This window comes from Bibersteinia trehalosi (genome assembly GCF_004346205.1).
In the GTDB taxonomy this organism is placed as follows: domain Bacteria; phylum Pseudomonadota; class Gammaproteobacteria; order Enterobacterales; family Pasteurellaceae; genus Bibersteinia; species Bibersteinia trehalosi.
The window spans coordinates 57672-173014 of sequence record NZ_SMAM01000003.1; the positions used below are offsets into that span (position 1 = coordinate 57672).

105 protein-coding genes and 4 pseudogenes (2 of these 109 cut by a window edge) are annotated in these 115343 nt (G+C 40.0%); 67 read left to right on the top strand and 42 right to left on the bottom strand.

From position 1 onward, the window contains the following. From napG to map, 8 genes are all read left to right on the top strand, one after another. Positions 1 to 207 carry the 3' portion of a ferredoxin-type protein NapG gene (napG, locus tag EDC51_RS03845; protein WP_015433109.1) on the top strand. 708 nt of this gene lie to the left of the window's left edge, so 207 of the gene's 915 nt are visible here — the last part of the coding sequence; its start codon lies beyond the left edge, outside the window; its stop codon occupies positions 205 to 207. Beyond that, positions 207 to 1082: a quinol dehydrogenase ferredoxin subunit NapH gene (napH, locus tag EDC51_RS03850; protein WP_025289711.1), complete on the top strand. Its 876-nt coding sequence runs from the start codon at positions 207 to 209 to the stop codon at positions 1080 to 1082. The genes napG and napH overlap by 1 nt, the downstream gene beginning before the upstream one ends. Before the next feature lie 116 nt (positions 1083 to 1198). Further along, positions 1199 to 1621: a nitrate reductase cytochrome c-type subunit gene (locus tag EDC51_RS03855; RefSeq protein ID WP_015433107.1), complete on the top strand. Its 423-nt coding sequence runs from the start codon at positions 1199 to 1201 to the stop codon at positions 1619 to 1621. Beyond that, the gene (locus tag EDC51_RS03860) at positions 1621 to 2202 is read left to right on the top strand and encodes a NapC/NirT family cytochrome c (RefSeq protein ID WP_015433106.1); all 582 of its coding nucleotides are present in this window, start codon (positions 1621 to 1623) and stop codon (positions 2200 to 2202) included. Before EDC51_RS03855 ends, EDC51_RS03860 begins: the two co-directional genes overlap by 1 nt. 189 nt (positions 2203 to 2391) lie before the next feature. Then, positions 2392 to 3273 (top strand): VirK/YbjX family protein, encoded by an 882-nt coding sequence (locus tag EDC51_RS03865; protein ID WP_131928214.1) that lies wholly within the window; start codon positions 2392 to 2394, stop codon positions 3271 to 3273. Between the two features lie 9 nt (positions 3274 to 3282). Further along, positions 3283 to 4641 (top strand): tRNA uridine-5-carboxymethylaminomethyl(34) synthesis GTPase MnmE, encoded by a 1359-nt coding sequence (gene mnmE / locus EDC51_RS03870; protein WP_015433104.1) that lies wholly within the window; start codon positions 3283 to 3285, stop codon positions 4639 to 4641. A 130-nt stretch (positions 4642 to 4771) separates the two neighbouring features. Continuing rightward, on the top strand, positions 4772 to 5422 hold the full coding sequence (locus EDC51_RS03875; RefSeq protein ID WP_015433103.1) for a 7-cyano-7-deazaguanine/7-aminomethyl-7-deazaguanine transporter: 651 nt from the start codon (positions 4772 to 4774) through the stop codon (positions 5420 to 5422). Positions 5423 to 5553: 131 nt separating this feature from the next. After that, positions 5554 to 6360, top strand: coding sequence for a type I methionyl aminopeptidase (gene map, locus EDC51_RS03880; protein ID WP_131928215.1), 807 nt, complete (start codon positions 5554 to 5556; stop codon positions 6358 to 6360). A 71-nt stretch (positions 6361 to 6431) separates the two neighbouring features. Here the strand turns inward: map and EDC51_RS03885 are convergent, their stop codons facing one another. Together EDC51_RS03885 and rsmI are read right to left on the bottom strand one after the other, a co-directional pair. Beyond that, complete coding sequence (locus tag EDC51_RS03885) at positions 6432 to 6917, bottom strand: Dps family protein (RefSeq protein WP_131928216.1); 486 nt, start codon at positions 6915 to 6917, stop codon at positions 6432 to 6434. 173 nt (positions 6918 to 7090) lie between these two features. Next, positions 7091 to 7942 (bottom strand): 16S rRNA (cytidine(1402)-2'-O)-methyltransferase, encoded by an 852-nt coding sequence (rsmI, locus tag EDC51_RS03890; RefSeq protein ID WP_131928217.1) that lies wholly within the window; start codon positions 7940 to 7942, stop codon positions 7091 to 7093. A gap of 83 nt (positions 7943 to 8025) precedes the next feature. Between rsmI and EDC51_RS03895 the strand changes: the two genes are divergently transcribed. From EDC51_RS03895 to malQ, 15 genes are all read left to right on the top strand, one after another. Beyond that, a complete protein-coding gene (locus tag EDC51_RS03895) occupies positions 8026 to 9765 on the top strand; it encodes a penicillin-binding protein activator (protein ID WP_131928218.1) in 1740 nt (579 codons plus the stop codon). Beyond that, on the top strand, positions 9765 to 10109 hold the full coding sequence (locus tag EDC51_RS03900) for a YraN family protein (RefSeq protein ID WP_025266828.1): 345 nt from the start codon (positions 9765 to 9767) through the stop codon (positions 10107 to 10109). The genes EDC51_RS03895 and EDC51_RS03900 overlap by 1 nt, the downstream gene beginning before the upstream one ends. A gap of 1 nt (position 10110) precedes the next feature. Then, positions 10111 to 10701, top strand: a complete 591-nt coding sequence (locus EDC51_RS03905) for a D-sedoheptulose-7-phosphate isomerase (RefSeq protein WP_015433097.1) — start codon at positions 10111 to 10113, stop codon at positions 10699 to 10701. Positions 10702 to 10722: 21 nt separating this feature from the next. Then, positions 10723 to 11313: a division/outer membrane stress-associated lipid-binding lipoprotein gene (gene dolP / locus EDC51_RS03910; protein ID WP_015433096.1), complete on the top strand. Its 591-nt coding sequence runs from the start codon at positions 10723 to 10725 to the stop codon at positions 11311 to 11313. Between the two features lie 161 nt (positions 11314 to 11474). Further along, a complete protein-coding gene (gene mlaF / locus EDC51_RS03915) occupies positions 11475 to 12278 on the top strand; it encodes a phospholipid ABC transporter ATP-binding protein MlaF (protein ID WP_131928219.1) in 804 nt (267 codons plus the stop codon). Continuing rightward, positions 12271 to 13047 (top strand): lipid asymmetry maintenance ABC transporter permease subunit MlaE, encoded by a 777-nt coding sequence (gene mlaE, locus EDC51_RS03920; protein WP_015433094.1) that lies wholly within the window; start codon positions 12271 to 12273, stop codon positions 13045 to 13047. Before mlaF ends, mlaE begins: the two co-directional genes overlap by 8 nt. A 16-nt stretch (positions 13048 to 13063) precedes the next feature. Continuing rightward, entirely contained in the window at positions 13064 to 13570 is a 507-nt protein-coding gene (mlaD, locus tag EDC51_RS03925) for an outer membrane lipid asymmetry maintenance protein MlaD (protein WP_015433093.1), read from the top strand. A 60-nt stretch (positions 13571 to 13630) separates the two neighbouring features. Next, positions 13631 to 14269: a phospholipid-binding protein MlaC gene (mlaC, locus tag EDC51_RS03930; RefSeq protein WP_015433092.1), complete on the top strand. Its 639-nt coding sequence runs from the start codon at positions 13631 to 13633 to the stop codon at positions 14267 to 14269. Positions 14270 to 14275: 6 nt separating this feature from the next. Beyond that, positions 14276 to 14620 carry an STAS domain-containing protein gene (locus EDC51_RS03935; RefSeq protein ID WP_064318793.1) on the top strand — a complete coding sequence of 115 codons (345 nt, stop codon included), beginning with the start codon at positions 14276 to 14278 and terminating at the stop codon, positions 14618 to 14620. 3 nt (positions 14621 to 14623) lie between these two features. Next, positions 14624 to 14887, top strand: a complete 264-nt coding sequence (locus EDC51_RS03940; protein ID WP_015433090.1) for a BolA family protein — start codon at positions 14624 to 14626, stop codon at positions 14885 to 14887. Positions 14888 to 15021: 134 nt separating this feature from the next. After that, entirely contained in the window at positions 15022 to 16296 is a 1275-nt protein-coding gene (gene murA, locus EDC51_RS03945) for a UDP-N-acetylglucosamine 1-carboxyvinyltransferase (RefSeq protein WP_025266830.1), read from the top strand. Positions 16297 to 16474: 178 nt separating this feature from the next. Then, positions 16475 to 16999 (top strand): cytochrome c maturation protein CcmE, encoded by a 525-nt coding sequence (gene ccmE, locus EDC51_RS03950; RefSeq protein ID WP_015433088.1) that lies wholly within the window; start codon positions 16475 to 16477, stop codon positions 16997 to 16999. Beyond that, positions 16996 to 18951 (top strand): heme lyase CcmF/NrfE family subunit, encoded by a 1956-nt coding sequence (locus tag EDC51_RS03955; RefSeq protein ID WP_125134533.1) that lies wholly within the window; start codon positions 16996 to 16998, stop codon positions 18949 to 18951. The genes ccmE and EDC51_RS03955 overlap by 4 nt, the downstream gene beginning before the upstream one ends. A gap of 33 nt (positions 18952 to 18984) precedes the next feature. Continuing rightward, complete coding sequence (locus EDC51_RS03960; protein ID WP_231495142.1) at positions 18985 to 19143, top strand: DUF5363 domain-containing protein; 159 nt, start codon at positions 18985 to 18987, stop codon at positions 19141 to 19143. Positions 19144 to 19195: 52 nt separating this feature from the next. Further along, positions 19196 to 21175 (top strand): 4-alpha-glucanotransferase, encoded by a 1980-nt coding sequence (malQ, locus tag EDC51_RS03965; protein WP_409360071.1) that lies wholly within the window; start codon positions 19196 to 19198, stop codon positions 21173 to 21175. A 39-nt stretch (positions 21176 to 21214) separates the two neighbouring features. On the opposite strand, the gene EDC51_RS03970 is transcribed toward malQ, so the two are convergent. Both EDC51_RS03970 and parE read right to left on the bottom strand, forming a co-directional pair. Beyond that, the gene (locus EDC51_RS03970; protein ID WP_131928221.1) at positions 21215 to 22072 is read right to left on the bottom strand and encodes a glycosyltransferase family 2 protein; all 858 of its coding nucleotides are present in this window, start codon (positions 22070 to 22072) and stop codon (positions 21215 to 21217) included. Positions 22073 to 22083: 11 nt separating this feature from the next. Beyond that, positions 22084 to 24018, bottom strand: coding sequence for a DNA topoisomerase IV subunit B (gene parE / locus EDC51_RS03975; RefSeq protein ID WP_131928222.1), 1935 nt, complete (start codon positions 24016 to 24018; stop codon positions 22084 to 22086). A 188-nt stretch (positions 24019 to 24206) separates the two neighbouring features. Between parE and EDC51_RS03980 the strand changes: the two are divergent. Further along, positions 24207 to 24720: pseudogene (locus tag EDC51_RS03980) on the top strand (hypothetical protein). 299 nt (positions 24721 to 25019) lie between these two features. Here the strand turns inward: EDC51_RS03980 and EDC51_RS03985 are convergent. The 4 genes from EDC51_RS03985 to EDC51_RS04000 all read right to left on the bottom strand — a co-directional run bounded on the left by EDC51_RS03985 (position 25020) and on the right by EDC51_RS04000 (position 26620). Then, positions 25020 to 25400: a hypothetical protein gene (locus tag EDC51_RS03985; protein ID WP_131928223.1), complete on the bottom strand. Its 381-nt coding sequence runs from the start codon at positions 25398 to 25400 to the stop codon at positions 25020 to 25022. 65 nt (positions 25401 to 25465) lie between these two features. After that, positions 25466 to 25720, bottom strand: a complete 255-nt coding sequence (locus EDC51_RS03990; RefSeq protein WP_025266835.1) for a hypothetical protein — start codon at positions 25718 to 25720, stop codon at positions 25466 to 25468. Positions 25721 to 25722: 2 nt separating this feature from the next. Then, positions 25723 to 25971, bottom strand: a complete 249-nt coding sequence (locus EDC51_RS03995) for a hypothetical protein (protein ID WP_131928224.1) — start codon at positions 25969 to 25971, stop codon at positions 25723 to 25725. A 22-nt stretch (positions 25972 to 25993) separates the two neighbouring features. Beyond that, complete coding sequence (locus tag EDC51_RS04000; protein WP_025266837.1) at positions 25994 to 26620, bottom strand: DUF805 domain-containing protein; 627 nt, start codon at positions 26618 to 26620, stop codon at positions 25994 to 25996. A gap of 135 nt (positions 26621 to 26755) precedes the next feature. Between EDC51_RS04000 and EDC51_RS04005 the strand changes: the two genes are divergently transcribed. The 4 genes from EDC51_RS04005 (at position 26756) to tcdA (ending at position 30631) form a co-directional block, all read left to right on the top strand. Then, a complete protein-coding gene (locus EDC51_RS04005) occupies positions 26756 to 27088 on the top strand; it encodes a helix-turn-helix domain-containing protein (RefSeq protein WP_015433079.1) in 333 nt (110 codons plus the stop codon). A gap of 162 nt (positions 27089 to 27250) precedes the next feature. Further along, on the top strand, positions 27251 to 29191 hold the full coding sequence (locus EDC51_RS04010; protein ID WP_131928225.1) for an ABC transporter ATP-binding protein: 1941 nt from the start codon (positions 27251 to 27253) through the stop codon (positions 29189 to 29191). Then, a complete protein-coding gene (locus tag EDC51_RS04015; protein ID WP_015433077.1) occupies positions 29191 to 29811 on the top strand; it encodes a thiamine diphosphokinase in 621 nt (206 codons plus the stop codon). Before EDC51_RS04010 ends, EDC51_RS04015 begins: the two co-directional genes overlap by 1 nt. 55 nt (positions 29812 to 29866) lie before the next feature. Next, on the top strand, positions 29867 to 30631 hold the full coding sequence (tcdA, locus tag EDC51_RS04020) for a tRNA cyclic N6-threonylcarbamoyladenosine(37) synthase TcdA (RefSeq protein WP_131928226.1): 765 nt from the start codon (positions 29867 to 29869) through the stop codon (positions 30629 to 30631). 119 nt (positions 30632 to 30750) lie between these two features. Here tcdA and EDC51_RS04025 read toward each other — a convergent pair whose 3' ends face one another. Further along, the gene (locus EDC51_RS04025) at positions 30751 to 31305 is read right to left on the bottom strand and encodes a TetR/AcrR family transcriptional regulator (RefSeq protein ID WP_131928227.1); all 555 of its coding nucleotides are present in this window, start codon (positions 31303 to 31305) and stop codon (positions 30751 to 30753) included. A 147-nt stretch (positions 31306 to 31452) separates the two neighbouring features. Between EDC51_RS04025 and EDC51_RS04030 the strand changes: the two genes are divergently transcribed. The 6 genes and pseudogenes from EDC51_RS04030 (at position 31453) to EDC51_RS04055 (ending at position 39066) form a co-directional block, all read left to right on the top strand. Beyond that, positions 31453 to 32475, top strand: a complete 1023-nt coding sequence (locus EDC51_RS04030) for an HlyD family secretion protein (RefSeq protein WP_131928228.1) — start codon at positions 31453 to 31455, stop codon at positions 32473 to 32475. Continuing rightward, positions 32475 to 35219 (top strand): ribosome-associated ATPase/putative transporter RbbA, encoded by a 2745-nt coding sequence (gene rbbA, locus EDC51_RS04035; protein WP_131928307.1) that lies wholly within the window; start codon positions 32475 to 32477, stop codon positions 35217 to 35219. The genes EDC51_RS04030 and rbbA overlap by 1 nt, the downstream gene beginning before the upstream one ends. A 1-nt stretch (position 35220) precedes the next feature. Further along, positions 35221 to 36345, top strand: a complete 1125-nt coding sequence (locus EDC51_RS04040) for an ABC transporter permease (protein ID WP_131928229.1) — start codon at positions 35221 to 35223, stop codon at positions 36343 to 36345. Between the two features lie 3 nt (positions 36346 to 36348). Further along, positions 36349 to 37743 (top strand): efflux transporter outer membrane subunit, encoded by a 1395-nt coding sequence (locus tag EDC51_RS04045; protein ID WP_131928230.1) that lies wholly within the window; start codon positions 36349 to 36351, stop codon positions 37741 to 37743. 24 nt (positions 37744 to 37767) lie between these two features. Then, positions 37768 to 37869 (top strand): annotated as a pseudogene (locus EDC51_RS04050) (tRNA cyclic N6-threonylcarbamoyladenosine(37) synthase TcdA); the annotation flags it as partial. 210 nt (positions 37870 to 38079) lie between these two features. After that, on the top strand, positions 38080 to 39066 hold the full coding sequence (locus EDC51_RS04055) for an amidohydrolase family protein (protein WP_131928231.1): 987 nt from the start codon (positions 38080 to 38082) through the stop codon (positions 39064 to 39066). A 47-nt stretch (positions 39067 to 39113) separates the two neighbouring features. Here the strand turns inward: EDC51_RS04055 and ampD are convergent, their stop codons facing one another. After that, positions 39114 to 39668, bottom strand: coding sequence for a 1,6-anhydro-N-acetylmuramyl-L-alanine amidase AmpD (gene ampD, locus EDC51_RS04060; RefSeq protein WP_131928232.1), 555 nt, complete (start codon positions 39666 to 39668; stop codon positions 39114 to 39116). Between the two features lie 56 nt (positions 39669 to 39724). On the opposite strand from ampD, the gene EDC51_RS04065 reads away from it, so the two are divergent. From EDC51_RS04065 to EDC51_RS04075, 3 genes are read left to right on the top strand one after another with little or no spacing between them, the layout of a single operon-like run. Further along, positions 39725 to 40567 (top strand): 23S rRNA (adenine(2030)-N(6))-methyltransferase RlmJ, encoded by an 843-nt coding sequence (locus tag EDC51_RS04065; RefSeq protein ID WP_131928233.1) that lies wholly within the window; start codon positions 39725 to 39727, stop codon positions 40565 to 40567. Between the two features lie 48 nt (positions 40568 to 40615). Beyond that, positions 40616 to 41257, top strand: a complete 642-nt coding sequence (gene pyrE, locus EDC51_RS04070; protein WP_131928234.1) for an orotate phosphoribosyltransferase — start codon at positions 40616 to 40618, stop codon at positions 41255 to 41257. Positions 41258 to 41260: 3 nt separating this feature from the next. Next, positions 41261 to 41698 (top strand): hypothetical protein, encoded by a 438-nt coding sequence (locus EDC51_RS04075; protein ID WP_131928235.1) that lies wholly within the window; start codon positions 41261 to 41263, stop codon positions 41696 to 41698. A gap of 35 nt (positions 41699 to 41733) precedes the next feature. Here EDC51_RS04075 and EDC51_RS04080 read toward each other — a convergent pair whose 3' ends face one another. The 4 genes from EDC51_RS04080 to EDC51_RS04095 form a co-directional block, all read right to left on the bottom strand. Further along, entirely contained in the window at positions 41734 to 42315 is a 582-nt protein-coding gene (locus EDC51_RS04080) for a rhomboid family intramembrane serine protease (protein ID WP_131928236.1), read from the bottom strand. Further along, positions 42308 to 42937 carry a DsbA family oxidoreductase gene (locus tag EDC51_RS04085; RefSeq protein WP_131928237.1) on the bottom strand — a complete coding sequence of 210 codons (630 nt, stop codon included), beginning with the start codon at positions 42935 to 42937 and terminating at the stop codon, positions 42308 to 42310. Before EDC51_RS04085 ends, EDC51_RS04080 begins: the two co-directional genes overlap by 8 nt. Positions 42938 to 42940: 3 nt before the next feature. After that, a complete protein-coding gene (locus EDC51_RS04090) occupies positions 42941 to 43393 on the bottom strand; it encodes a hypothetical protein (RefSeq protein ID WP_025266848.1) in 453 nt (150 codons plus the stop codon). A 213-nt stretch (positions 43394 to 43606) separates the two neighbouring features. After that, entirely contained in the window at positions 43607 to 44866 is a 1260-nt protein-coding gene (locus EDC51_RS04095; protein WP_131928238.1) for an MFS transporter, read from the bottom strand. Between the two features lie 267 nt (positions 44867 to 45133). Here EDC51_RS04095 and EDC51_RS04100 point away from each other — a divergent pair. From EDC51_RS04100 to EDC51_RS04120, 3 genes and pseudogenes are all read left to right on the top strand, one after another. After that, positions 45134 to 45535: pseudogene (locus tag EDC51_RS04100) on the top strand (ATP-binding cassette domain-containing protein); the annotation flags it as partial. 852 nt (positions 45536 to 46387) lie between these two features. Continuing rightward, positions 46388 to 48334 carry an ATP-dependent nuclease gene (locus EDC51_RS04115; RefSeq protein WP_131928239.1) on the top strand — a complete coding sequence of 649 codons (1947 nt, stop codon included), beginning with the start codon at positions 46388 to 46390 and terminating at the stop codon, positions 48332 to 48334. A gap of 14 nt (positions 48335 to 48348) precedes the next feature. Continuing rightward, entirely contained in the window at positions 48349 to 50082 is a 1734-nt protein-coding gene (locus EDC51_RS04120) for a UvrD-helicase domain-containing protein (RefSeq protein WP_131928240.1), read from the top strand. 30 nt (positions 50083 to 50112) lie between these two features. Here EDC51_RS04120 and metH read toward each other — a convergent pair whose 3' ends face one another. Further along, a complete protein-coding gene (gene metH / locus EDC51_RS04125; RefSeq protein WP_131928241.1) occupies positions 50113 to 53820 on the bottom strand; it encodes a methionine synthase in 3708 nt (1235 codons plus the stop codon). A 157-nt stretch (positions 53821 to 53977) separates the two neighbouring features. On the opposite strand from metH, the gene EDC51_RS04130 reads away from it, so the two are divergent. The 13 genes and pseudogenes from EDC51_RS04130 to EDC51_RS04190 all read left to right on the top strand — a co-directional run bounded on the left by EDC51_RS04130 (position 53978) and on the right by EDC51_RS04190 (position 69278). Next, entirely contained in the window at positions 53978 to 54778 is an 801-nt protein-coding gene (locus EDC51_RS04130) for a D-hexose-6-phosphate mutarotase (protein ID WP_131928242.1), read from the top strand. A 39-nt stretch (positions 54779 to 54817) separates the two neighbouring features. Next, positions 54818 to 55882 (top strand): uroporphyrinogen decarboxylase, encoded by a 1065-nt coding sequence (hemE, locus tag EDC51_RS04135; protein WP_131928243.1) that lies wholly within the window; start codon positions 54818 to 54820, stop codon positions 55880 to 55882. 79 nt (positions 55883 to 55961) lie between these two features. Further along, entirely contained in the window at positions 55962 to 56552 is a 591-nt protein-coding gene (locus EDC51_RS04140; protein ID WP_131928244.1) for a YjaG family protein, read from the top strand. Positions 56553 to 56686: 134 nt separating this feature from the next. Continuing rightward, positions 56687 to 56962: pseudogene (locus EDC51_RS04145) on the top strand (HU family DNA-binding protein); the annotation flags it as partial. Positions 56963 to 57075: 113 nt separating this feature from the next. Continuing rightward, positions 57076 to 58158, top strand: a complete 1083-nt coding sequence (gene prfA / locus EDC51_RS04150; RefSeq protein WP_131928245.1) for a peptide chain release factor 1 — start codon at positions 57076 to 57078, stop codon at positions 58156 to 58158. A 248-nt stretch (positions 58159 to 58406) separates the two neighbouring features. Beyond that, a complete protein-coding gene (prmC, locus tag EDC51_RS04155; protein WP_131928246.1) occupies positions 58407 to 59276 on the top strand; it encodes a peptide chain release factor N(5)-glutamine methyltransferase in 870 nt (289 codons plus the stop codon). Next, positions 59264 to 60112, top strand: a complete 849-nt coding sequence (locus EDC51_RS04160; RefSeq protein ID WP_131928247.1) for a SirB1 family protein — start codon at positions 59264 to 59266, stop codon at positions 60110 to 60112. Before prmC ends, EDC51_RS04160 begins: the two co-directional genes overlap by 13 nt. 36 nt (positions 60113 to 60148) lie before the next feature. Beyond that, positions 60149 to 61003 (top strand): 3-deoxy-8-phosphooctulonate synthase, encoded by an 855-nt coding sequence (gene kdsA, locus EDC51_RS04165; protein ID WP_025266857.1) that lies wholly within the window; start codon positions 60149 to 60151, stop codon positions 61001 to 61003. Between the two features lie 109 nt (positions 61004 to 61112). Next, the gene (locus tag EDC51_RS04170; RefSeq protein WP_131928248.1) at positions 61113 to 62060 is read left to right on the top strand and encodes a 2-hydroxyacid dehydrogenase; all 948 of its coding nucleotides are present in this window, start codon (positions 61113 to 61115) and stop codon (positions 62058 to 62060) included. A 181-nt stretch (positions 62061 to 62241) separates the two neighbouring features. Next, on the top strand, positions 62242 to 62745 hold the full coding sequence (locus EDC51_RS04175) for a toxin-activating lysine-acyltransferase (protein ID WP_025266858.1): 504 nt from the start codon (positions 62242 to 62244) through the stop codon (positions 62743 to 62745). 15 nt (positions 62746 to 62760) lie between these two features. Then, entirely contained in the window at positions 62761 to 65628 is a 2868-nt protein-coding gene (locus EDC51_RS04180; protein WP_131928249.1) for an RTX family hemolysin, read from the top strand. A gap of 74 nt (positions 65629 to 65702) precedes the next feature. Then, a complete protein-coding gene (locus EDC51_RS04185; RefSeq protein ID WP_025289667.1) occupies positions 65703 to 67829 on the top strand; it encodes a type I secretion system permease/ATPase in 2127 nt (708 codons plus the stop codon). A gap of 12 nt (positions 67830 to 67841) precedes the next feature. After that, entirely contained in the window at positions 67842 to 69278 is a 1437-nt protein-coding gene (locus EDC51_RS04190; RefSeq protein WP_015433038.1) for an HlyD family type I secretion periplasmic adaptor subunit, read from the top strand. A 227-nt stretch (positions 69279 to 69505) separates the two neighbouring features. Here EDC51_RS04190 and EDC51_RS10930 read toward each other — a convergent pair whose 3' ends face one another. Further along, on the bottom strand, positions 69506 to 69895 hold the full coding sequence (locus EDC51_RS10930; RefSeq protein WP_231504945.1) for a hypothetical protein: 390 nt from the start codon (positions 69893 to 69895) through the stop codon (positions 69506 to 69508). A gap of 1285 nt (positions 69896 to 71180) precedes the next feature. Between EDC51_RS10930 and EDC51_RS04205 the strand changes: the two genes are divergently transcribed. Further along, positions 71181 to 72356, top strand: coding sequence for a lipoprotein-releasing ABC transporter permease subunit (locus EDC51_RS04205; RefSeq protein ID WP_125134556.1), 1176 nt, complete (start codon positions 71181 to 71183; stop codon positions 72354 to 72356). 26 nt (positions 72357 to 72382) lie between these two features. After that, entirely contained in the window at positions 72383 to 72889 is a 507-nt protein-coding gene (gene msrA, locus EDC51_RS04210) for a peptide-methionine (S)-S-oxide reductase MsrA (protein ID WP_131928250.1), read from the top strand. Positions 72890 to 73021: 132 nt separating this feature from the next. On the opposite strand, the gene EDC51_RS04215 is transcribed toward msrA, so the two are convergent. Beyond that, a complete protein-coding gene (locus tag EDC51_RS04215; protein WP_015433034.1) occupies positions 73022 to 73579 on the bottom strand; it encodes a TorD/DmsD family molecular chaperone in 558 nt (185 codons plus the stop codon). Between the two features lie 58 nt (positions 73580 to 73637). Between EDC51_RS04215 and nfo the strand changes: the two genes are divergently transcribed. Continuing rightward, positions 73638 to 74477 carry a deoxyribonuclease IV gene (nfo, locus tag EDC51_RS04220; RefSeq protein ID WP_064318827.1) on the top strand — a complete coding sequence of 280 codons (840 nt, stop codon included), beginning with the start codon at positions 73638 to 73640 and terminating at the stop codon, positions 74475 to 74477. 580 nt (positions 74478 to 75057) lie between these two features. Beyond that, positions 75058 to 75567, top strand: a complete 510-nt coding sequence (locus EDC51_RS04225; protein ID WP_025266863.1) for an NlpC/P60 family protein — start codon at positions 75058 to 75060, stop codon at positions 75565 to 75567. Between the two features lie 12 nt (positions 75568 to 75579). Here the strand turns inward: EDC51_RS04225 and EDC51_RS04230 are convergent, their stop codons facing one another. The 4 genes from EDC51_RS04230 to EDC51_RS04245 form a co-directional block, all read right to left on the bottom strand. Then, positions 75580 to 76026 carry a LexA family protein gene (locus EDC51_RS04230; protein ID WP_131928251.1) on the bottom strand — a complete coding sequence of 149 codons (447 nt, stop codon included), beginning with the start codon at positions 76024 to 76026 and terminating at the stop codon, positions 75580 to 75582. Between the two features lie 164 nt (positions 76027 to 76190). Next, entirely contained in the window at positions 76191 to 77480 is a 1290-nt protein-coding gene (gene pepB / locus EDC51_RS04235) for an aminopeptidase PepB (protein WP_131928252.1), read from the bottom strand. Between the two features lie 38 nt (positions 77481 to 77518). After that, entirely contained in the window at positions 77519 to 78688 is a 1170-nt protein-coding gene (locus tag EDC51_RS04240) for an efflux RND transporter periplasmic adaptor subunit (protein ID WP_131928253.1), read from the bottom strand. A gap of 68 nt (positions 78689 to 78756) precedes the next feature. After that, positions 78757 to 79575: a Cof-type HAD-IIB family hydrolase gene (locus EDC51_RS04245; protein ID WP_064318830.1), complete on the bottom strand. Its 819-nt coding sequence runs from the start codon at positions 79573 to 79575 to the stop codon at positions 78757 to 78759. A 581-nt stretch (positions 79576 to 80156) separates the two neighbouring features. On the opposite strand from EDC51_RS04245, the gene leuA reads away from it, so the two are divergent. Beyond that, on the top strand, positions 80157 to 81704 hold the full coding sequence (gene leuA, locus EDC51_RS04250; protein ID WP_025266866.1) for a 2-isopropylmalate synthase: 1548 nt from the start codon (positions 80157 to 80159) through the stop codon (positions 81702 to 81704). 70 nt (positions 81705 to 81774) lie between these two features. Here the strand turns inward: leuA and recB are convergent, their stop codons facing one another. Next, on the bottom strand, positions 81775 to 85377 hold the full coding sequence (gene recB / locus EDC51_RS04255) for an exodeoxyribonuclease V subunit beta (protein WP_131928254.1): 3603 nt from the start codon (positions 85375 to 85377) through the stop codon (positions 81775 to 81777). Between the two features lie 801 nt (positions 85378 to 86178). On the opposite strand from recB, the gene rep reads away from it, so the two are divergent. Beyond that, positions 86179 to 88197: a DNA helicase Rep gene (rep, locus tag EDC51_RS04265; RefSeq protein ID WP_131928256.1), complete on the top strand. Its 2019-nt coding sequence runs from the start codon at positions 86179 to 86181 to the stop codon at positions 88195 to 88197. Positions 88198 to 88201: 4 nt separating this feature from the next. Here the strand turns inward: rep and EDC51_RS10935 are convergent, their stop codons facing one another. From EDC51_RS10935 to lptF, 19 genes are all read right to left on the bottom strand, one after another. Continuing rightward, the gene (locus tag EDC51_RS10935; protein ID WP_249038464.1) at positions 88202 to 88879 is read right to left on the bottom strand and encodes an ATP-binding cassette domain-containing protein; all 678 of its coding nucleotides are present in this window, start codon (positions 88877 to 88879) and stop codon (positions 88202 to 88204) included. Between the two features lies 1 nt (position 88880). Further along, entirely contained in the window at positions 88881 to 90281 is a 1401-nt protein-coding gene (locus EDC51_RS04270) for a peptidase domain-containing ABC transporter (RefSeq protein ID WP_249038465.1), read from the bottom strand. Positions 90282 to 90434: 153 nt separating this feature from the next. Next, entirely contained in the window at positions 90435 to 90809 is a 375-nt protein-coding gene (locus tag EDC51_RS04275; protein ID WP_131928257.1) for a hypothetical protein, read from the bottom strand. Between the two features lie 449 nt (positions 90810 to 91258). Next, complete coding sequence (locus EDC51_RS04280) at positions 91259 to 92419, bottom strand: cupin domain-containing protein (RefSeq protein WP_131928258.1); 1161 nt, start codon at positions 92417 to 92419, stop codon at positions 91259 to 91261. A 14-nt stretch (positions 92420 to 92433) separates the two neighbouring features. Next, positions 92434 to 92595, bottom strand: a complete 162-nt coding sequence (locus tag EDC51_RS10840; protein WP_170169267.1) for a hypothetical protein — start codon at positions 92593 to 92595, stop codon at positions 92434 to 92436. Between the two features lie 497 nt (positions 92596 to 93092). Beyond that, positions 93093 to 93419, bottom strand: coding sequence for a hypothetical protein (locus EDC51_RS04285; RefSeq protein WP_131928259.1), 327 nt, complete (start codon positions 93417 to 93419; stop codon positions 93093 to 93095). Positions 93420 to 93729: 310 nt separating this feature from the next. Beyond that, the gene (locus EDC51_RS10990) at positions 93730 to 93852 is read right to left on the bottom strand and encodes a hypothetical protein (RefSeq protein ID WP_282957649.1); all 123 of its coding nucleotides are present in this window, start codon (positions 93850 to 93852) and stop codon (positions 93730 to 93732) included. A 262-nt stretch (positions 93853 to 94114) separates the two neighbouring features. Next, a complete protein-coding gene (locus EDC51_RS04290) occupies positions 94115 to 94882 on the bottom strand; it encodes an HlyD family secretion protein (protein ID WP_231882711.1) in 768 nt (255 codons plus the stop codon). A 197-nt stretch (positions 94883 to 95079) separates the two neighbouring features. After that, positions 95080 to 95367 carry a hypothetical protein gene (locus EDC51_RS04295; RefSeq protein WP_131928260.1) on the bottom strand — a complete coding sequence of 96 codons (288 nt, stop codon included), beginning with the start codon at positions 95365 to 95367 and terminating at the stop codon, positions 95080 to 95082. A 244-nt stretch (positions 95368 to 95611) separates the two neighbouring features. After that, positions 95612 to 95872 (bottom strand): hypothetical protein, encoded by a 261-nt coding sequence (locus EDC51_RS04300; protein ID WP_131928261.1) that lies wholly within the window; start codon positions 95870 to 95872, stop codon positions 95612 to 95614. 359 nt (positions 95873 to 96231) lie between these two features. Then, positions 96232 to 97380 (bottom strand): N-acetylmuramoyl-L-alanine amidase, encoded by a 1149-nt coding sequence (locus EDC51_RS04305; RefSeq protein WP_131928262.1) that lies wholly within the window; start codon positions 97378 to 97380, stop codon positions 96232 to 96234. 18 nt (positions 97381 to 97398) lie between these two features. Then, on the bottom strand, positions 97399 to 97899 hold the full coding sequence (gene tsaE / locus EDC51_RS04310; RefSeq protein WP_025289652.1) for a tRNA (adenosine(37)-N6)-threonylcarbamoyltransferase complex ATPase subunit type 1 TsaE: 501 nt from the start codon (positions 97897 to 97899) through the stop codon (positions 97399 to 97401). Further along, a complete protein-coding gene (orn, locus tag EDC51_RS04315; RefSeq protein WP_015433015.1) occupies positions 97899 to 98462 on the bottom strand; it encodes an oligoribonuclease in 564 nt (187 codons plus the stop codon). Before orn ends, tsaE begins: the two co-directional genes overlap by 1 nt. Before the next feature lie 25 nt (positions 98463 to 98487). Further along, positions 98488 to 98964, bottom strand: a complete 477-nt coding sequence (coaD, locus tag EDC51_RS04320; protein ID WP_131928263.1) for a pantetheine-phosphate adenylyltransferase — start codon at positions 98962 to 98964, stop codon at positions 98488 to 98490. 2 nt (positions 98965 to 98966) lie between these two features. After that, positions 98967 to 100247, bottom strand: a complete 1281-nt coding sequence (gene waaA, locus EDC51_RS04325) for a lipid IV(A) 3-deoxy-D-manno-octulosonic acid transferase (RefSeq protein ID WP_125134565.1) — start codon at positions 100245 to 100247, stop codon at positions 98967 to 98969. Further along, positions 100247 to 101494, bottom strand: a complete 1248-nt coding sequence (locus tag EDC51_RS04330; protein ID WP_131928264.1) for an O-antigen ligase family protein — start codon at positions 101492 to 101494, stop codon at positions 100247 to 100249. The genes waaA and EDC51_RS04330 overlap by 1 nt, the downstream gene beginning before the upstream one ends. Before the next feature lie 55 nt (positions 101495 to 101549). Then, positions 101550 to 105026, bottom strand: a complete 3477-nt coding sequence (dnaE, locus tag EDC51_RS04335) for a DNA polymerase III subunit alpha (RefSeq protein WP_131928265.1) — start codon at positions 105024 to 105026, stop codon at positions 101550 to 101552. A gap of 30 nt (positions 105027 to 105056) precedes the next feature. Further along, the gene (gene lptG / locus EDC51_RS04340) at positions 105057 to 106127 is read right to left on the bottom strand and encodes an LPS export ABC transporter permease LptG (RefSeq protein WP_131928266.1); all 1071 of its coding nucleotides are present in this window, start codon (positions 106125 to 106127) and stop codon (positions 105057 to 105059) included. A gap of 4 nt (positions 106128 to 106131) precedes the next feature. Then, positions 106132 to 107232 carry an LPS export ABC transporter permease LptF gene (gene lptF / locus EDC51_RS04345; RefSeq protein WP_064318843.1) on the bottom strand — a complete coding sequence of 367 codons (1101 nt, stop codon included), beginning with the start codon at positions 107230 to 107232 and terminating at the stop codon, positions 106132 to 106134. Between the two features lie 169 nt (positions 107233 to 107401). On the opposite strand from lptF, the gene EDC51_RS04350 reads away from it, so the two are divergent. Further along, positions 107402 to 108877 carry a leucyl aminopeptidase gene (locus EDC51_RS04350; RefSeq protein ID WP_131928267.1) on the top strand — a complete coding sequence of 492 codons (1476 nt, stop codon included), beginning with the start codon at positions 107402 to 107404 and terminating at the stop codon, positions 108875 to 108877. A 30-nt stretch (positions 108878 to 108907) separates the two neighbouring features. Here EDC51_RS04350 and EDC51_RS04355 read toward each other — a convergent pair whose 3' ends face one another. After that, on the bottom strand, positions 108908 to 109360 hold the full coding sequence (locus tag EDC51_RS04355; protein WP_131928268.1) for a DUF5358 family protein: 453 nt from the start codon (positions 109358 to 109360) through the stop codon (positions 108908 to 108910). Between the two features lie 138 nt (positions 109361 to 109498). Here EDC51_RS04355 and EDC51_RS04360 point away from each other — a divergent pair, with 138 nt between their 5' ends. From EDC51_RS04360 to oadA, 7 genes are all read left to right on the top strand, one after another. Then, the gene (locus EDC51_RS04360; protein ID WP_131928269.1) at positions 109499 to 110317 is read left to right on the top strand and encodes a DNA ligase; all 819 of its coding nucleotides are present in this window, start codon (positions 109499 to 109501) and stop codon (positions 110315 to 110317) included. A gap of 93 nt (positions 110318 to 110410) precedes the next feature. Continuing rightward, complete coding sequence (gene pxpB, locus EDC51_RS04365) at positions 110411 to 111058, top strand: 5-oxoprolinase subunit PxpB (protein ID WP_025289642.1); 648 nt, start codon at positions 110411 to 110413, stop codon at positions 111056 to 111058. Beyond that, positions 111055 to 111984 (top strand): 5-oxoprolinase subunit C family protein, encoded by a 930-nt coding sequence (locus EDC51_RS04370; protein ID WP_131928270.1) that lies wholly within the window; start codon positions 111055 to 111057, stop codon positions 111982 to 111984. Before pxpB ends, EDC51_RS04370 begins: the two co-directional genes overlap by 4 nt. Further along, the gene (gene pxpA / locus EDC51_RS04375) at positions 111971 to 112723 is read left to right on the top strand and encodes a 5-oxoprolinase subunit PxpA (protein ID WP_015433002.1); all 753 of its coding nucleotides are present in this window, start codon (positions 111971 to 111973) and stop codon (positions 112721 to 112723) included. The genes EDC51_RS04370 and pxpA overlap by 14 nt, the downstream gene beginning before the upstream one ends. Positions 112724 to 112765: 42 nt before the next feature. Next, complete coding sequence (locus EDC51_RS04380; RefSeq protein WP_125134571.1) at positions 112766 to 113959, top strand: NRAMP family divalent metal transporter; 1194 nt, start codon at positions 112766 to 112768, stop codon at positions 113957 to 113959. 280 nt (positions 113960 to 114239) lie between these two features. Beyond that, a complete protein-coding gene (locus tag EDC51_RS04385) occupies positions 114240 to 114503 on the top strand; it encodes an oxaloacetate decarboxylase subunit gamma (RefSeq protein ID WP_131928271.1) in 264 nt (87 codons plus the stop codon). Positions 114504 to 114517: 14 nt separating this feature from the next. After that, positions 114518 to 115343: the start of a sodium-extruding oxaloacetate decarboxylase subunit alpha gene (gene oadA / locus EDC51_RS04390; RefSeq protein WP_131928272.1), read on the top strand. It continues 980 nt past the right edge of the window; the window shows 826 of its 1806 coding nt (coding positions 1-826); its start codon is at positions 114518 to 114520; its stop codon lies off the right edge, out of view.

Sequence of the window (115343 nt, forward strand, 5' to 3'; positions counted from 1 at the left end):
GACGGTTTACGTCCTGCCTTTGAGGCACGTATGCCAGAAGGGCAAAATCAACCAGTCTATCAATTTATGGAAGTGAAACCGGGTGTGAAGGTTTCTACGCCAAGCCGTGCAACGATGGACTATGTGCCAAACCGTACTACCGTAGAAGCACCGATTCTTAATCCAATTGATTTAGACAATGTGCCGTCTAAGCTAGGAGGGAAATAATGGCAGTAGCAAATTCCCCAAAAGATGCAGGCAAAGAAGCACGAGAAAAACTTGGGCTATGGCGAGCGAATAAATGGCTAATTCTCCGCCGTTTAAGCCAGCTTTCTGTCATCTTGATGTTTTTAAGCGGTCCGATGTGGAATGTCTGGATTCTCAAAGGTAATTATAGTGGCAGCATGCTGTTTGACTTAATTCCAATGAGTGATCCTCTGATTACTGCAGAGAGTTTAATGACAGGTTATTTGCCTGAGTGGAAAACGTTGCTAGGGGCCGTGATTGTGATTGTGGCTTACGCCTTGCTGGCAAGTAAAGCGTTCTGTAGTTGGATTTGTCCATTGAATATAGTGACTGACGCTGCTGCATGGTTACGTCGTAAGTTAGGCATTCGCCAAACGTTAAAAATCTCCCGTAACTTACGTTATGTGATTTTGGCAGTTGTGCTTATTGGCTCAGCAGTCACAGGTAACTTAATTTGGGAGTGGATCAATCCAGTTGCTGCATTGGGACGAGTTTTTGTCTATGGCTTAGGTGCAACACTTTGGTTAGTGTTAGCCGTATTCTTGTTTGACTTACTAGTCGCTGAACATGGTTGGTGTGGGCATCTTTGTCCAATTGGTGCTATTTATGGCGTAATTGGGGCAAAAAGCATTGTACGAGTGAAAGTCGTTGATCGTGAAAAATGCGACCGCTGTATGGATTGTTACAATGTTTGCCCAGAACCACAGGTGCTACGTTCACCATTGCATGGTAAAGCTGAAGATAGCACGATTGTGCTTGCCAAAGATTGTATTAGTTGTGGACGCTGCATTGATGTGTGTGCTGAAAATGTTTTTGCTTTTTCCAACCGCTTTGCGAAAGAGAAGAGAATTATTTAAATTTCAATAATGTAGGGAACGCTTATTTCGACAAGCTCAATGACTTATGCCTGAGGTGTGTTGAAATAGATGACTGAGTTTTTAGCAGCCATATTTCCCTAGAAACGGAGTGAATTATGAAAAAATATCTTGCCTTTTTACTTGTTGCTTTATCGCCAATTGCGATGGCAAATAATATTCCATCTTCATTAGAAGGGGCTGCAGAGGCAATTTCCCCTGAGTGGCATAATATGCCTAAAGATAGTGGTAAGCATCAGCTTACTTTTGTAAACCAACCACCAATGATCCCACATAGCGTGAAAGGTTATCAAGTAACTAAAAACACTAACCAGTGTTTAAATTGTCATGGTGTTGAAAATTATCGAACAACAGGTGCTCCGCGCATTAGCCCAACGCACTTTCAAGATCGTGATGGTAATGTGACTGGTGATTCTTCACCACGCCGTTATTTCTGTTTACAGTGTCATGTAGAACAAGCAGACGTTAAACCAATTGTGGAGAATAAATTTCAGTCCACCAAAGCCTTCGGGGGTAAATAATGAAAGGATTATTTTGTAGGCTCTGGAAATGGGCGAAAAGCCCAAGCAAAATGGCGGTAGGGTTGGTGATTATTCTCTCGGCATTAGGCGGCATATTCTTCTGGGCGGGGACGAATACGGCATTGGAATATACTAATACCGAAGAATTTTGCTCAGGCTGCCATATGAATGATGTGGTGCCCGAATACCGTGCTTCACCACACTTTATGAACCGTAGTGGCGTGAAAGCAGATTGTGCTGATTGTCATTTACCACATGAATTTATCCCAAAATGGACGCGTAAATTCCGTGCACAGTTAGAGGTTTGGGCGCATTTCACCGGTAAAGTAGATACCAAAGAAAAATTTGAAGCGCATCGCTTAGAAATGGCACAACGTGAATGGGCAAGAATGAAAGCAAATAACTCACAAGAGTGTCGTAACTGTCATAACTTCGCGGATATGGATTTTACTCAGCAAAAAGGCGTAGCTGCCAAAATGCATGCTATGGCTGAACAAGAAGGTAAAACCTGTATTGATTGCCACAAAGGTATTGCCCACAGCTTGCCACATATGGAAGGTGTGAGTAAGTTTGGAGAATAAATCCTATAGAGAAAATGCCGACATATAGTCGGCATTTTTTTAGTATAGACAATGGCTTGTAGCAGGCTTAATGCGAATGTATTTGTAGATGTTTATAAGCTGACAGCGAGCTTCTGTATATGCGTTTTAGCCAAAAGCAGAGATTTTTGTTAAACTAACGACTTTGTTTAAATCATCTAGTTCGCCCAAATGCAAAATAATCTTTATCAATGGCCTTGTGCGAATGCTATTTATCCGGATAGAGGAAATAAATCTTATCGTTTCAAACGGTTACGTTTTCGCTTACGTTCATTAATGAATTTACGTTCGGTGCAGGCATTCGAGCAATATGTGAATCAAAATCCAGATCTTGCGGCTTTCCTGAATACGAGAGCAAATTATAGCTACCCACTTGTACATCGTTTTTTGGATAAACGTTTTAATGCTAAGCAACGTTATCAAGCGATGGTAGATAATCTAACCTTTCTCCCTAAAAGTTTATGGCAGCAGTCGATAAGCTTTGGTGAAGTTGTACCTGAATTTTCACTTTATTTGAACATTAATGAGCAGCAGCCTATGGAAGGGTTCTGGGCACTAGAATTACGTCATAGCGAGACGCACCAACTTATTTATGTGCTCACTTTTGGTAAGTTAGCAGACAGTTTGTTGATTGCCGTTATTCAGGGACCAAATTTTGATGGTTCAAAAGAGTTGGTGAAGAAACTGACGAAAAAATGCCATGGATTACGCCCTGCGTATTTAATGGTGGAATGCATGAAAGCATTAACTAGAGTATTAGGTTATTCAACATTGCTTGGTATTCCACAGAAATATCAGAATAAATCTCGTTTAATTCAAAGTAAACGTTATGTCGTTGATTACGATGCTATTTTCCGTGAAAGCGGTGCTTCGTTGGCGGAGTACTGGCTTTTACCACTTGCATTAAGTAATAAAGATTTAAGTGATATTCCGAGCAATAAGCGCTCAATGTATCGTAAACGTTATGCAATGCTTGAACAAATTCAAGCTGCCATGCATGAGCAACTTGCTGGATTACAAGCGGTTCATATTGAGCCAAAATCTGCAAATTAAGAGAAGAAAATGAAAGAAACAATTGTTGCCCAAGCAACGCCGATCGGGCGTGGAGGTGTTGGGATTTTACGTATTTCAGGGCCGTTAGCGGAGAAGGTTGCGCAGGAAGTTCTAGGTAAGACACTTAAACCGCGAATGGCAAATTATCTGCCCTTTAAAGATCAAGATGGCACCGTGTTAGATCAAGGTATTGCTCTCTTTTTTAAAGCACCAAATTCTTTTACTGGTGAAGATGTGCTAGAGCTACAAGGGCATGGTGGGCAGATTATTTTGGATCTCTTGTTACAGCGTATTTTAAAAATTGAGGGCATTCGAATTGCCAGAGCAGGTGAGTTTTCTGAGCAAGCATTCTTAAATGATAAGCTTGATCTTGCTCAAGCAGAAGCCATTGCTGATTTGATTGATGCTACCTCTGAGCAGGCTGCCCGCTCAGCATTAAAATCGTTGCAGGGTGAATTTTCCAATAAAGTCAATGAATTGGTGGATAGTGTGATCTACCTACGAACTTACGTAGAAGCTGCTATTGACTTCCCTGATGAAGAGATTGATTTTCTTGCCGATGGCAAAATTGAAGCAAAACTCAATGAAATTATCGCTCAGCTTGATGGCGTTCGTAAAGAAGCGAAGCAGGGCTCGATTTTACGTGAAGGTATGAAAGTCGTGATTGCGGGTAAACCGAATGCGGGTAAATCAAGCCTCTTAAATGCTTTAGCTGGACGGGAAGCTGCTATTGTGACAGATATTGCTGGGACTACCCGTGATGTTTTGCGTGAGCATATTCATATTGATGGAATGCCGTTGCATATTATTGATACAGCGGGTTTACGTGAAGCAAGTGATGAAGTTGAGAAAATTGGTATTCAGCGCGCATGGGATGAAATTGGACAAGCAGATCACGTTTTATTGATGATCGATAGTACCCTGTCGGCAGCTGATCAATTTCAACAAGAGTGGGCTGATTTCTTAGCGAAATTGCCAGTAAAAATGCCTGTTACGGTAATTCGTAATAAAGTAGATTTATCGGGCGAACAAGAAGGTGTTGAACAACAAGATAATTTCACGCTTATCCGCTTATCCGCGCAAACTAAAGTGGGAGTGGAATTATTGCGAGAGCATTTAAAAAAATCTATGGGCTATCAGAGTTCAACAGAAGGAGGCTTCATCGCGCGTCGTCGTCACCTTGTTGCATTAGAAACTGCCGCGGAGCATTTGGAACGGGGGCATACTCAGCTGACTCAATTTATGGCTGGCGAATTGCTTGCAGAGGAGTTAAGAATGGTGCAGAACGCCTTGAGTGAAATTACCGGACAATTCACCTCTGATGATCTTCTTGGCAATATTTTTAGCTCATTTTGTATCGGTAAATAACCATTTCCCCTATTTTCCATGAGAAAAATAGGGGATTTTTCTTGCTTTTTTCCGTTAAATCCGTATTATTCACGCCCTTCTTTTTCTTGGGTTCCCTAACCCCAATAACATTTTTTAAAAAGGATTTAACATGACAACTTTTCAAATTAAAACGAACCAAACGCGTTCGCTCGTTTTGCTTTCGCTTTTCCACATCTTAATCATTAGTTTAAGCAATTATTTGGTACAAATTGCCTTTGAAATTCCACTTCCTTTTGGTGGTCGATTGCCTACGACTTGGGGAACATTTACTTTTCCATTTATCTTTTTAGCAACGGATCTCACTGTACGAGTTTTTGGTGCACCTTTAGCTCGACGTATTATTTTTGCCGTTATGTTTCCTGCTTTGTTGGTCAGTTATGTTATCTCAGTGCTCTTTTTTGAAGGACAATTTCAAGGATTTAGTCATTTAGGTGATTTTAATCTTTTCGTATTCCGCATCGCATTAGCGAGTTTTGCTGCTTATGCTGTTGGGCAGTTGATGGATATTTTTGTCTTTAACCGTTTGCGTCAAGGTAGAATTTGGTGGCTTGCACCAGCAAGTTCAACTATTTTTGGTAGTCTTATTGATACTTTTGTCTTTTTTGCAGTGGCGTTTTATCAAAGTAGTGATGAATATATGGCGGAACATTGGTTTACTATTGGTAGTGTTGATTATGCGTTCAAGCTTTTTGTCAGTCTTTTGCTATTTTTGCCACTATATGGCTTGTTGCTGAATTTTTTAGTGAAAAAATTAAAGTAATCAAGCGGATGATTTTGAATGCTTTTTTGTAAAAAATTTTGTATTCAGTACCGCTTGTATGTGCAAGTCGTGAATTTTAAGGCTAAAGCGCGTATAATTCCTGAACTTTTATTGTTATTAAGAAGGTTTGTATGAAAAATATTCCAATTAGAACTGAAGCAGAAATAGAAAAATTGCGTATTGCTTGTAAGTTAGCCTCTGATGTACTGGTGATGATAGAACCTTACGTTAAAGAGGGGGTAACAACAGGCGAATTGGATCGCATTATGCATGATTATATTGTTAATCAGCAACAAGCAATTCCTGCATGTTTAAACTATCATGGCTTTCCAAAAGCAACATGTATTTCACTAAATGAAGTTGTTTGTCATGGTATCCCTAGTGATAATAAAAAACTGAAGAAAGGCGATATTCTCAATATCGACGTAACCGTTATCAAAGATGGTTACTTTGGCGATAACTCGAAAATGTATGTGATTGGTGAGCCAAGTATTAAAGATAAACGTTTATTAGAGGTAACTCTGGAAAGCTTATACATTGGTTTAAGAGTAATTAAGCCAGGCGTTCGTTTAAATCAAATAGGTAAAGCAATTCAACAATATGCCGAGCAAGAAGGCTTCTCTGTGGTTAGAGAATATTGTGGGCATGGTGTTGGTACGGAGTTCCATTGTGATCCTCAGGTATTACATTATTATGCTGATGATGGTGGTGTCGTATTACAAGAAGGTATGGTATTTACGGTTGAGCCGATGATTAATTCGGGTAAAAAAGAGATTCGCTTAATGGGTGATGGTTGGACTGTAAAAACCAAAGATCGTAGTCATTCTGCACAATATGAGCACCAAATTGTCGTGACGAAAGATGGTTGCGAAGTATTGACGATTCGTGATGAAGAGATTTCTGCAGGACGTATTCAGCGTTTGATGGTTAATGCATAATTAGGGTGTGTTTTCATATGTAAAAAAACGGTCAGCATATATGCTGACCGTTTTTTTGTTATTTTGTACGACTATGCAGAACATACTCCACAAGTTGCTGCAGCGGAGAACATCCACACTTGTTTTTCTTGCTCTTTGATGTAGTCGCTCATTTGAGATGCAGTACCTTCATCATCAAGATCGTTTGCAAGATTTAAGATTGCTCGTTGTTGTTTTAATAAGGTTTTGAAGCCTTCTAAAGTACCTGTTAAGCAATGCTGTGCAGATTGTGTACCTAAATCTTCTTTAATTAAGGAAGATTGTAAATATTGGCTGAAACCATTATCTGGCACGTGGCCTAAAGTTAAGATACGTTCTGCGATTTCATCTACTTTTACAACTAAATCATCATAGATTTCTTCGAATTTTGCGTGTAATTCAAAGAAACTTACACCTTTGATGTTCCAGTGATAGCCACGCACGTTAGTATAAAATACTTGGTAGCTTGCGAGTAGGTTATTTAATTCTTTTGCGAGTTTTTCTGATGATACTGCGTTTAAACCGATTGCATTAGTCATATTGTTTCTCCTATGTTTTGGTTGCTGATTTCTTAAACTATGAAAAGTATAGTGCAAAAAAATACAGTTGTGAAATAGAAAAAATTAATCCATTTGATAAATCAAGGCTATTGTATAAATAAAATTAATTTGCATTTCCTATCAATGCGGACGGTTATGAGAAATGATTGCATTTATACTTTAAAATGCGTTAAGCCATATTGATAGAGTTCATTTTTTTTACAGTTAAAGGTGTCGGCCACGATACTTGCTGCTTTTTTTAAGGGGAGCTCCTTATTTAGTAAGGATAATAATTTCAGCGCTTGTATTGGCAATTCATTTTGTTCACGTAGTGTTTTACCTTCAACCACTAAGACAATCTCGCCTTTAATACGATTAGAATCCTGTAGGAGCCATTCCCGTAATGTGGCAATTTCTGCACCTTGAATAGTTTCCCAAGTTTTAGTGAGTTCTCGTGCCATAACCACATAACGTGTTTGTCCGAATATCTCTTGCATGTCTGCTAGCGTATCTAAAATACGATGGGTTGATTCATAGAAGATAAGTGTTCGGCTTTCTTGAGCAAGTTCTGTTAATTTATCGCAACGCGCTTTAGTTTTAGCGGGTAAAAAGCCTTCAAAACAAAAACGATCAGAAGCGATTCCCGAACTACATAATGCAGCAATAGCTGCGCAAGCACCCACAATAGGCACTACTTGGATTCCTGCTTGACGACAGGCTCTAACAAGATGAAAACCAGGATCGCTAATTAATGGCGTGCCCGCATCGGATACTAACGCAATATTGAACCCTTGTGCTAGTTTTTCCACTAAGACTGTAGCTCGTTGTTGCTCATTGTGATCGTGTAAAGCGAAAAAAGGTTTTTTGATGCCATAATGGCTGAGCAGTAAACCGCTATGGCGAGTATCTTCAGCCGCAATAAGATCTACTTGCTCAAAAGTATTTAACGCGCGTTGAGTAATATCTTCTAAATTGCCAATTGGGGTGGCGACAATATATAAAGTACCGAATTGTCCGTTTTTCATTTGCATTTCCACTGTTTGATGAGTAACATTCCGCCTTAATATTTACTGGCAGATTACTATTTTGTTTAAAAAGAGGTAAGAAAATGTCGCACATTTTAGTACAAAGTCGTGCTTTTAGCCAAAAAATGAAAACAATTCTAGTACCATCGGCTCTTGCTGTTTTACTAGTAGCTTGTTCAGGAAATCATATTTCTGAAACCTTAAAAAATGAAGCCTATGCAAATTCTGAGTTTTACATTAATAAAGCTGATCAAAGTAATAAAATTGAAGAACAACAAACCTACCGTCTATTAGCAGTGCGTAAACTGATTGACGAAAATAAAAGTTATGAAGCTCAAAATACTTTTGCTGAGTTGAATGCTGAAAAATTAAACGAATTGCAAAAATTGGAGTACCAGCTATTAAGTGCACAGCTTGCTGCTTTGCAAGGTAATGATGCTGCTGCTATAGAGGCGTTAAAATCATTACCTCAGCATCAATTAAGCCAATCTCAATTATTGCGGGTGTATAGAACTCAAGCTAAGGTAGCAGAAAATCGAAAAGACGTGATCGAAACCGTTCGTGCGCTTGCCTTTATGGATAACTATTTAACAGATAATCAGTTACGTCAGGAAAATAACGATAAAATTTGGTCATTATTACGTAGTGCTAATCGAGGCATGATTGATAAAGCAAGAGCAGAAGCTGGAGAGTTAGGGCTAGCTGGCTGGTTGGCGTTAGTGCAAACTTATAATCGTAATATGAATAATCCTTCGGCATTACCACAGCTACTTGAAAACTGGAAAAATGAATATCCAAATCATTCTGCGAATCGTTTGATGCCGTCAGAGTTAAAAGATGTGCAAAGTTTCCAACAAACCCAATTAAATGGGGTCGCACTGTTTTTACCATTAAGTGAAGATGCTAGTACCTTAGGCCAGTTGATTAAACGTGGTTTTGATGATGCCAAGGGTGCCGATTCTATTCCAGTGAAAGTTTATGACACGGATAGTAAGCCATTAGAAGATTTGATTACGGATGCTAAAAATGATGGGGTGCAAACGATCATTGGTCCATTACTAAAATCTCGAGTTGATGAGATGGTTGCAAGCGCTCAAATTGGCAATGTAAATGTACTGGCATTAAATTCTACTCCGAATGTAAAAGCCATTTCACGGGTATGCTATTACGGCTTATCGCCAGAAGCAGAGGCAAAAGCCGCTGCTGAGCGTTTCTTCCGTGATGGTATTTCTCATGCGCTTGTCGCTACTCCACAAGGTGATTTTGGACAGCGCTCTGCCGATGCCTTTGCTCAACGCTGGCGTCAGCTGACAGGCAAAGATGCGGATATTCGCTATTATAATGAACCATTAGATAGTGTCGCATCATTACAAAATAGTGCAGTAGGTGCTGGAGCTGGATTATATGCGTTAGGTACAGCAGAGCAGGTTCTACAAATTAAACAAGAATTAGATGCTTCACAATTGGCAAATCAGTTTCCAATTTATACATCATCGCGTAGTAACTCAAGCCATAATGATCAAGATTTTCGTTTAGCAATGGAGGGGGTAAAATTTAGTGAAATTCCATTGCTAGCAGATGTAAGTTCTGATGAATATCGTAAAGCTGGGCAGTTAGCAGATAATGATTTTGCGATGATGCGCCTGTATGCTATGGGGTCTGATGCATGGTCGATTGCCAATAAATTCAATGAATTCCGTCAAATTCCTGGTTACAAAGTTTCAGGTTTAACAGGCATTCTAAGTGCAGGTAGAAATTGCAACATTGAACGAGAAATGAGCTGGTTGCAGTATCGTGCTGGTGAAGTGGTTAGCGCTAACTGATGCGTAAACAGGGAGAAGCATTTGAGCAAAGAGCCAAAGTGTTTTTACAGGCACAAGGGTTAAAATTTATCGCTCAGAATCAGACTTTTAAAGTGGGTGAGCTAGATTTGGTGATGCAAGATGGCTCTACGACTGTTTTTGTAGAGGTCCGCCAACGTAAAAGCGCTTACTTTGGTTCTGCAGTAGAAAGTATTGATTACCGTAAGCAGCAAAAATGGCTAAAGGCTGCAAATCTTTGGTTGATGCAACGTAATCAAAGCTTGGATACTGCGGATTGTCGGTTTGATGTTATTGCTTTTGAAGGGAATGCTCCTCCTGTATGGCTCAAAAATTTTTTAGGCTAATATGTTAGAAAAAGTCCAAAATTATTTTCACGAAAGTATTCAAAATCGCATTAGTGTCGCAGGAGAACTGCCTGAGCAGTTAATTAATGCGGCAGAACGGATAGTTTCTTGTTTACTACAAGGTAATAAGGTGATTGTATGTGGTGATGGGCGTTCTTATATTAACGCACAATTATTTGTTGCAAATTTACAGCACCGCTATGATATTGCTCGACCAAGCTTGGCTGCAAGTTTATTGCAATATGATAATGTCTTGGCAGCCTGCCTTGCTCAGGAGCAAAATTTAGATCAGCTTTATAAAAAACAATTTAAAGCGATTGCGAAACAAGGGGATATTCTTGTTATTTTTGCCCCCAAAGGGGAGGAAAAGATCATTCAGAATACGGTACAGAGTGCGGTAGCTGATAATATTTCTGTTTTAGCTTTTACGAGTCTGTTGAATAGTGGAATGTCAGCTTGGCTTGGTAATAATGATTTAGAAATTCGTATTCCACTAAGTAATGAAATGCGGGCAATTGAAGAGCACCATTTTTGTGTAAATTTATTAAGTGAATTAATTGATAATTTACTTTTTAACCCAACCCCCTATTAATTGGAAACTAAGGAGTTGAATATGTCTTTATGGCTAACACGTATTGTTCAGGCAAGTTTATTTGCTTTTGTTGTAACTTCTTTGCAGGGCTGTTTAACAACTGCAGTCGTTGGAGGAGCAGCAGTGGCCACGAAAGTTGCAACGGATCCTCGTAGCGCAGGCAGACAATTAGATGATGAAACCTTAGAGGAAAAAGTTGCTTACAATCTAAATAAAGATGATGAGTTAAAAGAAGATGCGCGCATTAATGTCGTTGCTTATAACGGCAAAGTATTGCTGATTGGGCAAGCCCCGAATGAATCAGCAAAAGAGCAGGCAAAAAATATTGCCGCGGGGGTTGATGGGGTTGTGATGGTGTACGATGAAATTCGTATTGGTGAGAAGATCGGCATTGTACAATCAGGACAAGATAGTTGGATTACCACCAAAATAAAATCACAACTTTTTGCGAATTCTGAAGTCAAAGCGACCGAAGTGAAGGTTATTACTGAAAACGGTGAGACTTTTCTTATGGGAAATCTCTCTTCTGCCCAAGCGAATGCTGCTGCAGAAGTGGCTCGTAACGTAAGTGGCGTGACCAAAGTAGTAAAAGTGATCACTTACACAGAATAATTTGGGGAGAATAAATTTGGGCATATTGGTTCCCAGTATGCCTTTTTATTTTGCAAAAAAATCAGGAAAACCGACCGCTTGTTGGGTTCTTCCGCAAAAAATTTGACTTTGGCTCTGCCTTGATAGATTATCGCAAGCCATTTTTTATTTAGGACAACCGAATGCGTGATAATGAAAACTTGGTTGAAGTAAAGAACCTTACCTTTAAGCGAGGTGAGCGGGTTATTTACGATAACCTAAATCTTAAGGTAAAAAAAGGGAAGATCACGGCAATTATGGGGCCTTCTGGCATAGGAAAAACAACTCTGCTGCGTTTAATTGGCGGGCAACTTATTCCTGATGCGGGAGATATTCTATTTGATGGAGAAAGTGTTGCAAAAGCTTCAAATAGTAAGTTGTATCAGTTGCGTCAGCGTATGGGGATGTTATTTCAATCAGGAGCACTGTTTACCGATCTTTCTACCTTTGATAATGTCGCTTACCCTATTCGTGAACATACTCGCTTATCTGAAAGTTTAATTCGTAAGCTGGTACTAATGAAATTAGAAGCTGTAGGCTTACGAGGTGCCGCACAACTCATGCCATCTGAGCTTTCTGGTGGAATGGCACGTCGCGCAGCATTGGCTAGAGCAATTGCACTTGATCCAGACTTGATTATGTATGATGAGCCTTTTTCTGGACAAGATCCGATTAGTATGGGGGTGATTGTCGATTTAATCAAAAAGCTTAATCAAGCATTGAATTTAACCTCAATTGTTGTTTCGCACGATGTGGATGAAGTGTTAAGTATTGCTGATTACGCTTACATTGTGGCAGATAAACGAATTATTGCGGAAGGTACTTCTGAAGCGTTACTTGCAAGTAAAGACCCTCAGGTTGTGCAATTCCTTGCTGGTAAAGCTGATGGACCAGTACAATTCCATTATCCCGCAGCCGATTATACGGAGGAGCTATTTAATGATTGAGATGATTAGTTCAGTTGGGGCTTCTGTCATTGGCTTTATTCGTGCATTTGGGCGAGCTACTTTTATGCTTTGGGGAGCGTTGGTAGGTAAGCCAGAAATACGTAAGCATACGCCATTGCTGATTAAACAACTGTATGTGCTAGGTGTGCAATCTTTACTAATCATTATGCTCTCAGGGCTATTTATTGGTATGGTACTTGGTTTGCAAGGTTATGTCGTATTAGTTGATTTTTCTGCAGAAACGAGTTTAGGACAGTTAGTTTCACTCTCCTTATTGAGGGAATTAGGGCCTGTAGTGACGGCACTCCTTTTTGCTGGGAGAGCGGGTTCTGCTTTAACCGCAGAAATTGGTTTAATGAAAGCAACAGAACAGCTTTCTAGCCTTGAGATGATGGCAGTTGATCCATTAAGACGCGTTATTGCTCCTCGTTTTTGGGCAGGAATTATTGCGATGCCAGTTTTAGCAGCGATTTTTACTGCAATAGGTATCTGGGGGGGCTCATTAGTTGGGGTAGATTGGAAAGGTGTGGATTCTGGCAGTTTTTGGTCTGTAATGCAAAATACCGTTGGAGTAAGCGATCTGATTAATGGCTTTATCAAAAGTGTGGTTTTTGCTCTTGCTGTCGTTTGGATTGCACTTTTTAATGGCTATGATGCAATGCCAACGTCAGAAGGAATTAGCCAAGCGACAACACGAACCGTTGTGCACGCTTCATTGATAGTATTAGGCTTAGATTTTATTTTAACTGCAATTATGTTTGGTGGTTAATTAACAAGGAAAAATTATGCGTCAATCATTAAAATTTGAATTTTGGGTCGGTTTATTCGTTCTATTGGGTTTAGGAGCATTAATCTTCCTCGGATTACGGGTAGCAAATGTACAAGGCTTTTCGGCAGAAAAAACTTACCCCTTGTACGCAACTTTCGATAACATTGGCGGACTAAAAGTCCGTGCGCCGATTAAGGTTGGCGGTGTGGTTGTTGGGCGTGTTGCAGATATTCAATTAGATGCACAAACTTATACCCCAAAAGTGACATTAGCTGTAAACGAAGAATTTAATCAAATTCCGGATACTAGTTCACTTTCAATTAAAACCGCAGGCTTATTAGGTGAACAATATATTGCATTAAATGTTGGCTTTACCATTGAAGGCGAAACAGAAATGCTTAAAGCTGGAGATACTTTTGCAGACACTAATTCCGCAATGGTACTCGAGGATTTAATCGGGCAGTTCTTATATGGTGATAAGAAAACCGAAAATAGTGAAACCGCTGAACCAAAAGCGGAATAATTTTTACGCTAGGATTATCCTAGTGCTTTTAACAGACATTGAGTCGAATGGAGTTTTAATATGTTGAAAACCCTTAAAAAAATCTTAGTTGCAGGTGCTGTGGTAGTATCTACCTTAATTTCTAACATGGCATTAGCATCAAGTAGCCCTTATGTATTAATGCAGCAAACCGCAGATAAATTATTTGGTGACATTAAAGCTAACCAAAGTAAAATTAAAGCGAACCCAGATTATTTACGTACGATTGTGCGCAATGATTTGATGCCCCATGTACACGTGAAATACGCAGGGCAATTAGTCTTAGGTAAAAATTTAGCATCGGCAAGTGATGCGCAAAAAGAAGCATTTTTTGGGGCTTTTGGTCAATTTATTGAGCAATCTTATGCGCAGGTTTTAACGCAATATACCGATCAAAAAGTGCAGATTGAAAATGAAAAACCAGTAGGTGATAAATCTATTGTGAGCATTCGTGTTAATGTATTGCAAAATGGTAATGCTCAGCCAATTAAACTAGACTTCAAATGGCGTAAGAATAGTAAAACTGGTCAATGGCAAGCGTATGATATGGCAGCAGAAGGCGTAAGTATGGTTGCGACCAAACAAAATGAGTGGAGTGGTGTCTTGCGCCAAAAAGGGATTGATGCTTTAACGGCTCAAGTGGCACAATCTGCAAAACAACCAATCACTTTAGGCAAATAATTCTTTATGCAGACAAAAAATCCATTACAATGGGGCGTTCAGCAAAATAATGAAAGCCTGATGGTTCAATTGTCTGGCGAGCTTAATCGGGACACGTTGCTTCCATTATGGAAGCAACGTGCTTCTTTTTTATCGCCAAAAGCAAACCAACATCTCTATTGGGATCTCAAAGGTTTGACTTCAATTGATTCTGCAGGCTTTGCTTTGCTCGCTGAATTGCTTAACCATTATCACAAATCTACCCCGTGCAGTTTGATTAATGCGCCAGAAAGCTTGATCAAATTGGCGGAATTATTTGATTTATCCGAATGGTTTGCTTCTTTCTTACATTCACCTAGTGGGTATAAATAAATTATGGAACCGAAACAAATCGAAGAAATTTTAGTTGCTGCATTAGATGCTGATGAAATTCATGTGCAAGGCGAAGGTTCGCATTTTGGCGTGATTGTTGTTAGCGATAGTATTGCTGCACTTTCCCCTGTCAAACGCCAACAAGTTGTTTACGCGCCTTTAACCGAGCGTGATCTTTTTGCAACAGGTGCTATTCACGCGCTGACTATTAAAGTGTTCAGTAAAGAAAAATGGAAGAATGAACGCTTATTAAATATGGTTGGCTAATTACAAGCGGTATATTTTGTAGAATTTTTTGCAAAATACGTACGTTTATATTGGCTTGACCCCTTACTTGTCGTGCGAGTATAGCGAGTATGCACCGCTTGTTTTATATCATAAAATGAAAGGAACTTTATAAAATGGAAAAATTCCGTGTTCACGGCCCCTTTACCTTAAGTGGTACAGTTGATATTTCTGGCGCAAAAAATGCTGCGTTACCTATTTTATTTGCAGCAATTCTTGCCGAAGAGCCTGTTGTTTTAACTAATGTGCCAAAATTGAAAGATGTTGAGACAACATTCAAAATTTTACGCCAATTAGGGGTTGTTGTTGAGCGAGCAGAAGATGGCGCTGTGCATATTAATGCAAAAAATATCAATAACTACACCGCGCCTTATGAGTTGGTAAAAACGATGCGAGCTTCCATTTGGGCACTAGCACCGTTAGTTGCTCGTTTCCATCAAGGGCAGGTTTCACTACCTGGTGGTTGCACTATTGGTGCAAGACCTGTAGATATGCATATTTCGGGGCTTGAAAAAATGGGCGCAACGATCACGTTGGATGAAGGCTATGTAAAAGCAGAAGTGAATGGCCGCTTAGCTGGCGCAAGAGTTTTGATGGATAAAGTGAGTGTTGGTGCAACTTTATCTGTGATGATGGCAGGAACGTTAGCTAAAGGCACGACAGTGATCGAAAATGCTGCGCGTGAACCAGAAGTAGTGGATACTGCGGATTTCCTAAATAAAATGGGCGCTAAAATTAGTGGGGCTGGTACGGATACTATTACCGTGGAAGGCGTTGAGCGTCTAAGTGGTGGCGAACACCGTATTGTTGCAGACCGCATTGAAACCGGTACATTTTTAATTGCTGCGGCAGTCTCAGGTGGTCGTATTACTTGCCGAGGAACTAAAGCCGACACTTTGGATGCAGTCATTGAAAAATTACGTGAAGCGGGTATGCAGGTAGATGTTACGGAAGATAGTATTACACTAGATTCGCTTGGACAGCGTCCAAAAGCAGTAAATATTCGTACAATGCCACACCCTGGTTTTCCAACTGATATGCAGGCACAATTTACTCTATTAAACGTGGTTGCAAATGGTACGAGTAAAATTACCGAAACGATTTTTGAAAATCGTTTTATGCACATTCCAGAGTTAATTCGTATGGGAGCTAAAGCGGAAATTGAAGGCAATACTGCGATTGTACATGGTGTTGAGATGCTCTCTAGTGCCGAGGTGATGGCAACCGATTTACGAGCTTCAATTAGCCTTGTTTTAGCCGGCTGTATCGCAAATGGTGAAACAGTGGTTGATCGTATTTACCATATTGACCGTGGTTATGAAAATATTGAAGCGAAATTACAAGGATTAGGCGCAAGAATTGAACGTTTTTCTGCACCTAGTGAAGAATAATTTTAATCAAAAAAAACAAGGCATTGAAAATCACTTTCAATGCCTTTTATTTTGTAAAAAATGGTTTAATTTCAACCGCTTGTTTTTGATCAAACTAACTAAAATAATCGACACAGATTATCTGATTTTTTGATAGCATAGTAAGTGTTAATTTTTTGTTTTTTTAGAGTGAGTGATTATGAATCCAAGACGTAAATCTCGATTAAAAGTCGTTCTGAGTGTGTTGGCAGGCGTTGCTGTTGCTGCGAGCTTAACCTTGTATGCATTAAGCCAAAATATTGACCTATTCTATACCCCTTCTGAAATTGTGTATGGGAAAAATGATGATCCCAATACGAAGCCAGAAGTTGGGCAACGAATCCGAGTGGGGGGAATGGTTGTTGATGGTTCAGTTAAACGTGATGATAAAACCTTAAAAGTTGAATTTGGTTTGAATGATATTGGGCCTGCGATTCAAGTGGAATATGAAGGCATTTTGCCCGATCTATTCCGTGAAGGGCAAGGTATTGTGGCACAAGGTGTGCTGATTGAGCCTACTAAACTGCGTGCGACTGAGGTATTGGCAAAACACGATGAAAACTATATGCCGCCAGAATTAGATGATCAGATGAAAAAAGCTCATCAGCCAATGGGTATTTCAGCTAATGATTTAAAGGGGGAGTCTGAGCGCGATCGTCGTGAATTAACAGGGGAAAATCAATGATTGCTGAATTAGGCAACTATACCCTTTCCTTGAGTTTAGCACTGTCAGTTATACTGGCAGTGTTGCCACTTTGGGGAGCGGAAAAAAATAACCATACTTTAATCGCACTTGCTCGACCAATGACATGGGCAGTATTCTTAGCTCTGACAGTCTCTTTTGGCTCTTTATTTTATCTTTTTGCTGTAAATGATTTTACGGTGCAATATGTGGTAAACAACTCAAATAGCACCTTGCCGATTGAATATCGTCTATCTGCTGTTTGGGGGAGCCACGAAGGTTCTCTTCTTTTATGGATTTGGCTACTCTCGCTTTGGAGTGTTGCAGTAGCAAGCTTTAGCCGACAAATGCCAGAAGAGTCGGTTGCTCGTGTATTAGCCGTAATGGGCTTAGTGAGTATAGGTTTTCTTATTTTTATTATTTTTACCTCTAATCCATTCGACCGTACTTTCCCAAATTTCCCTGTCGATGGACGTGAACTCAACCCAATGTTGCAAGATGTGGGCTTAATTTTCCACCCGCCATTGTTGTATATGGGCTATGTTGGCTTTTCAGTCGCCTTTGCTTTTGCCATTGCTTCATTGATGACTGGCCGACTTGATACCGCTTGGGCAAGATGGTCTCGCCCTTGGACAATGGCAGCATGGGTATTCTTAACTCTCGGTATCGTACTTGGTTCTTGGTGGGCATACTATGAGCTTGGCTGGGGAGGCTGGTGGTTCTGGGACCCAGTAGAAAACGCATCACTAATGCCGTGGATTGCAGGTACTGCCTTAATTCACTCATTAGCAGTAACCGAAAAACGCAGTACATTTAAGGCGTGGACAGTGTTACTAGCAATCCTTGCTTTCTCACTCTGCCTACTGGGTACATTCTTAGTACGTTCAGGGATTTTAGTTTCTGTACATGCCTTTGCCTCTGATCCAACACGAGGCTTGTATATTTTGGCTTACTTAGTGATTGTGATTGGTGGCTCACTCTTACTTTATGCTTATCAAGGCAACAAAATTAAGAGTTTGGATAACTCAGAACGCTATTCTCGTGAAAGCCTACTATTGTTGAATAACATTTTGTTGATGGCGTTTTTGTCAGTGGTATTCTTAGGCACAATTTTACCGCTTATTCATAAACAGATTGGGCTGGGCACAATTTCGATTGGTGCACCATTTTTCGACCAAATGTTTATGATTTTAATGGTGCCTTTTGCCTTTTTGTTAGGCATTGGGCCGCTGGTAAAATGGCGACGCGATCAGTTCTCGGCAATTCGTAAGCCTGTAATTATTTCAACTCTGCTAATGGCAGTATTAGGTTTTGCTCTGCCATATTTATTTGCCAGCAAAATCACCGTAAGTGTTGTGCTTGGCACAATGATGGCGGTGATTATCATCGCATTATCGCTATACGAGCTACACCAACGTGCAACCCACCGACACAGTTTTGTGCAAGGTTTATTTAAACTCTCTCGTAGCCACTGGGGTATGGTGCTTGCTCACTTAGGTGTCGCAATGACGGTATTCGGCATCGCATTCAGCCAAAACTTCAGTATTGAAAAAGATGTGCGAATGAATGTGGGCGACAAAACCCAAATTTTAGATTACGAATTTACTTTCAAAGGTATTCGTGACAGCAATGGGGCAAACTATATCGGTGGTACTGCGGATATTGAAATCACTCGTAATGGAAAATACGAAGCAACTCTTGAAGCGGAAAAACGTTTCTATAACGTAAGTAAAATGGGAATGACCGAAGCCGCTATTGATTGGGGCTTTACTCGTGATTTATATGCCGCATTGGGTGAGCGTTTGGAAGATGGCTCTTGGGGCGTACGCCTTTACTATAAACCGTTTATCCGTTGGATCTGGTTCGGTGGCATATTTATGGCACTCGGTGGATTGCTCTGTATGTTAGATAGACGTTATCGTTTAAAGGTTGCAACTAAGTCACAATTAGCATAATCTATGTACTGCTTTGCTAAATTTGGAGTGATTATGAGCGAATCCAAAGGTTTTTTCCGTAAATTAATGGATAAATACAACGAACTCTGTAAAGATTTAGGCGTAGATGGCGGCGCTTGCCGTGGCTGTGTGCCTATAGTGAAGTTTGATCCAGAAACTGAGGAAAAACCCAAACAAGAGCAAACTAAATAATTATAACTTTAGCGTTCACAGGGCGATTATCGCCCTGTTTTATTTTTTATTCATGATAAAAATAACAATGGAAACACAAGATTACTTTTTTGATGGTTTTAATAGTGCTTTTGCGACTCACCAAGCCGTGGCTCAATTATTAGGGCAAGCCCAAGTACAAGCATTACTTCCCCCAGTACAGGTTGTGGAGCAAGGACAAGCGGTTGAAATTCCGCTAAATTTTACAAATTTTTCAGAATGGCAATTACAACTGGAAACCGGCGAGGTATTTACGGGGATTCCTGAAAATGGGCGGATTGTGCTGCCATCAGATCTGCCATTGGGCTACCATGAGGTGACATTGGCTGATGCACAATGTCGCTTAATTATTACACCGAAAACAGCTTATCAACCGAAAGAAATTTTGGCTAAAAAGAAACTTTGGGGAGCAATTTTACAGCTTTATACCCTCCGTTCTGAACAAAATTGGGGAATTGGAGACTTTGGCGATTTAACCCAATTTCTCACTTATTTAGCACGGCAAGGTGGTGATTTTGTGGGGTTAAATCCAATTCACTCTTTATTTCCTGCTAATCCAGAAGCTGCAAGCCCTTATAGTCCCTCATCACGCTTATGGCAGAATATACTCTATATTGATGTAACCGCCATACCTGCTTTCCAAAATAGCCTCCAAGCTCAAGAGTGGTTTCAGCAGCCAGAAACACAGCAGAAATTAAATGCTGCGCGAACTTGTGATTATATTTCGTACTCCTTAGTTACTCAGCTAAAATTGCAAGGCTTAGCCCTTGCTTATGAACAGTTTAAACAAGAAGATCAAACTGATTTCGAACAATTTATTGTAGAGAAAGGCGAACAGTTAAAAATACAAGGCACTTTTGATGCGTTACATCAATGGCTATCCGAGCAATATCCTGCTCAATGGGGGTGGAGTAATTGGGCAAGCGAATGGCAAGATTATACTTCACCACAAGTTGCAGATTTTCAGCAACAACAACCTGAGCGTATTCGCTTTTATATGTGGCTACAATTTATTGCTAGCCAACAACTCAAAGCTTGTTATGAGTTAGCCAAACAGCTCAATATGCCAATTGGGTTTTACCGCGATTTAGCGGTTGGCGTGGCAAACAATGGTGCGGAAACTTGGTCGGATAAATCCCTTTATGTGCTGGGAGCAAGTATTGGGGCACCACCAGATATGCTTGCGCCCCAAGGGCAGAATTGGGGGCTATCGCCCATGCATCCAAGCGTATTGCAAGCACGAGCCTATCAACCCTTTATCGATCTATTACGTGCAAATATGCAAGATTGTGGAGCATTACGCATAGACCATATTCTAGGCTTAATGCGTTTATGGTGGGTACTACAAGGTGGCAGTGCAGTAGAAGGGGTTTATATTCGTTATCCTTTTGAGGATTTGCTTGGTATTTTGGCTTTAGAGAGCCAACGCCACCGGTGCTTGATTATTGCAGAAGCATTGGGGACTGTGCCAGAGGGTATCTTAGAGGCATTAGAGCAAAAAGGCATTCTCGCTTATAACGTATTCTATTTTGAATTTGAAGATGGTAAGAGCAAACCGCTTTCGCATTATCCATATCAAGCAATGACCACACTCAGTACTCACGATCTGCCAACGATTAACGGTTATTGGCAGGAGTATGATATTGCGCTTGGTCAGCATTATGATATTTATCCAAGCCAAGTGATTTTAGACTTTGTGCAAGAGAATCGCTCTTTGAGTAAAAAAGCATTTTGTGAAGTATTAGCTAAAGTAGGGATTATGGCAAGCAATGATAAAATGCCTATAAGTTCTGCTTTCAATCATCAACTGCAAAGCTATGTTGCACATACTAATTCGGCACTCTATGCAACTCAGCCCGAAGATTGGCTGAATATGTTAGAACCCGTGAATATTCCGGGAACAAGTTCTGAGCATCCAAATTGGCGGAGAAAATTATCAAAGTCTATTACAGCAATTTTCTCTGATGAGTCAATATTAGCATTGTTAAACTCAATTCAGCAGAATCGCACTTAAAACTATCCCCTAGATAGCTGAGCTATTTAGGGGATTATTTTAAATAGGCGGTAAGATGTGAGCACAGTTGTTAATTTGGCAGACAATTTGACAAAAAATATGTTCTATTTCTTGTTCGGTTAATTCAATCTTATGTTCTGCAAAAATAGCTTGCAGGCTTGAACACATTCTTATCGAGGCTGCACTCGGAATAAATTGATAATTAAGACTAAATTTTTCAGTACAGATACCTTTTGCATTCAGTTTATTTAGTTGCTGAAATACATAGCGATCATTACCAAAGCCTATTTGGTTCCAAGCTTGTGCTAAATTTTGAGCCAGCGCTCTCTTAAAAGTATAACAACTGACATCAATGAATTTTTCGCTACCTAACTCAAAGCGAATATTCTCTAAGAGAATCCCTTGATGGCGAATATTGACCGTATAGGTATTAGGATGGCTTTTTATATAATGCCCGAGACTCTCGATTTTATCTTGACATAAAAAATTGCCCTTGCGATCAATTAGGTTGCGAAATGTATAAACGTAATCAGGATCTTCTTTGACATAAACGTCAAAAACATTTTGAATATGATCAGGCTGATAGAAATTATCATCATCTAAATAACAGATAATATCTTCTTGTACTAAAAAAGGTGCTATTGCATTAATGCGGCTATTATACCAGCCATCTTTCCCTGTATTCATCGGCAAATAAATGGTGGTAACGGCAGGATACTGGCTGAGTATTGCACGAGCATTATCAAAGAATTGCTCGCCATCAACAAACACATAATGTTTAGCTGGATAAGTTTGGTTTGCAACGCTTTGAATAGCTCGGTGCAATTCGATTCTACCAATAGTTGCGGTAATTACCGCAAAGGTTAAACGACTTTTATTTGTAGCTCTCTCTTTCATTATGCTCCGCGTTATACTTCTAATTCGGCTTCATTCCCCCGTTCTTCTAGCCAATTACGACGATCTTCTGCACGTTTTTTAGAGAGCAGCATGTCCATTAATTCCATGGTCGATTGCATCTCTTCAGTTTCGGCATCATCTAACGTAAGCTGAACTAAACGGCGTTTGCTCGGCTCCATTGTCGTTTCACGCAGTTCTTCATAATCCATTTCTCCCAACCCTTTAAAACGTTGTACTTTTGGGGTACCACGCTTTTTCTTCGCCAGTTGAGCGAGAATTGCGTCTTTTTCTGATTCATCTAGGGCATAATGCACCTCATCTTTACCGATCTCAATACTATAGAGCGGTGGCATTGCCACAAAAACGTGCCCTTCTTCCACCAATTTACGGAAATGGCGTAAGAATAACGCACAAAGCAGGGTAGCGATGTGTAAACCGTCTGAATCTGCATCGGCAAGAATACAAACTTTGCCATAACGCAGTTGGCTTAAATCATCGCTATCTGGGTCGATACCTAAGGCCACCGCAATGTCGTGAATTTCTTGCGAGCCAAGCACGGTATTCGATGAATCTTCCCAAGTATTCTTAATTTTGCCACGCAGTGGCAAAATCGCTTGGAAATCTTTATCACGAGCTTGTTTGGCTGAACCACCTGCGGAATCCCCTTCCACCAAAAATAGCTCGGTACGGCTTAAATCTTGCGAAGCACAGTCGGTTAATTTACCTGGTAGGGCAGGGCCGCTAGTGATTTTTTTACGAATCACTTTTTTCTCAGCATTAAAACGATTTTGAGCTGATTCCACCGCCATTTCTGCGAGTTGTTTTGCGGTTTCTACATTTTGTTCCAACCAAATCGCAAAGGCATCTTTTGCAATATTTTCCATATAAGTTGCCGCTTGACGGGAAGAAAGTCGCTCCTTAGTTTGCCCTGCAAATTGTGGTTCTTGCATTTTGAGTGACAGCACATAGCTACAGCGTTTCCACACATCGTCCGCATTCAGTTCCACACCCTTTGGCATCTTGATATTGCGTTCGCAGTAGGCTTTCATTGCTTCAAATAAGCCTTTGCGGAAACCGTTTACATGTGTGCCAGCAAGTGAGGTAGGAATCAAGTTTACATAGCTCTCGGCAAGTAATTCTTCTTTCGGCTGCCAGAAAATCCCCCAACTTGCCGCCCAATTAATGCCATCAATTTCACTCTGAATATCGTAAATAAAAGGCGGATTGGGTAAAAAATCTTCTTCACCTAGTTGCTTTTCAGCAATCACATCATTGAGATAATCGGCTAGCCCATCTTCATAGCACCAAGTCTGCTCAGTTTTGTTGATATGGTTGGTAAAGTTGATAGCGAGTTTCGGGCAAAGTACCGCTTTCGCTTTGAGCAAGCGTTGCAAACGGCTAACGGAAAATTTTTTCTCATCAAAATAATCCATATTCGGGTGGAAACGAATTGCCGTCCCTGTTTGGCGTTTCGGGCAAGTGCCGATCACTTTCAAATCTTCCACTTTCACACCGTTTTCAAAAGCGATGGTATAAATTTCGCCATTGCGTTTGATCTCAATGTCAATCCGTTTAGAAAGGGCATTGACCACAGAGATCCCCACACCATGCAGACCGCCCGAGAAGGTATAGTTCTTATTCGAGAACTTACCGCCCGCATGCAGTTTGGTCATAATCAACTCTACGCCCGACATTTTTTCGGTGGAATGAATATCCACTGGCATACCACGCCCGTTATCAATCACTTCAAGGGAATTATCGGTGTGCAAAATCACATCAATTTGGCTCGCATAGCCAGACAACGCTTCGTCCACACTGTTATCGATCACTTCCTGCCCTAAATGGTTCGGGCGAGTGGTGTCGGTGTACATACCAGGGCGGAGTTGGACGGGTTCGAGATCTTTTAAAACAGTAATTTCATCTGCACCATAGCGTTTTTGTGTCATATCGGCTCTTTTGATTGATGTGAAAATAAAGGGCGGATTTTACCTTAAATTGGCGGATTTGCCCAATTTTGCTGTGAGTCAGGAGCAAAGAAAATTTTTGTGAACCTGATCCAGAAATGAGAAAAATAAACTTGTACCATTCAGTTTTCTGATTAAAACTACATTGTTTTTTTATACAGGGGATTGCTATGAATGAAGTAAAATTGTTTGAAAATGCCCAAATTCGCTCAGTATGGAATAGTGAAAAAGAAGAGTGGTTTTTTTCGGTAGTGGATATTATTTTGGCGTTAACAGAAAGCAATAATCCACGCCGTTATTGGAGCGATTTAAAGCGTAAAATTAAAGATGAAGAGGGGGGAATTGAACTGTACGAAAAAATCGTACAACTGAAATTTAAATCCTCCGATGGCAAAATGTATATAAGGATTTCAAAGGGCTAAAAAAGGAAAATCTCAGAGATAATATGTCCATCACCGAATTAGTATTGAATATGTTTGCCGAAACTGCTACCAAAGATATAACTCAAATCAGTAACCCACAAGGCTTAGATGAAAACCGCAAGGTTGCCAACGAGGGGGCAATGTGGCAAAAGTTGCCCGAGAAAGTTTGGAACAAGAAACAGGCAAGCCAGTGATGACTCGTCAAACCGCCATTGATTTTGCCGAATTGATTGGCAATATTGCAAAAATCTCGAAGAAATAGACTGCTTGTAAGGCAGCAACATTGTAACTTCAGCTTAAAGTTGATAGCCCCTGATAGGACAGTGGTTATATGTTTACTTATATTCTCCGCAAATCTTTTCTGCCAAATTTCCCTCTCCCCTCTTTACTAAAGAAGGGATTTGATCTCCACAGAAATATAGTTCATCTTTCTTCTTTCCTTTTTTAAAGAACCAAGATGAATTTACATTTGCTCTGAATGATCGCCCCTCTTTAGTAAAGAGGGGAGGGGGAGATTTGGCAGAAGTGATTAACGAAATGAGAGATTGAACAATGTGCCATTCAAATGCAATACACTTGTTTTGAATTTTTCGGTTTTGGTTGATAGCATTCCCCAGTAAAACTTTTTGGCAAGCCTTTTAACCGTTTAATTTGCCTTGCTTCTTTTCCATTGATATACACATCAGTTTGATAGCCGTTTCCGCCCGTTGTCATTGCTAAATTGATATTGATGAAACTCACTACAACGCCATTTGCAAAAGTATGGCTCTGTTCTTGCATTCCGTTTGAGCAGTTTTTGACTTTGCTTTTAGTTAGCTTACCGTTTTTAAGATAGTAACCTGTGGAATAGCGTTGTCCTTGCCCGTAATCTTCATCGCAGGCGAGGGCTGAAAGAGGAAAAATAAGAGAGATTAAGAGGAAGACTAATTTGAAATTACGCATAGTTGAAAAAGTGAATAGTAAAAATAAAGCAACCTAAATTTAAGTTGCTTTATATTAAAAATCAACTAGTAAGATACTTTAATTTCAATGTCTGAATATAAATTGGGAATTATATTATTCAGCTCGACTTGAATATTTTCTTTTAAAGTATCTAAATTGCGTTCAGATGTTTTTCGAGAAAAAATCAGAATATATTGGTCTTCATTGGATACTTTTTTATATTCTTTATCTAAGAATAAGTAACCTATCTCTTCAAGTTTACTGATAATTTCTAAATGTTTTTCTGGTTGGTTACTAATGATATGAATATCAGTGTTCATCTCTATTCTCTCCATGAATTTGTTTCAGGATTATATTCAATAAAGGAAGGGCAAATGCTACTACTTACTCTAATGAATATAACTTCGCCGACACCTACTGGAGATGTGCTATATTTACAAGTACGAAAGGATGCAGAAACATATCTCATATTATATGAATGATCACCATACATTGTAATCCAATCTGCAAAAGCACTTATAGATGTTCCTAAACCAATAGCTAAAACAGCTAATTTTCTTAAACTACGCATACTTTTCTCCTATCGAGGTTAATTAAGAATTTGTTTTCTTCCAAAACGGAACTTGTGGTTTGCCAAAATCATTTTCTCCTTCGTTGCCTTTAATGAAAGAGAGTGAAATGACACAGCAAGAAGAAAGGAGCAAACCTATAATATAGATAATGCTGACTGTTCCGGAATTACTTAATAGCGATATGGAATCTCTTAATTCATTTGATGACATAAATAAGAATTCTGCTTGTTTCATATTAGATTGTGTTTTAGATAGCATTAGTGAATAGTAATGCTCAATTAATTCATAATTAATTTTTGATTGTATTTTGAGATAATAAATAACCAATACTAAAGAAGCTATATCAAGCAGAATGATAGAGTTATATAGCTTGCTTTCTGTTGCTCTCTTATTGAAATCATGAACTCTTCTATTAAGGTAAGAGTATTTAATTACCAAGTAAATAACCAAACTAATTAGTAATACAGTATAGAATATAGGCTCTTGCTGAATTATATCCAATAGAGTTAGTTGTCCAATCATACCTGATAACATAAGAATCGCTGAATTGAATACGATACAGCCAGCAAAGAAAAATAACAAAAATACAGAAAAGGATGCTCTGCCAATTCTTCCCTCAAATCCAAAGATTCCTTTGATAATATTCATTTTAGAATTCCTATTGTTGATAAATTATGCCTTCTAGGCATTTAATGGGCGTATTCTATGCCTTATAGCATATTCAGTCAATGCAATAAATCACAAAAAATATGCCTAAAATGAATAATCTTAGTAGGCAGTAAAATGGCACAACCAGTTGCATCAGACATCGACCGTCTTGTCGGTCAAAGAATCCAACAAAAACGTAGAGAAATGGGCTATTCCGCAGAACGACTGTCGGAGTATGTGGATATTTCCCAACCACAGCTTTCTCGATATGAACGTGGGGCAAATAAAATTAATGTGGCACACTTAGTAGCGATTGCGACTTTTTTGAAAACGCCGATCAGTTACTTTTTTGCAGATTGTATGGAAGGTTTTGATTGGAATAGTGATGAGCAAGATCGTCTCTGGCAGACATTAACTCAGTCACAAAAGGCATTGTTGGTGGACTTTATTAAAGAGATAAGAAAATAGGTGGGGGATAATCTTTGATTAGAATTTATAGTTCAACTTGTTGCACCACACACAAGTGAAATTATTTCAATGATGCAACAAGTTGCACCCTGCTAAATATAGCCTACCGACAAGCGGTCTAAAACCTGCTAAAATCCGCAAAATTTTTTAACTGAGAACACTATGGCACTTATCAATCTTTCCAACGCCTATTTAGGCTTTGGTGATCACCCTTTATTAGATCATACCGAACTGCACATTGAGCCGAACGAACGAGTTTGTTTAGTGGGGCGAAATGGGGCTGGCAAATCCACCTTAATGAAAATTTTGGCTGGTGAAGTACAGCTTGATGATGGCAAATTGGTATTTGAAAAAGACATCGTGGTAACTCGTCTTGAACAAGATCCGCCACGCCATATTGAAGAAACGGTGTTTGATTATGTGGCGGAAGGGATTAGCCATCTTGCCGATCTGCTTAAACGCTACCACCACATTTCACTGCAAATGCAGACCGAATATAGTGATACGTTGATGTCGCAGCTTTCGGAAGTGCAATCGCAATTAGAACACGCTAACGGTTGGCAATTTGAAAACCGTATTCAAGACACACTCAAACGCTTAGAGCTTGATCCAAATAAACGCCTGTGTGAGCTTTCGGGCGGTTGGGTTCGCCGTGCGGCACTGGCTCGAGCATTGGTGGCTGATCCTGATGTGTTGTTATTGGACGAGCCGACCAACCATTTAGATATTGATGCGATTGCGTGGTTGGAAAATTTCCTGTTGGATTTTAAAGGCAGTATTATTTTTATTTCCCACGACCGTGCTTTTATCCGCAAAATGGCGACCCGTATTGTGGATTTAGACAGAGGAAAATTGGTTTCTTACCCAAGTAATTATGATAAATACTTGGAAGAAAAAGCCGAAGATTTGCGAGTAGAAGCTTTGCAAAATGAGCTATTTGACAAAAAGCTGGCACAAGAAGAGGTGTGGATTCGTCAGGGAATTAAGGCAAGACGTACCCGTAATGAAGGGCGAGTGCGAGCGTTGAAAGCCTTGCGAGAAGAACGCCGTAATCGCCGAGAAGTGCAAGGCACGGCAAAAATCCAGATTGATAACACCGCACGTTCAGGCAAAATTGTGTTTGAAGTGGAGAATGCCAGCTATGAAATCGGGGGGAAAACCTTGCTGAAAAATTTCAGCACAACGATTTTGCGTGGCGATAAAATTGCTTTAATCGGGGCGAACGGTATCGGCAAAACCACCTTAATTAAATTACTGTTAGGCGAAATTCAACCGACATCAGGCACCGTGCGTTGTGGCACAAAATTGGAAGTGGCTTATTTTGACCAATACCGTGCGGAATTAGATTTAGAAAAAACGGTGATGGACAATGTTGCAGACGGCAAACAAGATGTGGAAGTGAATGGGGTGAAACGCCACGTGTTAGGCTATCTGCAAGATTTCTTATTCCCACCAAAACGCGCTATGACCCCAGTGAAAGCTTTATCGGGCGGTGAGAAAAACCGCTTATTGCTGGCTAAACTTCTGCTTAAACCGAACAATCTGTTAATTCTAGACGAACCGACCAATGACTTGGACGTGGAAACCCTTGAATTATTGGAAGAAATGCTGACCGACTATCAAGGTACATTGATTATCGTCAGCCACGACCGTCAATTTGTGGATAATACCGTAACAGAATGTTACTTCTTTGAAGGCGAAGGTGTGGTGAATAAATATGTGGGCGGTTATTTTGATGCGAAACAGCAACAAGAAAATTACTTTGCAGCAACGGCAGACAAGCGGTTAAATGCAAGTAAAAATTTGCAAAAAACCGAAGAAAAAGCACCGCTTGTTGAGACAAAGCCAAAATCTGAAATAGCGAAGAAAGTAAAACTTTCCTACAAAGAGCAGCGAGAATTAGACGAACTGCCTGCCAAAATGGAGCAATTGGAAGCAGAAATTGAAGTTTTGCAAGCAGAAGTCAATAGTGCGGAATTTTTCAGCAACGAGCCAAGTTATACCAATGCACAGCTACAAAAACTAGCCGATACGGAACAAGCGTTAGAATTGGCGTTTGAACGGTGGGAAGCATTAGAAAATATTAAAAACGGAAATCTGTAATGCTACCGACTAAAGCAGCAATTTTGCTCAATACCCCTCATTTTTCTCAGTCTATTGCGGAAGAATATATTATTTGTGCCGATGGTGGAGCGAATTTACTGGCTGAGGGTAGGGCTCCTTATGCGATTGTTGGTGATTTGGATAGCGTACATCAGGATAAATTACAAGGGAAAGTGTTATCTTGTCCACGCGAAAAAGATTACACCGATGGCGAGAAGGCCGTGCGTTTTGCGGCAGAACAGGGCTTTCAAGAAATCGTGATTTATGGCGCGAGTGGTGGGCGAGCAGATCATATTTATGCGAATTTATCCTTGCTCGCGTTGGCACAAACATTAGGATTGAAAGCAATGATCGATAACCCACAAGAGCAGATCGCTTTTTTCTTGCAAGGTAAAGTGCAATTAAATTTACCTATCGGAGCCACTTTTTCCTGTTTGCCTTATGGCGATAGTGCAACTGTCAGTCATTCACAGGGGCTGTATTATCCCTATCAGGATTTAATTTTAGATCGTCGGTACTCAGTTGGTATTTCTAACATTGTTACTCAAAATCTTGTTTCTTTTGAGGTTTTGCAAGGGGCGGTTTTTGTTTTTATTGGTAAAGAGATGAAGGGATGTTGATGTGCTATTTTAAACATCAACAGAGACCATAACAATTTTTCGGAATAACATAAAAATGGCAAGAATAGATAATTACGAGCAGCGTTTTGGCGGTATTGGCCGCCTTTATACCCCAGATGGCTTGGCGAAATTGCGTCAAGCCCATATTTGCGTGGTCGGGATTGGCGGTGTCGGTTCTTGGGCAGTAGAAGCATTAGCTCGTTCAGGGATTGGCAAAATCACCATGATCGATATGGATGATATTTGTGTCACGAATATCAACCGCCAAATTCACGCAATGTCGGGCGAAATTGGTAAGCTTAAAACTGAAGTGATGAAAGAACGGGTAGCCAAAATTAATCCCGAATGTATCGTTGAGATTATTGATGATTTTTTAACTCAAGATAATCTGAGAGAGTATCTGCAACGTGACTATGACTATGTGATTGATGCGATTGATAGCGTGCGAGTAAAAGCAGCGATGATTTCGTTTTGTAAACGTCACAAAATCAAAATTATTACTGTAGGTGGTGCAGGTGGGCAAACTGATCCAAGCCAAATTCAAATTGTGGATTTAAGCAAAACTGTGCAAGATCCACTTGCGGCAAGAGTGCGAACTTTACTTCGGAAAGAGTATGGTTTTAGCTCAAAAAGCAAATTTGGTGTGGATTGTGTTTTCTCAACACAACAACTAATTTTCCCGAAAATGGGCGAGGGCTGTGAGGTTTCGGCAACAATGAATTGTGCCAATGGTTTTGGGGCGGTAACAATGGTGACTGCCACTTTTGGATTTTTTGCGGTGAGTCGGGTGATTGATAAGCTATTGTTTCGAAAATCCTGATATAAAGATGACGGAAGCCCATCCTACTTTAGGTAATAATTCGATTACTCATTTTGCAAATTTTCCTTAATTTTATACCGCTTGTTGGGCGAATGTAATTTGCCCCTACGGTTTATGTGTTATTTCAGGACAAAGTAACGAAGCACTTCCTGTAAATTCACGTGGGTTTTCTGCGGATCCAACGGTTTGTCGTTCATCAGCACATATTCCAGCATACCGATGGAGATGATCGCGAAGAATTGTCCTTGGAAACGCTTGTCCTCGTCGCTGAGCGGAGAACTAGCCGCTTGGTTTTCCAAATATTTCTGCCGTATGATTTTTTGCATATCTTGTTTTAAGTTAATACGGCGGGTTTCGATTTGCCAGAGTAAACGTATCGTTTTTCGGTATTCGTTAATAATCGGAGCGGCTTTCAGAGCGAACTCCATAGTTGGTGAGCTGAAACGTTGTTCAAGAATCGGAATAATCACATCTGCTTTGAGCCGTTCGATAATGTGCGTTGCCAGTGCGTCTTTGTTCAGGTAGTGTTTATAGAAAGTTGAGCGGTTAATGTCCGCCTTATCCAAAATATCCTGCACTGTAATTTCATCATAATTTTTCTCTTCCAGTAGAGCCAAGAATGTGTCGTGGATAACTTTACGCGTGCGGGTAATTCTCGGGTCTTCTTTTTTCATTTTTTATTTCCTTTCTTTTGCAAGATATCCGACACTTTAACGTGTTGTGTATGGTTAGACAACATTTTATCGCTTTTTGATGGTTGTTTGTAAAATGCGCATTTCCTATACTCGGATCATTTGAGAATTAACAGTAAGGAATGTTGTATGAAAAAATTACTGATAGCTGCATTGGTTGTTGCATTTATCGGCGGCGTGTATTTATGGCGTCAAACACACGGGCAAAACCGTAATCTGACGGGGATTGCCGCTGTGAACGGTCGCTTGGAGCTGGAGCGTTTGGATATTGCTTCGCTGTATGCTGGACGGGTGGAAGAGATTTATGTCAAAGAAGGGCAAAATGTCGAGAAAAATCAACCGCTTGCCCGCCTTTCCTCGAGCCAGACCCAAAGTCAGGTAGATTCGGCACGGGCCCAAATCGAAGCGGCGAAAGCCCAGAAACAGCGGGCGCTTGAAGGTGTAGTGCGGGCGAATTCGGAAATTTTAGAGAAGCAGCAGCAACTGAAAGTGGCGAAATTGGAGATGGATAACGCTAAAAAGTTGCGTGCGGAAAAGCTGATTTCCGCCAGCGAACTGGAGCGTCGTCAGGCAAATTACCGAGCGACGCAGGCTTCTCTTGAAAGAAGCAAAGCCGCTAAAGCCGAAGCCGAAGCGGTGGTCGCTCAAAGTACGGCGAATATTTCGCAGGCCGAAGCCCTTTCCCATCAAGCGACTTCGCAAAATGAAGATATGTTGATTAAAGCACCGATTGCCGGTCGCGTGGAATATAAAATTGCGGAAGTCGGCAATGTGCTGGGTGTCGGCGGACGTGTGGTGAGTCTGTTGGATACGACGGACGTTTACATTAATCTGTTTTTACCTTCCTATCAATCCAATCTGCTTAAATTGGGCGATGAGGCCCGAATCAAAATCGATGGCAGCGATTATGTCTTTCCGGCAACTATCAGCTATGTAGCCGGTGAGGCTCAATTTACGCCGAAATCGGTGGAAACCGCCGAAGAGCGTGCCAAATTGATGTTTAAAGTGAAATTGCAAGTACCGGCGGAAGTGGCGAAGCAGTACTCAGGGTTATTGAAAGGAGGTATGACGGCGATGGGATATGTGAAATATGATAAGGATGCCGTTTGGAGCGAGAATTTAAACATCAACTTACCGCAAGGCGAAGAATGATGGAGAATGCAAGCACTATTGCCGTTTCGGTCAAGCGGTTACGGCATACCTACGGTAAAACCACGGCACTGAAGGAGGTATCGATTGAGATTCCGAAAGGCAGGACGGTCGGTTTGATCGGGCCGGACGGCGTAGGAAAATCAACCCTGCTTTCACTGATTGCTGGGGCTAAAATTATTCAACAGGGAGAAGTGCGGGTATTCGGTAAGAATGTGGCGGATAAAGCGGCTCGCGAAGCCTTGACCCATCAAATCGCCTTTATGCCGCAAGGATTGGGAAAAAATCTCTATCTGACCTTGTCGATTTACGAAAACGTGGATTTTCACGCACGTATGTTCGGGCTTAGCGGCAAGCAACGCAAGGCCCGCATTGAACGCTTATTAAAAGCGACGGGCTTAGCACCTTTTGCCGATCGGCCGGCAGGTAAACTTTCAGGCGGTATGAAACAGAAGCTCAGCCTCTGTTGTGCCTTGGTGCACAGTCCGGATTTGTTGATTTTAGACGAGCCGACTACGGGGGGCGATCCGCTTTCGCGTCGCCAATTTTGGCAATTGGTGGAGGAATTGCGGGCAGAGACGGGCGATATGACGGTGATTGTCGCCACCGCCTATATTGATGAGGCGGAAAGATTCGAGCATGTGCTGGCGATGGACGACGGCAAGCTGATAGCCGATAAATCGACTAAGCGGGTGATTGCCGAAACGGGGAGTGAAAATCTCGAGCAAGCCTACATCAAACTGCTGCCGCCTGAAAAACGTGGGGTGGCGGAAGGTCTTTATATTCCGCCTTTCAAACCGATTGCCGATGAGCCGCCGGTTATTATCGCCGAAGGATTGACGAAAAAATTCGGCGATTTTATTTCGGTGGATAACGTCAGTTTTGTGATTCCGAAAGGGGAAATTTTCGGCTTTTTAGGTTCGAACGGATGCGGTAAATCCACCACGATGAAAATGCTGACCGGTTTGCTTGATCCGACTGAAGGCACGGCGACGTTACTCGGTAGGCCGATTGACGCCGGCGACATCAATACCCGTAAGCGGGTAGGCTATATGTCGCAAGCCTTCTCTTTGTATGAAGAGTTGAGCGTGCGCGAGAATTTGGCGTTGCACGCCAAACTTTACCAAATTCCGATAAACGAGTGGGCGGACTATATCAATGGCGTGATCACACAATTCGATTTAAGCCACGTGAGCAGTGCATTACCTTCCGCCTTGCCGCTTGGGATTCGGCAGCGTTTGCAACTGGCGGCCGCTTGTTTACACAAACCGGAAGTGTTGATTTTAGATGAGCCGACTTCGGGAGTGGATCCTGCCGCACGTGATATGTTCTGGGAATATTTGATCAAACTCTCGCGTGAAGACCGTATCACTATTTTTGTTACCACTCACTTTATGAATGAAGCGGCGCGTTGCGATCGTATTTCTTTTATGCATCGCGGGCGCGTGTTGGGCGTGGGAACGCCGGAAGAGCTACGTCTCGGTAAAAATGCGTCGAGTTTGGAAGAGGCGTTTATTCTCTATTTGGAAGAGCAGGCGGACGATATTACCGCCCCTGCTGCGGAAAACGTTCCGCCGATGATAGCGGAAGAACGCTTACAAGCGGTCGGATTTGCACGAAATTTTACAAATTGGTTCGCCACGATTCGGACTTTCGCCGTGCGGGAAGGCAAAGAGCTGCTGCGCGATAATATCCGTTTGTTTTTCGCCTTGCTCGGGCCGCTGATTATGTTGGTTTCGATGGCGGCCAGTATTTCGTTCGATATTAATCCGATGAAATTTACCGTGCTTGATCACGATAATAGTTCGGAAAGTCGTAAACTGATCGAAACGTTCAATGGCTCGCCTTATTTTATCCGACAACCGCAGATTCATTCGGTCGATGAAATTACCCTAGCTTTACAAAGGTCCGAAGCCAAATTGGTATTAGAAATTCCGGCAAATTTCGGACGCGATTTATTACGTTCGGAACAGCCCGAAATCGGCGTGTTTATCGACGGTGCTTTTCCGTCGACGGCGGAAAATTTGAAAAATTCGGCGAGCGGCGTGATCGGCCAATATATGCGGGAAGTTTTGCGTGAAAACGGTATTGAGGCGAAAACGAGTACGCCGATTGAGCCTCGCATGGTGTATAACCAGGATTTCAAGAGCATTTTTGCCATGACGCCGGGAATTATTATGCTGGCGATGATGTTGATTCCGCCGATGATGACGGCCTTAAGCGTAGTGCGTGAAAAAGAGATGGGCACCATTATGAATCTCTACGGTTCGCCCGCTTCACGCTTTCAGTTTTTATTGGGCAAACAGCTGCCTTACATTGCGCTGTCGTTCGTGAGTTATTTGATTATGGTGCTGGCGGGTATGTTTGTTTTCGGCGTGCCGATTAAAGGTTCGGTACCGGCGATGTTTTTCGGCGTGTTACTCGGTATTTGTGCTTCGACGGGTTTCGGTTTGTTGGTGTCGAGTTTTGTGAAATCGCAGGTGGCGGCCATTTTTGCGGCGGCGATTATTTCCATGATACCGACTATGAACTTTTCGGGCATGATGTATCCGACGTCAAGGTTGGACGGTAATGTCTTGATCGTATCCAAAATATTTCCCGGCTCTTGGTTTCAGCAAATCAGCCTGGGCGGTTTTACCAAAGGTTTAGGCTTCGGTGATTTTATCCAAAACTATCTGGCGTTGGCGGCGATTTACGCCGTATACATGATTTTGGCGACGCTCGCCCTGAAAAAACAGGAAAAATGATATGTTACGTTGGCTTAAAAATGTGGCTTTTCTCTCGCTCAAAGAACTGAAAAGCCTGTTCAGCGATTTCGTGTTGATCGTACTGATTGTGTATATGTTTTCGATTGCCCTCGTCAGTGTTGCCAACCAAGGAATAACCGATGTTAAAAACGGCTCGGTGGCGATGGTCAATTACGATCATTCTATGCTTTCTTATCGTTTAAAAGATGCGCTCATCGCCCCTTATTTTAAAAATGTGGACGATGTTCCGCCGCAGCAGATAGACCGTTTGATGGATACCGGCCGCTATACTTTCGTTGTGGAAATTCCGCCCGACTATCAGCGGAATTTGCTGGCGGGCAGAGAACCGAAAATACAGCTTTTGGTGGACGCGACGGCAATGACGCAGGCGAGTATCGGTTCGTCTTATATCACACAGATTTTCAGTCAGGAAATCAACCGTTTTCTGAAAACCGAAAGCAGCCCGCCGCCGCTTAAAACGGCGGTGAACGTGCTGTTTAACCCGAATTTTACCAGCTCGTGGTTTATGGGGGCGACGCAAATTGTCGGTAACCTGACGTTGCTGACTTTGCTTTTGGTCGGCTCGGCGGTGATTCGTGAACGGGAACGCGGCACGATGGAGCATTTATTGGTCATGCCGGTACGTTCCAGTGAAATCGCGATAGCGAAAATTTTAGCGAACGGTTTGGTTCTGCTGGTGGTCGCAACGTTCTCTCTACGGATAGTCGTGAAGGGAATGCTGGATGCCCCCTTTACTAATCAGCAGATTTTAATTTTTGCCTTGGGTGCGGCCATTTTCCTGTTTTCCATCGCTTCGCTCGGTATTTTGCTGGCCGTATTTGCCCCGACTATGCCGCAATTCGGCTTGCTCTGTTTGCCGACTTATATCGTGATGTATTTGCTTTCGGGAACAAACTCGCCGATTGAAAATATGCCGGAAATCGCCCAACAGCTCACCCAGTTTTCACCGACTACGATTTTAGGCGCTTACGCACAAGACGTGCTGTTCCGAGGGGCGGGACTGGACGTAGTATGGCTGCATTTGGTCAAAATGGCGGCACTTGGTGCGGTATTTTTAACCATTGCCTTAACCCAATTTAAATCGATGCTATCCAGACAGGGGTAAAGAATGAAAAAGTTAACATTGACCTCATTTGCAATTTTTTCGGTAATTTTGACCGCTTGCAGCCAAATGCAAATTAATACGGAATCCGGCATATCGTTGCCGGAACGTTTTGACCAAGCCGAAGCGGCGAAAGGCTCGGCGCAAATCCGCCAATGGTGGCGGAATTGGCATGACCCGCAATTAACCGCACTGATTGAAAAGGGGTTAAACGAAAATCTCGATATACGGCTGGCCCGTGCGCGTTTAAGCGAAGCACAGGCAAACAGTGATTACGCCGAGGCTGAGCGAGGAATTAACATCGGCGCGAGCGGTTCGGCCATCGGCGGCGTATCGGATGTCAATACGGGGGTGAGCAATCCGGGCCGTTCCCGCTCGGGCGGGGCTTACGGCGGTATTAGCGCCTCGTGGGAGCCGGATTTTTTCGGGCAAAAACGCAGCGACGCGGACGCAGCTCAAGCGGTGGCATTAAGTGCGCAGGAACAGGTATATGCGGCACAATTATTGGTTTCAAGCGAAATTGCCGATAACTATTTCCGCATTCATGCATTGGAGCAACAAAATGCGGTGCTGGAGAAAAATATTAAGACCATGCGGGAATTACAACGTTATGTACAAGGGCGGTTTAACGCCGGACAAGCCACCGCCTATGAAGTGAATGAAATTGCCGCACAAATTACCGCATTACAGGCTCGACAAGCGACGCTCAAAGCACAGGCGGACGTTTTTCAGCGTAATATCGCCATTCTTACCGGCACGGTACCACAGGGCTTCAGTATTGTGAAAAGCGGCAATCCGCTGGCGAAAATTCCCGCCGCTCCGAGCGGGCAACTACCGGCTGCGGTGATCGAGCGTCGGCCGGATATACGTGCCAATGCCCTCCAAATCCAAGCGGCAGCGGCTAAATCGGCGAGCGCCAGAGCCGATTTATACCCACGTTTTAATCTTAATTTTATGGGACGGGGCGGACGTATCGAGCTGAATAACGATCTTTCCCATATTTCCGGATTATCCGGTTTGGCGGGATTAGATGTGCAATTGCCGATCTTCACCAACGGGCGGATACAAGCGAATATTGACGCGGCGGACGCACGCCTGAAAGCGGCGTTGATTCAATATGATAAAACCTTACTCACCGCATTAGGCGAGGTGGATTCAGCCTACCAAAATCATCGCAGCCTGACGGCTCAAACCCGCTTGCTGCAAAAATCCCATACGCAGGCACAAAAGCAGGCCAATGATGCGCAACTCTTGTTCAAACACGATGATAAAACGCTGGACGTCGCTATTCGCGCACGGGTTACGGCACTGAATTATCAAGAACAGCTTATCCAATCGCAACTGGCACAAGCGCAAAATCTGCTTGGTTTATATAAAGCCTTGGGCGGCGGCTGGCTGTAACATAAAAATAGAATCCAAGGTTTTGCTACCATGAACTGTGCCAACGGTTTCGGGGCAGTGACAACAGTGACTGCCACATTTGGATTTTTTGCGGTGAGTCGGGTGATTGATAAATTGTTACGTTAAAACAAAGCAACCGTTTGCTTTTTTTGTTAGAAACGCTATACTACAGCTCTAGTGCCAAAAGGAACTAGAGATGTACTGTTTAACTAAACTTATTGCAAACAAATTCTTCCAGCCAAGCCGTGCAATTTTGCGTGGCTTGGTTGTTTTTTTATTAAGATCTCATTTTTGAGATCTTTTTTTTGCCCAAAATTTGAGTAGGAAAAGCAAGCTATGAGCCAATTAATCAGAACGCTGAAAAGCCATATTCGTGATGAAGTGATCAAAAAAGGGGGATGGGTAAATTCCCATGCTCACGCCGACCGTGCTTTTACAATGACCCCAGAAAAAATCAAAATCTACCAAGAAGCCAATTTGCAGCAAAAATGGGATTTGGTTGATGAAGTCAAACGTCACTCGACAGTGGAAGATTATTATCGCCGTTTTAGCCAAGCGATTGAGCTAATGATTTCACAAGGGGTAACGGCATTTGGGACATTTGTGGATATTGACCAAGTGTGTGAAGACCGTGCCATTCTTGCTGCTCATAAAGCCCGTGAAGTCTATAAAAATGATATTGTGCTGAAATTTGCTAACCAAACGTTAAAAGGAGTGATTGAACCAAATGCGAGAAAATGGTTCGATATTGGTTCGGAAATGGTGGATATGATTGGTGGCTTGCCATACCGTGATGAATTAGATTATGGCAAAGGCTTAGAGGCGATGGATATTTTGATGGATACCGCCAAATCGCAGGGCAAAATGTTGCATGTTCACGTGGATCAATTCAACTCACAATCAGAAAAAGAGACCGAACAGCTGTGCGATAAATCGCTTGAACACGGCATGCAGGGCAGAGTGGTCGCCATTCACGGTATTTCGATTGGGGCTCACCCGAAAGAGTATCGCCAAATGCTGTATAAAAAAATGAAAGCAGTGGATATGATGATGATCGCCTGCCCTATGGCGTGGATTGATAGCCCACGAAAAGATGAGGTGTTGCCATTCCATAATGCCCTTACCCCAGCTGATGAGATGATACCTGAAGGCATTACTGTAGCGATTGGTACAGATAATATCTGTGATTATATGGTGCCACTATGTGAAGGCGATATGTGGCAGGAATTAAGTCTGCTTTCAGCAGGTTGCCGTTTTACTAATTTGGAAGAGATGGCAAATATCGCCAGCATCAATGGGCGGAAGGTATTAGGATTGTCATAAATGCAAGCGGACGAAAAATCCTCCGCTTTTGCAAAATGTAAATGAAATTAGACCGCTTGTAAGAGCTTGTGATAATAATCCCAATTAAAATACTGACCGGGGTCGATTTTCCGCTCGGGGGCAATTTGGTTATGCCCTGCAATGCGTTCGGGGGTAATTTGCGGATATGTCGCCATAATTTCTTTGCTTAATTTCGCCAGCGTTTGATATTGTGCTTCGGTAAATGGCTGATTATTTGAGCCTTCTAGCTCAATGCCAATGGAAAATTCATTACATTTTTCCCGCCCAGCAAAACAAGAAATACCAGCATGCCAAGCCATATCATTAAAGCTCACGTATTGGGTAATTTCCCCTTGGCGGTTGATTAAACAGTGTGCGGAAACTCGCAGATCTTTGATTTCTTCAAAATAAGGGTGAAGGGTAGGGTCGAGCGTACCACTAAAAAAACGGTCGATAAAATCACCGCCAAATTCTTCAGGTGGTAAGCTAATGTAGTGAATTACTAGTAGTGAAATATCTTGTACATCAGGACGTTCGGAAAAATGGGGGGAAATCACCTGTTTTTGTGCGGTTAGCCAGCCATTTTCAATGGTTAAATTCATAAAAAATCCAAATATAGGGTAGAATAACGGCTTATTTTACCAATAAGAGAAGCAAAATGTTAAGTTACCGCCACAGTTTCCACGCCGGCAACCACGCCGATGTGTTAAAGCACATTGTTTTAACCCTGATTTTGACCGCCTTAAAACAGAAAGAGAAAGGCTTTTTCTATTTAGATACGCACTCAGGCGTAGGACGTTATAGCTTGCTTTCTGCGGAAGCGGAAAAAACAGGCGAATATATTGAAGGGATAGCAAGACTTTGGGAACGTACTGATTTGCCTGAAGAAATCGCTTTATATATCAACGAACTAAAAAAAATTAACAAAGGCAATAAGTTAAAATTCTACGCAGGTTCGCCACTACTTGCGGTGCAACAGTTGCGTGAACAAGATCGTGCGTTATTAACTGAATTACACCCAAATGATTTTCCACTACTTCGCCAAGAGTTCGCTAAAACGCCAAATGTGGTAACGAAACGTGAAAACGGTTTCCAACGGCTTAAAGCTGCACTGCCACCGAAAGAAAAACGTGGCTTAGTCTTAATTGATCCGCCTTATGAATTAAAAGAAGATTATGAATTAGTGGTAAAAGCGATAATTGAGGGCTACAAACGTTTTGCGACAGGCGTATATGCGATTTGGTATCCAGTGGTATTACGCCAACATACCAAACGTATTGTACGTGGACTACAGGAAACAGGCATTCGCAAAATTTTACAAATTGAGCTAGCGGTTCGCCCCGATAGCGATCAACGAGGTATGACTGCAAGTGGCATGATTGTGATCAACCCACCTTGGCAGTTAGAAAGCCAAATGAAAAAAATTCTGCCGTATCTTACCGATGTTTTAGTGCCAGAAGGCACAGGTTCGTGGACGGTAGAATGGATCACACCAGAATAAATTGTAGGGACGCCATACTGGCGTCCGTTTATTATAAAGGGAAGCAAAATGCAACAATACAAACACGACTTTATCGAATTTGCTTTAAGCCGTAATGTGCTGAAGTTTGGTGAATTTACCTTAAAATCAGGCAGACAAAGCCCGTATTTTTTTAACGCAGGCCTGTTTAGTACAGGGCAAGATCTCGCCAAACTGGGCGAATTTTACGCCCAAGCCATTCAAGCAAGTGGTATTCAATTTGATGTGTTATTCGGGCCTGCCTACAAAGGTATTCCTATTGCGACTACCGTTGCTGTTGCTTTATTTAATCAATTTAATTTAGATAAACCGTGTTGTTTCAACCGCAAAGAAGCCAAAGATCATGGTGAAGGCGGAAATTTAATTGGTTCGCCACTGAAAGGGGATATTTTGCTGGTGGACGATGTGATTACCGCAGGTACAGCAATTCGGGAATCGATGGAAATAATCCAAGCCAACCAAGCAAACCTTGCGGGGGTATTGATTGCTTTAAACCGTAAAGAGAAAGGCAAGGGCGAGCTTTCAGCTATTCAAGAAGTAGAAAGAGACTATGGCTGCCAAGTTTTCTCAATTATCGATTTTGATGACTTGCTGCAATTTATCGAACAATCGCCACAATACAAACCCTATTTGGCAAAGATGAACGAATATCGTGAACAGTATGGTGTTTAACCTATGAAAAAATTATCCAAATTCTTGGTATTTGTAATTTTTGCTTTGTTTCTTACCGCTTGTTCATCATCTAATTTAAGTGAACAAGAACAAGGTTACCGTGATTATCAAAAAATGATGGTTTGGAAAGAACAACACAAAAAGTTATTTTTCCTATATGGGGTGGGTTTAGAGAATCGTCCTATAGAGAAAAATAAAGAATTATTATCAATGTGGAAACCTATGGCAAAAGAGAGTGCGGATAAATTAAATATAAAAAATGATTTGGCTCAAAAATATATAGATGCATCGCTTAATGCCATTTATTCATTAGTTGATATGTTATCTTTTCAACTTGAAGGAAATAAGAAAGAAGCGCATAAACTATTTGAGATTAGTGAGAAATATGCAGCTGAAGCTGATAACATAGAAAAAGAGCTACATAATAAATTTGCAAAATAATTCAAGAAAAAGCCCGCTTGTTGCGGGCATTTTTGTTACTGTTGAGTAGTATTTTTTCTCGCATCGCTAAATCCCCAGAGTAAGCCGAGAATTAAGCCTGTGATATGAGCTGTATTGCCCATATGCACCCCAAACAAGGGGCTGATAAAGCCGATGCTAATCCCGATTAACAGTGAGTAAAGAAAGCTATCAGGTAGATCTAATGGGCTGGGTTTGGTAAATTTGTTGGCAGCGAAGACATAAGCAAGCACCGCATACACCACGCCGGATAAACCAAAGAAATTTGGTCCACTCATTGCATTTTGTGCTACACCAGTAAGCAGCGCAGCAATAAAGAAGAGCAAAATCAATTTAAATGAACCAAGATAACGCTCGATTAGCCCCGCAAATTGCCACCACCAGAGTAAGTTAAAAATTAGATGCGCCTCGCCAAGATGGACTAAACTATGGCTAATATACCGCCAAATTTGCTCGCTTTCGCCTTGATAGTAAGGATAATGAGCAAGTTCAAAAATGGCATTTTGCAAGCCAATTTTCTGCAATAAATATACCAAAATACAAATAATGGTAACCAAAAGCGTGATAGGCTGGCGTTTAAGTTGTTCAAGATTAATCATTGCTTTGTGCCTGTTGCATTGCGGAAAGGAGAACCTCTGTTGGTTGTGCGCCAGAGACAGATAATTTGCCATCAATCACAAAAAAGGGCACACCTTGAACCCCTAGCTTATTTGCCATACGCTCATCTTCGCGTACTTCGTGTCCGAAATCATCACTGGTTAGTAATTGTGCGATGTCTGTGCGCTCGAAGCCGAGTTCTAAGGCAAGATCAATTAATGCAGTACGCTTGGCAAGAATGCCGTTTTCTGTGAAATAGTAGTGAAAAAGGCGTTCAGCCATTGCCATTCCAAGCCCTTTACTTTCAGCAAATTTTTGTAAACGGTGTGCTTCAAAGGTTCGGGTATATTGAGTAGTAGCATAACGAAGATCCAATCCCGCATTTCGTCCGATTTGCTCTACTCGTTCAATCATTTCTAATGCTTGCTGTGGCGTTTTTTGATATTTACGCTGCAAACGTTCTTGAATACTGCTTTCTGGTTCACCGTTAGCGTGAGGATCTAATTCAAAGGCGCGGAAAATCACTTCTACTTCGCCATCAAACTGTGCAATGGCTTGCTCTAAATAGCGCTTGCCGATATAACAAAATGGACAAGCAAAGTCAGACCAAATTTCAATTTTCATTATTTATCCCTCAAAGCATTCTAACCAAGGCTGGTTATTTTTGTAATAAATTGAGCTTTTTTCACGCGCTTTTAGCTCCACATAATCGCCATCAATTGGCAAATAGGAACGGTAACGCACTTCAAAGCGGGAAGAGGTACTATTTAATACCTTATTTTCAAGATGATCAAATGGCAATGCCTTGCCATTATCTAGCTGAAAATAAAAACCAAAATTCTCAGCGAAGCGGCTCTCTTTCCAAAGCGGAAAATAGCTTGCTAAAAATGAACTAGAGGCTGTTTCAAAATTGTAGCAGTAGTAGTTATAGCGTTTGAAATTCGCAACATTATTCAATTCCGATTGGCTGATATTGTTTTTCAGATAACCGATTTGAGGCTGAGGAGTGGGCTTTGGTGCCGTACAACCAAATAAAACAGTTAAAGTGGCAGAGAGTAGAATCAGTTTAAATTTAGGCATAACTTTCCCGAAAGAAGATTGCAAAATGTGGGCTATAATAACGGAAATTGAGTGAGGTGCAAGCGGTCTGTTTTTCTCAAACATTTTCAAATTTCTCGAAAAAATTGACCGCTTGTGGTTGATGATAGCGCCCGTCTCAGACGGGGGCTGAGATTGTAAGGCACTCGTCAGAGACGAGCGCCATCGGGGGCCCCTCTATTTGAAAAATATCTCTTACTCTTTTAATAATAATTGAGCTATTTCCGTATCACCATCAATAAACTCTATAATACCTTTATGTAATAAATATATAAAAGATATTCCTATTACAAATAAAGAATTTAAAATTATTATAATATTTAAATTATAAGTATCTATTATATATCCTGACAATAAATTAGAAATAGGGATGCTAAGATTACCAAAAAATGAAATATTTGAAATTACTTTGGTTCTTAAATTGTCTGGTAGAGAACTGATCAACTTACTATCAATGGATACATTGATCCAATTTTTACTAATTCCAATTGTTATAAGTGCCAAATAAAATATTAAAATATTATTATTTAGTATAGCTAAAAAACCAAATCCCAGCATGATAGATGAATAAAATACAAAGTTACTTAATCTTTTAAATTTCAAACTAATTGGTTCATATAAAAAACTGCCTAAGATAACTCCTATAGCAATACAGGAAGTTGCGAAGCCATAGCTAATAGATTCCAGCTTAAATACTTCTTTTATCATATATACATTTATGATTTGCATTGGTCCGAATGCAATTCCAATGATAAAACTATAAATAAATAATATTCTGACTATTGGATTTTTTATTGTATAATTTAACCCTAACTTAATATCATTATAAAAATTAATATTTCTCGATTTTTTATTTATCTGGCTATTTGTTTTTATGTGATAAATCATTATAGAAGCAAGTATTAGCATAAATAACATTAACATAAATGATAATGTCATTCCCAGAGTATAAAACAACCAACCACCGATTGTGCCTGATAGAATACTGACTGTTGAATTTATTCTCATAATAATATTATGAGCCTTTGGTAATAATTCTTTATTTATTATTTCAACGATAAAACCGGTACATCCAACTTTTGTAATGCCATTTCCTAATGTATAAAGAGATTGAAATATAATCAATGCAGATATTGATAGTGTGTTTAATTCATTAATTAAAATAACTATCAGGCAAGATATTATTTGTATAACTATTCCTACCTGAATTATCTTTTTTCTTTGAAAATTATCCCCTAGAGGAGACAATAATATATTAGATATTATGGATATAAAAATAGTGGGTATAACCACATAGCTAATATAAATGGCTCTTTGGTAGGTGTCAAAAATCCACCAACTTATGGATATAGTTATAGCAATGTTGCCAAGATTGATTAGAACAAATGCCAAACGATACAGCCAAAAGTTGATCCCTAAATTCTTTTGTTCAAAAAACGCTCTATTTTTAGACATGGTATTGTAGATATTGTATTCCGTCGTTTATCACCTATTTCTGCGGACGTAATAAACTGCGCCCCTACGAATGAATTTAACCGCTTGTTATGCTATTGTCGAATGGAATGATGAATTCTTTTGAGTAAGAACACAAAAATGAAACTTGATTTCCTTTTCTGCGGGCAGGGACGTTTGGGCTGGCGTGGTTGATTAGCTTTCGCTATGGTACAACAATGATAATTTTAAGTGCGTAGCGGTAGATGTGTGGCTCGGTGCAGGTGTGACCTTGTCGAACAGTTGGCGATTTCTCACCTGCTGGATAACACTTACCAACAGCTTTCCGGCGGTGAACAGACCCGAGTGCAACTCGCCCGTTGTTTGATGAAACAAGCCCCAATCTTGCTTGCTGATGAACCGATTGCCGCTCTCGACCCCTACTACCAAATCGACATTATGCAGCAGATCAAAGCTCTAACCCCAACACAAACCTGCGTGGTAGTCATTCATCATTTACCCCTTGCCTACCGTTTTTGTGACGAAATCATTCTGCTTAAAAACGGCAATTTACTCGCCAGTGGCAACACACAAGCGGTCTTAACTGTCGAAAATATTGCAACGGCTTTTGGGGTAAAAGCTGAAATGGATTGGAGGAAAAGGGAAATGTGGGGGATTGAAAAATTGGAAGTTAAGTTCCAACTTGTTAATTTTTTTATAAAAATGGAGCTTAACTTCCAATTTGAGGCGGCTATGATTTCCCGTGAAGGCTACTTGCAAGAACTGATCCAATTCAGAAAAACAGATAAAGCAATCTATATCCAAGTAGCTTATGAAATCCCTGAAAATACCCACGAAACCGATAATTTACTGCATATTAAGGATAACTATAAGAAAATCCTAATCACAGGCAGATATTACGATCAATCCGAGATTGATGGGATTGAAGTGATTTATATTGTGGATTGGTTGTTGGGGTAAATGGTTGGGGGCAAACGGTCGGTTTTACGGGGAAATTTGCAACGTTTTGGGGGAATTGAGAGCTTGTTTACCCTTTAAAGAGGATAATCTTACAAATATCTGCTAAAAAGGTATAAAGTTATCTTTATCCCATAAGGAAAGCAAAATGTTCCCGATGGTTGCTTTCCCCTAAAATACTTGCTCATGTAGTGAAGAATACCGCAAGTTACAGAAAAGATCCCAAACAGAAATTGCCAATTTGGCAAACACTAAACAAGCTAAGATCTTCGTATTTGAAAATGATCCGACAGGAATAAAAATTGAAATTTTGTTTAATATTCTGATAGCATTGGAGTTAGAGCTGATTGTTCAGCCTAACCCGAGGAATCGTGATGTCTTGCAGGAGGAAGAGAGGGCGATATGGTAAGATATGTGCTGACAATGGAAATGAACGGTTAGAAGTTCAGGTTTGGATATAACTTGCCAAATAATATAGTAGTGCTTTTAGTGAGAGCTTTAAATAAGATTGAAAATACTCAATTTTTTTATTCATTAGTATAGATAACATGTGATAGGTATAAAAGTATGAAAATTTTATCCGCTAAAATTAAAAATTTTAGATTACTTTCTGATGTTGAGCTTAATTTTGAGAAGGAAACAACAATTATTGTTGGCAGAAACAATAGTGGAAAAACCTCTTTAACAGAGATTGTAAAACGTTTTTTATATAGTGATTCCTCATTATTCCAATTAGAAGATTTTTCTGAAAGCTGCCATGATATATTTTTAAATTTATTTACTGAATTTTCTAAAATTCATGCCAATTCTGATATTGATGAGCAAGAATCTAAGTTACAGTTACGAAATAAATTACCGGAAATAGAACTTAGTTTAGTAGTTGAATATGATAAGGATGCTCCTAATTTTGGAGCGTTATCACCATTTGTAATTGATTTAAATGAAAATTGTACAAAAACACTCATTATAATGAGATACTGTTTGGGTAATGGAAAGCTAGATGATTTTTTGGGAGGTGATCTTGATGTAACTAATCCAGAGCTACTCTTACAAGAATTAAAATATAGAATAAAAAAATTTTTTAGTGTTCAAGTATTGGCTCAAGATCCAGAAGATCAGAGTAATACGAGAAATCTAACTATACAAGATGTAAAGAAATTAATAAAAGTTGATTTTATTAGTGCTCAAAGAGGATTGGATGATATAACTATAAAAGAATCTAAACCTTTAGCAAAAATCTTAGAGAGTTTTTTTGATACAACCTCCATATCAAAAGATATCAAAGACCAGTCAATAAGTAAAGCATTAACAAATGCAGTATCTGATGTACAACGTGATATCAACTCTAATTTTAATAAACAGCTGGATGATTTGCTACCATCATTACAAAAATTTGGTTATCCAGGTTTGGGGACTCAAAAATTCCAGATTGAAGTGATGCTAGATGTAAAGAAATTATTATCTAACTTTACAAGTGTTTATTATGCTAGTGGAACTACTCATTTACCTGAATCTTATAATGGGCTGGGAACAAGAAATCTTATTCTTATTCTGCTTCAACTAGCTAGGTTTTATAAAGAATTCATTAATCAGGATAATTCTACAAATATTCATCTTATTTTTATCGAAGAGCCAGAAGCTCATCTACATCCACAAATGCAGGAGGTTTTTGTTAATCAGATTATAAATGTTGTAGGTGAACTATCTAGGCACTCTAATATGTGGTCACCCCAATTTATTGTATCAACTCACTCTTCCCATATATCTAATGCAGCAAGTTTTGAGCATATACGTTATTTTTTACAAAATGACCATAAAAAAACGATTATAAAAGATCTTCGTAAGGATTTTTCGTCTGAGAAAGATAAGGAATTTATGCATAAATATATGACTCTAACTAAAACAGATCTATTTTTTGCCGACAAGGCAATATTAGTAGAAGGGATTGCTGAGCGTTTAATGCTTCCTAAAATGATAGAAAAATTAACTGATAGTAAATTAGCAAATAGTTATCTTACTATACTAGAAATAAGTGGTGCTTTTGCTCATAAATTTCGTCCTCTGTTAGACTTTTTGGAATTAAAAACACTCATTATTACTGACCTGGATAGTGTGGATAACTATTCAAAAGGTAAGGCCTGCCCAGTATACAAAGGATGTTCAACTAGCAATGCTTGCATTAAAGATTGGTTTCAGGATGAAAAAGAACTTTCTGTTATTAAGCAGAAGAATGATGATGAAAAAACTATTAGGAATATTCATATAGCATATCAATGCCCCGAAGATAATATGTCTGCATGTGGCCGTTCATTTGAAGATGCATTCATATTGGCTAATTTGGGACTTTTTGATATTAATAGTACTGAAGAACAAGATAATATTGAGCAGGCTGCATATGATCGAGCTCAGAAGATAGAAAAGAAATCCGATTTCGCAATAGAATACGCAATTAATAATCCTAACTGGATTGTTCCAAAATATATTAGAGATGGATTATCTTGGTTAGATAAATGATATGAGGATAACGTATGACCATATTAAATCAGGTCGAAAAAGCTAGTCAAGATACTTTAAATGAGATCTTTAAATGTATAGACAGTCAGCAACATTTTCTATTAGAGGCAGGGGCAGGGGCAGGAAAAACCTATTCTCTCATTAAAACTTTAAATTACTTAATAGATAAAAATGGAAATTTATATCAAGAGAGAACTCAAAAAATTGCTTGTATCACATATACAAATGTAGCTAAAGATGAAATTCTGTCAAGAATTGACAGCAACCCTATTGTTTTTTGCGAAACTAACCATGCTTTTTGCTGGAGCCTAATTAGTCAGTTTCAAAAACAATTGAGAGAGCTTATTCCACAAATCCAAGAATGGAAAACAAAATTAGAAGATTATTCAGGAACTATCTGTGACAAAAACATAATATATGATCTAGGATATCGTTCAATAAAAGAAAATGAACTATCTTTACACCATGATGATGTTATTTTTTTGACGATAAAACTCTTAGAAAATAGTAAGTTTCGTCAAATTATTTCTGAAAAATACCCAGTTATATTGATTGATGAATATCAAGATACTGATAAAGATTGGATAGAGGCTATCAAAATACAATTTTTATGCAGTGATATTTCCCCATTATTTGGATTTTTTGGTGATCACTGGCAAAAAATTTATGGTAATGGATGTGGATTAATTGAGCATAAAAATATCAGAAAAATAGATAAAAAAATAAATTTCAGGTCAAATCAGTTAATAATTTCATCATTAAATAAAATCAGAGAGAATCTCCCCCAATATCCTAAGGATGAGTCCTTAGATGGAAGTATTCATATATTTCATACAAATAATTGGAATGTAACTAGACAAACGTCAGCTCATTGGAAAGGTGATTTATCTGATGTTGATTCTAAAACGGCTTTTGAGATAGTAAAAAGCGAACTATCTAATAAGGGATGGCAGTTTGAACATGAGAAAACGAGAATTTTGATGCTTACACATAAATTATTAGCTAATGCTCAAGGATATTCAGAGTTAGCTAAATTATTTAAATATAATGAATCCTTTATTAAGAAAGAAAATAAGTATATATCTTTTTTTATTGATAAGCTCGAACCTGCTTGTGAGGCATTTATTCAGAAAAAATATGGAGTAATGTTTGATATTTTAGGTCAAAAAAAGCCTCTGTTACTTAACCATTTAGATAAAATAAAATGGCAAGAAGATATGAATAAATTAATTCAATTAAGAGAAAGTGGAACTGTTGGAGATATTATCAGATTACTACAAGAAACATCTAAGCCTAGATTGCCAGATTATATTTTAAACAAAGAGAGTCAATTATTAAAATTGGATTCTTCATCAGAACAAGAGTTACTGCCAGATTTTAGAGAGTTAAAAAATCTGCACTCTATTTCTTATTTAGAAATTATAGCATTGAAGAAATACTTGGATCAGCATTCCCCTTTTCAAACACAGCATGGGGTAAAAGGTGCAGAATTTGAAAATATTCTTATTGTTATAGGTAGAGGCTGGAATAAATATAATTTTGGCGAAATGTTAAAATGGGTAAAAGAAGGTATCCCAAATGGGAAACAAGATACTTTCGAAAGGTATCGAAATTTATTCTATGTTGCCTGTTCTAGGCCCAAGAAACATCTTGCTATTTTATTTACACAAGAATTGGACAATAGTGCAATGGATACGGTAGAAGAGTGGTTTGGTCAAGCAAATATATTCGCTCTGAAGCAAGAGTAATTCTGATTGGTGGGCTTACCCCACCCTACATTAAATCCCCTCAGCCTGCGACTTGACATCTTGTTTCATCGCCACACTCAACCATTTCTTCGCCGTAACCTCGTCCCAACCTTTTCTCTTAGCATAATCCAACACCTGATCCTCATCAATTTTCCCTAACGTAAAATAGTTGCTGGCAGGGTGGGTAAAGTACCAGCCGCAGACGCTTGCTGCCGGCCACATTGCATAGCTTTCGGTGAGTTTCATGCCGATGCGTTGTTCGACTTCGAGTAAGTCCCAGATGATCTGTTTTTCGGTATGCTCAGGGCAGCTCGGGTAGCCCGGGGCGGGGCGGATTCCTCGGTAGTTTTCACGGATCAAGCGGTCGTTATCGAAGGTTTCTTCGCTATATCCCCATACTTTGGTACGCAGTTCAAAATGCAGATATTCCGCCATTGCTTCTGCCAAACGGTCGCCAACGGCTTGGAGCAGAATGGCGTTGTAGTCATCGCCTGCCGCTTTGTAGCCTTCGACTAAATCGTGTTCTTCAATGCCGGCACAGACGGCGAACATTCCGAACCAGTCTTGTTGTCCTTCTCGGTCGGCGATGAAGTCGCTTAAACAGAGGTTGTACGGGCTTTTGCTGTTTTTGCCTCGTTCAGATTGCTGGCGGAGGTGGTAGGATTTGCCGATACAAGCGGTGCGATCTTCGTTTAAAATTGCAATATCATCGCCCTCACGCACGGCAGGGAAAATGCCCATAATCCCGCTTGGATTGAGCTTGCCGTTTTGCTCAAATTCGTCCAGCACCCGTTGGGCATCGTTATAGACACGGCGTGCCTCTTCACCGCCTTCCGGATAATCAAAGGCATCAGGATAACCGCCCATTAATCCCCAGAGCATAAAGAACGGCGACCAGTCGATAAATTTGCGCAGGGTGGCAATCGGCACATTTTTGTATTCGATAATGCCGGTCTGTTTTGGCGTTGGCGGCACATAATCCGCCCATTCGCCACTAAATCCGTCAAAACGATTGGCTCGAGCCTCCTCAATAGATAAACCGTTGCGAAGTGGTTTGCGAACGGCAAATTTACGCTGAATTTCTTCATATTCGGCTTTGGTTTTTTCCCAAAATTCGGCTTTTGCTTCGGGGTTCATCAAGGTCGCACAGACGGTGACGCAACGTGAAGCGTTAGCGGTATAGACTACGGGGTAGTTATATTTCGGATAGAGTTTGATCGCTGTATGCTCTTTTGAGGTAGTTGCACCGCCAATCAGCACCGGAATATCGAGCTTCAAGCGGTTCATTTCACCTAAAAAATACTCCATTTCGTCCAGCGATGGAGTAATTAGTCCGCTTAACCCAATGAGATCGGCTTTCTCCCGAATGGCGGTTTCGATAATGACATCGGCAGGCACCATCACGCCCAAGTCGATCACTTCAAAGTTATTGCACTGCAACACCACGCTAACGATGTTTTTGCCGATGTCGTGTACATCGCCTTTCACGGTGGCGATCACCATTTTGCCGTTGCTCGATCCTTTCTGCTTGGTGGCGTTGATATACGGTTCTAAATAGGCAACGGACTGTTTCATTACCCGAGCCGATTTCACCACTTGTGGCAGGAACATTTTACCGTCTCCGAACAGATCGCCCACCACGTCCATACCCGCCATTAGCGGCCCTTCAATTACTTCCAGTGGAGAAGCAAATTGCTGGCGAGCCTCTTCGGTATCTTCAATAATGTAAGTGGTAATGCCTTTTACGAGGGCGTGTTTTAAACGCTCTGCCACAGGTAAGTTTCGCCATTCGGCTGCACTTTCATCGGCACTTTCTACTTTTACGCCCCGATATTTTTCGGAAATTTCCAACAGGCGGTCGGTGGCGTCATGACGGCGGTTCAGCACCGCATCTTCAATCGCCTCTCGCAGTTCAGGGTCGAGGTCGTCATAAATCGCCAACTGCCCTGCGTTCACGATCCCCATATCCATTCCGGCTTTGATGGCATAGTAGAGGAACACCGCGTGAATAGCCTCACGCACCACATTGTTGCCACGGAAAGAGAAGGAGACATTCGACACACCGCCGGAAATTTTGGCGTGTGGTAAGTCTCGTTTAATCCGTTCACAGGCTTGGATAAAGTCCACCCCGTAGTTATTGTGTTCTTCAATACCGGTGGCAATGGCAAAAATGTTCGGGTCGAAAATAATGTCTTCCGGTGGGAAATCGAGCTGATCGACCAAAATCCGATAAGCTCGGGTACAGATTTCTACCTTGCGTTCTTCGGTATCCGCTTGCCCGACTTCGTCAAACGCCATCACTACCACCGCAGCCCCATAGCGGCGGCAGAGTTTGGCTTGGTGAATAAATTTCTCTTCGCCCTCTTTGAGTGAAATTGAGTTCACAATCGGCTTGCCCTGCACGGTTTGCAAGCCTGCCTCGATCACTTCCCATTTCGAGGAGTCGATCATAATCGGCACTTTGGCGGCTTCGGGTTCGGTAGCAAGAATGTTGAGGAAACGGGTCATACATTTTTTGGAGTCGAGCAACGCCTCGTCCATATTCACGTCAATTACCTGCGCCCCGTTTTCCACTTGGCTGATCGCAATTTCAATCGCTTCGGCAAATTTCTCTTCTTTAATCAGCTTCTTAAATTTTGCCGAACCGGTGACGTTATTGCGTTCGCCCACATTTACAAACAGCGAATTATCGTCAATCGTCAGCGGTTCTAAGCCCGACAAACGCATAGCGGTTGGAATTTCAGGTAATTTGCGAGGCGCAACGCCTTTGGTTGCTTCGGCAAAGGCTTGGATATGCTCCGGTGTGGTGCCACAACAGCCGCCGACAATGTTCAGCCAGCCGAGTTCCGCCCACTCTTTGATGTACGTTGCCATCTCTTCCGCCCCCAAATCGTACCCACCAAAGGCGTTTGGCAAGCCGGCATTCGGGTGAACCGAGACAAAAGTCTCGCTGATTTTTGACATCATCTCTACATAAGGGCGGAGTTCCTTCGGCCCGAGCGCACAGTTCAAGCCGAATGTCAGCGGTTTGGCGTGGCGGAGCGAGTTATAAAACGCCTCTGTGGTCTGCCCCGACAGCGTTCGCCCTGAGGCATCGGTAATCGTGCCGGAGATCATAATCGGCAACTTTACGCCCAGCTCATCAAATACCGTTTCAATCGCAAACACGGCGGCTTTGGCGTTCAGAGTATCGAAAATGGTCTCGATCATAATCAGATCCGCCCCACCTTCAATCAAACCACGGGTTGCCTCGGCATAGGCTTCCACCAGTTGCATAAAGGTAATGTTACGGAAACCGGGGTCGTTTACATCAGGGGAAATCGAACAAGTGCGGTTGGTCGGCCCAAGAATACCAGCAACAAAGCGGGGTTTTTCAGGGGTGGAGTACTTATCCGCTGCTGCTCGTGCCAATTTCGCCCCTTCAAAATTCAGCTCATAGGCAATATGCTCTAATGCATAGTCGGCTTGAGCAATAGTGGTTGCAGAGAAAGTGTTGGTTTCAATAATATCTGCCCCAGCGGCAAGGTATTTTTCGTGAATTTCCGCAATCACATCAGGGCGTGTGAGAATCAATAAATCGTTATTGCCTTTGAGATCTACTGGGCTATCTTTAAAGCGTTCAGCACGGAAATCCGCTTCGGTCAGTTTATATTCTTGAATCATCGTCCCCATCGCACCATCTAGGATTAAAATGCGTTGAGAGAGGGCTTGCTGAAGAGCAGAAAATTTGTTTTGCATAATGGTCTTTTATCTTAGAAAAAATTAGTGCTAAGTTACCGTTTCTTACAACTTTTTGCAAAATTTTATGCAAAATTGACCGCTTGTTTTTAGGGCGTATTGATGTTTTAAATAGCGTGTCGTTAAAATAAAGCAAAAAGAATATAAGGAGCAAAAAATGAACAGCATTCAATTGTTGCCACCGGAGATTAATATTGTTCGTTACAACGAATTAGACGTATTAGAAATCTCACACCCTAAGTGTTGTGCCAAAATTGCCTTGCAAGGTGCTCATCTATTTAGTTGGCAACCTAGCCACGCAAAGCAAGATGTATTATGGATAAGTGAAATCGAGCCTTTTAAAGCGGGTAATGCCATTCGCGGAGGTATCCCAATTTGTTATCCGAATTTTGGCAACGGCTTAGATGGTAAACAAAAACCTTCACATGGCTATGCACGTATTTCCAGCTGGGATTTAAGCTCTTATCGTATTGAACCTCATGCGGTGTATATAACCCTACAGCTCGCTCAGCAGGCTAAAATTGAAATGATACTTGGAGAACAAGCAACCCTGCATTTTACCAAGTTAGATAGTGAGCCAAGCCAGTTGGCATTGCATAGCTATTTTAATATTGCAGATATTACTCAAACCAAGGTAAGCGGTTTGCCAACGCGTTGTTTTGATAAGCTGACTCAGCACGAGCAAGCGGTCGAAAGTCCACGAAAAATTGCAGAAAACATTGATTGTATTTATACGCTGCAACAGCCTATATCTGTTATTGATGATAATGCCAACCAGCGGCAAATTGAAGTTGAACATATAAATGCCAGCGAAATTGTGCTATGGAATCCGTGGCATCAGCCGACAAACGGTATGAGCGAAACAGGCTATAAAACGATGGTTTGTGTAGAAACCGCACGAATTTACCGCTTGCTTGCTCAGAATGAAACGGTGGGTGTGAAGATTTGTGTGAAATAGTGTAGAATTTGGCAAATTTTTATAATGGAATAAAAAATAATGACAACGTTAAAAAACGATCGTTACTTAAAAGCCCTTTTACGTGAACCTGTGGATATGACACCTGTGTGGATGATGCGACAAGCAGGGCGCTATTTACCAGAGTATAAAGCCACTCGTGCGATCGCTGGCGATTTTATGTCGCTTTGTCGTAATGCGGATTTGGCTTGTGAAGTGACCCTTCAACCGCTACGCCGCTATGCGTTAGATGCAGCGATTCTTTTTTCCGATATTCTCACCATTCCTGATGCAATGGGTTTAGGTTTAAGTTTTGGTGCTGGTGAAGGCCCAAAATTTGCTCGCCCAATCACAAATAAAGCCGATATTGATAACCTTCCTATTCCCGATCCCGAAGGTGAATTACAATATGTGATGAATGCGGTGCGTACGATTCGCCGAGAATTAAAAGGTGAAGTGCCGTTAATTGGTTTTTCAGGCAGCCCTTGGACACTTGCCACTTATATGGTGGAAGGCGGTTCAAGCAAAGCCTTTACCAAAATCAAAAAAATGCTCTATACCGAGCCGCATTTACTCCACGCATTATTAGATAAATTGGCTGACAGTGTTGTTTTATATCTTAATGCCCAAATTAAAGCAGGGGCACAAGCTGTGATGGTATTTGACACATGGGGCGGTGTGTTAGCGCACAAAGATTATGAAGAATTTTCACTACGCTATATGCACAAAATCGTCGATGGCTTAATCCGTGAAAATGAAGGCAGAAAAGTCCCAGTCACACTCTTTACCAAAGGTGGCGGTTTGTGGCTAGAAAAAATGGCGGAAACAGGCTGTGATGCGTTAGGATTAGACTGGACAGTAGATATTGCTGATGCGAGAAAACGTGTGGGGCATAAAGTGGCGTTGCAAGGCAATATGGATCCAAGCGTGCTTTATGCAAGCCCTGAGCGTATTCAGCAAGAAGTGAAAGCGATTTTAGCAGGGTTTGGTAACGGCTCAGGGCATGTGTTTAATCTTGGACACGGCATTCACTTAGACGTACCAACTGAAAGTCCGAAAATTTTTGTGGATAGTATTCACGAGTTTTCTAAGGCTTATCATGGTTAATTAGAATTGTAGGGGCGTATGTCATATGCCCTTTGTGTTTAATTGGGCGTATGACATACGCCCCTACTGGGGATTTATAATGAGAAACCCAATCCACAAACGTATGGAACGCTTCGAGAGTTGGCAATATCTCACATTTATGGCGTGCTTATGTGAACGAATGTTGCCGAATTTTCAGCTGTTTTGTGATGTGACAGAACAACCTGAAAAAGCGAAAACTTACCAAAATATCCTAAATCTTGTTTGGGAATTTCTAACAGTTAAAGGCGCAAAAATCAATTTTGAAAATCAGCTGGAAAAACTAGAAGAGATTATTCCTGATGTAAATGAATTTGATTTTTATGGTGTTTTCCCTGCTGAAGATGCGTGCCAAGCGTTATCCGATTTATTGCATACTATCATTGCAGGCGAATTTTTAGAACAATCTATTAAGCTCAGCCAACTCTCTTTAGCGACTGTAGCAACTTACTTAGAAACTCAGCAAGATCGAGAACTCAATGAAACGGAATTAAAAAATTCTGCGGAAATTCAGGAAGAGCTTGATGTTCAATGGCAAATTTATCGCTTACTAAATGAGTGTGAGGAACGCGATATTGAGCTGATTTTAGAGCTGAAAAAAGAGTTGCGAGAGAGTGGAATTAGTAATATTGGGTTAAAATTTAATCAATAAGTGTGATCTGCGCAACAATTTCAACATTATTCACTTTGAGAAATGCGTAGATTGAATTAAGCTAAGCAACGCTTTTATGCAAATTTCTTTGATCTGGCAGGAATGCCGAAAATTCAAATCTTTTAGAGGATAACACTATGAACAAAACTGAATTAATCGATGCAATCGCAGCGTCTGCTGAATTAAGCAAAAAAGATGCAAAAGCCGCATTAGAAGCAACTTTAGAAGCGATCTCTGCAAGCCTAAAAAAAGGTGATGCGGTTCAACTAATCGGTTTCGGTACTTTCAAAGTAAATCACCGCAAAGCGCGCACTGGTCGTAACCCAAAAACTAACGAAGCAATTGAAATTCCAGCATCTAACGTACCAGCGTTCGTTGCGGGTAAAGCATTAAAAGATTTAGTAAAATAATTCTTTGTACAGATTTCTTAAAAGCCTAGATTTTATCTAGGCTTTTTTGCGTTTATAAAAACGTGTTTTTCCGCTACAATAGCACTGTTTTTTTACTCCATTTTAGACAAATAATGAAACCATCAATTATTAGCAAATTAGAAAGCTTAGCAGAGCGCCACGAAGAGTTACAGGCATTGCTAGGCGACCCATCAGTGATTAACGATCAAGAGAAATTCCGTAGTTATTCCAAAGAGTATGCCCAGTTAGAAGAAGTGGTTGGAGCATTTAATCGTTGGAATAAATTGCACGCCGATATTAAAGATGCGCAATTACTATTAGACGATCCTGATATGAAAGAGATCGCCCAAGAAGAGATTGAGCAAAATAAAGCAGAGATTGAGCAAACTGAACAACAGTTACAAATTCTTTTATTACCAAAAGATCCAAACGATGAATACAACGCATTCTTAGAAATTCGTGCGGGAACAGGCGGTGATGAAGCGGGGATTTTCGCAGGGGATTTATACCGTATGTATAGCCGTTATTGCGAAAGCAAACGCTGGCGTATTGAAGAGCTTTCGGCCAATGAAAGTGAGCAAGGTGGTTATAAAGAAATTATTGTGAAAATTTCGGGCGAAGGTGTTTACGGACAGTTGAAATTTGAATCGGGCGGTCACCGTGTTCAGCGTGTACCGAAAACCGAATCACAAGGGCGTATTCATACTTCTGCGTGCACCGTGGCAGTAATGCCTGAATTGCCAGAGAGCGAATTGCCAGAAATCAACCCATCAGATTTGCGTATTGATACCTACCGTTCATCGGGTGCTGGTGGTCAGCACGTTAATACCACCGACTCTGCGGTGCGCATTACTCACATTCCAACAGGTATCGTGGTAGAGTGCCAAGACGAACGTTCACAACATAAAAACAAAGCGAAAGCATTAGCAGTGTTAGCCTCTCGCATTGTTCAAGTGGAAAAAGAGAAACAAGCCCAAGAGCAAGCGGATACTCGCCGTAACTTGCTTGGTTCGGGCGACCGTTCAGATAAAATCCGCACTTATAACTACCCACAAGGGCGTGTAACAGATCACCGTATCAATCTTACCGTTTACCGCTTAGATGAAGTGATGAATGGCAAAATTGATGAGTTAATTCAGCCGATTATCACGGAATACCAAGCGGATCAGTTGGCGGCGTTGTCGGATCAGCCGTAATAAAGATTGTATAACTAGTGCTAAATCCTGCATTTCTGCTCGATGTGATTCCCCTCTTTAGCAAAGAGGGGTTAGGGGAGATTTGGCAGGTGTGATTGGTGGAGTGAGAGAGTAATTGATAGCTGAAATTTGTTGATAATTTATGCATTTTTATAACTTATTTTCTTCGATAATTTCTTCTGCCAAATCTCCCCCTGCCCCTCTTTGCTAAAGAGGGGAGTCAGATCACAACAAAGATAGATTAAACAATGAACTACACCCAATGGCTCACATTCGCCACTCAGCAATTACTTAAAAACGTTAAGAATGATCCGTTTTTAAATGCAAAATTTGACGCAAATTTACTGCTACAAGCGGTAACAAAACGTTCAAAATCTGCCATTTTTGCTTTTGCGGAGACAGAATTAACGGAAAATGAATTAACTGAATTAACGGAAAAATTGGCTCGCCGTGTGAAAGGTGAGCCAATGGCGTATATTTTAGGCGAGCGTGAGTTTTGGTCTTTGCCTTTAAAGGTCTCTCCGCACACGTTAATTCCCCGCCCAGATACTGAACGCCTTGTGGAATTGGCGTTAGATAAAGCCTACAAGCGGTTAGAAAATCAGGCAAAAGTGCAAATTTTGGATCTCGGCACAGGCACGGGAGCGATTGCGTTAGCACTTGCTAGTGAGCTGAAAGAGAAAGCGGGAATAGTAGGGGTAGATCGCATCATAGAAGCAGTAGAGCTTGCTGAACAAAATCGGCAAAATCTTGGTTTTGATAATGTCTGTTTTTTACAAAGTGATTGGTTTTCAGCATTAGGTGAGCGTAAATTTGACATTATCGTCAGTAATCCGCCTTATATTGATGCTGATGATGAAAATTTAATGGTTGGTGATGTTCGTTTTGAACCCTTGTCTGCATTAGTTGCCGAACAGCAGGGTTTAAGTGATTTGCAAAAAATTATTCAAAATGCACCGCTTGCATTGAATAAAAATGGCGTTTTACTGCTTGAACATGGGTGGCAGCAAGCTTTTGCTGTACAAGAATTATTTAAACAAAATCAATGGGATAACATTCAAACCGCACAGGATTATGGCGGTAATGATAGAGTAACGAGTGCCGAATGGAACAGATAAATTTTCAACCTCCTTTTTCTAAAAAAGAGCGGGTTGCATTACAGCAATTTTTATATCGAGAATTAATTCGTATTAGTTTGTTATTAGATAATAATCTCACCGCGCCACAGCTTTACGGCAAAATGGCGGCCTTGGTAAAAAAGGCACGCTATGCAGTGAATGCGGATACGGATTTGGCGCGAATTGAGCAGCTTTTAGCATTTTTCTACCAAGAACAGGGGTTTTATTGTCACCACGCAGAATATTACCATTCACAAAATTTAATGTTAAATCAAGTGTTAGATTTAAAGCGTGGTATGCCTGTGTCGTTGGGGGCGGTATTATTACAGCTTGCAAGTGTGTTAGATTTGCCGCTTTATCCCGTCAATTTCCCTACGCAATTATTATTGCGAGCGGAAGTGACTCTTGAAAATGGGCGTAAAGAGAGCCGTTTTATTGATTTGTGGAATGGCACTTATCTTAGCTTTGAACAGATGGAAAAACTGCTTGAAGGCGAAATGGGAGCGAGCACGAGTTTAGCACGCCAGCATTTAAAAATTGCCGAGCCAAGTGAGTTGCTAGAGCGCTTAGAGACGGTGTTAAAGATGGCATTAACTCGCGAGAAAAAATTTGAAGAAACCTTGAGAGTGATTGAATATCGTTTACAAGAGCAACCAGATGATCCTTATGAAATCCGAGATCGAGGCATGATTTTAGCCAGTATGGAGTGTTATCAAGCTGCCATTGAAGATCTCAACTATTTTATCGATCAATGTCCAGATGATCCTTCAGCAATGATGCTCAAGATGGAAATTCCCGCATTAGAGAAGCAAGGTAAAGCATTTATTATTCATTAAGTAAACTCTCTTCACGAGAGAAAATAAGGAAACCTTATGCAACAAAAAACCATCAAACTCGGCAATCTTGAAATTGCCAACGACAAGCCATTTACCCTATTTGGTGGGATGAATGTGCTGGAAAGCCGTGATATGGCAATGGCTGTCTGTGAAAAATATGTGGAAGTCACCAATAAACTTGGTGTGCCATATGTGTTTAAAGCCTCATTTGATAAAGCCAACCGTTCTTCGATCCACTCTTATCGTGGGCCAGGTATGGAAGAAGGTTTGAAAATCTTTCAGGAATTAAAAGACACTTTTGGCGTAAAGATCATCACGGATGTACATGAAATTTACCAATGCAAACCTGTTGCCGAAGTGGTTGATATTATCCAGTTACCAGCATTCCTTGCGCGCCAAACCGATTTAGTGGAAGCAATGGCTCGCACAGGCGCGGTAATTAATGTGAAAAAACCGCAATTTTTAAGCCCAGGACAGATGGGCAATATCGTAGAAAAAATCGAGGAATGTGGTAACGATCAAGTAATTCTTTGTGATCGCGGTACCAATTTTGGTTACGATAATTTAGTGGTGGATATGCTCGGTTTCAGTGTAATGAAACAAGTCTCTAAAGGTTGTCCTGTGATTTTTGATGTGACTCACTCATTGCAATGTCGTGATCCATTTGGTGCAGCTTCGAGTGGCAGACGTGCTCAAGTTACCGAGCTTGCCCGAGCAGGTTTAGCGGTGGGCATTGCAGGTTTATTCCTAGAAGCTCACCCAGATCCAAACAACGCAAAATGTGATGGTCCATCAGCATTACCACTTTCAACCCTTGAAGCCTTTGTCGGACAGATGAAAGCGATTGATGATTTGGTGAAGTCATTCCCTGAGATTGATACCTCAAAATAATGAACTAAGGGCGAATGATTTCGCCCTTTTTGTAAAAAATTTGTTAATTTTAACCGCTTGATATATATTGATTCCGGCATTTTAATCATAAAAAACATAAGGAAACACTATGCTCAACATCGTTTTTTTAGACCGTACAGGCATTCCTGCAACACATGAAATCCCTCGTCCTTCATTTGCTCATAACTGGGTGGAATATGATCGCACTACAGCGGAGCAAACTTTTGAACGAGCTAAAGATGCAGATATCATTATCACGAGTAAAGTGATTTTTGATCGAGAAATGCTTGCTCGTTTGCCAAAATTAAAGCTGATCGCGATTACTGCAACGGGGACGAATAATATTGACACCGTAGCAGCAAAAGAGCTGGGAATAGCGGTTAAAAATGTAACGGGCTACTCTTCGGTTACCGTGCCTGAACATGTTTTGGGAATGATATTTGCCTTGAAACATAGTTTAATTGGTTATCATCGAGATCAAGTCACTTCTGATCGCTGGGCAACTTGCGGGCAATTTTGCTATACCGACTATCCAATCACAGATATTCGTGGTTCAACCTTAGGGGTATTTGGCAAAGGGAATCTTGGCTCAGAAATTGGGCGTTTAGCAACGCTGTTAGGCATGAATGTGCTGTATGCAGAACATAAAGGGGCTACAACAATTCGTGAAGGTTACACGCCATTTGAAGATGTGCTCAAGCAAGCGGATATTGTTACGCTGCATTGCCCATTAACTGAAACTACACAAAATTTAATTAATGCAGAAACCCTCGCATTGATGAAACCAACCGCGTATTTAATCAATACGGGACGAGGACCTTTGGTTGATGAAAGTGCTTTGTTAAATGCCTTAGAAAATGGTGAAATTGCTGGTGCGGCATTAGATGTTTTGGTGAAAGAGCCACCAGAAAAAGATAATCCACTTATTCAAGCGGCTAAACGTTTACCAAATCTACTGATTACTCCACATGTTGCGTGGGCATCGGATAGTGCGGTAACCACTTTAGTCAATAAAGTGGCACAAAATATTGAAGAATTTGTAGTAGTAGGTAAATAGCCTCACTCTACCCTCCCTCTACTCTCCCTTTAGCGTCAATTACAACCGTAAATATTGCTTCTTACGTTTTTAATAAGCAGAATGCGGTTGTTTTCCACTTCTTTTTTCTGTTTTTTGATAAAAATAATTATATGGTGTTATAATTCTCATTCGTATTTTAAATGAAGGTATGGTGTGAGTTATGAAAGGAAATAATTTTAATCTACTAGGGAATATCACATGGCTATGGATGAATTCCTCTCTCCATAAGGAATGGAGCTGCAAATTGTTAGCTTGTAATGTTATTCCAGCAATTGAAAATGAACAATATATGCTGCTTGTCGATAATGGGATACCTATTGCTTATTGTAGCTGGGCAGACTTAAATCTGGAGACAGAGGTAAAATATATTAAGGATATTAGTTCGTTAACATCCGATGAATGGCAATCGGGTGATCGACGCTGGATTATTGACTGGGTGGCGCCATTTGGACATTCTCAATTACTTTATAAAAAAATGTGTCAGAAATACCCAGATATGATCGTCAGAGCTATACGGTTTTATCCAAAACAGAAAGAACTAGGTAAAATTACTTATTTTAAAGGAGGTAAATTAGACAAAAAAACAGCAAAAGAACGTTTTGATATATATCAAGAAGAACTGGCAACAGCGTTGAAAAATGAATTTAATTTTATCGAAAAATAAGAGGAGATCTCCCTTATGGGAACTAAACTAACCCTATCAACCTTATCAAATGGAATAAGAAGTACTTTAACTGCAACAAGAGGCGGCTTAAATAGAGCTGGGCAGTCATTAACCCAAGCTGGACAGACTTTAAAAAACGGAGCTAAAAAAATCATTCTCTATATACCAAAAGATTACAAATATGATTCAGGTAGTGGTAATGGATTACAAGATTTGGTTAAAGCTGCTGAAGAGTTAGGTATTGAGGTACAGAAAGAAGAAGGCAATGATATTGCTAAAGCCCAAACTAGTTTGGGAACAATTCAAAATGTATTGGGTTTAACTGAACGTGGTATTGTATTATCCGCACCACAACTTGATAAGCTATTGCAAAAAAATAAAGTAGGTCAAGCATTAGGTTCATCTGAAAGCATTGCGCAAAATTTTAGCCAAGCAAAAACAGTATTATCTGGAGTTCAATCAATTCTAGGATCTGTATTAGCTGGTATGGATTTAGACGAAGCATTGCAGAATGAGAGCGATCAACTTACTCTGGCTAAAGCTGGTTTAGAGTTAACTAACTCATTGATTGAGAATATTGCTAATTCAGTACAAACACTTGATGCCTTTAGTGAGCAAATCAGTCAATTTGGTTCTAAATTACAAAATGTAAAAGGTCTAGGAGCTTTAGGGGATAAACTCAAAAATATCGGTGGACTTGATAAAGCTGGTCTTGGTTTAGATGTCATTTCGGGTTTATTATCAGGTGCGACTGCAGCACTTGTTCTTGCTGATAAAGATGCTTCAACAGCTAAAAAGGTAGGAGCAGGCTTTGAGTTAGCAAATCAAGTAGTTGGTAATATTACGAAAGCAGTTTCTTCATATATTTTGGCTCAGCGTGTTGCAGCAGGATTATCCTCTACGGGTCCTGTTGCTGCTTTAATAGCTTCAACTGTTGCACTTGCTATCAGTCCATTATCGTTTGCGGGTATTGCTGATAAATTTGATCGAGCAAAAAGTTTAGAAAACTATGCTGAACGTTTTAAAAAATTAGGTTATGAAGGTGATAGCTTATTAGCTGAATATCAACATGGTACAGGGACTATTGATGCATCCGTCACTGCAATCAATACAGCATTAGCTGCTATTGCTGGTGGTGTGTCTGCTGCTGCCGCTGGCTCTGTGGTTGCTTCCCCTATCGCTTTACTAGTATCGGGTATTACTGGTGTCATTTCTACGATTTTACAATATTCTAAGCAGGCAATGTTTGAACATGTGGCGAATAAAATTCATAATAAAATTGTAGAATGGGAAAAGAATAATGGTGGTAAAAACTACTTTGAAAATGGTTACGATGCCCGTTATCTTGCGAATTTACAAGATAATATGAAATTCTTATTGAACTTAAATAAAGAATTACAAGCCGAGCGTGTAATTGCAATTACTCAGCAACAATGGGATAGTAATATAGGTGATTTAGCTGGTATCAGTCGTCTAGGTGAAAAAGTACTTAGCGGGAAAGCCTATGTTGATGCCTTTGAAGAAGGTCAACATCTTAAAGCGGATAAATTAGTGCAATTAGATTCTGCGAAAGGGATTATTGATGTTAGTAACACTGGAGAAGCGAAAACACAGCATATTTTATTCCGGACACCGTTATTAACTCCGGGAACAGAAAAACGCGAGCGAGTGCAGACGGGTAAATATGAGTATATTACTAAACTTCATATTAACCGAGTAGATAGCTGGCAAATTAAAGATGGCGCAGCGAGCTCAACATTTGATTTAACGAATGTCGTTCAGCGAATTGGTGTTGAGTTGGATCATGCTGAGAATGTTATTAAAACCAAAGAAACGAAGATTGTTGCAACATTAGGTGATGGCGATGACAATGTATTTGTTGGCTCAGGTACTACAGAAATTGATGGCGGTGAAGGTTACGACCGAGTTCACTATAGCCGCGGAAACTATGGTGCTTTAACTATTGATGCAACCAAAGAGACCGAGCAAGGTAGTTATACCGTAAATCGTTTCGTAGAAAGCGGTAAAGCATTACACGAAGTGACTTCAACTCACACCGCATTAGTGGGCAACCGTGAAGAAAAAATTGAATATCGTCATAGCAATAACCAGCACCATGCCGGTTATTACACCAAAGATACCTTGAAAGCTGTTGAAGAAATTATCGGTACATCACATAACGATATTTTTAAAGGTAGTAAGTTCAATGATGCCTTTAATGGCGGTGATGGTGTCGATACTATTGACGGTAACGACGGCAATGACCGCTTATTTGGTGGTAAAGGCGATGATATTATCGATGGTGGAAATGGTGATGACTTTATCGATGGCGGTAAAGGCAATGACCTATTACACGGCGGTAAAGGTGATGATATTTTCGTTCACCGTCAAGGCGATGGTAATGATTCAATTACTGAATCGGAAGGTAATGATAAATTATCATTCTCTGACTCAAATCTAAAAGATTTAACCTTTGAGAAAGTAAATCACCACCTTGTGATTACTAATACCAAGCAGGAAAAAGTCACCATTCAAAACTGGTTCCGTGAAGCAGAGTTTGCAAAAACAATTCGAAATTATGTTGCGACAAGAGACGATAAAATTGAAGAGATTATCGGTCAAAATGGTGAACGGATTACCTCGAAGCAAGTAGATGAACTTATCGAAAAAGGCAAAGGTAAAATTGATAAAAGTGATTTATCACAAGTTGTGGATAACTATCAATTACTCAAATATAGCCGAGATGCATCAAACAGTTTAGATAAGTTAATCTCATCTGCAAGTGCATTTACCTCGTCTAATGATTCGAGAAATGTATTAGCGAGCCCAACTTCAATGTTGGATCCGAGTTTATCTTCTATTCAATTTGCTAGAGCAGCTTAATTTTTAATGATTGGCAACTCTATATTGTTTCGCACATTATGGAGTTGCCGTTTTATTTTATAAAAGGAGACAATATGGAAGCTAACCATCAAAGGAATGATCTTGGTTTAGTTGCCCTCACTATGTTGGCACAATACCATAATATTTCGCTTAATCCGGAAGAAATAAAACATAAATTTGATCTTGACGGAAAAGGGCTTTCTTTAACCTCTTGGCTTTTAGCCGCAAAATCGTTAGCGTTGAAAGCGAAACACATTAAAAAAGAGATTTCTCGCTTACACTTGGTGAATTTACCTGCATTAGTTTGGCAAGATAACGGTAAACATTTTTTATTGGTAAAAGTGGATACCGATAATAACCGCTATTTAACTTACAATTTGGAACAAGATGCCCCACAAATTCTGTCACAAGACGAATTTGAAGCCTGCTATCAAGGGCAATTAATTTTGGTCACATCTAGAGCTTCCGTAGTAGGTCAACTAGCAAAGTTCGATTTCACCTGGTTTATTCCGGCAGTGATCAAATACCGAAAAATCTTTCTAGAAACCTTGATTGTTTCGATCTTTTTGCAAATTTTTGCCCTAATTACACCGCTATTTTTCCAAGTTGTTATGGATAAAGTACTGGTGCATCGAGGTTTTTCAACCTTGAATATCATTACGGTTGCCTTAGCTATTGTGATCATCTTTGAAATTGTACTAAGTGGTTTGAGAACCTATGTTTTTTCTCATAGCACTAGCCGTATTGATGTTGAATTAGGCGCTAAATTATTTCGACATTTATTATCACTACCCATTTCTTATTTTGAAAACAGACGAGTTGGAGATACAGTCGCTAGGGTTAGAGAATTAGATCAAATTCGAAATTTTCTCACAGGGCAAGCATTAACTTCTGTTCTAGATTTATTATTCTCTTTTATCTTCTTTGCCGTGATGTGGTATTACAGTCCGAAGTTGACTCTTGTTATTCTTGGCTCATTACCTTTCTATATATTGTGGTCTATTTTTATCAGTCCAATTTTGCGACGACGTCTAGATGATAAATTTGCCCGAAGTGCTGATAACCAAGCATTCTTAGTTGAGTCGGTAACAGCCATCAATATGATTAAAGCGATGGCGGTTGCTCCACAAATGACTGATACATGGGATAAACAGCTGGCAAGCTATGTTTCATCAAGTTTCCGTGTCACCGTATTAGCAACCATTGGGCAACAAGGTGTACAACTTATTCAAAAAACCGTTATGGTGATTAACCTTTGGTTAGGGGCACACTTAGTTATTTCAGGCGATCTTAGTATTGGACAATTAATTGCCTTTAATATGCTGTCAGGACAAGTGATTGCACCGGTGATTCGGTTAGCTCAGCTCTGGCAAGATTTCCAACAAGTTGGGATTTCCGTCACTCGCTTAGGTGATGTTTTAAACTCTCCAACAGAGCAATATCAAGGAAAGTTATCACTACCAGAAATAAAAGGCGATATCTCATTTAAAAATATCCGCTTTAGATATAAACCAGATGCACCAACTATTTTAAATAATGTGAATTTAGAAATTAGGCAAGGAGAAGTGATTGGGATTGTTGGACGTTCCGGTTCAGGCAAAAGTACTCTGACTAAATTACTGCAACGTTTTTATATTCCTGAAAATGGGCAGGTTTTGATTGATGGACATGATCTAGCCTTAGCTGATCCAAACTGGCTACGCCGTCAAATAGGTGTAGTGCTGCAAGATAATGTGTTATTAAACCGCAGTATCCGAGAAAATATTGCGCTATCAGATCCAGGAATGCCAATGGAGCGAGTAATTTATGCAGCAAAATTAGCAGGGGCTCACGATTTTATTTCAGAATTGCGTGAAGGTTATAACACCATTGTGGGTGAACAAGGAGCGGGGCTTTCAGGCGGGCAACGCCAACGGATTGCGATTGCACGAGCCTTGGTAAATAACCCGAAAATCCTGATTTTTGATGAGGCAACCAGTGCCCTCGATTACGAGTCTGAGCATATTATTATGCAAAATATGCAAAAAATATGCCAAGGTCGAACTGTGATTTTAATAGCTCATCGCTTATCTACAGTAAAAAATGCTGATCGGATTATTGTGATGGAAAAAGGGGAAATAGTAGAACAAGGCAAACATCACGAATTACTACAAAACAGTAATGGGCTTTATTCTTACTTACACCAATTACAACTAAATTAAAGAAGGATAATCATGAAAATATGGCTTAGCGGTATTTATGAATTTTTCCTACGCTATAAAAATATCTGGGTAGAAGTATGGAAAATTCGTAAAGAACTAGATCACCCAAATAGAAAAAAAGATGAAAGTGAATTTCTACCTGCGCACTTAGAATTGATTGAAACACCAGTTTCGAAAAAGCCTCGCTTAATTTCCTATTCAATTATGCTATTTTTAATAATAGCAATCGTACTTGCGAGTGTGAGTAAAGTTGAAATTGTGGCGACTGCTCCCGGTAAATTAACTTTTAGTGGCAGAAGTAAAGAAATTAAACCGATTGAAAACGCCATTGTACAAGAAATTTTCGTTAAAGATGGGCAGTTTGTGGAAAAAGGGCAATTATTAGTCAGCTTAACTGCATTGGGTTCTGATGCAGATATCAAAAAGACCATTGCTTCACTTTCTTTAGCTAAACTGGAGAGCTATCGCTACCAAACTTTGCTTACTGCCATTGAAAAAGAGTCCTTGCCGGTGATTGATTTATCTAGAACCGAATTTAAAGATTCATCGGAAGAAGATCGACTACGTATTAAACACTTAATTGAGGAGCAATACACCACTTGGCAAAAACAAAAAACACAGAAAACTTTAGCGTATAAGCGTAAAGAGGCTGAAAAACAAACAATATTTGCCTATGTTCGTAAATATGAAGGTGCAACACGTATTGAACAAGAAAAATTAAAAGACTTTAAGGCACTTTATAAACAGAAGTCTTTATCTAAGCACGAACTTCTTGCGCAAGAAAATAAATTAATTGAGGCTCAGAATGAGCTAGCTGTTTATCGCTCAAAATTAAATGAATTAGAAAATGATCTACTCAATGTAAAAGAAGAACTTGAATTGATCACGCAATTCTTTAAAAGCGATGTATTAGAAAAATTAAAACAGCATATTGAAAATGAACGTCAACTTCGGCTTGAATTAGAAAAAAATAATCAGCGTAAGCAAGCTTCTATGATTAGAGCGCCGATTTCTGGTACTGTTCAACAATTAAAAATTCATACGATAGGTGGTGTTGTCACGACAGCGGAAACCCTGATGGTCATGGTACCAGAAGATGATGTATTAGAGGCGAGCGTACTTGTTCAAAACAAAGATATCGGCTTTGTCACCGCTGGACAAGAGGTAGTGATTAAAGTAGAGACTTTCCCTTATACACGCTATGGTTATTTAACTGGCCGAATTAAGCATATTAGTCCCGATGCTATTGAGCAGCCTAATGTCGGCTTAGTCTTTAATGCAACTATCAGTATAGATAAAAAGAATCTTAGCTCTCCTGATGGAAGAACCATTGAGTTGGGCTCAGGAATGACGATAACGGCTGAAATCAAAACAGGTGAACGTAGTGTAATGAGTTATTTACTCAGCCCACTTGAGGAGTCTATTACAGAAAGCTTAAGGGAACGTTAAAGGGGGATAGATACGTTTCATTTGAATGTGAAGATCAAACCTAATCTGACAGTCCCTGTTTAAAATGGCGGTGTCTGTCAGATTAATTTGAGCTTAAATTCTTTTCCTCCCAAATCTATTTTTCCCAAGTAATGTTGCTAAATCTCTTTGAAATATCTGTACAACACAAACATTATTTACCTTTCTCCCTAAGGAGATTGTTTACATCGTGTTTGTGTGCCATCGGGTCAATGGCATGATTTTTTGCTCTCGTTCGTGAAATTCACCCAAGAGCAAAAATTGGATAATAAATCCGCCAAATGCCGTCTGCATAAGGGCTCAAAAGCAATCGGTTCTTTGGCTAACACTTGGCTGATGTAATAAGTCTTACCTCGCCACTTAATTTCGCCACTTTGTTTCACTTGGCGAATGTGTTGATGAGCCTCATATTCATAGGTTTCAACCTTATTCGAGTATTGCCAGTCAGACGGTCGGTAAAGCCTGTGGTCGAGTCCTTCATGCGAATGAATTTTATTATATTCTTGGCGAAAATCGTCAAAAAACGCTTGTTGTTCGCTCAGCGTATGCTCCACGCAATTTGGGCGTTTAAGCAAGTGTGCTTTCAGACTGCAGTGCATCCGTCCGTGTTGCCTGTTTTGTTCCGGATGCGACGGTTTAATCCGTTGTGGGCGAATGCCGAGGTCAATCCACCATTTGGGCAGCCGGCTGATGCTGCTCAATACGGCTGAGGCAAAAGACGTGCCTTATCGGAGGGGATTGAGCACGGCGGCTCGAATTCGCAGAACAAGCGGTCGAAAACGGCGAAAACATTGCAAGCCTGAGTGCCGGAAAAGCCTTCGCAAGCGAATAAATGGCAACCGAATAAATCTGTGACCGTCAGCGGATAGAACAACTGCTTGTTGCCAAGGGTAAATTAGCCTTTGAAATCGCTGCACCACACCGCATTGGTTTCAAGGCAATCGCTGAAAGGTGCGGCATCGGCAGAGGTTCTGAGTTTATGCTTGCGCGGCTCAACCAAACCGGCACGAGCCAAAATAAAATCGCCAGTGCTGTCCGACGGTCGCTCGACAGACGGATAGCTTAAAGCAAAGTAGTCGAGCAACGTTTGGGCGTCCCAATCGGGATGTTTAAGCCGATAGACAATCCATTGTGGCGCGGCATTCGGACTGTGTCTCGGTTTACGGGAAAGCTCGCTTAAGTCGGCAACCCCTACCTGCTCATGGCGTTTAATCTATTTATCGGCAGTCGGGCGGCTGATGTTAAACTGCCGACACAGTTGAATTTTAGTATAGCATCGGGACAACCACGCATTGATGAATATCACTCGTTGTTCCATTACATTCGTCTCTTTCCAAGGTATCGTCATTCTCCGTTGCAGATTTTAGCGATTAGTTTACGGGAAAATGTAAACGATGTGTTTGGGGTAAGATGTAAACGATGTTATCAGGTTGTACCAATGCTTTTCCTCTATCTGAACTTGAGCTGCTTTACTTGCTTTTTGAGCGGATAATATATCTCTGCCAATACAGGGATTGAGTTTTTATTGGGAATTTTTTATCTCAACTCAAAATGACTTTTTCTGTCTACTAGTATAACTAAATAAGTTCCCCTCATTTTGTCTAATACTGTATAGCCATTCCTAATGGCCAAAATGAGAACTGTTTGAGTCCTAAATATAGCGGTCATTGATGATATGATTGGATATCTACTATTTTGCTATGTTTTTTTGCCATTTTTTGATTGATATGGTTTACCTTGATGACGTAAAGAATGTTTTATTTTTGTACTTGGATTGTAAATTCAGACTTTGAATCAAATAGGTTCAGCCTATAGCTAACACTATTACAAGCGGGTAAATTTTGCTAGAATTTTGCAAAATTGAGCCGTTTTTATTTTGAATTTATGAACACTCCTTTATTTATTGCATTTCGCTATTGGCGTTCTAAAAGTGGCGATCGTTTTGGACGGTTGGTATCTAACCTTGCTGCTTTTGGTATTGTATTGGGCGTGATGGCATTGGTTATTGTGCTTTCGGTGATGAATGGCTTAGAAAATATGCAAAAACGCAATCTGTTGTCCACGTTACCGCATGCTATCATTTCACCTCTGGAAGAGCATTGGCAAAAAGGGCAGTCTCTAGCCGTGCCTGATTTTGTGCAGAAAAGTGTAGAAATTAACCGTACGAATGTCGTTATCCAAAGCCAAGAGGGGATTAATGCCGGACAGCTATTAGGTGTGACTCATAACGATGATGATCCTCTCTTGAACGGTATGATTGATGTATCACATGCGTTACCAGAAGGCGAATATAAGGTTGTGATGAGTCAGCGTCTCGCACAGCAATTACAATTAGAAATTGGTGATCAAATTCGTTTGATGATCACAGAAAATAGCCAATACACACCGTTTGGACGGGTGCCGGTGCAGCGGCTATTTACCGTTTCAGACTTTTATCTTTCTCATCGTGAAGGCAGCGAATATACACTGTTTGCAAATTTAAATGACGTGGGGCGTTTGTTACGCATTCCCAACGATCAGGTGCAAGGCATACGCTTATTTTTAGATGATCCTTTTAAGGTGACAGAGCTAGCAAATTATTTTCCCGCTGATAAATGGCAAATTAACGACTGGCGCGAGCATAAAGGTGAGTTTTTCCAAGCGGTGAGAATGGAAAAAAATATGATGGGTTTATTGATTAGCCTGATTATTATTGTGGCCGTGTCTAATATTGTCACGTCTTTGAGTTTGATGGTGGTGGATAAGCAAGGCGAAATTGCTATTTTACAAACTCAAGGGCTAACAAAGGGGGCTGTCATGTGGATTTTTATCGCACAAGGTGCGATTGTCGGAGTGATTGGGGCTCTGTTAGGCGGCGTTTTAGGTCTGCTAATTGCGCAGAATTTAGGGGCATTCTTAGAGCTAATAAACCCGAATGGCGTACGTTTACCAAGTGAAATATCATCATTGCAGGTGTTGATAATTATTGTTACTTCAATGCTGTTATCTCTGATTTGTACAATCTATCCTGCTTACCAAGCAGCCAAAGTTGAGCCAGCAGAAGCATTACGTTATGAATAATCAAGCGGTTAAAAATAAGGAAAATTATGCAAAATATTAAACAAATTTATTTAGCAGGCGGTTGCTTTTGGGGAATTGAAGCTTTTATGCAACGTATTAATGGCGTGCTGGATGCAGAGTCTGGTTATGCGAATGGCAATACATTAAATCCAAGCTACCAAGATGTTTGCCAAGGTAGCGGACATGCCGAAGTGGTTAAAGTCACTTATGATGCGGCGCAGATTAGCTTAGCTAAATTATTAGATTACTATTTTAAAGTGATTGATCCTGTAAGTATTAATCAGCAGGGTAATGATAAAGGCGTGCAATATCGTACTGGGATTTACTATGTTGATCCTACTGATGAGCCGATTATTGCCGCCGCTCTGTCTGCATTACAGCAGAATTACGCGAAGCCACTCGCTGTAGAGCAGCAAATGTTAGAACACTACTTCCCTGCAGAAGAGTATCATCAAGATTATCTTGATAAAAACCCTAATGGCTATTGCCATATTGATATTCAGTTGATGAATGAGATTTTGAGAAATCAGTAGGCGATATTGCTGTTTTACCTAAGGCTGGTGTTATAGTTAAACGTCAATACACTCTCTGGTTAATGAATGCACAGAAAGAGTCATTGATGATGGAAAGGGGCAGTGACTGAGCTGCCCCCTCTTTATGGAAGTTTATTCACTCTCTTCTTCTAGTTCATCAGCCATTGCACTCAGTGCATCGCGGGTAAGTTGAGCAAGCGCTTTATAGAATCCGGTATCAAATGCTTCAACTTTGCCTAAAAATTTGCTGAGGCAAGGTAGGAGAAATTGCACAAATAGTTCTTGCTGGGCAATGGTTGAATCTAAATTATCTTCAATCCAAGAGGCAGTTAAAAGCAGTAAGGCAACGTGATCGAGATTTGCGACTTCTGGCATATTGCGTTGCTGACGGAAAGTATGAAAATCTGCGACGGAAAAACCATAATTCGAGATTGTTGTATTGACAGAGCCATCTTCACCAAATAAACGTTGATAGCTTTCGCTTAGTTCAAGTGGATTTGCCAATTTTGCTAAAATATCAAGCGCTTGTTCGCTCTGGCTATCTGTAGATAATGCCCATTGTTGGCGTAGTCCACCTTGCTTTAGCCAAGCAAAAGTGCCTGTTAGGATGTCGTCATTGGGATTACGGTAGAAAAGGTTGCCGAATAATCGGCAGAGTAAAGAAAAATCATTGATAGTAGTTTCGCTCATAACATTAATGTGAGAAATAAAAAACGCTATGTTACACGAATAAAAGGAAAATCATAAGATGAAATATATTGGTGCCCATGTGAGTGCTTCTGGTGGCGTAGAAAATGCGGTATTACGTTCGGTAGAGATTGGGGCAAATGCGTTTGCACTATTCACTAAAAATCAACGCCAGTGGAAAGCACCTGCATTAAAGGCGGATAGTATTGAAAAATTTAAACGTTTTTGTGCTGTACACCATTTCAGCGCGGATCAGATTTTGCCGCACGATAGCTATTTGATTAATTTAGGCAATCCTGAGGCAGAGACGCTAGAAAAATCGCGTGCAGCTTTTATTGATGAGATGCAACGATGTGATCAATTAGGTTTAAAATTGCTTAATTTTCACCCAGGAGCACATTTGAATAAAATTTCAGAAAAGGCGTGTTTAAGCCGTATTGCTGAGTCGTTAAATATAGCGATTGAAGCCGTACCTAATGTCGTTGCAGTAATTGAAAATACAGCAGGGCAAGGCTCAAATTTGGGCTACCGATTTGAGCATTTGGCTGAAATTATTGAACAAGTGGAAGATAAAAGTCGTGTAGGTGTTTGCTTAGATACTTGTCATCTTTTTTCGGCAGGCTACGATATTAGTAGCTATGCGAAAAGTGAGCAAGTTTTTACTGAATTTGCCAATATTGTTGGATTTAACTATTTACGTGGTATGCATCTCAATGGCTCTAAAACACCACTTGGAAGCCGAGTAGATAGACACGATACGCTACGTAAGGGCACAATTGGTACTGAAGTCTTCCAATTTATCATGCAATCAGTCGATTTTGATGGTATTCCAATGATTTTAGAAACCATTGAACCAGAACATTGGGCTGATGAAATTCAGTTTTTGCGAGCTATGGTATAAATAAAAATCCGCCCGAGAACTGGGCGGATTTTTATTGTGTGATTCACATTTTTTGAATAGATGAACGTGCACCTAATAGTGCGGTTCAGCATAAAATGGGAATCACTTTTTGCTTTTGTATGGGATTGTCTCCTTTTAAAAATATGGGGAAACATATGCTACTAATATACAGTTATTCTAGTTAAATTGCCTATAAATGGTGTGTTTTATATATGTTTATATTATGGCTTCGTTATTTTGTAGCATATGATAGACATTATTATATTATGGATAATTTGGGTTTGTAAATAACGTATCGCATATAGTAAGCATTCTTAATTTTGTGCTGATGATGAGTAACTAAACGAGATTTAACTTCAGCATAAGAGATAAACTTATTGATATATAAGGATTTTTTTGATTTGGTGGATTGAATATTGCGCAATTTAGGAAAATTTATTCTGACATTAGAACTAAATAAAGCTATACTTGTCCGACCAGTCTATGAGGCTCTACATATCTAGAGCTTATTTTATGGTTAAAATTTAGGAGAGTTCCGCTACTCAAGTTCTGGCGAGACAATATTTCTATGCAAAACACAATGATCAAATTTTTATCCCACTTAGGCAAGATGGTTTCTTTTTGCCTAATTTTTAGTCTTTTAACGCTGTATAGCCATAATGCCATGGCAAGTTTAAGCACTAAGGCCGCTACGCCAAGTCAGCTTGCTAAAAGCAATAAAAGCTCGCATATAAATGCTTCACAAAAAGTGTTAAATGTTTATCGCCAATGGGCTGGCACTCGCTATCGCTTAGGCGGAACAAGTAAAGCTGGTATTGATTGTTCTGCATTTGTTAAAACGACAATGAGTGCAGCATTTAATATTCATTTACCAAGAAGTACTGCGGAGCAACGATATAGTGGGCGAGCTATTGCTAAATCTGAATTACGCCCTGGTGATTTAGTGTTTTTCCGCAAGAATCATCATGTTGGTGTTTATGTTGGTGGTGGAAAGTTTGTGCATGCGGGTTCAAGCACGGGAGTGACTATTGCATCACTTTCCGATCGTTATTGGGCAAAAACTTATACACAATCTCGCCGAGTACTTTAAATTCAATGTAAGTTATGCCGCATATTTCATTTGAGATGTGCGGTTGCGCATTTGGTGTACAACATTAGTAATAACTCCCGCCATATTCACTTCATCCCAGTTTTGAATGCGCAAATTTGGTTTGTTTGCATCAAGTGAAAATAGAATTTTTTCACCATTAATTTCACTAAAAAATTGGTAGAACTGGTATTTTCCCTGTTGCTCTATAACAAAAAGCTCATTGATTAGCGGTTCCTCGCTACGTTCAACAATAAGCAAGTCTTCCTGTGCAATTCCCCAAGCAATCAAATGGCTGTTTTCAACATGGATAAAAAAAGTTTCTCTAGGACGACGAATGCAGAAAGCGTTGAGATCTAACTTAATCTTTGCTTTAGTCTGCTTTTGATCGCGATAAAGCGGGATAGGTTGGTAAGAAAGGGAGCATTCAGCATTCCGAGTTACATTGCTAAGTGTTGCCATAATAGATATCCTATAAAACTGTGTGTTTGTACAGTTGTAGATTTTACTGTTTATCTATACGGTGTCAATGGCAAATTACAATTTTTTTGTAAATTTTTACAGTATTTTAAAAAAGGATCTCCATGAGATCCTTTTGCAGAATAATATATAAAATCGACCGCTTGTTATTGAGCTTGACTGAGTAATAGGTGAGCTAAGGTTTTCATACCAATGCCTGTTGCGCCAGCGGCCCAGAGCTCACTTGATGATTTTCGGAAAGTTGCTGAGCAATCAATATGTAACCAATTTTGCTGATAGTTTTCGACAAAATAGGAAAGAAATGCGGTGGCAGTGCTTGCACCTGCTCCAACAGGTTCTGACCCAATGTTTGCAATATCTGCAAAAGACGAGCTAATTTGTGAACGATGTAACTCTTCAAAAGGTAAACGCCAGAAGGGCTCATTTTCTGCGGTAGCTGCGTTTAATAATGCTTGGCTTAAGGCGTTATCCATTGAAAGTAGAGCATGGTAGTCATTACCTAAAGCCACTTTTGCAGCCCCCGTTAGGGTGGCGCAGTCGATAATAAATTTAGCCTGTTGTTTTGAGGCATCAATTAAACCATCAGCTAATACTAAACGGCCTTCTGCGTCGGTATTTAATACTTCGGCACTGACACCATTGCGATAATGGATAATATCACCTAACTTGAAGGCGTTATGGCTAATCATGTTTTCGGCACAGCAGAGATAAAGTTTAACTCGCTGTTTTAGCCCACGAGCAATTGCAAAACCTAATGCAGCGGTGGTTAAGGCGGCTCCCCCCATATCCGTTCGCATCGTGGACATCGCATCGCTTGGTTTTAAGCTATAGCCTCCAGTATCAAATGTAATGCCTTTACCAACTAAACAGGCAAGCACAGGAGCCTCTGGATTGCCTGTTGGGTTGAAATCAAGGTGGAGCATCGCTGGCGGATTAGCAGAGCCTTTCCCTACAGTCCAGATGCCGTGATAACCACGCTCTTTGAGTGCTTCTCTGGCAATAATTTCAAAGGAAACAGAGCCTTTAGCCGCGTATTTTTCTGCTTGATGTAAAATGAACTCTGCAGCGTCGTGTGCCAATTTTTCAGGTGTGAGCTGGTCGGATGGTTGGTTAATGAGACATCGCATAAAGCTAGAGCATTCAAGACGTGCATTCAATTCAGCTTGCTCTTCGCCTAAGTCTGGAAACTGAATTTCTCCGGCCTGTTTTACGCTAGTAAAGCCCTGATAAAATGCCCAACAGGCTTCTAAATCCCATCCACGACCTTGTAAAGAAACATTTAACAGTCCCTGATTTTTGATTTTACGCGCCGCTTTTTGAATGCTAATAAGCGGAGGGGAGGAAAGGTGAATAGTTGTGCCATTTTCATTAAAAGAAAGCAGTGCATTTTTACCCCATTGTTCGGGTGCATTTTGAGTTGAAAGATAGATGTTCATTATGTTCTCCAAAATAGGGGCATAACCCCTATTGTTTATTAAAAGCGAGGCATGCGCATATTATTGCTGCCTACTTTTTCATTTGCATTACGTTGAGCAGTAATAATTTTATCACCTGTGTTTAGGCCTGAAAGAATTTCTGTATTTTGGCTATCGGCAAGTCCTAGCTGCACTTCTTTCTCTACTGCTTTGCCATTTTCTAACACCTCAATCACATTACGACCTTGACGTTTTTTGATCGCTGTCGTTGGTGCAAGTAGTACGTTATTTTTTTCTGCAATCACCACTCTACCTTGTGTTGTCATGCCGATACGTAGTGTATTATCGCTATTATCAATTAATACGTTCGCATAGTAATATACAGCAGTGCTGTTGCCTGATGTTTCGCTATAAGTATTATCAGTTAGTGTGGTTAAAGCAGGATCAACCGTATCAATGATGCCTTTATAGAGGCGGTCAGGCTCAGAAAGTGTGCTAAAAGTAACTGCTAGACCTTCATGTACTTGCGCAATATCTCCTTCGGAGATCTCTAGTTTTATTAAGGCTTTTGAAAGATCGGCTACTTGCACGATGGTGGGAGATACTTGATTAGAATTAGCAGTTTGCCCTTCCGACATTGGAATAGAAACCACAACACCATCAATGGGGGAGGTAATCTTAGTATAGCCCATATTTACTCGTGCATCATTAACAGAAATTTCTGCACTGCGAATTTGTGCTTTGCTTTGTTCAACATTGGCACGGGCAGAAGCCAAGGTATTTTTCGCATTTTCTAATTCATTTTGCGAAGTGCTTTTTTGCTGATAGAGCTTGCTTAAACGATTATAGTGAGATTCGGCAACTTGTAGTGCAATTTGATTTGAGCTTAGTTGCGCTTTATAGATAGAAAGTTGAGCTTGGGCTGTATCAAGTTGGTTTTGTTGATTGCTTGAATCAATTTCGGCCAGCAGTTCACCACGCTTAACATGTTGTCCAAGTGTAACGTAAATTTTCTGGATCTTACCAGAAACCTGTGCGCCAACTTCAATACGCTGGTTGGCTCGCACAGAACCTGTCGCAAGCACACTTTTATCAATTCTGCCAAGACGAGCTTCTTCGGTAATGTAGTGAACTTGCTGCTTGTTGCTGTCAGTGTAAAATTGCTGATAAGCGAAATAACCGCCACCAGCAAGAATGGCGAGTATAAATAAGGATTTTAGATACTTCATTGTCTTCAAATAATAATAGAGGTTACAAGCGGTCGTTTTCGACAGTTTTTTTGCAAAAAGCTTTGCTTTTAATGTAATTGAAATAATTGTCGTAGGTAATGTGCAACAGCTTCATGTTTATTTTCACCGATAATTTCGTTATTTGGTAAAGCACGTTTTAAACGTGGATCAGCATTGCTCATTATACAACCTTTGCCTACCTGTGAGAGCATTTCAACATCATTCATACCATCGCCAAAAGCGATACAGTCTGACAAAGAATAACCTCGTAATTTTACAAGTTCAGCCAGTGTATTTGCTTTGCAAACATTTTTGGTCATCATCTCGAGACATTGAATGGTGGAATAAGTGATTTGAAGCTGTTCTGCATAGCGGGAGGTAATAAATTGTTCAATTGGTTTTAAGGCTTCGCCTGTTTTGCCAATAAAGAAAAATTTTTCAGTTTGTTTACCATGATGCTGAGCAAAATCAACTACTTGATACATAAAGCCAGAATCTTGATGGAATTTACGTAGTTGCTCAATATCTTTATTAATAAACCATTCATCACCTTGATAACTATTTAAGCAGACTTCGTTAGGATCGAAGGGAGTATTCTGCATAATCTCAAGTGCGATATTTTCTGGAATATGGTGCTGAGCAAGTAATTCGCCAGCGAGATTATTAGCTCTTGCGCCGTTAGAGGTGACTAGCATTGCTTCCTGTACGTTTACTTTAGCAATAATATGTTTTACATCCGGTAAACTACGACCTGTAGCAAGAAAAATATCAATACCTTTGGCGGCAAGTCGTTCTAGCGTTTGAATGGTAAAATCACCTAGGCGATGTTCACCATTAAGAAGTGTACCGTCTAAATCAGAAATAACGGCACGAAAGGGTAGAGTCATAGCATCTCTCCTGATAAATCGAACTGATAGAGCTAATAAATTTTAGCTAGGGTCTGTTGATAATTCAAATTAAATGGCATTCTTGCTTAAAAATACCAAAATAGAAAAGAAATATCTGGCTTAATTTTATTAGTTTTGGGAACGTTTTTCTATTTTAGCTCAAATGTTAAGCAGTTGTGCTAAACCGCAGAAAAGAGTAGGTTTTAGCAAAACTGCCTTTTTTTATGCGAGATTAAACGCACTAAAACAGATTTAAATTTTAATAAATCTATTTTTTTAAATATTTTAGTCTGTTATTTAACGTTAATTTAACATGGTAAACGTTTGCTTTTATATGTTGTGCTATTGACTTCATTTTTTAAGCAGATATGATACCTGCAATTTCTGAATAACAATGCAAACATAAAACACACAACAATGGTAAAACACTTCTCTCTTAGCTTACGACTGTTATCGCGCTTAGTGCGAGGCTGATGTATAGTTGGAGAAAAGTACTATCCACACTTGCCCGCACTTAAATGCGGGTTTTTTTTTACCTGTGTTTTTCAAGCATAGCCAAAAATTCTTAATAGGAGCTTAATATGAGCAACAATAACATTATTATTTTTGATACTACGTTACGTGATGGTGAGCAATCACTCAAAGCCAGCTTGACGGTGAAAGAAAAGCTACAAATTGCTTTAGCGCTTGAACGTTTGGGCGTAGATGTGATGGAGGTTGGATTTCCGGTCTCTTCTTCTGGTGATTTTGAATCGGTACAAACTATCGCTCGTCATATTAAAAATAGCCGAGTATGTGCATTAAGCCGAGCGGTAGAAAAAGATATTGATGTTGCTGCAGAAGCCCTGAAAGTCGCTGAAGCTTTCCGTATTCATACCTTTATTGCAACCTCTGCTTTACACGTAGAATCTAAATTGCGTAAGTCTTTTGATGATGTATTAGCAATGGCGGTACAAGCGGTTAAAAGAGCAAGAAAATATACCAATGATGTAGAATTTTCTTGTGAAGATGCAGGTCGAACAGGTGTAGACAATATCTGTCGTGTTGTTGAGGCGGCTATCAATGCCGGAGCAACGACGGTAAATATTCCTGATACTGTTGGTTTTTGCCTGCCAGTAGAGTATGGCAGCATTATTGCGAATGTCATGAATCGAGTACCAAATGTCGATAAAGCTGTGATTTCAGTGCATTGCCATAATGATTTGGGTATGGCAACAGCAAATTCTTTAACAGCCATTCAAAATGGTGCACGCCAAATTGAATGTACAATCAATGGTATTGGCGAGCGTGCTGGTAATACCGCATTAGAAGAAGTGGTAATGGCGATAAAAACGCGTTCTGAACAGTTCGGCGGGCTAGATACTCGGATCAACACTCAAGAAATTCATCGTGTCAGCCAAATGGTAAGTCAGCTTTGCAATATGCCAATTCAGCCAAATAAAGCCATTGTTGGCTCAAATGCCTTTGCGCATTCTTCTGGAATTCATCAAGATGGCATGGTGAAAAATAAGAACACTTACGAAATTATGTCGCCAGAAACTATTGGTCTGAAAAAAGAGAAGCTGAATTTAACGGCTCGTTCAGGTCGTGCAGCGGTAAAAAACCATATGGAAGAAATGGGGTATCAAGAGTGCGATTATGATTTAGATAAACTTTATGAAGCCTTCCTTGCATTGGCAGATAAAAAAGGACAAGTCTTTGATTATGATTTGGAAGCACTAGCCTTTATTGATATGCAAGCGGGCGATGAAGATCGTTTAAAATTGGATGTGATTACGACTCAACTGATTAGCGGTTTGCCTGCATCTGCTTTTGTGCAAGTTGAGCTTGATGGCGAACGTTTAAGTGCGACCTCTCAAGGCGGTAATGGCCCAGTTGATGCCACATATAATGCGATCATGAATATCGTAGGTATGGAATTAAATATTTCACATTACAATCTCACCGCTAAAGGAGAGAGTGCACAAGCATTAGGACAAGTAGATATTGTAGTGGAATATGAAGGGCGTAAATTCCATGGTGTGGGGCTAGCAACCGATATTGTTGAATCTTCCGCACGAGCACTTGTGCATGCCATTAATGCAATTTATCGTTCACAAAAAGTGGCTAATATTAAAGCAAAGAAATAACAGTAATCTATAAGGGCAGCGTAGCGCTGCCCTAGGCTCAATAAATTAGACAACCTAATTGTACCTGTGCTTAATCAAATAGTTGATCGAGTTTTTCTATTAGGGTTTGACTAGGTCGGTCAAAATAAACACCGCTGTTTAGCTCACCATTCATTCCCCGTAAAAACAGGTAAGCTACCCCGCCAAAATGCTTTTCATAACTATAATCTTTACCAAGCCGAGAATTCAAGTAACGGTGTAGTGCAAGTGTATAGAGCAGATATTGTAGGTCATAGCGATATTGCCCCATCGCTTTTTCGATTTTTTCAGCACAATAATCTTGTGGCAGTTTACCTAGATAGTTTGATTTGTAGTCGATAATATAGAATTTGCCTGCCACTTGTACCACCATATCAACAAAACCGCGTACAAAGCCATCTAGCTGTTTAAAATGAAAATCTGGTAGATTTTTGGCTAAACGGCTTTCTGCTTTCAAAAGCTGATTAAGTTGTGGCAACGCTTTTTCATTACGTAAACGCAGATAAAATTGCCATTCATTTAAGCGTTTATCACTAGCAAAATCAGCTAGGCGAAGATTATCGGCAAAAGGTGTATAGATAATTTGATTGAGCCACAGTTGTAGAGGCTCAAGCCATTCTTCGCTTAAGTCTAGCGGTTGGCAAATTTTTTCCTGAATTTGAGCGCTTGTCAGTGGCTCGGCAAAGTGCCATTCTTCAAATACTTTATGCAATACATTACCAACTTTAGTATTATGCGGGAAGCTGAAAGGGCTGTAGAACAGTTTACTTTCCTCGTTGCTATCATCCGCTGCTAAATAGTCTTGGCTGCGATCGTAATCTTGTGCGTCATCGCTGATAACAAGCGGTTGATTTAGCTCCCTATTTTGCAAACGCTCATGTTGAGCATGTAGTGCACTAAAACTGGTGAGCTGCCTATTTGAATGGATCTGGGTTTGAAAAACTTTTGGCTGAAGGATTGTTGGCGCTTCATTTGTGGCTTGCCAAGTATCAGCTAGTACAGGGCTAAATGGCTGTATTTGGCTGCGGAGTTGCTTTTGAGCCAAAAGTTGCTCGGTTGGTTGTTGAATTTCTTCACCGCCCAAACCAATTTCGCCATTACTAAGCAGGTAGCTTACACTATTCCAATTTTCGTCGAATTGCTCAGGTAAAATCAGGTTTAATTGGTGTTTTGCTCGGGTTAAAGCAACATAAAGCAAACGTAAATCTTCTGCAAATTCTTCTTTCGTAAGTTGTTGTTGTTCTTGTTCAGAAAGAGGCGAAAAAGCCCAACGCAATGCATGGTTTTCATCATGGTAAGTTGTGGGTGTATTCTTTTTACCAAAGGCGCCTATTTCACTGAATGGCTTGCTTGCTTTTGCAATAAATGGTAGCCAAACAACTGGGTATTCTAAGCCTTTTGAGCCGTGAATTGTCACAATTTTTATCAACGCTTGTTCGCTTTCTAAGCGTAATTTTTGTTCATCAGATTGCCCATTGGGTTCATTAAGTTGCTGCTGAAACCATTGAATTAATGCGCTTTCATTGCGGCATTCGAGCATTGCCTCTTGTAGTAGCTCGGCAAGGTGAAGTAAATCGGTAATGCGTCGCTCAGCATTTTCTTGACTACTTAGACGCTGAATAATGCCTTGTTCTAGGAAGATTTTATGGAGCATCGGTAAAATACCTTGCTGCTGCCAGATGCGGTGATAATGAATAAATTGCTCAACATAGCTTTCCCAACGTTGTTCATCATGCTTTAACTGAAAAATTTCGTGGGCAGCAAGACTCCAAAGTGAGGTGCCTACCGCGGTTAATAAATTGCCTTGGTGATATGGATTAACGCAGGCTTGCAAAATAAACAGCAATTCTTGTGCTTCGGCAGATTCATACACACTATCACGCGCAGAGAGATAGATTGCTTGGATTTTTCGTCGCCATAGCTCATGTTTTATCAATTCAGCCTCGTTTTTACCTCGAACTAAAATTGTGATGTCTTTGGCTGCAAGCGGATGTTTCTCGCCATTTTTTTGCAAAAATAATTTGCCTTGTGCAGCAAGTTTGAGCTGTTGTTGGATGTGGTAAGCACAATATTCGGCGGCGTGCTGTGCATCAAATTCAGGTAACAAATAGCAGTTGCTTTGGCTTGCTCCCTGCAAGGTTTCATCAGGTTCTTTAGCCTGTACTGCTTGGAATTGAATACCTTGATAAATAAACGGACTTTTGCCATTTTCAGGAAAACTAAACAACGCATTAATATCGCTAACAATTTGTGGCACTGAGCGCCAGTTTTTATCCATGGTTACGCACAGATCTACCTGTTTAGCCGCATTGAGATATGAGAAGATATCAGCATGGCGGAATTTATAGATCGACTGTTTTGGGTCGCCAATCATGATAAAACCTTGATTTTCTACCCCTTGAATAAAAATGCGCTGGAAAATTTCATACTGTTGGCGGTTAGTATCTTGGAACTCATCGATCATCGCAAAACGGAATTGTGTACGAATAGCTTGGGCAAAGCGATCTCCATTTTCACCTTGTAGCGCGGTGTGTAAGAAATCGGTTATGTCGTTAAAGCTTTTTTCTCGGTGCGATTGTTTATAGGCCGAGAGTTTCTTGCGTAGGTGGGTTAAAAAACGAAAAATTAGAATGTTATATTCCTGCTTCTCACTAAACTGCTGTAAGTAATGTTGAGCTAATTGCTCTGCCTGCTCAAGGAGTGGCGAGACTAACGGATCAGCCCCTTTTTCTGCTTTATTTGCGATAAAAGATTGGGTGAATTTTTCCCAATTTGCGGGGAGGGTCGTACTATGCGTTTTTGCCCATAAATCAAGTTCGGCAAGATATTGTGAAGTACGAGCAGGTGTGTAACTACGGCGGCTGAGAGATTTTGGCGTTTTTGGCGGGTATTTTTTATCCAACTCACCTAAAACTAGGGCGCTGATTTGGGCGCTATTTTCTTGCCAGAATTGTTTTAATTGGCTAATAGCGAGGCTTTTTTGTTGAGCAAAGTCGGCCAGCCGGCTTTGAACGACGGATTGGTGTGCGGATAATGCTGGTAATGAACCGGAAAGGGATGCTTGTACGATTTTTAAAGCCTGTGCAGGGGTTTTGAGGTGTTTACGTACCAATTCGCTTTCGGCTAATGACATCGAATAAAATAACTCTCGCCAGCTCTCTTCACTTAAGCGCGCTAATAAATTTTTTTCATCAGGTTGTAAGTCAATATCAAAGCGCATTCCAGAATCAAAAGCATACTGAAACAGCATTTTTTGGCTGAAGCTATCAATAGTAAAAATACTGGCAAGATCCATTTCTCGCTCAGCAATTTTTAAGCGTAAGCGAGCGGTATTAAGGTTTGGCTCAATGGCTTGATAGAGCTCGAATAAAAAAGGATCTTGCGCAAATGCTGCTTTTGAGTCTTCACTTTCCACATCTTGAAACCACTTAGCTACATTGCCTAATTTAGTTCGAATACGATCTCTTAGCTCTTGAGTTGCTGCTTTGGTAAAGGTGACAACCAAAATTTGTTCTGTGGTTAAAGGCTCGCATCCTATACCTAAAATTAAACGTAGATAGAGATTTGCCATGGTATAGGTTTTCCCTGTACCTGCAGAAGCTTCAATTAATACGGATTGATTTAGAGGAAGAGAGAGTGGCTCAAGAATATTCATTGTTATGCCCCAAAATACAGAATAAGGGAATTTTAACATTCAATCAGCTAGTGGTCATTGCTTAATATTGACTACTTTTCTCTTAAACCGTGCGGATAGGAAATCTTTTTTATCAGCTTACCAATGGAATACTTTGCGTGTGCAGCCATTGATTTGCTTATAACAGCGTTGCTCTTGCGGAGGGAGTTGGGAAAAGGATGTGAGAACAAGTCGCAAGACTAAGGGTAAAGTAAAAGAGTAGAACTTTCATATGTGTTCTCACTAAAGGCATTTTAATACTGAGCGGCTAATCTTTTCGATAAATAGCATAAGTAATCGGTAAAAAAATTAGCGCCATAGCAATAGAATAATTTATTGCGCTTAATAGGGAATAGCCGTGTTCTCCCATAAAATAAACTTTACTAAAGAAGATTATTGCATTGATGAGCGAGAGAATACTTAACGATCGGAGCGTAGTAATATTTCTGTTTTTTAGCTGAATAGAAAAGATTCTAATTGAAGCAACTATAATAATAATTAAGATAAAATCAGCCATTGTATTTCCTTAAATTCTAACCCACCAAGATTAATATCCCAATTTCTACAGACACGATGTTTTGAAAAGTTTGGTGCTTTGTTAAAGACGTTATACAGCGCCTTTATTGTGTCAAGATTTGTAAACTAGGGTAAATGCCATTTGGGCTAGAGTCAATAAAAATTGCTAAAAAATGTGCAAAATTGCACATTTTGTTGTTTCTATTTGAGAACTTGCAAAAAATCCGTAAAATTCGACCGCTTGTAAACGTAGAAAATGGGACTGTAATGAAACTCAATCCTCAACAACAACAAGCGGTAGAATATGTGCATGGCGCTTGCCTTGTACTGGCTGGCGCAGGTTCAGGTAAAACGCGGGTAATTATTAACAAAATTGCTCATTTGATTGCCCACTGTGGCTATGCGCCTAAGCAAATCGCAGCGGTAACCTTTACCAACAAAGCTGCACGAGAAATGCGTGAGCGGGTGGCGCACTCTATTGGTAAGACGCAGACTAAAGGGCTAACCATTTCCACTTTTCACACGCTCGGTTTTGAGATTTTAAAGCGTGAATACAAACTACTCGGGTTTAAGTCGGGAATGACGCTGTTTGACGAACATGATCAGCTTGCCTTGTTGAAACATCTTCTCCCCGAAACAGTAAGCGAAGATAAAGATCTGCTTAAAGCGCTGATTTCAGCAATTTCAAATTGGAAAAATGACCTGCTATTGCCTGAGGAGGTTATCGGGCGTTGTAAAACTGAACAGGAGCGTATTTTTTCTCATTTCTACGCGCAATATCAAAATCAGCTTAAGGCTTATAATGCCTTGGATTTTGATGATTTGATTATGTTGCCCACTTTTTTATTTCGCCAATTTCCCGAAGCGCTTGAGCGCTGGCAGAATAAAATCCGCTACCTATTAGTGGATGAATATCAAGATACCAATACCAGTCAATATGAATTGATTAAGTTGATTGTTGGTCGCCACAAAAATTTCACTGTAGTAGGCGATGACGATCAGTCGATCTACTCATGGCGCGGTGCAAGACCGGAAAATATGGCTCGTTTGCGTGATGATTTTGATTTGAAAGTTATCAAGTTAGAACAGAACTACCGCTCCAGCCAACGAATTTTGCACTGTGCTAATATCTTGATCGACAATAATGACCACCTGTTCGACAAACGGTTATTTTCTAATCTTGGTAAGGGCGAAAAGCTCAATGTGATTGAGGCGAAAAACGAGGAGCATGAGGCAGAACGAATTGTCGGAGAGTTGATAGCCCATCGTTATATTCATAAAACTAAATACAAAGATTATGCCATTCTTTATCGGGGTAATCACCAGTCTCGGCTCTTGGAAAAGTTGCTGATGCAAAACCGCATTCCTTACCGAATTTCAGGAGGAACATCGTTTTTTAGCAAGGCTGAGATCAAAGATATGCTTTGCTATTTGCGCTTGTTGGTTAATCAAGATGATGATGCGGCATTCTTGCGCATAGTAAATACTCCTAAGCGAGAGATAGGGGCGGCAACCTTGGAAAAACTAGGACAGTTAGCGAATGAAAAACAGGTGAGTCTATTTGAGGCGATTTTTGATTTTGAGCTGATTCAACGGCTTTCGCCTAAACCCTATCAAGCTCTGCAGGATTTTGCTCACTGGATTGTTGCATTAAGTGATCAAGCGCTGAGATCGGAGCCAAAATCTGCAATTACGGATATGCTGAGTAAAATTCAGTATGAAGCTTATCTGTACGAAACTGCGAGTAGCCCTAAAGCGGCAGAAATGCAGAGTAAAAATGTGGAAACTCTGTTTGACTGGGTAGAAAAAATGTTAGAGGGTGATGAAACAACAGATTCGATGAGCCTTGCGCAAGTAGTGGCAAATTTAACCCTGCGCGATATGCTTGAGCGAGAGGAAGATGATGATCAATCTGATCAAGTTCAGTTGATGACATTACATGCTTCAAAAGGCTTGGAATTTCCTCATGTTTTCTTAATTGGAATGGAAGAAGGGATTTTGCCGCACCAAAATAGCCTAGATGATGACAATGTAGAAGAAGAACGCCGCCTTGCTTATGTTGGCATCACACGCGCGCAACAGACGCTGACTTTCTCACTGTGTAAAGAACGTCGTCAATATGGCGAAATCATTAAACCTGAAGTGAGTCGTTTTTTACTTGAGCTCCCACAAGATGATTTGCAATGGGAGCGGGATAAGCCGACAATGACGGAAGCTCAACGCCAACAAAAAGTATCAGCAGGTTTGCAGGATATGATGGCGATGTTAAAAGCAAAGCAAAAATAGCTTATTAAGTGAGTTGAATAACCCTATCCGCTGATCGGATTGTCGATTGGCGGTGTGCTACAATAACACGTGTAATATTAAGTTGTGAGATTGCTTGGTTAACGATTTCTTCATTTTTTTCATCTAAATGGCTAGTTGCTTCATCCATAAATAGAATTTTCGGCTTTTTATATAAGGCTCTGGCAATAAATAATCTTTGCCTTTGTCCACCAGATAATTGGTTGCCTAATTCGCCTAATAGGGTTTCATAGTTCATCGGCATTGCCATGATTTCTTGGTGAATATTGGTTAGCTTTGCGCATTCAATTGCCCAATTGCGGTCATAATTATTTTCAAAACTCACAATATTTTCTAAAATCGAACCGGAGAAAAATTTATCTTCCTGTAATACGCAACCGATCATTGAGCGATAATTTGCCGAACCGATTTTCTGAATATCCGTATCGTTAAAATAAATCGTACCCGATGTCGGTTTAAGCAAACCGGACATTAATTTTAGTAGGGTCGTTTTTCCGAATCCGGACGGGGCAGTAATCGCCACACTTTCCCCGCTTCTTATTGATAAACTCAAATTATCAATCACATTTTTAGAAAAAGGATCGTACTGAAAGCTCAGGTTTTTAATTTCCAGGCCTGCGTTATCCATATTAGGCATAGGCTTATAACCGACATCATCTTCCACCTCATTTAAGGCAATATCGGCAATCCGCATCACGATGCAAGGAAAGAATCTTCAAGCCGAAAAAAACATTAATCAAATTTCCCATACGGGAAGAAAACGCTCCCCGATAAGCATTAAAGGCAACAAACATACCAAGTGTCATCACATTTTCAATTACCATCATCGCTCCCAGCCATAAAATTAAAATCTGCTCGATGGTTGAAATAAAGGTATGAATGCCTGAAAACAGCATATCGAATTTGGTCACGCGGATTGAGGTATTAAACGCATCTGCATTTAACGACATCCATTGTTCCTGTCTTTTTGCCTCGATACCAAGTGATTTTAATGTCCCCATTCCATATAGGGTTTCCATAAAATGAGAATGCGATTTCGCCCCCTTTACGATTTGCTCTTCGTTTAATTGGCGATAGACCATATAAGTGACGATTCTGAGTATGAAATAGATAGAAGAGAATGCTAACACCACCCAAAACAGCCAACCACCATAAATCAACATCATGATAATAACGCTGATAGTCATAATGCTGTCTATAATGGTTGAAACAATGCTTTGTGTTAATGTTTGCTGAATGGTCTTTAAGGAATTAAAACGTGAATGAATATCACCGACTTGCCGTTTTTCAAAAAATGAAAGTGGGAGTTTTAATAAATGGGAAAAGAAACTTGCCGTCCACTGAAAATCAATTAAATAATTCATTCGAAGCGAGATCCACGCCCGAAACATACTAACCGCCGTTCTAAATAAGGTAAACAGAAACAGACCGATACAGATAATAATAAGCATGGATTCATCTTTAGCTTGCATAACATGATCCATTACTAATTGTGTACCGATCGGCATAAGCAAACCGATTAACTCAATCAGCATTGAAAGGGCGAAAATTTTAACTAATGCTCCCTTAATGCCTGAAATATGCTTAATGGTTTCATACAGATTAATTGCATTTTCTGTCGGCTTTTTTTCAAACTTCACTTCAGACCAAACTTCTAAGGCGACACCAGTGAAATGTTTTGAAAATTCTTCTTTAGCAATTTTACGTTTACCGAATGCTGGATCGTGCAAAATAAAATGGGTAGGCGTAGTTTTTACCAAAACCACAAAATGGTTGAAATCCCAATGTAAAATACAGGGCAGCTTCAGCTGTGGAATTTCATCCAATTCCAAAGAGAGCGGACGGGTAAGCAAACCACAATCTTTAGCGGTTGATATAAGTGTCTGTAAAGTTACGCCTCGGGAAGATGTACCGTATCGGTTCCGCAATTCGAATAAATTACTGCTTTTGCCGTAATAGCCCAAAATCATCGCCAAACAAGCCAACCCGCACTCGGCGGTTTCCGTTTGCAATACCATCGGCATTTTGCGGAAAAGATCAAATTTAAGCTGTTCTAAGCCTTTCATTGTTACTCCTATTTCAATTAATTTATAAGAACAGCATATAACTTTACGAATCAGCATTATAGCGATCTTATATTATTCGCTTATTTCCAATAATACTGTTCAATAAATTCCCAATAAGAAATAGAAAAATTAATTTTTATTTTTTCTTATTAATTATTGGTAGTTACAACCATCACCATAGTCTGAGCCGGATTGGTTATTTTGACATTGGTTTTTAATAGAATTATTTATCATATTTCCTGTGCCTATTAAGCCTCCCCCAACTCCGGCACCAATTATCTCTGCATATTTTGTTGCACGAATAGCCGTATTTGCCACACTTGCAACACCTCCTATTGCACCAGCTGCTCCATACCCTACAACTCCCCCTATAGTAATGTCTTGACCTGTATATGCTTGTTCAGCAATATAGGCACTAACCCCTGTTGTAGCACCTGTTCTAACAGCAGGATTTGATAACATAGTTCTCGTAATAAAAGCCATGCTGCCCATAATAAGTTGGCAATCATTAATACTGATCTCTTTCATTTTTATTTCCTCTTAAATAATAAATTAGAATTTCTTATATACATTATATACTATAGGTAATGTAATTATAGACATAGATATAGAATAAACAATTGTACGTAATATTGAATAATCATACCCCCAGAAAAAATGTACACGAAAAAATATTACTACTGAATTTACAATGGCAATAATTAGAACGCCTTTAACATTGCTGACATTAAATTTATTTAGCAAAAAAGACAAAAGGCAAGTAAAGGTTATAAAAAATATAACTAATATAAAATCTGACATACCCCTCCAATGTTTAAAAACAAGAATTAGTATTGCAATCCAAATTTAATTCATTATCAATGTTTTGTTAAGAATTTGTTTAGATAATGTTTCTTACATTTCATTATTACTCCTACTTCAATTAATTTATAAGAACAGCATATACTTTACAAATTAGAATTATGGTAATGTTTATCTTATTCACTTATTTTCAGAACACCGATATAAGATAATTGCCAAATAAGCTCTGAGATTTTTTCTTTTTTATCTTCAGGTATATGTTTTAGAAGATGTTCTAATGTAAACTCATCACCTTGTTTAAGCAAAGTGATAATTTCACTAAATTCTTTATCTAGAGAAATTCCATAACCATTTGAAACAATTTTATTTTCATAATTAAAATAGTGGTTTTTAGTTTTAAATGAAATTTTTTGCTTCTCTGACATAGAATTACATTGACAATTTCCAAAAGTTTCCAAATTCAGCGGTTTTTCAATCCGTTTTTTATCATAGAAATTTTCAATAAATTTCCGATAATTTTCTCTATCTTTTATGTATTCTGCAGTTTGATTTGCCAATTCTTCAAGAAATACTTTGTCAGCTTCATAATAAGATAAAGAGGCTCGGGCAATTTCTTTTTCAACCATATTTTGAGCGATCCAAGTCAAATAATTATTGACATAGGCAGGAAATACCCCTACTGCTAAATGGACAGTCTCTTCTCCAACTGGAACAGGGTCGTGCCACCAGCCACGAGGTAAATAGAGAATATCTCCGGCTTCTAAAACAATATCCATATACACATCATCTAAATTCGGATCGTATTCTGGCATATCTTTACTGCGATGCATAAATAACGGATTTTTAAATGTCGGGGCGTGAATAATCCAACGTTTTTTACCCTGCATTTGAACCGCAAAAATATCACGGCTGTCCCAATGGCTTTTAAATGAACGCTGTGTATTAAAAGCGATATATAAGCTAGAAAAGATATGACAACCAGTAAACTGGGCGATTTCCTGAGAGAAAACATCGACACTTGGCTCGTTTACAATACCGTTTGCCACTAATGTTGCCCCATCTCGTAAGAAATTATATAAATTTTCTTCTTGGAATTTATAGCGAAGCGTACCTAAATCATCATACTGTTCTAAATAATGGGACTTTTCTAATTTCTGACCTTTATACATTAATTTAATCGCATCTTCGGAAATCAGATCACATCTTGGCAATACTTCATTAATCTCTTTCCAAGAGAGTAAATCTTGATGAGAAACAGCCCCCTTCATTAATAAAGGTTTCTTTTCAAAATATTGTTCAATAAATTCCTGATAAGAAATAGAGAAATTAATTTTCATATTTTTCTCCTTAATTATTGGTAGTTACAACCATCACCATAGTTTGAGCCTGGTTGGTTGTTGCAAATTGAGGATGAATTTAAACTACTTTTAATTCCTTGAGATGAATTACTGATAAATCCTTCTGCAGCCCCACCATTTACTATTTGACAATCTTGAATACTTAATTCTTTCATTTTTATTCTCCTATAATGTAATTAAAAATTATTCTTATATATTGCAATTAATAATATTATCAATATATAAGATATTATTTGAGCATTGCCATTTTGTTTTTTTTCTTTAAATAATCTACTAAACAAAAATAAATCCAATATTTTAACAATAACCACAGGAATTACTATAATCAATATTAAAAAAATAAAATCAAACATATTACTATCCTAATAAAATACCCCGCCATGAAAGACTGAATTTATAGGTGAACTTGCATTAAGCAAACGCTAATAAGAATAAATATCATAATCAAAAAAACTAACTGCTTGTCAATTTTTGTTAATAATTTGTTTGGATGACCTTATAAGCCTTTCATTGTTACTCCATATTTTTGGTTAATTCATACATTGGGAACAGCATCTATTCGTACAATTTACGGTTTTCTATTTTCAAAATATTGTTCAATAAATTCCTGATAAGAAATAGAGAAATTAATTTTCATATTTTTTCTCCTTAATTATTGGTAGTTACAACCATCACCATAGTCTGAGCCTGATTGGTTTTTTGAATTTATAATCTTTGATGTACCAAAATTCGGTTTTATTGGCAAAGATGATGGGATTAATTCTGTCATTCCCATTGGTAAGGATTCCTCGTTCACTGTAATAGGAAGACTACGAGCTAAATCAAGTGCTAAATTTACAGAAGCACTCGAAACACCAGCTAATGCACCACCTTTAATAAATCCAGTTGCAAACGCAACACCATAAGAAGCTAAATCAGGCTCATTATTTTTTGAACCTCCAAATACCAAACTTAATTGTTCAACTGATAGCTCTTTCAATTTACTCTCCTTTAATTATATTTTTAATTTTGAATATAATAAAAAAAAACAATATTAATATAATGCCAATACTTGTCGCATTTATTAAAATATATATACCTCCTTCACTTTTCATATAATTATCTTTTGCATAAAAAAACAGGTTGGAAAATAGAGAGATAAATTAAATCCTAGACAGAGATTTCTTAAAGAAAGTTTTATAGTCTCTATATTCCATAAACAATTTATAGATAAACGGAATGGTTACGCTTAGAGTAAAAAATAGTACTTTAATATACATATAAAAACACCATGCATTAATAACAAAAATTCAAAACGCTGATATAAGATAATTTCCAAAGAAATCCTGAAGTTTTTCTTTTTTATCTTCAGGTATATCTTTTATTCCATATAAGGTTACTTCAACAATATCTTCAGTTTTTAATTCTTTCATAAGATACCTATCTATAAGTTTATAATTACAATTAATACTATTAAAAATATTTCACATAAATCTCCTTTATCACAAAAACAGAATTATAATTATTATACCTACTTACTATAGATGATATTGAATAATCATTCCTTCAGAAAAAATGAATATGAAAAAGTATGAAATGTAACGATAATGCGAATCAATACTATAATCAAACTGTAGTCATATTGTCAATATTTTGTTAATAATTTGTTTGGGTAATGTTTTGTTCCTTTCATTTCTACTCCATATTTTTGGTTAATTCATACATAGGGAACAGCATCCATTCGTATAATTTACGGTTTTCTAAAAATAAGGTAATTTCCGCTTTCATTCCGCTCATAAAATAGAGGGTTTTATTATTGTAATTTACATTTTGATCTTGTAATTCAATCTGTGTTTTATAGAGTGGGACCATCCCCTGTTCGATATTTTGTGGCAGATTTTTATAAAAACTGAGCTCCTGCAAAGAAGCGGGCAAAGTAGAAATATGCTTTATTTTCCCTTTAAACTGACCGAATTTTTCAAACGGAAAGGCTTCATAGCGGATATTAACTTCATCGTCGGTATTGATAAAAGAAACAGCACTGTTTGGTACCCAAACCACCAGCTGATAATCGCCCTTATTTTGAGGAATAATCTGTGAAAGTACGTCACCTTCTTTCACAATTTGCCCGACTGTTACACCGGTCGATTCCACAATACCGTCGGCTGAAGCATTCACAATAATTTCGGCAACCGATTCCTGCTCCATTAAACGAATATCCAAATCGCTTTTTTGCATTTCATAGCGAATAATCTGATTATCAAAGTCGGTTTTACGGGTTTCAATTTCATTTTCCAAATTTAGAATATTCGACTTTAGCTGAACCAATTCTTGCGTCACATCATTAAAAATCGTTCTTTGTTGGAAATACCTTGAACGTTGATTATTTACTTCATCGTGGGAGGAATGCCCCTGCTTAAATAATTTTTGATAGACTTTTAACAATTCAGCATAATCATTCATACTTTTGCGCACTTCAACCAAATAATTAGATTTATCTTGCTGAATCGATTTATAGTTATCAATTTGTTTATTTAGACTTTTAATTGTTTCATTCTTATTGTTTTCTAAGGATTGAATCGCTTTTTCTGTTGCCGTAATTTGAGATTTTAATAAATTAATCGAATTGATACTGATATTTCCGCTATCGGTAATACGATCTAACGTAATTTTAAATAACGGATCACTTTTTTAATTGCTTGATGGATTTCAACATAACTTTCAGAGATATAGCCCGATTTGGGAGCAGAAACAATAATCGGATGAGATTGCATCACTAATTCACCGACAACAATTTCTCTTCGGGTATAACTGCCAAAGATAATAAATAGGATAAAGGCGGTGAAAATAAAGAAAGAAACGGAAAAGACCAACCAAGCAGGTACTTTACTGATTAGTACAGCGGTGCTTTTCCATTTCTGATGATTAATGGCTTCTTCACGAAACATATTTTTTATACAAATTAGCTATATATTGAAATAATTTACCGCATAAAAATGGTACTACCAGTAATATTGATACATCAATCAATATTCCATAAATAAAATGTATTTCCACATATTTATGATATGTCTGCATTATTAATACGGCTATTAAGAATCCAAATATAGGTGGTTTTTTATTATTTTTCATAATCTAATCCGCAGGAATATTTCCATCTTTTATTTCACTGATGATATAATTCTTATAGTTTTATCCTAAATTATTAAAATTAATTACATCAACAGCAGTTCCTACCGCATATCCAATGACAGCTCCTTGAAAACCGAATCTACCACCAATTAATGATCCTAATCCTGAATATTTTCCTCCCCAGTTATCCCAACTAGTGGCAGGTAGTTCTTTAGTATTTTCTTCTATTCCAAAGAAATCATCACATTCTGGGCATCCGCTACTGACCGCAATAGCTCCTCCTGATACATGATGTAAGCAACATTGTTTAAGTTCTTTCATACATGATTCTCCTATAAAAGATGGTGGTTTACCTCTTTGAATACAGCGGATGAAATTGAAATTAATACGCATTTCATTTTGTGTCAATGTTGTTTGTTATTTTGTTGCAAAAATGTGATCTCATTAACAAAAAAGAACCATCATAAAAATATGGTTTTAAAAGTGTCGGAGAATAAGGTAAAAACACTAACAGCGTATAGCTATAGTGCTTTTGTACAAAGATAAGAAGAAAAGTAAAAAAGCAAAGAGATGAAAAAGATCAAAACGAATTTGGTTGATGATGTGGTTTTAAACGTAGCTTTTCTGATTAAGGCTTTGTGATATAAAAATAGCCCAAGCCATTCGGCTTGGGCTATTTTTTACTTCACTTTAAGCCGCTGACCAACTCGAATATTATTATTCTTGATATTATTGAGTTGGCTGAGTTTTTCTGGGGTAGTTTTATACATTAAGGCAATACGGTAAAGTGTTTCATCTTGCGCCACAATGTGGTGTGTTGCATTAGGGTTTACACTTTTCTCTTGATTTTTTTTGCCCTGTTCTGTGTTTTTAGCTGATGATTTATTGTCCTTCTCTTTGGATTTACTTTCTATTTTTGCTGTTGTCTTAGACTGGGCCGCGACTTTTTTGTTCTCTTCTGCATTTGTGGTATTTGTTGATTTTTTAGTCTCTATTTTTTTAGCCGAATCGCTTTGTGCTTTTATTGATTTATCTTCTTTGTATACGGTTTTTGGGGTAGTGTAGCGAGCGGTTTTATTCGCATAAGCTACCAAACCTTGATAAATTGCTCGGGCTACCTGCTTGCGATAAGCTGTTGTTGCAAGGCGCTGTTCTTCTGTTGGATTGGATAAAAAACCAGTCTCAACGAGAATAGATGGAATATCAGGTGAACGTAACACGCTTAAGCTAGCATGCTGTGGATTTTTCTTTGCCAATGGTGAGACATTCGCCAATTTTGATAATACATTTCTCCCTAATTCATAGCCTGCACGTTGTGAGTGAGAAAACTGTAAATCTAGCACGGTTTGGTTTAAATAACGTTCGTTTGCATTTGATAATACCGAGCCAGCCCCCCCTAATAATTCAGATTGTTTTTCACGATCTTCAAGCCATTTTCCTAGTTCATCACTTGCACGTTGATTCGACAGAACCCAGACCGATGAACCACGTAAGTTATCTGAGCTTGGTGAGGAATCTGCATGAATGGAAACCAGATAATTTGCTTTACCCTTGCGAGCGATTTCTGTTCGGTTGGGTAGTTGGATAAAATAGTCACCATTACGAGTCATAACTGCTTTAAAATTTGGATCGGCATCCAGTAATGCTTTTAATTCTCGGGCGATAGCAAGAGTGACTTCCTTCTCTTTTAGCCCAAGATTTTTACCGATAGCTCCGGGGTCTTTTCCTCCGTGTCCTGCGTCAATTGCAATCGTTAGTTTTGCCTGTGCGCTAATAGCAATTAGCAGACTAACTAATCCGAGAGTAAATTGGCGGATAAATTTTGTCATAGTATTTATTATTCCTTATCAAGCGGTCAATTTTGCGTAAAAATTTGCAACAAGCTGCTCTGTAACCGGATTTTGTGGCTGCAACTGAATATTCCTACCTTGTGGAGCATAGTCGATTTGGATAATTAAATCAGCCGGTGGAATCATACCTTCTCCTCGGCTCGCCCATTCCAATAAACAGAGCGTTTTCGGGCGGAAATAATCGCGAATTCCCATAAACTCCAGCTCTTCAGGATCACTTAAGCGATAAAGATCAAAGTGATATAACGCATAAGGAGGCAGATTATATTCCTCAACTAAGGTATAAGTTGGGCTTTTTACATTGCCTTGATGTCCAAAAGCTTGCACGATGCTGCGAGTAAGGGTCGTTTTTCCTGCACCTAATTCCCCATTTAAATAGATAATTAAGCCATTTTCACTTTGAGTATCTAGCTGTTGCTTTAATATTTGTGCCAAGCTATGACCGAATTGTAAAAGTTGAGTTTCATCGGCACAGTAAAAAAAATCAGATTGTGACATTATTCTTCCAAATTGATAAAGTGTTCACGGTAAAATTTTAGTTCATTAATTGACTCTCGGATGTCATCTAACGCTAAATGAGAGTTAGTTTTACTAAATTTTTTTAGTATCTCAGGTTTCCAGCGGCTGGCAAGTTCTTTTAGCGTACTCACGTCTAAGTGGCGATAGTGAAAATATTCAGCAAGTTCAGGCATATATTTGTAAAGAAAGCGTTTATCCTGTGCAATGCTATTACCACAAATAGGTGAGACGCCTTTCGGCACCCATTTTTTTAAGAAATCCAATGTTTGTAACTCTGCCGCACGTTCGGTTAATTTACTGGTTTTTACTCGTTCAACTAAGCCATTTGCTGTATGAGTTTTTACACACCATTCGCTCATCTTACCAAGTAGCTCATCGGACTGGTGCACGGCAAGTACAGGGCCTTCAGCTAGGATATTGAGATTTTTATCAGTGATGATTGTCGCAATTTCAATGATTCTCTCTTTTTCAGGGTCAAGCCCTGTCATTTCGAGATCGATCCAAATAAGATTTTGTTTATCTTGTTGTGGTATTGAGTTCATGTGATGTCCTATTTTGTAAATTTTTCTAAAATTTTAACCGCTTGATAGCATAATGTACGCATTCTGGTACAAACTGCGCAACATCCCCTTGATGGCGAAAAATTTCGCGTACCATTGTTGAAGAGAGGTAACGCCACTCTACTGCGGGGGGGAAAAAGATTGTTTCCAGTGTGCCTGCCAATTTTTGGTTAAGCTGTGCGAGTTGAATTTCGTATTCGGTATCGTCGGCGCCACGTAAACCGCGGATGAGGCATTTTGCTTTATATTTTTGAGCAAGTTCTACAAGTAAACCACTAAATGCCACGATTTCAACACCACTTAAATGGGCGGTGCTTTGTTGCACAAGCTCGGCACGTTGTTTGAGCTCAAATAATGGATTTTTCGAAGGATTTTCTGCCACAGCAATAATCACTTTATCAAATAGTTGGGTGGCACGCTGAATAATATCTAAATGCCCGTTAGTAATTGGATCAAACGTTCCTGCATAAATTGCGATGTTCATTTTTAGTTCTCAATATATTTTGCGAGTAAATCTAAGTGGCGTTGTAGCGCCCCTTGATTTTCTTGTAATACAGCAAAGCCTGCTTGGCTAATCTTTTTTCCGTTCTCATGATGTTCAAGTAGATAATCAACCGCTTCGACAAGGCTATCACAATTGCTCTGAATTTCTATCACACCATTCATTTCACGTAGTTTACTGAATACTTCCGGAAAATTAAATGTGTGTTGGCCTGAAATCACGGGAAGCTCAAATGCAATAGGTTCGAGCGGATTATGCCCACCATGTTTAACTAAACTGCCACCAACAAAAGCAATTTGTGCTAACCCATATAAAATCATCATTTCCCCCATGGTGTCACCAAGTAATACAGGGGTATTTTCCATAATTGGTAGGTGACTTGAACGCTTGATATAGGCTAAATTCATTTTTTGTACTAACAGCTCAACAGAGTCAAAACGCTCTGGATGGCGAGGTACTAAAATAAGCAGTAAATCAGGGTATTTTTTTAATAGTTTAATATGAGCTTCTAAAATAATTCGCTCTTCGCCTTCATGTGTACTGGCAGCAATCCAAACTGGGCGATGTGTTATATTGAGCTTTATAGCTGTATCGCGCACTTTTTGGCGCTGTTTATCATCAATTACCAGATCATATTTTAAGTTGCCTGTATTAATTAGCCTTTCGGCAGGAAAACCGAGAGAAATATAGCGTTCGGCACTGACACTATCTTGCGCTAAAATCAGCTCAATTTCTGCCAACATATTTTCAACTGAGGAGCGAATCCAGCCATAACGTTTAGCTGAGCGTGGCGATAGACGAGCATTAGCAATAATAAACGGGATTTTACTAAGCCGCATCTGGCGAATCAGGTTAGGCCATAATTCGGTCTCTATAACGATAAATAATTTAGGTTGTACGAAACGGATAAAACGACGAATAGCAAAAGGCAAATCATAAGGTAGATAGAAATGTGAAACGCGATCGCCAAAGGCTGCTTTTACCCGCGCAGACCCTGTCGGTGTCACCGTTGTTACGGTAATTGGTAACCTAGGGTAGTTTTTTTGCAAATGCTTAATAAGCGGGGTTGCTGCAATCACCTCCCCAACAGATGCGGCGTGAATAACGATGCCTTGTGGTTTTGGTTGTACAAGATCGTTATAGATACCGTAACGTTCGCTTAAGCGTTGGCGATATTCCGGTTGCTTAATGCCACGTTTGTACATTATCAATAGGAGTAATGGTTGAATTAAATGAATTAAAGAGGTATAGAAAAAGCGTAACATTATTTATTTCCTAAGGATGCTTGGGTTAAGCTATTCTGTTGCAGACCTAAGAAAAGCAGGGTACAAAAAATGTAGAACATCATTCCTGAATTATGCGAGAAAAACGCTTGGGTTAAACAGTAACCCATAGTTGATAAAATATGTATGATTCCTAGAGAACCCCACAAATGATTTTGTGTATTATTTCTCTCTTGTCGCATATTTTTAAAGAAAATGCTTAAGGGGACGAAAAATAGCGCTAATAAAGCAGCTAAACCACATAGCCCCCGCACATTAGCATCGTGCAAATATTGATTGTGAGCATGAGTAAACTGAGATGCATATTCAGAGATAATACGCTGTTCATAATGTTTTTTTCGTAATTGTTTTACACCTTCTAATCCCCAGCCAAACAATGGTTTTTCTTGAATACCAATGAGAGCGCTTTTCCACATATCTAGTCTAGCACCGACCGAAGTAGTACCATCATTTTTTTCAAGATAATAGGTGATTTCTTGTTGTGCTTGCGACCAACGTTTTTGTACTAAATGTCCAGCAAAGAAAGCAGCAATCGCAGCTGCAATAAGTAGTGTTACCACGACAGATTTTGAGAGCAAATGACGATTTAGCACAAAGAGTGAAATCACAATGAATGGCGCCGCTACCCAAGCACCTCGAGCTTGATTAAGTAAACAGGTAAAAATACCTAAGCTAGTTGCAAGCAGAGCTAAAATAAACCACTTACTTTGCTGTTGCTTAAAATAGAAAGCGCTTGTCAAAGAAAATAGTGATAGCGACATTAAAATATCCCCAGCTTGAATATACATCATGGCGGGAAAGAGAAACGGTAGCTTTAAAATGAAAAATTGTACTATGCCTATCGCAGCAGCTGTGATTGTTGCAAGCACAATAGCATATAAGATCCAAATTGTTTTTAGCTGAATTTTATAGCAAACGGCAAGAATAGGGAGTAATAACAATGTACGTGCTGGTAGATCAAGTTCCCGTATTTTGCTTTGATGAAGGATTAATGAGATAACAAAAAGCAGAAAATAGAGGCTAAAAGTGGCGATAATCCATTTATCTGTTTGAGCTAATTGCCATTTTCGTTGCTTAATTTGCGGATAAAGTAACACTATTCCGAGCAGGCTTAGTAGCATTGGAATTAAGTTATAGCTAATTCTAAAGTGAAGTACCAAAATAAAAAACAAAGCCACCAATACGGTTGCGATGGTTGGTAACTGTGTTTTAAATTGTTGCAACTGCATAAGGTTTCCTTTGTAAAATTTTATGCGAAATTGACCGCTTACTTTGAGCGACAGATCACTCAAATTCTAACTCTACTGCATTTTCACCAAGTAGCGTTTTTAATTGCACCAGCATATTTTCTTTTGGTGTTACTCGCCATTCAACGCCACCACGTACCAATGCACGTCCTGTAGGGCTTTGGTAGTAAAAATGTAGTGGCAGAGTGCCCTCTTTATTGGGTTCAATAATCCCTTTAAGATCTTTAATAAACGCAGGCGTAATTTGTTCTTGATTAATCGCAAGTGCTAAGCTTTTTGCATAGCGGCTACGAGCCTCATCTAGGCTTGCCACCTCTCGCACTGACATTTTTAAACCGCCACTAAAATCATCGTGCTGTACTGAACCTGTAGCAATAATAATGGCATCTTTTTGTAAGAGATCGCCATAGTTTTCCAATGCTTCCGAAAATAGCGTGAGATCCAGTTTACCCGATCTATCTTCAATAGTGGCAATACCGATACGGTTGCCTCTTTTCGTTACCGCAATACGAGAAGCCATCACAATCCCTGCTACAGTAATATTTTGTCCGCGGAAAGTTGGCTGCAATTCATTTAGACGAGTTGGGGCATAGTGTGCCAGTTCTTTTAAGAAACGCCCGATAGGATGCCCACTTAAGTATAAGCCAAGAGTGGCTTTTTCTCCCTCTAAAATGGCTTGTTCAGAGAGTTTCGGCGTATTGGCATAGGCATTCTGCACTTCTTCAGGGGTTTCAGTGAGCACGCCGAACATATCACTTTGCCCCATCTCTTCCATTTTTGAATGCTGATCTGCCGCTTTTAAAGCATCTTCGAGATTTTTGAGCAATGCTGCACGGTGTGGCCCTAGTTTATCGAATGCGCCTGACATAATCAGTCCCTCAAAGGTCTTGCGATTGAGTTTTTTCAAATCGACACGAGCTGTGAGATCGAATAGATCTTTAAAAATTCCCCCTTCTTCACGTACCCGTAATAACTCTTCAACTGGGCCTTCGCCTACGCCTTTAATTGCGCCTAAACCGTAAACAATCTCACCTTTTTCATTAACACTAAAACGGTATTTTCCGCTGTTTACATCTGGTGGTACAACGGTTAGCCCCATATTGATACATTCATCATAGAAGCCAACAATTTTATCGGTATTATCCATCTCGGAAGTCATCACCGCTGCCATAAATTCCGCAGGGTAATGTGCTTTGAGCCATAAGGTTTGATAGGAGACTAACGCATAGGCAGCAGAGTGCGATTTGTTAAAACCATAGCCTGCGAATTTCTCTACAAGGTCGAAAATTTTACCCGCTAATTCACCATTGATCCCTTTGGCTTCAGCACCTGCTTCAAATACTGAGCGCTGTTTTGCCATTTCTTCTGGCTTTTTCTTACCCATCGCACGACGAAGTAAATCCGCTCCACCCAGTGTATAACCAGCAAGCGCTTGTGCGATCTGCATCACCTGCTCTTGATAAACAATAACGCCGTAAGTGGGCTCTAAAATCGGTTTTAAACACTCGTGCTGATATTGTGGATCGGGGTAAGAAACTTCTTCTTTACCGTGTTTACGGTCGATAAAGTTCTGCACCATGCCCGATTCTAGCGGTCCAGGACGAAACAGAGCCACTAGTGCAATAATATCTTCAAAACAGTCGGGTTTTAGGCGAGAAATCAGATCTTTCATGCCGCGACTTTCCAACTGGAATACCGCGGTGGTTTTAGATTTCAGTAAAAGGTCGAAAGATTTTTTATCATCTAATGGAATGCTTTCAATACGTACTGGTGCTTTACCCTCTTTTTCAAGGCGAGTATTAATCATCTCCAACGCCCATTTGATGATAGTGAGCGTACGTAACCCTAAGAAGTCGAATTTTACCAGCCCTGCATATTCCACATCATTTTTATCAAAATGGGTAACAGGGTGTAGCCCTTCATTATCACAATAGAGTGGTGAGAAATCAGTAATTGCGGTTGGGGCAATCACTACGCCACCTGCGTGTTTACCGAAGTTACGGGTAACACCTTCAAGCTTGCGAGCCATGTCGATCAGCGCTTCAACTTCCTCATCACTGTCGTACAGTTCTTGTAGCTTTGGCTCCTCTTTGAAAGCCTGTTCCAGTGTCATACCTGGGGTAGGTGGAATGAGTTTGGAAATGCGGTCGCAAAAACTGTAGGAGTGTCCAAGCACACGCCCTACATCACGCACAACGGCTTTTGCCGCCATCGCACCAAAGGTGATAATTTGTGAAACGGCTTGGCGACCGTAAGTTTCTGAAACGTGCTCAATGACTCGATCTCGCCCTTCCATACAGAAGTCCACGTCAAAATCGGGCATTGAAACACGTTCAGGGTTTAAGAAACGCTCGAAAAGAAGATCAAATTCGAGTGGATCTAAATCCGTAATTTTTAATGCATATGCCACCAACGAGCCAGCACCAGAACCACGCCCAGGGCCTACAGGGATACCATTGTCTTTCGACCACTGGATAAATTCCATCACGATCAGGAAGTAACCAGGGAAGCCCATCTGGTTAATCACGTCTAGCTCAACTTGCAATCTTTCGTCATAAACCGACCGCTTGTTTTTTCGCTCTTCGGGATCTGGGAAGAGAAATTCTAAACGCTCTTCCAAGCCTTCACGGGATTTTTGCACTAAAAATTCTTCAGTAGAGAGATCGCCTGTGGGGAAATTCGGCAAAAAGTATTCACCCAAACGAATCGTCACATTACAGCGTTTGGCAATTAGCACCGTATTTTCTAAGGCTTGTGGTAAATCGGCGAAGAGTTGGCACATTTCCGCCTCTGAACGGAAATATTGCTGTGGTGAGTATTTTTTAGGGCGTTTAGGATCATCAAGAGTGTAGCTATCGTGAATAGCAACTCGAATTTCATGTGCTTCAAAGTCTTCTTCTTTGAGAAACATCACATCATTGACAGCCACTAACGGAATGGCAAATTTTTTGGCAAATTTGACCGCTTGCTGAATGTAGCGTTCTTCGTCTACACGTCCTGTTCGACAAAGAGAAAGATAATAGTGGTTTGGAAAATGTTGCTGATAAAAACTAAGTAAGTTCTCTGCTTCAATATCGTTTTCTTTGAGCAGGGCTTTGCCGACATCTCCCATTCGCCCACCAGATAGCACAATAATGCCATCGGCAAGCTCAGCAAGCCATGCTTTTTCTAGCACAGGGAGATCAAAATAGCCTTGTTGATAGGCTCTTGAAATGAGTAAGGTAATATTTTGATAACCTGTATTATTTTTGGCAAGCAGTGTCAGTTCAAAGCGCTCTTCACTCTCTGGCTCTGGGCGAACGAGAACATCCACCGCAACAAGTGGTTTAACGCCTGAGCCCTGTGCTTCGCCATAAAAACGCACAAGTCCACAAAAGTTACTAAAATCGGAGATCGCCATTGCCACCATATTATTGGCAATGCAGGCTTTTACTAATGGCTTCACTTTGGCTAAGCCATTAATCATTGAGAAATCACTGTGTACTTTTAAGTGTACGAAACGGGGTTGGGACATAGTTTGCAATGAATAATTAATAATGGAAAATTAATCTCTTTTTTTACTCAACAACCACCACACAATTAAAATACAAACAATGCTTGGAATTAATGCACTAATTGCCACGGGGAGCCAAGAAACGACTAAGGTTAAATTGCCGAAAACGATATTTGCCACATAAAAGCTGAAACCGGCGATAACGCCAATCACAATTTTCAAGCCCATTGCACTACTTCTTAATGGACCAAAAATAAAGGAGATTGCCAGTAGCATCATGACTGCCATTGCAAGTGGTTCATAAAGTTTACGCCAAAAGGTTATCTCAAAGCGTTTAGCATCTTGTCCTGTGTCTTTTAAGAACCCCACATAATCTGCCAAGCCTGAAATTGAAAGAGATTCCGGTTTAAGTGAAACAATCCCTAATTTGCTTGGCGTAATACTGGTTTTCCAAGGCTGGTCGGCCAATTGTGATTGTGCAATTTTTTCATCATTAATGACCGCTTGTTGTACATTTTGTAGTTGCCATTCATTGCCTGACTGGAAAGTTGCTTTTTCCGCAGAAAGTATCGATTTCAGTTCTCGCTCTTCAAAATGATAAATCAAAATATCATTCAGATTCTGTTCATCGGTAATACGGCGAATGTAGATAAAATCTGAACCATCTTTTGCCCAAAAGCCTGCTTGTGTAGCAAGCATTGAGCCTCCACTTTGGGCAACTGCACGCATATTACGAGCAAATTGCTCGGTTTGTGGTGCAACCCATTCGCCGATTACCATTGATAAAATCATCAATGGAATCGCTGTTTTCATCACCGCAAACCCGATTTTAAAACGGGAAAAGCCTGCCGATTGCATCACCACTAATTCGCTATTACTTGCCAATGTACCTAAGCCCAGTAATGAACCGATTAATGCGCCTACAGGAAAGAAATTTTCTAAATCACTGGGCAACATAAGTACGGTATAGTAAGCCGCACTTAATGCGTCATAGCTTCCTTTACCCACATGGCGGAACTCTTCCACATATTTAATAATGCCAGCAAGCCCCATAATAACGAGCAGAACTACAAAAATATAGAGCAGAATCGTTTTGCCGATATAGCGTTCTAGAATATTCATTGGATTATGCCCCTTTTCTTGCACTGAGTCGGTAACGTAATGCGGAAATTGTTTTAGTGTCCCACACATTCATCAAAATACCGAGTAGTAAAAAGCCGACTGATACAAGTGGCATCACGCTATTTGCATTGATTTTGCCACTCCCCGCCACTGATTTCAGTGAACTCTGTAATAGGAAATAGATTAAGAAAATCAGTACCGCAGGGAAGAATTTGGCATAGCGACCTTGACGAGCATTCACTTTGCTTAATGGTACGGCAATTAATGCCATTAATGGCACAGCAAAAATTAAGGCTAAACGCCACTGTAATTCGGCTTTAGCTTCAGGAGAGTTTGTAGCGACTAAAGTCGAAAAGTCGGCACGTTGTACCAATTTTTCTTCAGAATCAACATCTTGGTAGCCAAGATAAGCTGTGTAGTCTTCAAAATGCGAAATACGAAAATCAGCCGTTTGCGGTGTCCCTTCATAGCGGCGGCTCTCTTTTAATGTGAGCAATTGATCGCCATTTGGCAAACCTTTTAACTCACCGCTTTCTGCGACCACGACCGATGGACGATTTTTTTTCTGTTGATCAGGTTGAAAAACATAAACATCATTGATTTGGTTTTTATTTTGTTCAATGCTTTCAATAAAAAGGACATAACCGCCGGCAGAGATAAATTGCCCTGCGGTCAATGCGGAAAAACGGGGATTGGCTTTCGCTTCCGCTAAAATCTCACTTTGTTTATCAATTGCCCAAGGAGTAAGCCAAAATACATTATAAGTAGCAAGTGCAGTCATTAGCACAGAAAGCATTAACGCAGATTTGACTAAAATCCCCGATCCCACGCCACAGGCTCGCATTACGGTGATTTCACTTTCAGAATAGAAACGGCCAAGGGTTAAAATCAGGGCAAAAAAGAGTGAAACGGGAAGAATAAATTGTGTCATTGTTGGCATACCTAGCCCAATAAGGCTAAGCACCAAATCTGTTGGAATTTTGCCACTGACAGCCGAATTGAGCACACGTACTAGCTGCTGGCTGAAGAAAATAACGATAAAAATAAACAAAATCGCAATCAGGCTTTTGGCGATTTCTTTGGTTAAATATCGGCTTAATATCACGGTTTTTCTCTTAAATTATGCTTGCAATTTTCTAACAAATGAGTAGTTTACGACCTACATTTTTACAATGAGTTGCAAGCGGATTATTTTGCAGAATTTTTTGCAAAAATGAGCGCTTGAAAAAGGTGTAATCATACCTTTTTATCAAATAAAAATCACGAGAGGATTTATGCAATTTAACTTAATTCCAACAAATGAGTGGCAAAACCAAGTGACAGATTGCTTGGTGGTAGCTGTTTTTGAAGAGGGCAAATTATCATCCAGTGCACAACAAGTTGATCAAGCAAGTCATGGTTTTTTAAGTCAGCTACAAGCGCAGGGTGATTTATCAGGCAAAGTTGCACAAGGCTTGGTGTTGCATCACGTACCAAATATTCAAGCAAAGCGTGTATTAGCTATTGGTTGCGGCAAGCAGGGGGAAACTACCGAACGTCAATTTAAACAGCTGGCACAAAAATGCGTAGAATTGCTTGGTCAAACACAAGTTCAACATGCAGTATTTGCTTTAGCAGAAGTGGAAATTAAACAGCGTAGCCCATACTGGTCAGTGCGTTTTGCGGTGGAAGCGATTTGTGAAAGTTTATATCGTTTCGAACAGTTCAAAACGACAAAATCACTAGAATCATCACTTGCTCAAATTAGCTTTGTTGCCGAAGGTAATGACGCAGAAAGTGCCCTAGTCCACGCACAGGCGGTGGCAATCGGGGCAAAATTTACCAAAGATGTGGCGAACTGTCCGCCAAATGTATGCAACCCACGCTACCTTGCGGATTGTGCGCTAGCGCTTGCTGAGCAATACCACACTATTTCTACGACTATCGTTGATGAAAAACAGATGGCAGAGTTGGGTATGAATTCCTATCTTGCGGTTTCTCGTGGTTCGGCAAATGAAGCCTTTATGTCGATCATTAACTATCAAAACAACGGCAATGCGAAGCCGATCGTATTAATCGGCAAAGGTATGACTTTTGACAGTGGCGGTATTTCACTCAAACCGGGCGAAGCAATGGACGAGATGAAATACGATATGGGCGGTGCGGCAGCAGTATACGGCACAATGAAAGCGATTGCCGAGCTGAATTTGCCATTAAACGTGATTGGTGTATTAGCTGGCTGCGAAAATATGCCAGATGCCAACGCTTACCGCCCAGGTGACATCATCACTACAATGTCGGGTAAAACAGTGGAAGTGTTAAATACCGATGCAGAAGGGCGTATGGTACTTTGTGATGCTTTAACTTACGCAGAACGTTTTGAGCCTGAATTAGTGATTGATGTGGCAACCCTCACTGGGGCGTGTATGATTGCACTTGGCAACCACAACAGCGGCTTAATTTCTACCGATGATGAACTTGCCGAACAACTATTCCAAGCAGGACAGGCGAGTGGCGATAAAGTGTGGCGTTTACCGATGGGCGAAGAGTATCAAGAGCAGCTTAAATCTAATTTTGCTGATCTTGCTCACTTAGGCGGACGAATGGGAGGTGCGATTACCGCAGGCGTATTCTTATCTAACTTCGCTGAAAAATTCCGTTGGGCTCATCTAGATATTGCAGGCACCGCTTGGAAATCGGGTGCAGGAAAAGGAGCAACGGGTAGACCTGTTCCGCTTTTAACCGAGTTTTTAATCAATCATGCAAAATAAGAGATAGGGCGGAATTATCCGCCCTATTTTTTAACGTGGCGAATGAATCAGTTGTAATGTATCGCCCATCATATCTGAAAACGCCATTTTAAACTTTTCACATTCTCGGGCATTCACATTGGCATTTTGGTGATTAAATTTATCTAATTTGTCAAAGAAATAGTGTTGTGATGCTTCATCATCCACAAAAATGGTTTTGGCATTTTGCTTACCAATGATTTTTTCCAATACTTTTGGAACTACGCCATAATTCCATACAAATTGTTCAAGCTCAGAATACTTGCTGTAAACCTGCGCTTGGGCTTGCTCGTAACTTAAACCAGCCAAATTTGGGTGAATACACTGTTCGGCATTATTCATTTGCAACACATACTCTTTCATTTGACTATTTGAAATTTTGTATTTTGCGTGGGGATATTTTTGATCTAATTCACTGCTACAAGCAGCTAAAAGGGCAGTGGCAATCAGAGCTATTTTTTTCATTTTTAATCCTTACAAGCGGTAGATTCTTCACTAATTTTTGCAAATTTTGGGACGTAGATCCCAAAAATAGATAAAAAATCGGATGTTGGCTAATCGGTTACCTATATTAACAAAACTTTGTTTGATAGGAGAAAGGTTATGTGGCGATTACTTTTGATTTTTATGGCAACATTGGCAACAGCGCAGCCGCTTAATTTAATGCTACTTGAACAGTATAAAGATCAACCTATTGATGGCTGGGTAATGAGTGAAAAGCTTGATGGTGTAAGAGGTTTCTGGGATGGTGAACAGTTGATTAGCCGCCAAGGATTCCCGCTCGCTCCGCCTGATTATTTCATCAAAAATTTTCCTCCTTTCGCTATTGATGGCGAGCTTTTCAGTGAGCGCGGCAAATTTGAAGAAATTGCGGCAACCGTGCGTTCGGCAAATCCGAAAGGGTGGTACAAATTAAAATTACACGTTTTTGATGTGCCAAATGCCGAAGGCGATCTTTTTGCAAGGTTGACGAAACTACAAAACTTTCTTGCAGAAAACCCAAGTGATTATATTGAAATTATTGAGCAGATCCCTGTAAAAGACAAGGCTCATCTCAATGCTTTTTTCAATGAAGTCCAAAAACTAGGTGGTGAAGGTGTGGTGGTTCGCAATCCAAATTCGCCTTATATTCAAGGCAGATCAGCACAAATTCTCAAACTCAAAGCCATTGATGATGAAGAATGTACAGTGATTGCTCATCATAAAGGCAAAGGGAAATATGCGGATAAATTAGGTTCAATTACCTGTGAAAATGAACGTGGTCGCTTTCGGATTGGTTCAGGTTTTAAAGATAAAGAGAGAGAAAATCCGCCCGCTATCGGCACGGTAATTACGTATAAATATCGAGGTTTAACGGCAAATGGCAAACCACGTTTTGCCACATATTGGCGTGAACGGAGTGATATTTTGCAACAAAAATAACGTATAGATCACAATTTTTTGAAAATCTATTTGACAGGAAAAATGTTCGAGCGTAAAACGTTTTTACCTTTTATTAACATTTTGGGGCGTTTTATGCTCACCATTCATCATACGAGCGAACATTCCCTGCTGTGTTCTGCTTCCCCGCCTGCTGAACTTAGCAAACAGCAACAAATTTGGGCTATATCTGCGCAAGCTCGTCGCTTACCGAATGTACAAGAAGTCGTAGTAGGTATGAATAATTTTACCGTCTATTATGATTTATTCACCGCTAGCCAACCCCTCATTGAGCATTTGCAAGCCCTGTGGGAAAACTATCAAACGCAAACGACCAAAACTGCTCGCTGTGTAGAAATCCCAGTGCATTATGGCGGTGAATTTGGCGAAGATTTATTTGAGGTTGCGCGCTTTCACCATACTACGCCTGAAGAGATTATCCGCCGTCATACCGACCCGACTTACACCGTATTTATGATCGGCTTTCAAGCTGGTTTTCCTTATCTCAATGGCTTGCCTGAAAATTTACACACGCCACGTCGTGACGTACCACGCACTAAAGTACCAGCTGGTTCGGTTGGGATTGGCGGTAGTCAAACGGGGATTTACCCTTTCACATCGCCAGGGGGCTGGCAGCTTTTAGGTAGAACCGAATTACCCCTATTTGATATTCAACAGTCTCCGCCAACACTATTAAATGCTGGAGATAATGTCCGTTTTGTCGCAGAGAGTATCCGTCTATGATCTACATTAAACAAATGCAAGGGTTTGCCCATATTCAAGATTTAGGACGTTATGGTTATCGCTCGCTCGGTATTGGGCATAGTGGGGCAATGGATAAACTTGCCTTACAAGCGGGTAATTTATTGCTAAAAAATGCAGAAAATGCTCCTGCGATAGAAATTACCTTAGGTGGAATGAGCCTGACTTTTGACTGTGATACACCATTTTGCTTTACGGGGGCATTAGTCGAAGCAGAACTAGATGGAATCCCCGTTTTTGCTTATTTCCGCTACACCGCAAAAGCTCGTCAGACCTTAACTCTCAAACGTATTGTTCAAGGCAATTATGCTTATCTTTGTGTCGCAGGTGGTTTTCTGGTGCAGCAGGTGCTTGGTTCAGCCAGTACCGATCTCAAAGCTCAATTTGGCGGCTATCAAGGGCGAATGTTAAAAGCCGGTGATACGATTCCAACGGCTTTACGTGATACCCAATTATCATTTCTAGGCGTTGAGCCGATCAATTTTACTCAGCGAATTGGGGCAACAACCTCTTCTGAATATGATGCTTTTACCCAAGACAGCCGAGAACGTTTTTGGCAACAAGGCTGGATACTGCAGCACAATAGCAATCGGATGGGCTACCGTTTTGCAGAAAATCCACTGAAATTGACCGCTTCCCTTGAAATGCTTTCGTATGCAGCGCCTGCTGGCACTGTGCAAGTCCCCCCTGATGGACAGCCTATTGTGTTAATGGCCGATGCCCAAACCACTGGGGGATACCCTAAAATTGCTTGTGTGATTGCTGCTGATTTGGGACGTCTTGCTCAGACTGCGATTGGTCGTGCGGTGCAGTTTGTATTATTAAGCCGAGAGCAGGCGGTAGCACGTTACCAACAAGATCAAGATTATTTAGCGAACATTTGGAGAAAAGCAAATGAAGAGAATTGATTTAAATGTAGATCTCGCTGAAGGCTGTGCCAATGATGAGCAATTACTACAGCTAGTAAGCTCGGCAAATGTCAGTTGTGGCTTGCATGCAGGCGATTACAATGAAATGCGTAAAGCCATTTTATGGGCAAAAGCAAATAATGTACGAGTTGGCGCTCACCCGAGTTTTCCCGATCGAGAAAATTTTGGACGAACCAATATGAATTTGCCCAATGATGAAATAAAAGCTTGCTTGCTTTATCAGCTAGGGGCAATCAAAGCTTTATGTGATGCAGAAAGTGTTCGATTGAGTTACGTAAAACCACACGGTGCATTATATAACCAAGCCGCAAAAGATCCTCAACTTGCAGGCTTGATTGCAGAAACTATTAAACACTTTGATCCTTCACTAAAATTAATGGGGCTTTCAGGTAGTTTAATGCTCTCTGTTGCTGAAAACATTGGGTTGGAAACGATTTCTGAAGTATTTGCTGATCGCCGTTATCTTGCCGATGGTTCTCTAGTGCCAAGATCTCGCCCTGATGCAATGGTAGAAAGCGATGGTGAAGCAATCGCTCAAGTATTGGAAATGATTGAGCAGGGCACTGTGCTTACTGTAGATGGCGGTAACGTACCGATTAAAGCAGAAAGTGTTTGCTTGCATGGCGATGGCGAGCACGCCGTGGTATTTGCCAAGAGAATTTTGGAGGAATTGAGAAATCGGGGGATTTCGATCTGCTCTGACAATCCAATAACTTGATTAAAATGACAAATAAAAAACAACAAAAACAGGAGAGACAAGATGTCAAATACAACAAAAAACCGTAGTGCTTTGCTCGGCGCTGCTTTTTTGATGGCAACCTCTGCCATTGGACCGGGATTTTTAACCCAAACTGCCACTTTTACGCAAACACTACTTGCTAGTTTCGGCTTTGTGATTTTGCTTTCAATTCTGCTAGATATTGGTGCTCAACTGAATATTTGGCGTATTGTGGCAGTCTCTGAAAAGAAAGCACAGGATATTGCAAATGCGGTGTTGCCTGGGGCTGGATATTTCCTAGCAATTTTGATTGTCATGGGGGGGCTTGCGTTTAATATCGGTAATGTGGGTGGTGCGGGTTTAGGCTTGAATATTCTCACAGGATTTGCTCCTGAAACAGGAGCGATTATTAGTGGTGCGATAGCGGTAGGCGTGTTCTTATTCCGTGAAGCAGGTAAAGTGATGGATAGATTTGCCCAAATTATGGGATTTATTATGATCGCTTTGACTATTTTTGTTGCGGTAAAATCTAACCCGCCTATTGGTGATGCAGTTGTGCATACTTTTATTCCTGCACAGCTTGATGTTATTGCGATTGTTACGCTCGTAGGCGGTACTGTTGGAGGATATATTACTTTTGCTGGTGCACATCGGTTGTTAGATGCGGGGATTAAAGGCAAAGAAAATCTTAAAGAAGTGAGTAAAAGCTCTGTCTCTGCCATTTTGATCGCCTCAATTATGCGCGTGGTACTTTTCTTAGCGGTATTAGGCGTTGTATCACAAGGCGTAAAACTTAATCCAGCAAACCCAGCATCAACCCCATTTGAATATGTGGCGGGTAATATCGGACTAATTATTTTCGGTATCGTTATTTGGGCGGCGTCCATTACATCTGTAATTGGTGCAGCTTATACTTCGGTTTCATTTATCACCTCCTTCTCGCCATTTATTGAGAAGCATAAAAACTGTTTTATCGTTGCCTTTATTATCATTTCAACCGCAGTGCTTGCGACTGTTGGTAGACCTGCTCAAGTATTGGTTTTTGTTGGCACACTAAATGGTCTCATTTTACCTATTTCTCTTGGCTTAGTGCTGCTGGCTGCACATAAAAGCAAAATTGTGGGCGACTATAAACACCCAGTTTGGATGACAATAGCAGGTACTGTTGTTGTAGTGAGCATGGCAATTTTAAGTATGATGACTCTTTCAAAATATATTTCTGGGCTATTTGCCTAACAGGTTTGAGGCTGCAATGGCAGCCTTTTATTTTGCAAATTTTTCGCAGAAATTGACCGCTTATATTATTAGGGCGTATTGGTGTTTCAAACGGGGTTGTGGCTTCGGCAAAAATTCGCCAAGCCCGCTGGGGGGTATTTTTAATCGACAACGTCACTTCATTTGAAACATCAATACGCCCTAACGTATTAGAAAATTTTATGATTTAAATTAGATTTAATATTGAGTTTTGCTGTTATCTCGTTTACATTACAGACTATCTTTTTGATAGGAGTGAAAAATGAGTGAAACCGAACTATTACGAGAAGGGTTAAACTTGATGTTAGTTGGAATGGGATTTGTGTTAGTTTTCCTCTTTCTGCTAATTTTTGCCATTAGCCTGATTTCTAAAGTCGTTAATACTTATTTCCCAGAACACACACCACAATCAGCAACCTCTGCACCTGCGTCTATCTCAACGGCTAGTGTGAATGATATAGCGTTGCTGCGTCCAGTGATCGCTGCCGCGATCGCCCATCACCGCCGCCAACAAGGGCTACATTAAATTAAGGATCAATCATGACAAAAAAAATTGCCATTACTGACGTTGTATTGCGTGATGCTCACCAATCTCTATTTGCTACCCGTCTACGTTTAGACGATATGTTACCGATTGCCAAAGAATTAGATGATATTGGCTATTGGTCTCTAGAAGCGTGGGGGGGGGCAACTTTCGACTCTTGTATCCGTTTCTTAGGCGAAGATCCGTGGGTGCGTTTGCGTGAATTGAAAAAAGCCATGCCTAAAACCCCTCTGCAAATGTTATTGCGTGGTCAGAATTTATTAGGCTATCGCCATTATGCCGATGATGTGGTGGATAAATTTGTGGAACGTTGTGTCGCAAACGGTATGAGTGTCTTCCGTGTATTTGATGCGATGAATGACCCACGCAATATGCAACAAGCACTACAAGCGGTGAAAAAACAAGGCGGACATGCACAAGGGACATTAAGTTATACCACCAGCCCTGTGCATACCTTGCAAACTTGGTTAGATGTGACCGAGCAGTTAATGGAAATCGGCATTGATTCTTTGGTGATCAAAGATATGTCAGGCATTTTAACCCCATTTGCCGCAAGTGAATTAGTCAGCGAAATCAAAAAACGTTTTGATGTTGAACTACACTTACACTGCCACTCAACCACAGGTATGGCAGAAATGGCATTGCTTAAAGCGATTGAAGCCGGTATTGATGGAGTAGATACCTCTATCTCTTCAATGAGCGGTACTTATGGTCACCCAGCAACTGAATCATTAGTGGCCACCTTACAAAGCACACAATTTGATACGGGATTAAGCATTCCTAAGTTAGAAAAAATTGCCGCTTATTTCCGTGAAGTACGTA

Coding starts and splice junctions, on each gene's coding strand:
- rbbA (WP_131928307.1), top strand. CDS start 32,475: ATGGAGAATGCAAGCACTATTGCCGTTTCGGTCAAGCGGTTACGGCAT.
- EDC51_RS03990 (WP_025266835.1), bottom strand. CDS start 25,720: ATGAACACTGATATTCATATCATTAGTAACCAACCAGAAAAACATTTA.
- EDC51_RS03960 (WP_231495142.1), top strand. CDS start 18,985: ATGAGCGAATCCAAAGGTTTTTTCCGTAAATTAATGGATAAATACAAC.
- EDC51_RS04330 (WP_131928264.1), bottom strand. CDS start 101,494: ATGCAGTTGCAACAATTTAAAACACAGTTACCAACCATCGCAACCGTA.
- murA (WP_025266830.1), top strand. CDS start 15,022: ATGGAAAAATTCCGTGTTCACGGCCCCTTTACCTTAAGTGGTACAGTT.
- EDC51_RS04045 (WP_131928230.1), top strand. CDS start 36,349: ATGAAAAAGTTAACATTGACCTCATTTGCAATTTTTTCGGTAATTTTG.
- EDC51_RS04005 (WP_015433079.1), top strand. CDS start 26,756: ATGGCACAACCAGTTGCATCAGACATCGACCGTCTTGTCGGTCAAAGA.
- coaD (WP_131928263.1), bottom strand. CDS start 98,964: ATGAACATCGCAATTTATGCAGGAACGTTTGATCCAATTACTAACGGG.
- mlaC (WP_015433092.1), top strand. CDS start 13,631: ATGTTGAAAACCCTTAAAAAAATCTTAGTTGCAGGTGCTGTGGTAGTA.
- recB (WP_131928254.1), bottom strand. CDS start 85,377: ATGAATATTCTTGAGCCACTCTCTCTTCCTCTAAATCAATCCGTATTA.
- pxpB (WP_025289642.1), top strand. CDS start 110,411: ATGCTCACCATTCATCATACGAGCGAACATTCCCTGCTGTGTTCTGCT.
- rep (WP_131928256.1), top strand. CDS start 86,179: ATGAAACTCAATCCTCAACAACAACAAGCGGTAGAATATGTGCATGGC.
- prmC (WP_131928246.1), top strand. CDS start 58,407: ATGAACTACACCCAATGGCTCACATTCGCCACTCAGCAATTACTTAAA.
- EDC51_RS04185 (WP_025289667.1), top strand. CDS start 65,703: ATGGAAGCTAACCATCAAAGGAATGATCTTGGTTTAGTTGCCCTCACT.
- EDC51_RS04130 (WP_131928242.1), top strand. CDS start 53,978: ATGAACAGCATTCAATTGTTGCCACCGGAGATTAATATTGTTCGTTAC.
- EDC51_RS03885 (WP_131928216.1), bottom strand. CDS start 6,917: ATGACTAATGCAATCGGTTTAAACGCAGTATCATCAGAAAAACTCGCA.
- EDC51_RS03900 (WP_025266828.1), top strand. CDS start 9,765: ATGCGTAAACAGGGAGAAGCATTTGAGCAAAGAGCCAAAGTGTTTTTA.
- pxpA (WP_015433002.1), top strand. CDS start 111,971: ATGAAGAGAATTGATTTAAATGTAGATCTCGCTGAAGGCTGTGCCAAT.
- EDC51_RS04120 (WP_131928240.1), top strand. CDS start 48,349: ATGACCATATTAAATCAGGTCGAAAAAGCTAGTCAAGATACTTTAAAT.
- EDC51_RS04025 (WP_131928227.1), bottom strand. CDS start 31,305: ATGAAAAAAGAAGACCCGAGAATTACCCGCACGCGTAAAGTTATCCAC.
- EDC51_RS03935 (WP_064318793.1), top strand. CDS start 14,276: ATGCAGACAAAAAATCCATTACAATGGGGCGTTCAGCAAAATAATGAA.
- mlaF (WP_131928219.1), top strand. CDS start 11,475: ATGCGTGATAATGAAAACTTGGTTGAAGTAAAGAACCTTACCTTTAAG.
- EDC51_RS04000 (WP_025266837.1), bottom strand. CDS start 26,620: ATGAATATTATCAAAGGAATCTTTGGATTTGAGGGAAGAATTGGCAGA.
- EDC51_RS04115 (WP_131928239.1), top strand. CDS start 46,388: ATGAAAATTTTATCCGCTAAAATTAAAAATTTTAGATTACTTTCTGAT.
- leuA (WP_025266866.1), top strand. CDS start 80,157: ATGAGCAACAATAACATTATTATTTTTGATACTACGTTACGTGATGGT.
- pepB (WP_131928252.1), bottom strand. CDS start 77,480: ATGAACATCTATCTTTCAACTCAAAATGCACCCGAACAATGGGGTAAA.
- mnmE (WP_015433104.1), top strand. CDS start 3,283: ATGAAAGAAACAATTGTTGCCCAAGCAACGCCGATCGGGCGTGGAGGT.
- msrA (WP_131928250.1), top strand. CDS start 72,383: ATGCAAAATATTAAACAAATTTATTTAGCAGGCGGTTGCTTTTGGGGA.
- mlaE (WP_015433094.1), top strand. CDS start 12,271: ATGATTGAGATGATTAGTTCAGTTGGGGCTTCTGTCATTGGCTTTATT.
- EDC51_RS04380 (WP_125134571.1), top strand. CDS start 112,766: ATGTCAAATACAACAAAAAACCGTAGTGCTTTGCTCGGCGCTGCTTTT.
- EDC51_RS10990 (WP_282957649.1), bottom strand. CDS start 93,852: ATGAAAGAATTAAAAACTGAAGATATTGTTGAAGTAACCTTATATGGA.
- EDC51_RS04240 (WP_131928253.1), bottom strand. CDS start 78,688: ATGAAGTATCTAAAATCCTTATTTATACTCGCCATTCTTGCTGGTGGC.
- map (WP_131928215.1), top strand. CDS start 5,554: ATGAAAAATATTCCAATTAGAACTGAAGCAGAAATAGAAAAATTGCGT.
- EDC51_RS04190 (WP_015433038.1), top strand. CDS start 67,842: ATGAAAATATGGCTTAGCGGTATTTATGAATTTTTCCTACGCTATAAA.
- lptG (WP_131928266.1), bottom strand. CDS start 106,127: ATGAATATTCTAGAACGCTATATCGGCAAAACGATTCTGCTCTATATT.
- EDC51_RS04385 (WP_131928271.1), top strand. CDS start 114,240: ATGAGTGAAACCGAACTATTACGAGAAGGGTTAAACTTGATGTTAGTT.
- ccmE (WP_015433088.1), top strand. CDS start 16,475: ATGAATCCAAGACGTAAATCTCGATTAAAAGTCGTTCTGAGTGTGTTG.
- EDC51_RS03860 (WP_015433106.1), top strand. CDS start 1,621: ATGAAAGGATTATTTTGTAGGCTCTGGAAATGGGCGAAAAGCCCAAGC.
- EDC51_RS03940 (WP_015433090.1), top strand. CDS start 14,624: ATGGAACCGAAACAAATCGAAGAAATTTTAGTTGCTGCATTAGATGCT.
- EDC51_RS04305 (WP_131928262.1), bottom strand. CDS start 97,380: ATGACAAAATTTATCCGCCAATTTACTCTCGGATTAGTTAGTCTGCTA.
- EDC51_RS03985 (WP_131928223.1), bottom strand. CDS start 25,400: ATGCGTAATTTCAAATTAGTCTTCCTCTTAATCTCTCTTATTTTTCCT.
- EDC51_RS03865 (WP_131928214.1), top strand. CDS start 2,392: ATGCAAAATAATCTTTATCAATGGCCTTGTGCGAATGCTATTTATCCG.
- EDC51_RS04350 (WP_131928267.1), top strand. CDS start 107,402: ATGCAATTTAACTTAATTCCAACAAATGAGTGGCAAAACCAAGTGACA.
- orn (WP_015433015.1), bottom strand. CDS start 98,462: ATGAACTCAATACCACAACAAGATAAACAAAATCTTATTTGGATCGAT.
- EDC51_RS04055 (WP_131928231.1), top strand. CDS start 38,080: ATGAGCCAATTAATCAGAACGCTGAAAAGCCATATTCGTGATGAAGTG.
- pyrE (WP_131928234.1), top strand. CDS start 40,616: ATGCAACAATACAAACACGACTTTATCGAATTTGCTTTAAGCCGTAAT.
- EDC51_RS03995 (WP_131928224.1), bottom strand. CDS start 25,971: ATGCGTAGTTTAAGAAAATTAGCTGTTTTAGCTATTGGTTTAGGAACA.
- nfo (WP_064318827.1), top strand. CDS start 73,638: ATGAAATATATTGGTGCCCATGTGAGTGCTTCTGGTGGCGTAGAAAAT.
- hemE (WP_131928243.1), top strand. CDS start 54,818: ATGACAACGTTAAAAAACGATCGTTACTTAAAAGCCCTTTTACGTGAA.
- EDC51_RS04225 (WP_025266863.1), top strand. CDS start 75,058: ATGATCAAATTTTTATCCCACTTAGGCAAGATGGTTTCTTTTTGCCTA.
- EDC51_RS04030 (WP_131928228.1), top strand. CDS start 31,453: ATGAAAAAATTACTGATAGCTGCATTGGTTGTTGCATTTATCGGCGGC.
- EDC51_RS04010 (WP_131928225.1), top strand. CDS start 27,251: ATGGCACTTATCAATCTTTCCAACGCCTATTTAGGCTTTGGTGATCAC.
- EDC51_RS04140 (WP_131928244.1), top strand. CDS start 55,962: ATGAGAAACCCAATCCACAAACGTATGGAACGCTTCGAGAGTTGGCAA.
- EDC51_RS04080 (WP_131928236.1), bottom strand. CDS start 42,315: ATGATTAATCTTGAACAACTTAAACGCCAGCCTATCACGCTTTTGGTT.
- EDC51_RS03970 (WP_131928221.1), bottom strand. CDS start 22,072: ATGAAAGAGAGAGCTACAAATAAAAGTCGTTTAACCTTTGCGGTAATT.
- EDC51_RS04085 (WP_131928237.1), bottom strand. CDS start 42,937: ATGAAAATTGAAATTTGGTCTGACTTTGCTTGTCCATTTTGTTATATC.
- EDC51_RS04205 (WP_125134556.1), top strand. CDS start 71,181: ATGAACACTCCTTTATTTATTGCATTTCGCTATTGGCGTTCTAAAAGT.
- waaA (WP_125134565.1), bottom strand. CDS start 100,247: ATGTTACGCTTTTTCTATACCTCTTTAATTCATTTAATTCAACCATTA.
- EDC51_RS04065 (WP_131928233.1), top strand. CDS start 39,725: ATGTTAAGTTACCGCCACAGTTTCCACGCCGGCAACCACGCCGATGTG.
- napH (WP_025289711.1), top strand. CDS start 207: ATGGCAGTAGCAAATTCCCCAAAAGATGCAGGCAAAGAAGCACGAGAA.
- EDC51_RS04040 (WP_131928229.1), top strand. CDS start 35,221: ATGTTACGTTGGCTTAAAAATGTGGCTTTTCTCTCGCTCAAAGAACTG.
- malQ (WP_409360071.1), top strand. CDS start 19,196: ATGATAAAAATAACAATGGAAACACAAGATTACTTTTTTGATGGTTTT.
- EDC51_RS04290 (WP_231882711.1), bottom strand. CDS start 94,882: ATGAATGATTATGCTGAATTGTTAAAAGTCTATCAAAAATTATTTAAG.
- EDC51_RS10840 (WP_170169267.1), bottom strand. CDS start 92,595: ATGAAAGAATTAAGTATTCAAGATTGTCAAATAGTAAATGGTGGGGCT.
- prfA (WP_131928245.1), top strand. CDS start 57,076: ATGAAACCATCAATTATTAGCAAATTAGAAAGCTTAGCAGAGCGCCAC.
- parE (WP_131928222.1), bottom strand. CDS start 24,018: ATGACACAAAAACGCTATGGTGCAGATGAAATTACTGTTTTAAAAGAT.
- EDC51_RS04230 (WP_131928251.1), bottom strand. CDS start 76,026: ATGGCAACACTTAGCAATGTAACTCGGAATGCTGAATGCTCCCTTTCT.
- EDC51_RS10930 (WP_231504945.1), bottom strand. CDS start 69,895: ATGCACTGCAGTCTGAAAGCACACTTGCTTAAACGCCCAAATTGCGTG.
- dolP (WP_015433096.1), top strand. CDS start 10,723: ATGTCTTTATGGCTAACACGTATTGTTCAGGCAAGTTTATTTGCTTTT.
- EDC51_RS04295 (WP_131928260.1), bottom strand. CDS start 95,367: ATGTTTCGTGAAGAAGCCATTAATCATCAGAAATGGAAAAGCACCGCT.
- EDC51_RS03855 (WP_015433107.1), top strand. CDS start 1,199: ATGAAAAAATATCTTGCCTTTTTACTTGTTGCTTTATCGCCAATTGCG.
- rsmI (WP_131928217.1), bottom strand. CDS start 7,942: ATGAAAAACGGACAATTCGGTACTTTATATATTGTCGCCACCCCAATT.
- EDC51_RS04215 (WP_015433034.1), bottom strand. CDS start 73,579: ATGAGCGAAACTACTATCAATGATTTTTCTTTACTCTGCCGATTATTC.
- dnaE (WP_131928265.1), bottom strand. CDS start 105,026: ATGTCCCAACCCCGTTTCGTACACTTAAAAGTACACAGTGATTTCTCA.
- EDC51_RS04015 (WP_015433077.1), top strand. CDS start 29,191: ATGCTACCGACTAAAGCAGCAATTTTGCTCAATACCCCTCATTTTTCT.
- EDC51_RS03875 (WP_015433103.1), top strand. CDS start 4,772: ATGACAACTTTTCAAATTAAAACGAACCAAACGCGTTCGCTCGTTTTG.
- EDC51_RS04180 (WP_131928249.1), top strand. CDS start 62,761: ATGGGAACTAAACTAACCCTATCAACCTTATCAAATGGAATAAGAAGT.
- EDC51_RS04170 (WP_131928248.1), top strand. CDS start 61,113: ATGCTCAACATCGTTTTTTTAGACCGTACAGGCATTCCTGCAACACAT.
- kdsA (WP_025266857.1), top strand. CDS start 60,149: ATGCAACAAAAAACCATCAAACTCGGCAATCTTGAAATTGCCAACGAC.
- EDC51_RS04300 (WP_131928261.1), bottom strand. CDS start 95,872: ATGAAAGAACTTAAACAATGTTGCTTACATCATGTATCAGGAGGAGCT.
- EDC51_RS03895 (WP_131928218.1), top strand. CDS start 8,026: ATGTCGCACATTTTAGTACAAAGTCGTGCTTTTAGCCAAAAAATGAAA.
- EDC51_RS04090 (WP_025266848.1), bottom strand. CDS start 43,393: ATGCCTAAATTTAAACTGATTCTACTCTCTGCCACTTTAACTGTTTTA.
- EDC51_RS04270 (WP_249038465.1), bottom strand. CDS start 90,281: ATGAAAGGCTTAGAACAGCTTAAATTTGATCTTTTCCGCAAAATGCCG.
- metH (WP_131928241.1), bottom strand. CDS start 53,820: ATGCAAAACAAATTTTCTGCTCTTCAGCAAGCCCTCTCTCAACGCATT.
- EDC51_RS04095 (WP_131928238.1), bottom strand. CDS start 44,866: ATGTCTAAAAATAGAGCGTTTTTTGAACAAAAGAATTTAGGGATCAAC.
- EDC51_RS04175 (WP_025266858.1), top strand. CDS start 62,242: ATGAAAGGAAATAATTTTAATCTACTAGGGAATATCACATGGCTATGG.
- EDC51_RS03955 (WP_125134533.1), top strand. CDS start 16,996: ATGATTGCTGAATTAGGCAACTATACCCTTTCCTTGAGTTTAGCACTG.
- EDC51_RS04275 (WP_131928257.1), bottom strand. CDS start 90,809: ATGAAAGAGATCAGTATTAATGATTGCCAACTTATTATGGGCAGCATG.
- EDC51_RS04075 (WP_131928235.1), top strand. CDS start 41,261: ATGAAAAAATTATCCAAATTCTTGGTATTTGTAATTTTTGCTTTGTTT.
- EDC51_RS04280 (WP_131928258.1), bottom strand. CDS start 92,419: ATGAAAATTAATTTCTCTATTTCTTATCAGGAATTTATTGAACAATAT.
- EDC51_RS04160 (WP_131928247.1), top strand. CDS start 59,264: ATGGAACAGATAAATTTTCAACCTCCTTTTTCTAAAAAAGAGCGGGTT.
- EDC51_RS04360 (WP_131928269.1), top strand. CDS start 109,499: ATGTGGCGATTACTTTTGATTTTTATGGCAACATTGGCAACAGCGCAG.
- tsaE (WP_025289652.1), bottom strand. CDS start 97,899: ATGTCACAATCTGATTTTTTTTACTGTGCCGATGAAACTCAACTTTTA.
- EDC51_RS03905 (WP_015433097.1), top strand. CDS start 10,111: ATGTTAGAAAAAGTCCAAAATTATTTTCACGAAAGTATTCAAAATCGC.
- mlaD (WP_015433093.1), top strand. CDS start 13,064: ATGCGTCAATCATTAAAATTTGAATTTTGGGTCGGTTTATTCGTTCTA.
- EDC51_RS04245 (WP_064318830.1), bottom strand. CDS start 79,575: ATGACTCTACCCTTTCGTGCCGTTATTTCTGATTTAGACGGTACACTT.
- tcdA (WP_131928226.1), top strand. CDS start 29,867: ATGGCAAGAATAGATAATTACGAGCAGCGTTTTGGCGGTATTGGCCGC.
- EDC51_RS04355 (WP_131928268.1), bottom strand. CDS start 109,360: ATGAAAAAAATAGCTCTGATTGCCACTGCCCTTTTAGCTGCTTGTAGC.
- EDC51_RS04370 (WP_131928270.1), top strand. CDS start 111,055: ATGATCTACATTAAACAAATGCAAGGGTTTGCCCATATTCAAGATTTA.
- ampD (WP_131928232.1), bottom strand. CDS start 39,668: ATGAATTTAACCATTGAAAATGGCTGGCTAACCGCACAAAAACAGGTG.